This window comes from Caproicibacterium sp. NSD3 (genome assembly GCF_053613275.1).
Window position 1 is genome coordinate 801,620 of sequence record NZ_CM132119.1, and the last position, 115,343, is coordinate 916,962.

Below are 115,343 nucleotides of genomic sequence, written 5' to 3' on the forward strand. Positions count from 1 at the left end.
ATTATCACGAATTTTGGCACGACTCAAATTGCTGCGAACGGCGTTGCCAATAATCTTGATAATTTTGGCTGTATTCCAGGGATGGCCATCAATCTTGGGATTATTACAGTCGTGGGAAGATGTGTAGGTGCAGGCGATTTAAAACAGACTCGTTATTATGCTAAAAAACTGATGCGGGTGTGTCTCTTGTGCACAGCAGCTTTAAATGGAATTATGATGCTGACGCTTCCGCTAATCTTAGGGCTTTACAGTTTATCCGCTGAAACAATGCAGCTTACTGCAACCTTAGTCTATATTCACAGCGGCTTTTTAATCCCGCTTTATGTGCCTGCATTTTCAATTCCTAATGTACTGCGGGCATCAAATGATGTCAAATTTCCAATGTGTATCTCGATTTTTTCCATGTGGATTTTCCGCATTATATTTAGCTATATTTTGGGAATTTACTTTGGAATGGGTGCAATCGGCGTTTGGTGTGCAATGGTGGCCGATTGGGCTTTTCGTGCAATTTGTTTTTCGGCTCGTTATTTTCGTGGCCGATGGACAAAGTATGCGAAGTACCATACTTAATAGCATGACCAAAATGCACCATTTATCCATAAATAAGATTGATTTTATCCTTGCGGGAATTGCAGGGAGAGATTAAGATAAGAATAGAAAATGCAGCTTTTATAAGGATCAATATGGAGAGGAAGCGTTAGAGAGTGAAATTGCAGGAGTTGAGCGCCGCTTTGCAGAACGGTGAATTTGACCGGATTTTTCGGTATCTCTATGAAGAGGATGGAGAAGAACTTGCCAGAGAGCAGCTGCGCTATCTGCGTGCTGCAGAACGCTTTTCCGGATATTATGGGAAAAGACGCGAAGTAGAACTTTTCAGTGCTCCCGGGCGCACGGAGATCGGCGGAAACCATACGGATCATCAGCATGGGTGTGTGCTGGCAGCGAGCGTTAACATGGATGCGATTGCAGTTGCCTCTAAAACTGAGAACGGAAAAATTCGAATTAAGTCAGAAGGATTTTCTGAAGATGTAATTGATCTTTCGGATTTATCGATTAAAGAAGATGAAAAAAATTGCAGTGTTTCCCTGATTCGCGGAATTGCTGCGTGGTTTCAGAGTAAAGGCGGAAAAATCGGCGGATTTGATGCTTATACTACTTCGAATGTTTTATCAGGAAGCGGACTTTCGAGCAGTGCTGCCTTTGAGGTGCTGGTAGGGACGATCCTTAATGGACTTTATAATGGGCAGAGATTTTCTCCGGTCGAGATTGCTCAAGCTGGCCAGTATGCAGAGAATACTTATTTTGGCAAGCCTTCCGGACTGCTCGATCAGGCTTCCAGCAGTGTGGGAGGATTTGTGGCGTTCGATTTTGCAGACCCTCAAAAGCCTTTGGTCGAAAAAGTGACATTCGATTTTTCAAACAGCGGTTATACGCTTTGTGTGGTGGATACGCATGCTTCCCATGCAAATCTGACCCCGGATTATGCGGCAATTCCAAAAGAGATGAAGGCGGCTGCCTCTTTCTTTGGAAAGGATTTTTTGCGCGATGTTCCAGAAGAAACGTTTTATCAGAATCTTCGTGAAGTGCGCAAATCTGCGGGAGATCGTGCGGTCTTGCGCGCCATGCACTTTTTTGCAGAAAATCGCCGTGCCCAGGAGGAGACAGAGTGTCTGAAAACGAAAGACCTCGATAAATTTTTTCAGCTCCTGATCGATTCGGGCAGATCGTCTTTTATGTATCTGCAGAATGTATATTCTCCGGCTCATCCGGAGCAGCAGGCGGTCAGCCTGACTCTTGGTCTCTGTGAACGGCTTCTTTCGAAGACAGGCGGCTCGTGGCGGATTCAGGGCGGGGGCTTTGCCGGAACAGTGCAGGCCTTTGTTCCGAACGAAAGCCTGGAGCTTTTTCGCAAAGAGATTGATGCCTTTTTAGGAGAGGGCTCCTGCCATGTACTCAAAATTCGTCCGGTAGGCGGGGTCTCCCTGACACAAGAAAATGGAAAGGAAATTTGCGATGGCTGAATTAAGATGGAATCCGCTTTTAAAGGATTGGCATATGATTGCGAGCAACCGACAGAATCGGCCGCAGATGCCAAAAGATTATTGCCCGTTTTGTCCGAGCTTTGGAAATGTGCCGGATTATGAGGTAATGGAGTATGATAATGATTTTCCGGCGCTGACCCAGGACCCTTCGGAGCCCGACCCGGTGGGAAATGAATTTTTTAAGGTCGCGCCAAACTACGGAAAATGCGAAGTGATTCTTTATTCTCCCGGACATACGATAACGCTGCCGCAGCTTTCGGACAGCCATATGAGAAAATTGGTGGACTTATGGTGTGAACGCTTTTTAAAGATGGCAGAGGACGAAAAAATTAAATATGTGTTTCCGTTTGAAAACCGCGGGGATGTTGTAGGCGTTACGATGCCGCATCCCCATGGGCAAATGTATGGATATCCTTTTATTCCAAAGCGGATACAGGTTGAAGCTGAGAGTGCAAAGGAGTATTATAGTAAGAACGGGAAGTGCCTGTTTTGTGAAATGCTGAATCAGGAGAAAAAGGCAAAGTCACGAATCATTTTCGAAAATGAATTTTATACGGTTTATCAGCCGTTTTATACGGATTATCCTTACGGGGTTTATCTGATCCCAAATCGTCATGTGGCATATCTTACCGAGCTGACTGATGCGGAAAAAGATGCTTTGGGGATCACGATCCGTGACACTGTTGGAATGCTGGATTCTCTTTTTGATGATCGGTTTCCTTATATGATGTGTATGTATAGCGCTCCGGTCAATGCCGGGGATTATGAAAAAGATTTTCACTATCATATTAAATTCTTCCCGCCGATGCGCAGTGCGGAAAAACAGAAGTTTAATGCTTCCAGCGAAACGGGAGCGTGGGCCAACTGCAATCCGACCTGCCCGGAAGAAACCAGCAAAGAACTGCGCGCGGCTTATGAAAAATATCTACAGAACCGTCCTGTGCAGAATCAGTAACAGTGCCGTATGATACGGTGGAAAGGAACTTTTTATGAAGACAGTTTTGGTAACAGGGGGCGCTGGATTTATCGGCAGTCATACCTGTGTAGAACTTTTAGAGAACGGATATTCCATTGTTGTAATGGACAATTTCGTAAATTCCAGTATGGATGCTGTAAAAGCGATTCATAAGATTACCGGAAAAGATTTTCCGTTTTACGAATGCGATATGTTGGATGAAGGGGCTTTCGAAAAAATCTTTGCAGAGAATCATATCGATGCAGTGATTCATTTTGCGGGACTAAAAGCGGTCGGAGAGAGTGTTTCCAAGCCGCTGGAATATTATCATAATAACTTGACCGGAACCTTGATCCTTTTAAAATTGATGCGTAAATATCATGTTAAACAGTTCGTATTCAGCTCTTCGGCAACCGTATACGGCAGCGAAAATCCGGTTCCGTTTAAGGAAGATATGAAGATTGGTGGGACAACCAATCCTTATGGAACGACAAAAGTGATGATCGAACAAATTTTGCAGGACGTCTGCGTGGCGGATAAAGAAATGCAGGTCGCACTTTTGCGGTACTTTAACCCGATCGGAGCGCATCCGTCCGGATTGATCGGAGAAAATCCAAACGGAATTCCAAATAATCTGATGCCTTATATTGCCCGGGTGGCAGCAGGAGACCTTCCGTGCCTTTCCGTCTATGGAGACGATTATGATACACCGGACGGAACCGGTGTGCGGGATTATATCCATGTTTGTGACCTTGCGACCGGCCACATCAAGGCTTTGGAAAAACTGGATTCTATTAAGGGCGCAGAGATTTATAACCTCGGTACCGGATGCGGCAGCTCGGTGCTGGAAGTGGTTCATGCATTTGAAAAAGCAAGCGGAAGAAAGGTTCCGTATAAAATTACGCCGCGCCGCGCCGGAGACATTGCCACCTGTTATGCAGATGTTTCCAAAGCGAAGGAAAAACTGCATTGGCAGGCAAAATACAATTTGGACGATATGTGCCGTGACAGTTGGAATTTTATTCAGCACACTAAGCAAAATTGAAAAAAAGCTCCGCGTTTTGCGGGGCTTTCTTTTTATAAAATTTGTGAAACTTTTGCCGGAACCAAAAGTTTTTGTGATATGATAGAAGAAGAAGTTTTTAGGATTAGGTAAGGAGGATCATTCATGGCTTTTTGTCATTTTATTCCAACGAAAGTTCTTTACGGGAAGGGAAGCTTAGAAACACTTCATGAGCAGAAGATGCCCGGAAGAAAAGCGTTGATTGTGATTTCAGCGGGAATCTCAATGAAAAAATACGGCTATCTGAAACGGATCGAAGAGCAGCTTGATAAAGCAGGCGTCATGCACGTCTTATTTGATCGGATTCAGCCGAACCCAATTAAAGCACATGTCATGGAAGGGGCCAAGCTTGCAAATGCGGTCGGCTGTGATTTTGTCGTTGGTTTAGGCGGCGGCAGCAGCATTGATTCGGCAAAGGCAATCGCCGTGATGGCAACAAATCCAGGGGATTATTGGCAGTATGTAGAAGGAGAGCCGCTGAAAAAATCTCCTCTGCCGATTGTAGCAATTCCGACGACCGCCGGAACCGGGACGGAAGCAGATCTCTGGACGGTGATTACAAACGAAAAGACGCAGGAAAAAAGAGGATTCGGCTGTGACGAAACTTATCCGAAAATTGCGGTGGTGGATTCTGACCTGATGATGACTGTTCCTCCCCGTTATACGGCTTTTCAGGGGTTTGATGCACTTTTTCACAGCACGGAGGGATATCTTTCCAATCAAGCTGACCTTTTCAGCGATTTATATGCCCTCAAAGCGATTGAGCTGATTGGGAAAAATCTCAGAGCGGCTGTTGAAAATGGAGAAAACGAGGAAGCCCGCGCTAATATGGCACTGGGAAGCATGATCTCTGGATTTGTGGAATCTACGGCCGGGTGTATCTCGGAACATTCGATTGAGCACGCACTCAGCGCGAAGCATCCGGATTTGCCACATGGAGCGGGACTGATTATGATTTGCGAAGCGTATTACCGCCAGTTCTGCAACAAAGGCTGCTGCGATGAACGTCTGGTTCAGATGGCCAAGGCACTCGGAAACGAAAAGGCAGAGAAACCGGAAGATTTTGTAATTGCTCTGCATGAATTGATTGAGGCGTGCCATGTAGATGATTTAAAAATGTCGGATTATGAGATCCTAAAGGAAGATCTTCATGCGCTGAGAGTAGACGCAATGGGTTCGATGGGCGGCAATTTCAAAAAGGATCCGGCGCCCCTTTCAGGGGACGAAGTGGAAGCAATTTTAGAGGTTTCTTACCGGTAAAAAGGAGCGGATATTTTTGCAGGAAAAGGAGCAAAAAGCGGATTGCTGTGCAGTGATCGTGGCGGCAGGGACTTCTAGTCGTATGGGGTTTTCCAAGCAGGAAGTCCCTGTTTTAGGGATGCCTGCACTGGAATATTGCCTATATGCATTCGAAAAAGTGCCGCGGGTCGGAGCAATTGTAGTCGTCTGTCCATCGGGAAAACAGGAATTTTATGAAAAATGGCTTTTGCCGAAATTCCATAAGCAGCTTCTCGTTATACAGGGCGGCGACACCCGACAGCAATCGGCTCAAAAAGGGGTTGAGGCGTCACCTGATTATCCACTGGTTGCGGTACATGACGGAGCCAGAATTTTAATTACGCCGCAGGAAATCGAACGCGTTATTTCCAACGCCGAAAAATATGGTGCTTCTGCATTGGCGATGCCGGTAAAAGATACCATTAAAATAGTCGATGAAGAGGGGCTCGTTTTAAAAACCCCGCAGAGAGATACTCTTTGGGCGGTACAGACGCCTCAGGTGTTTCGGCGGAAACAATATTTGGAGTTCCTGAAGAAAGCGGATGGCGAGGATACGGATGACTGCCAGCTGTTTGAAAAAGCAGGCGAAAAGGTCCATCTTTGTAGAGGCAGCTATACGAATTTTAAACTGACCACACCGGAAGACTTGAAATTTGCCGAAGTAATCCTGAAAAAACGGGAGGAAAACAGATGAGAATTGGGCATGGATATGATGTTCACCGCTTAGTTGAGGGACGAAAGCTGATTTTAGGGGGAATAGAGATCCCCTATAAAAAGGGACTTTTGGGGCATTCTGATGCAGATGTATTGCTGCATGCAATTTCGGATTCCCTTTTGGGCGCTTTGGCGTTGGGAGATATCGGATGTTTGTTTCCTGATACCGATCCCACCTATGAGGGGGCGGATAGTCTGCTCCTGCTTCAAAAAGTTGTGCAGAAAGTTCGTGAAAAAGGCTACTCTGTTGAAAATTTGGATGCGACAATTTTGTGCCAGGAGCCAAAGCTGCGCCCTTATATTGCGGAAATGTGCAAGAATATTGCGAAAGCTTGTCTGATAGAACCCCAAAGAGTCAGCGTAAAAGCAACGACGGAAGAAGGCCTCGGTTTTACCGGTTCCGGAGAAGGAATCGCTGCTCACTGTGTTTGTCTTTTAACAGAAAAAAATAATTAAATACCTTCTTTTCTTGAATCGAAAATAGTCAGATTGGCGTCCCTCTGCATACTCTGGAGTAAAACAGAGGGGTGGTAAACTATGGAAAGACCTATGATTCTGGTTAGCTCAATTACGTATGCATTAAAAGGGCGGGATCTCCTGCTTTCTTATAGAATTTCTTCTTTTGTAGAACGAATTCCTCATTTATCAAAACAAACAGGCTGTGGATATGCTTTGTATGTACCAAAGGAAACGGATGAAGCAGAAACAATTCTCAAAGAAGCTGGCATTAAGGTTCTCGGGCGTGAGAAAAGGGCGAGTACAGTATGATTTATCTCGATAATGCGGCAACTACATTTCCAAAGCCAATAGAAGTTTGGAAAGCAATGCAGCTTGCTTTGGTGCGTTATGGGGCAAATCCGGGCAGGTCCGGACACAGTATGAGTCTGCGTGCTGCAGAGGAAGTTTATCGTTGTAGGGAAGCGGCTGCAAAACTTTTTGATGCTGAAGGACCAGAAAATGTGGCCTTTACAATGAACTGCACGCAATCCCTGAATTTTGCAATTAAAGGTCTGGTAAAAACTGGGGGGCATGTGGTTACTTCTAATTTGGAGCATAATGCCGTAATGCGCCCTCTTGAAGCGCTGCAGAAAGAGGGAATCATTACTTACACGCAGGCAAAAGTTGTTCCTGAAGATCATAATGCCACACTGGAGAATTTTAGAGAGGCATTGAGGGAGAATACTTGTTTAGTCGTCTGCACACAGGCTTCCAATGTTTGGGGCATTCGAGTTCCGGTAGAGCGAATCTGCGCAATGGTCAATCAGTATCAAATTCCGATGGTGGTAGATTGTGCTCAGACAGCAGGAGTGGTCCCGATTTCCATGAAAGACGGATATGCCTGCATTTGCATGGCAGGCCATAAGGGACTCTATGGCCCTATGGGAACCGGAATCATGGTTATGCGCTCCGGACTTTCTATGAAAACGTTGATAGAAGGAGGAACCGGAACAGATTCTATGAATCTTTCACAACCAGAGACGATCCCAGACCGTTTTGAAAGTGGAACTGTTAATCTTCCTGGGATTGCCGGACTTCATCAAGGAATTTTATTTGTTCAAAAGAAAACGCTGCCTAAGATAGCAGCTTATGAAATGAAACTTTCACAAATGTTTTATGCCGGTCTGAGCCATATGAAAAATGTGAAGCTCTATACACCGATGCCGTCATTGCCTGATTATGTTCCGGTTATTTCTTTTAATATTGAGGGAATGGAAAGTGAGGTAGCCGGGGAAAATTTAAACAAAGAGGGAATTGCGGTGCGTGCTGGTCTGCACTGCGCACCCTGTGCACATCAGGCACTTGGAACTTTGGAAAGCGGAGCTGTTAGAGTTTGTCCTTCTGCTTTTACAACAGAAAAAGAAATCCAAATGGCTTTAAAAGCGGTAAAAAAAATTTCTGCTAGCTAAACAGAAAAGGTGTTTTCATCTTCCGATAGATATGTTAGAATAAAAAAGAAGAAGTTAAAAAGGAGGCGTTTCTATGGGGCAGTTTGTAACATTTTGGACCGCTTTAGGAAGATTATTCCAAAGCTTTCAGTTCAAAGATTTACTGGATATCGCCCTTGTCTCCTTTATTATTTATAATGCAATTAAGTTAATTCGAGAGACCCGCGCTGCGCAGTTGCTCAAAGGAATTATTCTAGTAGCAGGGGTCTGGTTGATTGCGCTGGCGTTTAATCTTTATGTGATGACTTCGCTTTTGCAGTATCTGTTTCAGTTTGGACTTTTGGCAGTTGTTGTGCTGTTCCAGCCGGAGCTGCGCCGTGCTTTGGAGCAAATCGGCCGCAGTGGAAATTTGAATAGTGCTGGAAAAAAGTTTTTTGGCGTTCAGCATAATTGGAAAAGCGAGGAACGTGAGACTCATAAGCTGCGGGGGATCATTGCAATTGTAGATTCCTGCGAGGCAATGTCTCGGTCGAAAACGGGTGCTTTGATTGTCTTTGAACGTCATACCCGTTTGGGAGAAATTATTAATACGGGGACTGTTGTGAATGCGGTTCCTTCAGCGCCGATTATCTGTAATATCTTTTTTAATAAAGCTCCGCTTCATGACGGTGCAATGATTATCCGTGACGGGATGGTTTATGCTGCTGGATGTATTTTGCCTTTGACAAAAGATGAGACGGTGGATATCAATCTTGGAACCCGACATCGTGCCGCAATCGGTATGAGCGAAAATTCTGATGCCGTTGTTGTAGTTGTTTCAGAGGAGACCGGGCAGATTTCTATTGCGCTCAATGGCTCGATTACGCGGAATTATACAAGGGAGACACTGAAAGAAAAGCTGTGCTCTCTGCTTCTGGAAGAATCTGTCCCAAATAAAAAATGGAATGGCTTCTTTTCGAAAAGGGGGCGGAAAAAATCATGAACCAGGAACCAAAACAAGATGAGATACTCCGAATTTTAACAGAAGAGCCGGAGAAAAAGAAGAAACAAAGGATTCGTCCCGGGGCTTGGTTTTATAATAACCGATTTGTTATGGTTTTTTCCGTCGTGATTTCTTTAGCTTTATGGCTTTTGATGGCTTATAACGATACACAGAGAAATCCGGTCATTGTCAGTGACGTTCCGATCAGCGTGACACTTCCGGAAACATTGCAGCAAAAAGAGCTCAAAGTTTACGGGCTTGCTTCCGATGCAACTGCAAAAATTGGTGTTACCGGTACTCCCACCATTGTTTATGCTTTAAATAGCACGAATATGGAAGTGGTACCGGAAAGCCTTTCAGAGATTAGTGGTCCGGGCGATTATAATTTGAAGCTCAAAGTGAATAAAACCGGTGCTTACAGCAATTATGATGTCAAAAGTATTTCTCCTTCCAGTATTTCTGTAACGGTCGATTATGCGGCAGAAAAGACTTTTGAAATCAAGCTGCCTTCTGTGATGGATCAGATCAATAATGACAGCTATTTTAGTCCCGGTCCGACACTTTCTATGGAGAATGTAACGGTTTCAGGCCCAAAGAGCGAAATCGATAAAATTGACCATGTTTCGTTTAACTATACGCCGAGCCCCAGTCCTTTGGAAGAGACAAAGAAGACTTCAGCAAGCTTGATCCTTTATGATTCGGATAATAAGGAGATCCATTCCAAACTCCTTTCTATGAGTCCTTCTGTCGTCGATATCAGTGTGCAGGTGATGCCTAAAAAGACAGTGACTTTGGTACCGACCTTTAAGAATAAGCCTGCTGGGATTAGTCTTTCGAAAGATTCCTATACGGTAAGTCCTGCAACAATTGAAGTGGCGGCGCCCAAGAATGTGTTGTCTAAGCTTTCTGATACGCTGGAATTGGCACCAGTCGATTTTTCTCAGATTTCCACCACACAGTATGCATTTAATCAGGGAATTACGCTGCCAACAGATTGTCAGAACCTGAGTGCTTCTTCTACGGCAAAAGTTACACTTAATAATCTTGCAAATTATACGACCAAGAATTTGGAAGTCACGAACTTTACGCTCACGAATATTCCTACGGGGACTTCGGCAAAGATTTTGACGGAGAAGCTGGAAGTGATGGCAGTTGGACCGGAGGCAGATCTGGAATCAATGACGGGCTCCAATCTGATCGCAACGGTAGACCTTTCCGGTAGAGAAGGCAGTATCGGGACGATTCCAGTCCAGGTTTCCGTTGCAGTAAGCGGTTCAAACCGCAGCTGGATTTATGGAAATTATACGGTCAATGTTGTCTTTTCGGGAACGGTCTTTTCGGGAACAGCTAGTACGGGTTAGCGGAAATTCCAAAATGGGAGAATAAAAGGATACCTTTCAAATCCGGCTTTTTCGGAGGCGAGAGGTATCCTTTTTTGTTGGAGACTTTTAAATTGCAGGTTGAAACAAAGTGCTAAAAATGATAAAATATATTATTCCGTCTTTATTTGAAAAATGAGGGGGAGGAGGATAGGAATGAAGCGTTGGAAGATTGCACCATGCGATCATGTTGCTGCTGTTAAGTGTGCGCGGCAGCTGGGAATTCCGGCAATGACTGCTGCTTTACTGCAGAACCGTGGATTTGATGATCCCCAAAAAATGCGCGAAATGCTGGAAGGCCAGTCAATTTCGGACCCGCTTTTGATGCTGGATATGGGAAAAGCAGTTTCTACCATTCAGCAGGCAATCGACACAGAGGAACGGATCGCGGTTTATGGAGATTACGATGCAGATGGCGTAACGGCAACGGCAATGCTTGTTTCCTATCTTGCGAGCTGCGGGGCCGATGTGAATTACTATATTCCGGAGCGGGAAGGCGAAGGTTATGGAATGAATCTTCACGCCATTGAAAAGCTGAAAGAATTTGGAATTCAGTTGATCGTTACGGTCGATAACGGGATCGCGTCCATTGCAGAAGCAAAGAGAGCAGCAGAGCTTGGGATGAAACTGGTCATTACGGATCACCATCAGCCGCAGGGAGAGATCCCACAGGCCGAAGCAGTGGTGGATCCTCATCGGAAAGAAGATCAAAGTCCCTGCAAGATGCTTTGTGGAGCTGGGATCGCTTTTAAACTGATTTTAGCAATGGAAGGCGAATATGCGGATACGGAGAGCCTTTTGGAAGAATATGCGGAACTTGCCATGCTTGGAACGATCGGGGATATGGTCCCACTGATTGGAGAAAATCGTATTCTGGTAAAAGAGGGGTTACATCTTTTACCGAGGACAAATCGGCCGGGACTGCGTGCTTTGATGGAATACGCAGGGGTAAAAGAGCAGGCATTGAGCGCTACTACCGTTGCTTTTTCGCTGGTACCGCGTCTGAATGCTACCGGCAGAATGGGTTCTCCAAAGAGGGCAGTAGAACTTTTGATTGGAGAGAATCCTATGGAGACGGATTCGCTTGCTGCCCAAATCTGCGCAGATAATGACCGGCGTCGGGAAACAGAAGAACAGATTATGGAAGAGGCAATGGAACTCTTGCATAGGGAGCCCCAACGCCTTTTAGACCGGGTTATTGTGGTGGAAGGACAAAACTGGCATCATGGCGTGATTGGAATTGTTTCATCACGCCTGACCGAACGATTCGAAAAGCCCAGCATTGTAATTTCTGTTACCGGAGAGGAAGCAAGAGGCTCTGGGAGAAGCGTAGAGGGCTTTTCCCTTTTTGATGCGGTTTATAGCTGCCGGGACCTTTTGACCCGCTTTGGCGGACATCCTATGGCCGCAGGGCTTTCATTAGCTCCCGAAAATCTAGAATTGTTCCGAACCCGTATCAATCGTTATGCTTACGACTTAAATTGTCCAATGCCGGTTCCTGAACTCATGTTGGACGGTATTTTAAAGCCGTCGAAAATCAGTCTTGAGATTCCGAAAGCGGCTTCTCTTCTCGAACCATTTGGAACCGGTAATCCGGCACCCCTTTTTGGAATCTCTGAGGTGACGTTAACAAGTATTCACCCGGTGGGAAACGGAAAGCATTTGCGTCTGCAGGTGGAAAAGGATGGAGCCGTTTTGCAGTGTATGAAGTTTGGTATGACCGCAGAACAGCTTCCTTATCAGATCGGGACGAAGCTCGATTTAGCAGTCACTTTGGAATGCCGCCCATTTCGTGGGCAGGATACCCTGTCTATTTATATCAGAGAAATGAAACTGAGTGCCTGCTCTCCAGAATTGATGATTGCAGGCAGACAGAATTATGAAAAAATGCTTCGGAAAGAAGCGCTTTCACCGAAGGAAGCCGCTGCAATTTTGCCAAGTCGCAGCGATGCAGCAAAGTTTTATCGGATTTTGCGGGCACAAAATGGATATCAGGGCGCAGAAGAGGGAATTCCTCGTTTAATTGAATTGCCAATGGAGAAGATATTGACAATTCTGTATATTTTTTCTGAGAAAAATTTGATTCATATGGACGATTTTGGTGGACAGTATCAAATTACAATGATTCCAAATCCGCAAAAAGTCGATTTGATGGATTGCCCGGCAGTCCATTATATTGAACAGTTTATACCAGAAAGAGAGGTGAGTGTGTATGGCGTATCCGCTGAAAACGTATGATGATTTGACCGCATTGATGTCGGGCAGCGAACATGATTATGATATGGATTTGATCCGGCGTGCTTATGATGTTGCGCTGGCGTCTCATGGGGATCAGAAACGGCTTTCCGGTGCGCCGTATATTTCGCATCCGGTGGCGGTTGCCTGCACTCTGGTAGAACTGGGCATGGATTCTGAAAGTGTCGCCGCAGGTCTTTTGCATGACGTAGCGGAAGATACTGCTACCGATCTTACAAAGCTTCGTAAATTGTTTGGACCGGAAATTGCAGGACTGATCGACGGCGTGACGAAACTCGGAAAGATTCCGCATTCTTCGCGTGAAGTGCAGCAGGCGGAGAATATCCGCAAAATGCTGATTGCAATGAGTGAGGATATTCGGGTTATCATTATCAAATTGGCAGACCGGCTGCATAATATGCGTACACGGGAGTTTTGGAGTCCGCAGAAACAGCGCGATAAGGCCTTGGAGAACATGGAGGTTTATGCCCCCATTGCCGATCGTCTTGGTATCCGTACAGTCAAAGAGGAATTGGAGGATATTTCTCTGCGATGCCTTGATCCGATTGCTTATGAGGAAATTGAAAACAGTTTAAAACAGCGCAGCAACCTGCACAACGAGTTTATTGAACGGACGAAAAGGGGAATTAAAGAACGCCTGCAGCAAATCATTCCGAATGTTTATATCGAGGGACGTGTTAAGAGCATCAACGGAATTTATCGTAAAATGTTTATTCAAGGCAGAAACTTTGATGAAATTTACGATGTGTATGCCGTGCGTGTAATTGTTGATACCGTAAATGACTGTTACAATGTGCTCGGGGTCATTCATGATATGTTTCGTCCGCTGCCGAACCGTTTTAAAGATTATATTTCAACACCAAAACCCAATTTGTACCAGTCTCTGCATACGACGGTACTCTCAGAAGATGGTGTCCCGTTCGAAGTGCAGATCCGTACATGGGAAATGCACCATACGGCTGAATATGGTATTGCTGCGCATTGGAAATATAAATTGGGGGTCGGTAAAGATGGTCACGGAGGAAAGGACTCCTTTGAAAAACGGCTGGCGTGGATTCGTCAGCTTTTGGAAACGCAGCAGGATGATGCTGACGCGACCGATCTAATTCGGACGATCAAGAGTGATCTTGCGCCGGAGGAAGTCTTTGTCTTTACGCCGCAGGGCAAAGTGATTAATCTGCCGGTTGAAAGTACCGTGATCGATTTTGCCTATGCGATTCACAGCGAAGTCGGCAACCGAATGGTCGGCGCCAAAGTAGATAAGCGGATCGTTCCGATTGATACGAAGGTGAAAACGGGCCAAATTGTTGAGATTCTCACAAGTAAAGAGGCCAGAGGGCCCAGCCGTGACTGGTTAAAAATTGTAAAGACAAGTGAAGCGCGCAATAAGATTCGCACATGGTTTAAAAAAGAGAAGCGCGAAGAAAATGTTATTGAAGGGCGAGAAGAACTCGAACGCGAACTGAAGCGCAGTGGAATTAGTTATACAGAAGAAGAACGGAAAGCTGTTCTGATGAAATTGGGCGCAAAGCAGTCCTGTGATACAGAGGATGACGTTTATGCCGCTATCGGTTATGGTGGCATCCAGCTTTGGAAAATAATGCCGCGTCTCAAAGAAGAATATCAGAAAAACCACCATGCTCCGGAGAATGAAATAAAGCCGGTTGCTGCGAAACCGTCCTCGGGAAAAGCAGTGGAAGGCGTCGTCGTAGATGGAATGGATAATTGCCTGATTAAGTTTTCTCGCTGCTGCAATCCGCTTCCGGGAGACGAGATTATCGGCTTTGTTACCCGCGGATACGGTGTTTCCATTCATAAGCGTTCCTGCAGCAATGTGCCGCGCCGAATTTCTGATGCGCCGGAACCGGAACGCTGGATCAGTGTTCATTGGGCGGGAGAAGTCAATGAACAGTTTAAGACAACACTGGAGATTGTGGCGCAGGATCGCTCCGGACTTCTTGCGGATATTACGCAGCAATTTTTCAACATGCGTCTTTTTATTCATTCGTTAAATTCTCGCCAGACAAAAGATGGAAATGCAGTGATTTCAGCTTCTATTACGGTAAATGGAAGAGACCATCTGGAGAGCATTATCAGTCGTCTGGAAATGGTTAACGGGATCATTTCAATTCGGCGTTCCTGAGAAGACAAAATTTTCAAAAACCATAGGAGGTTTTGAGATGACCATAGAAGAAATTGCCGGGGGTCCGCTGCCGACGAACTGTTATTTGCTGACGGATGACGAAACAAAAAAGACGGCGGTTATTGATCCCGGTTTTTGGGATCAGACACTTGCAGATGCAATTCGGGGGAAAGATGTGGAATTGATCCTATTGACCCATGCACATTTTGATCATATCATTGGAGTTGCTCAAGTAGTAAAAGAAACACAGGCAAAAGTTTATCTACAAAAAGAAGATCAGAAAATGACAACTGACAGCAGCCTCAATCTGACAAGTGAAGTGGGATTTCCGCCGATTGAAGTGTTCCCAATTGCACGGCTTTTGGGAGAAGATGAAACATTTTCTCTCGGTAATTTGACGATTCGAGAGATTCATACGCCGGGTCATACAAAGGGAAGCTGCTGCTTTTTAACCGGAAATACTATTTTTTCCGGAGATACTTTGATGAAAGGGACAGTTGGCCGTACAGATTTTCCAACCGGCAGTTATCAAGATATGATTTCTTCCATTGAAAAATTAAAAGCGCTTTCCGGTGATTATAAAATTTATCCTGGACACGAAGAAAATACAACTCTTTTGTGGGAGAGAAAGCATAATCCCTATATGGATGCGGAAGCAGGTTCTCTATGAATCTGATTCTTGACGGACACGACTTTCATTATGAGATGGAGGCACTTTGCCGACTGTTTTATCCCCTTCAGCCAATTCATGTAATCGAAAAGGGGAGTGATTTGGGAGAACAGTCAAAAGAGGACCCGATTACTGCTTATACCGGAATTCATGCTGAAAATGGGGAAATTAGATTGACGGCCAGTCTCCGGATTGGAGAAAAAAAAGAAACGGCCGAAGATTTTTTTCACGCGAAAGATCCGGCCTTTTTTGGAGATGAAAAGGAGCGGCAGTTAGCGGTCCTTCTTTTTGGACTTTTAAAGGAAGCGTGCGGATTTACACCGCGTTGGGGACTCTTGACGGGCGTTCGGCCGGTCAAGTTGTTTCGCCGGTTAACGGAGGCCTATGGAGAAACGGAAGCTTCAAGATATTTTCGAGAGGCCTATTTGGTCAGTCCGGAAAAAATCTCGCTTGCGTCAAAGACGATGCATCGGGAAGAAAAAATTTTGGCTCAAAATTCACCGCAGGATTTTAGCTTGTACATTTCGGTACCGTTTTGTCCTACCCGGTGTGCCTATTGTTCGTTTGTTTCCTCCAGTGTGGAAAAGACAATGAAATTGATTCCGCAGTATGTGGAGTTGCTCTGTAAAGAGATCGAAGCTGCGGCGAAGCAGGCTCAAAAGCTAAACTTACATCTTGTTTCTGTTTATATGGGCGGTGGAACTCCAACTACATTGACAGCGCAGCAACTAGACCAGGTACTTAGTTGTGTAAAGCATTCTTTTGATCTTTCGCTTTGTCGGGAATATACGGTGGAAGCGGGAAGACCCGATACGATCACACCGGAAAAACTTGCAGTGCTGAAAAAATGTGGTGCAGATAGAATCAGTATTAATCCACAGACGCTTAATGATCGCATTCTCGAGGTGATCGGAAGACGCCATACGGCAAAACAAACAAGGGAAGCCTTCCTGATGGCAAGAGAAGCGGGATTTGAGAATATCAATATGGATTTGATTGTAGGACTTCCGGGAGAATCGGTCGAAAGCTTTTATAATACGCTGAATACGCTTTTAGAATGGGCGCCGGAGAGTATAACAGTCCATGACCTCGCGTTAAAGCGTTCCTCTCGTCTTTATCAGGAAGGGAAAATTCAGGAAGACGCAGCAGCGGCTTGTGTCATGCTGGATTATGCGGATCGGATTCTTCCGGAAAACGGATATACCCCCTACTATCTTTATCGGCAAAGCAGAATGGTTGGCAATTTGGAAAATGTCGGCTTTGCAAAACCAGGATTTGAAAGTCCTTATAATGTGTTTATTATGGACGAAAGCCAGCATATTTTAGGCTGTGGAGCGGGGGCGGTCACGAAACTCTGTGTGCCGCAGAAATCCGGTCAACGTATCCGCAGAATTTTTAATTTTAAATATCCTTTTGAATATATTTCTCGTCATGAAGAAATTCTTGAGAGAAAAGAGCAGGTGGGAAAGCTGTCATGAAAGAGCAGAAGAATTATGTAAAGCATCTGAACCAGGTAGAGGCAATCAATGACTGTGCAATTCGGAATCCCCAACACCTGATCGATTTAAGTGAAAAATCGTTTCATCAAGAACTTTCAAACATTGCCGCCGACCTTTTAAAAAGGAAGACAAAAGTAGTGCTCCTGGCAGGCCCCAGCAGCAGTGGAAAGACGACAACGGCTCATATGTTGGGACAATGCCTGACTGAATTAGGAAATGATGCTCAGGTTATTTCACTGGATGATTTTTACAAAATGCCACAGGAGGCGCCGAAAAACGCAGACGGAACGCCGGATTTTGAATCGATTTATGCGCTGCGGATTGATGAGATTCAGCGTTCGTTAAGAGAGCTGATGGAACATAGTGCATGTGATAAACCGCAGTTCGATTTTCACCATCACTGTCCTTTTAAAGAATTGCAGCATATTGCATTGAAACCGGGCGGCATTGCGATTGTAGAAGGCATTCATGCATTAAATCCGATTTTTTCGGGCGGCATTCCAAAAGAGGGACTGATCAAAATCTATATCAGTGTTAAGCAGGGCATTGAGTATAAAAACGAGCAGCTTTTAGGGCCAAATGAAGTACGCATGATTCGCAGAATCGTACGCGATTATGCGTTTCGCAGTACAAATCCAGCCCAGACGATTGCAATGTGGCCTTCTGTCATGAATGGAGAATATCGGTATATTAAGCCGTTTCGTTCACAGGCGGATTATACGATTAATTCTCTTCATGCTTATGAACCCTGCGTCTTTCGAACGCGTGCAATGAGACTTCTGAGAGATGTGGAAGAATCGGAAGGAAAAGAATATGAGATTGCGCAGCAGCTGTTTTTTGTGTTGAAACTGTTTCGGTCAATTTCACCGGAATTGGTTCCTAAAAATTCTCTTTTAAGAGAATTCCTTGGGGGCGGATTTTATGATTAACGAATTGTTTACGATTAGGTCATTGCTTTTATCAATTTAATTTGTTATAATCAACCCATTATATGGGAAATATATAAAAAACTTTTATCAAAATAGAAACAAAGGAGCGTGTCTTTATGGGACTTTTTGAGGACGTTGTAATCAATGCAAAATCTGCTGCTGATGTAGTTGGAAAAAAAGCAGAAAAATTTATTGATGTATCAAAGCTTCGGATTAATGCAGCTGATGTGAATAATGAGATTAGTAAGCAGTTCGAAGCGCTTGGGCGCGTTGTATACGATGCCAAAAAGACGGATAATCTCTCGGATGAATTGTTAGACGAAAGTGTCAAAACAATCGATGAACTGTATGAGCAGCTCGATGCAATTAACAATCAGCTTTCTGCAAGCGGCAATAAAATCATCTGCAAGAAGTGTGGCGCTGAAAACATTTCAGACGCTACTTACTGCAGCAAATGCGGGAATAAACTTCATGAAGAGGAAGAGCAGCAGGAAGGCCCAAAAGAAGAGTAATTTTCAAAAGCAAAGCGCCCTCAGCAATGATTAGCTGGGGGTGTTTCTTTATGAGGATCATAGGCTAAAAAGGAAGGGGCTTTAATAAAGATGAGTTATAAAGTGTGGGCATCCTATTTTAGTGCGACCGGCACAACAGAGAAAGTCGTAGAACGGATTGCGCAGAGAACAGCAGAAGTCTTGAAGGCAGGAAAAGCGGAAATCTTTGATTTTACTTTGCCGGGAGCAAGAGAAAATGTCAAGGAATTTTCCAAAGAGGATCTAGTGATTTTTGGAGTCCCTGTTTATGCCGGAAGAGTGCCGAATGTGCTGGTCAAATATTTACATACGATTAAGGGAAACGGAGCGTTAGCGGTTCCGGTCGTTTGTTATGGAAACCGGAATTTCGATGATGCTCTGATTGAACTGCGTGATATTTTGGAAGAAGACGGCTTTTTAACAATCGCAGGTGCTGCTTTTATTGGAGAACATTCTTTTTCGACGATTTTGGCGGCGGGGCGTCCAGATGCGGAGGACCTCCGGAAAGCGGATCATTTTGCAGAAAAAGTTTGCGCAATTCTTCCTCATTTGCCGCAGGAGCACCAGCCGGTCAAAGTAGAAGGAGAGGAGCCGTATCGTCCTTATTATGTGCCGCGGGATCGCAAGGGAGAAAAGGTTAATATCTTGAAAGTAAAGCCAAAGACAAACGATCATTGCATTAACTGCGGACTTTGTGCCAGAGTTTGTCCGATGGGCTCCATCAGTGCAGAGAATGTCCGAGAATTTACCGGGATCTGCATTAAATGCGGAGCCTGCGTGAAAAAATGTCCTCAGCATGCCAAATATTATGATGATCATAACTATCTTTACCATCAGAGCGAGTTGGAACTGGGATTTGAACGTCGGGCAGAGCCGGTTACTTTTTTGTCGGAATCGATGGAATAAAAGAGAGAAAAACGGATTAGAATGAAAAATTCTGATTCGCTTTTTTCATTTTGGGGAAATCATCATAATCTGTCCGTTTTTTCCGTATTTATCAAACAAGCAGATACGGGAAAAGAGGATGCATTATGAAAACACGTCGGCAGGGATTTTTAAAAGGAGCAGCAATCCTGATGGGCGCTGTAGCGATTGTAAAACTTCTTGGAGCTTTTTTTAAGATTCCGCTGAGCTGGATCTTAACTCCGGTTGGAATGTCTTATTTTGGCAGCGCATATTCTTTGTATTTTCCAATTTACAGCTTATCGGCGGCCGGATTTCCAGTAGCAATTTCCCACCTTGTCAGTGAATGCTGCGCAAAAGGAAGATTTCGCGATGTTCGTATCATTCATCAGATTTCGGTCAAGCTATTCCTGTGTGTTGGGCTTTTTGGCTTTGCATTAATGCTTCTTTTGGCGCCGCCGTATGCGCAGCTGTCATCTGCCGGACAGGCGAGAAGCTTATTGCCGGCAATTTGGGCATTGGCACCGAGCATCTTCTTTTGCAGTATGATCTCAGTTTACAGAGGATTTTATGAGGGACTACGAGATATGGTCCCTACAGCAGTTTCTCAAATTTTAGAGGCACTTTGCCGATTGATTTTTGGGCTTGCTTTTTCGATTAAGACTGTGCAGATTGCCGCCGAGGAGTATGCAGCGAGCAAGACTGTTTGGGGTGTCTTACAGCCTACAGAGGAATATGCACGTTTAGCGGCACTCCCAATGGCAGCTGCCGGAGCAATTTTTGGCGTCACGATCGGCAGCGTGGTCAGCTTCTTTTATCTCTGGTGCCATTATCGAAAGACTGGGGATGGGATTACAGAGCAGCAGATCACAGCTTCTCCGAAAGCATCGGAACCGAAACTGCTCCTCAAAAATTTATGGCATATGGCACTGCCTGTGGCGTTGGGATCGCTGGCGGTCAATCTTTCCACTTTGGCAGATGCAGCATGGCTGAATGCAGGTCTGCGGATTTTAATGGGAAAAAACGCCGCTTCTTTATTAACCCAGTATGCAGGAGAACTGCCTGCGGAAGTGATTCGTTTGGGAGAAGTTCCCTCTTATCTTTATGGGTGCTTTACAAATGCGACCACTCTGTTTTTGCTGATTCCAACGCTTACTCAGGCGCTTGGGATCAGTGCACTTCCGAATGTTACTGCCGCGTGGGCAGCAGGTTCCAAAAAACAAATTGCAAATTCCTTAAAACTGGTTTTTAGTGTCGCTGCGCTTTTGGCAATTCCGGCGGGACTTGGGATGTCTTTTCTGGCGAAACCGATCTGTACCTTTCTTTATGGACCACAAAACGCGCCGGGAATCACAGGAAAAATTTTGTTTTATCTTGGCTTTGCCGCAATTTTTTCTGCACTCGGCACTTCGGTTAACAGCTTGCTGCAGGCGGTAGGAAGGGCGGATATTCCTGTTAAAATTCTTGGGGTCGGGTTACTTGTCAAGGTAATCATGAACTGGGTCCTGGTGCCTATGCCGCAGTGGAATGTGCTGGGGGCAGCACTCAGTACACTTTTAAGCTATTTCGTTATTTTGGTACTCGGACTTCATTTTCTGCACAAAGTCACAGGAATTTACATGCAAACCTTTTCATTGCTTTGGAAACCAATATTGGGCGGAATCTGCTGCGTAGCGGTTGCCCTAACGACTGAAAAGGTACTCAGTGGATATTTTCACATAGCTGTTGCTGTTTTGGCCGCTATTTTGGCCGCGGTGGTTGTATATTTGCTGATTTGTGCAATCCTACATGCGATTCCACATGAAGTCGCAAAGAAACACAGATTTCGGGAAAAAAAGAAGGATTGTACTTGAAAAAACTGTAAAGATACGGTAAAATAAAAATACCCAGTTTTTGAGTCAAAGGGGGAAGCATCTTCTGATGGCTTTTTCGATCAAAGAACATTACGATTTTCAGGATATGCTGGAGATCATGAAAATCCTGCGGGCACCGAATGGCTGCCCATGGGATCGGGAACAGGATCATCATTCCATTCGCAATAATTTTATCGAAGAAACTTATGAGGCGGTTGAAGCCATTGATACAGATAATGTCGACCTTATGCGTGAGGAGCTAGGCGATGTTTTGCTGCAGGTGCTTTTTCACTGTCAGATTGAAAGTGAAAAAGGGAATTTTACTTTTGCCGATGTGGTAGATGAATTGGCACATAAGATGATCGAACGTCATCCACATGTCTTTTCTACGGTAAAAGTGAATTCTTCTAAAGAGGTTCTCGAAAATTGGGATGTGATTAAGAATCACACCAAACATCGGGATTCCGGTTCTGAGATATTAAAAGCAGTTTCACCGGCATTGCCCGCGCTGATGCGTGCAGCAAAAGTACAAAAGAAAGCTCAGAAACTTGGTTTTCCAGAAGAAATCGAAGCAGAAGAAAATGAAAAAACAATTTCGCCGGAAAAAGCTGGAGCGTATTTGTTTGAGGCAGTTCGGGCTGTCAAAAAAGCCGGCGTAGAGCCGGAAGAAATGCTCTCCAAAGAAACAGAAGCATATCTCTTGAGATATGAGTCATGGGAAAAATCTTCCGGAAAATAAGATGGTTTGTTCTCGGCATTTGCCGATGAATATGAAAGGAAATTGCTAGAAATTTTAGGAGGTAAAAAGATTATGAACAAAACGGAACTGATCGCTGCCGTAGCAGAAAAGGCTAATCTTTCTAAAAAGGACGCAGATAGTGCAATCGCTGCTGTCATTGATACTGTCGTAGAAACTGTTGCAAAAGAAGATAAGGTTCAGCTGGTAGGTTTTGGTACTTTTGAGTGCCGTCATCGCAGTGCCCGTAAAGGCCGCGATCCCCGTACTAATAAAGAGATCGAAATCCCTGCTTCCAAGATTCCGGCATTTAAGGCTGGCAAAGCGTTTAAGGACGCAGTTTCTAAGTAAGCGAATGATGAATGCGGCAGTGATGTGATTTTTTTAAATCATATTGCTGCCTTTTATTTTTGAAAGAAGGAGACGGCAAAATGCGTCTTGATAAATATCTGAAAGTTTCCAGACTGATTAAACGGCGTACTGTTGCAAATGAAGCTTGTGATGCCGGAAAAGTTTTGGTCAATCAAAAGCCGGCACGAGCCTCTTATGACGTAAAAGAAGGAGATCTTTTGGAGATTACGCTCGGCTCAAAAATGATTCGGGCAAAAGTGCTGTCGGTTCAGGAATATGCGACAAAAGATTATGCGGGAACTATGTATCAAATTCTGGAGGATTCCCAGTCTTAATTGATTTGCAGTAATTACAGGAAAAACAAAATTCGAGTATTTTTTGTTCCGTATTTTTGAAACACTTCTTAAAATTCAAAACATAAAAATCGGCATGATAAAGCATCATGCCGATTTTTTAAGATCAAATATTTTTACTGATTAGGTTTTCTTTACAAACACAGTCTGACATTTCGGACAGGTGATTTCAATTTTTCCCCGTCCTTTTGGAACACGAAGGGTGGCTTTGCATTTTGGACAGTGAAAATACCGATGTGTTTTGTCTTTTTGATGTTTAAAAAGACTTAAAATGCGGCTGGAGATGGGACTCCAAACCCCAAGAAAAGCCTGATTTTCTGCCCAACGTTTTTCGTGATTGCGCGAAAACATTCGGAAAAAGGACCAAATGATAGCGGCAAATCCAACGTAATAAAGGAGCCATAAGCCGGTTAGCTGACCAATGATTGCAAGAATCATATAAAGAACCAGTAAAGCAATATTTAATTGGTCGGTACCGTGTCGCCCATACATAAATTTTTGAAGCCAATTCATCAGAAAGAACAGTCCCTTCTTCACTATTGAAATGATTGTAACGCCAATGGTTGTGAAAAACAATCCTTTTTTAAAAGGATTCATAAAAAGTTCAGGATAATGGAAAGCGTTTTCCAAATTAAATAATTCTAAAAGAGAATTTATTAAATCTTATTTTGCTTATAATGGAAAAAGAACTGTTCAAAAGAATGAAAGAGGAATTATCATGAAGACAGAGACAATTTATTATGAGGAACCGTATTGCAGACGCTTTCGGGGAAAAGTTCTCTCCTGTGAAACAAAAGGGAAAACCTGGCAGGTAGAGCTTGACCGTACTGCTTTTTATCCGGAAGGGGGAGGCCAACCGGGGGATCAGGGAGTTCTTGATACGGTCAATGTGTTGGATACAAAAGAAAAGGACGGCGTTATCTTTCATGAGACGGACCGTCCTTTAAAAGAGGGCTCTTATGTGACGGGCGGAATTAATTGGCCGCTTCGTCTTTCCAGAATGCAGGAGCATACAGGAGAACATATCGTATCAGGAATTATTCATCGGCTGTTTGGCTTTAATAATGTGGGATTTCATATGGGCAGCGAATGTGTTACGTTGGATTTGGACGGCGTTTTAACACAGGATCAGCTGCATATTGTAGAATTGATGGCAAACGATGCGGTCTACCAGAATAAAAAGGTAGAAATCACCTATCCGAGCGAGGAAGAACTAAAAAGGATTGATTATCGCAGCAAAAAGGAATTGACAGGTGCAGTGCGAATTGTAACGATTCCGGGGTATGATGTCTGTGCCTGTTGTGGGACACATGTTTCTTATACCGGAGAGATCGGAGCGATTAAACTGATCGGGTTCTTGCATTATAAAGGCGGAATTCGAATCAGTATGCTCTGCGGAATTCGAGCGATGCAGGATTACGAAGAAAAACAAGACAGCGCAGCAGCTGTTAGTGCCCTTCTTTCTGCAAAGCCGGGAGAGATTGCAAAGGCAGTCGAACGTTTAAAAGAAAGTGAAACGCAGCTTCGTCAAGAAAGTGCTGAACTTCGGCATCAGCTTTTGGAGATGAAAGCAAAAACGCTGGTCCCTCAAAATGGAGTCTTTTGTATTTTTGAAAAAAATTTAAAAGGGGACGATCTGCGCAGCTTTTGTCTGGAACTAAAGAAAAAGAGCCGTTTGGCGGTTGTCTTTAGTGGGGGAAACGGAAGATATCAGTATGCGCTTTCTTCGGACGATGATTCCCGCGTGGTTGGGAAGACGCTCAATGCAGCTCTTCATGGCCGTGGGGGAGGAAAACCGGAATTAGTACAGGGAAGCGTGCAGGCAGAAGAAGAAAAAATCAAAGCTTATTTTCAAAGCCTCAGTGAAAAATAGAACAAAAAAAGGGACGGAAAATTCCGTCCCTTTTTTGTTCTAAGATTTATTTGTGAAAGATCTTTTCTGCATAGCGGACGCTGCCCATTGCATCTTTTCCATAGAAATCCGCATGGATTTTTTCTGCATATTGAGGATTTAAAACGGCACCGCCCACCATCACTTTGCATTTTGGAGCCTTTTGGTGGAGCAGCTTAATGGTTTCTTCCATATTGACGACCGTTGTAGTCATCAGTGCAGAGAGTCCACAGAGTTTCACCCCATTTTGCTCGACTGCTTCTAGAATTTTCTGTGGGTCAACGTCTTTTCCTAAATCAATGACATCGTATCCGTAGTTTTCCAAAAGCACTTTAACGATGTTTTTTCCAATGTCATGGATATCTCCCTTGACGGTAGCAAGAACAATTTTCGCTTTCTTTTGAGTGGAACCTGATTTTCTCATTTCGTTTTGCAAGACTTCAAAGGCGGATTTGGCAGCTTCTGCGCTCATCAAAAGTTGCGGGAGAAACAGGGCGCCTTCTTCAAAGTCTTTGCCAACTTTATCGAGTGCGGGCATCAGATGCTGATTGATGATCTGGAGCGGAGAAATTCCCTCATTTAGGAGTGCCGCGGCTGTGTCGTGCGCACTTTCTTTCAGCCCTTTTTCGATCGCTTTTCGAAAAGCATCTTGAAGGTCATTCGGAGTAATTTCTTTTTCAGAAACAGAAGTTAAGATCTTTTGGGAGACCGTTTTTTGCGGCTTTACATCTTTATAGGCGGTGATGTATTCCATGCACTGTGCGTCAAACCCCATCAGTGCATTGTAGGAGCGAAAAGCATCCATCATAGCGCCGTTATTTGGGTTCATGATGGCGGCGGAAAGGCCGGATTGCATTGCCGTTATAAAGAAAGCAGCATTGATCTTTTCCCGGCAGGGAAGGCCAAAGGAAATATTAGATACACCAAGGGATGTCTTCATCCCCAGCTCTTCATGGACACGACGAAGTGTTTCCAGCGTAACGGCGGCACTTTTCTGTCTGGCAGAAATCGTCATTGCAAGGGCGTCAATGATCAAATCCTTTTTTGGGATCCCGTATTTTTGCGCTTCCTTTTGGATTTTCTCAGCAATTTTAATCCGGCCGTCAGCGGTTTCCGGGATTCCGGATTCATCGAGCGTTAAAGCAATGACAGCACCACCGTATTTTTTGACTAAAGGGAAGATGGAATCCATGACTTCCTGTTTGCCGTTTACGCTGTTGATGAGAGGCTTTCCGTTATAAATGCGAAGTGCATTTTCCATTGCAGCGGGATCGCTGGTATCGAGCTGCAACGGAAGATCAGTGATTCCCTGCAAGGCTTTTGTGATCTCAGGAAGAAGCTTTTTTTCATCAATATCCGGAAGACCGACGTTAACATCCAGCACATCAGCACCGTTTTCCTGCTGTGTGATTCCTTCCCGCAGAATATAATCGGTATCGTTTTCCTGCAGTGCTTGCTGAAAACGTTTTTTTCCGGTAGGGTTGATTCGTTCCCCAATAAGAATTGTGCGATCCTTTAGAAAAACAGCGTGACTATAGCTCGAAATGACAGTCTCATCGTGGACGGTAAGCGGCTTCGGAACGATTTCTCTGCAGGCTTCGACCGTTTTGCGAAGATAGTCCGGCGTTGTGCCGCAGCATCCACCCAAAATCCATGCTCCGTCTTCTGCCATTTCCCGCATTGCTGCCGCAAACTGGTCGGGGGTAACATCATAGAGCGTTTCTCCGTTTATCACTCTTGGAAGACCCGCATTAGGCTGAATCAAGATCGGAAGAGAAGTGCATTTTTGCAGGCGCGGCAGAAATTGTTTCATCTGATTAGGACCAAGCCCGCAGTTAAAACCAATCGCGTCCGCATGCAGACTTTCCAGCAAAACAGCGGCCGCTTCAATATCGCCGCCGGTTAAAAGTTTTCCCTTTTCGTCGAAAGTCATCGTGGCAAGTACCGGGAGCGAGGTCGCTTCTTTGGCGGCAAGCAGTGCCGCTTTGCATTCGAAAGTATCGCTCATGGTTTCGATCAAAATCAAATCGGCACCGGCTTTTTCGCCTGCCGAAGCAGCTTCAAAATAGGCTTCATATGCTTCTTCAAAATCGAGATCTCCCATAGGTTTTAGGAGATGTCCGGTTGGTCCCATATCGAGGGCAACGAGCTTTCCTCTGGGAACGGCAGCTTCTTTGGCTAATGTAACGGCCGCTGTGACAATATCTTTTACAGGAGTTTTTCCTTGCAGTTTGATTTTGTTGGCGCCAAAAGTGTTGGTCGTGATGATATCAGAACCAGCTCGAAGATAGTCTTCATGAATCTTTTTCAGAATTTCCGGATGCGAAAGATTCCAGAGCTCTGGTGTTTCTCCGGCTTTGAGCCCGTATTTTTGCAGTTGTGTTCCCATCGCACCATCAAAAAAGAGAATGCGTTTTCCTAAAGTCTCTAAAAAATTCATAAAAATCTCCCTTCTTGTTCTGTGAAAAATAATTTTTATGCATCTGGATCTCGAAATTCGCAGTCCGTTTTTTTGCAGGAGCTGCAATGCCCTTCATGGCAGTCTTGTCCTTCTGTGGTGACGCCGATAACTGCCGTTACGCTTTTGGAGGGGGCAAGAATATCACTTTCGGTAGCAGTCAGACCAATTCGTTTTTCGGCCTCTAAAATTCGAAGCAGAGAGCCTTGACCTGAAAGCGGGAAATCCCCATAACCCGGAGAAAAGCGTGGCTTGAGAAAGAGACCGTCTGAATGAATAGACGACCGCAGGGAAGAGCAGATCTCATTGCAGTAGGCTTCGATCAACGCTGCGGAACTTGCCTGATAAATTAAGGCAAGACTCATATCTTGTGCGGTTACGCGGCGAATCAGAAGATCGGGCGCGGGACCAAGTGTCGCTGCAAAAAGATAGGCGCTTTTACAGAGATTAAGATGGTGGGCTAAATCACGGCTTTCTGTTTTAAAAGGGCCAATTTTGCAGAGAGAATCGGATAATGTTACCGGATAGTTTGCATAAATGCTTCGCAGCCGAATTTTATCTGAGAGTTCTTTTAAGCAGGATTCGATCCGTTCTCTGGTTCGGGGATCGGCCGGATGTCCCCGAAAGCCCAGATAACGTTCGATTTCCAGACGGTTAATTTCCATCGCAGGAGATGACGTCGGAGAGATTGTAAAAAATTGCCGCGGCAATATCCGGCTTGTTCATCGTATAAATATGGATGTGCGGAACCCCATTGCTGATCAAGTTGATGATCTGCTCGGTAGCATAAGCAATTCCAGCCTGTTTCATTGCTTTCGGGTCGGAACCAAAGCGGTCGGCGATCGCTTTGAATCGCTGGGGAAGGATTGTTCCGGAAAGAGAGCAGATGCGGGTGATCTGTTTTGCATTTGTTACCGGCATAACGCCTGCAATAATCGGCACATTGACGCCGCCTGCCAGAGCACGAAACATAAAATTATAGAACAGATCATTATCGAAGAACATCTGGCTCGTCAGAAAATCGCAGCCGGCCTCGACTTTTTCCCGCAGGTGGCGAATATCCTCCGTCTTATGCGCACATTCCACATGGCCTTCCGGATAGCAGGCTCCGCCGATACAAAAGTCACCCCGTGCTTTAATTTCCCGAATCAGTTCGCTCGCATAGTGATATTGATTTGGTGTGGGGAAATCTTTGCCTTCCGGGATATCGCCTCTCAGTGCCAAAATGTTTTCGATCCCAGCTTTTTTCAGCTCTGAGAGGCGCTCAGAAATCTCGTCCCGCGTAGAAGAGACACAGGTTAAGTGTGCAAGAGCCGGCACATGATTTTTTTGAACCTCCTGTGCAATTCGAACGGTTGTCGCACTTGTTCCGCCGCCTGCTCCGTAAGTGACGCTCATAAAAGAGGGGCGCAGGGCGGCAATCTGCTTTACAACTTCCTGCGCCTGCGGCAGATCTTCTCCCTTTTTGGGAGGAAACAGCTCACAGGAAATGGTAGTGTGTCCGCTATTTAATAAGTCGATAATTTTCATAATGAAATCCCCTTTTGTAACTGCACCAATCTTTTGTTTCATATTATAACAAAAAAGGTAGGAAAAAGAAACTCCCTTTTTAAAAAGGAAAAAGCAGAGCTTAATGGGGGAAAACAGGCAGTTTTTCTTGTCATTTTGTATCAAATGATTTATAATGCAAACTATGTGACACTTATTTTATTTTGGCTTTAAAGTAAGGAAAAAAGAGAAAAGAGAAGGATTTTTAAAAGATGCAAGAGAGAGAAAAGTTTTCATCGCGCCTGGGATTTCTGCTGATTTCCGCAGGATGTGCAATCGGTCTTGGCAATGTTTGGAGATTCCCTTATATTACGGGGAAATATGGCGGTGGTGCATTTGTGCTGGTGTACCTATTTTTCCTTTTGATTCTGGGACTGCCGATTATGGTCATGGAATTTTCAGTAGGGCGTGCAAGCCAGAAGAGCGCGGCGCGTTCTTTTCATGTCCTGGAGCCTGCGGGCAGCAAATGGCATCTCTACAGTTATGGAGCAATCGCAGGAAACTTTCTGCTGATGATGTTCTATACGACGGTTGCCGGCTGGATGCTGGATTATTTTGTGAAATTTTTAAGAGGCGAATTTCAGGGGCGTTCTCCGGAAGAAGTGAAAACAGTTTTCGGAGCGATGCTCGCAAATTCCGGTGAAATGACCTTTTGGATGGTTGTTGTTGTTCTGCTGGGCTTTGGGATTTGTGCCATGGGGCTGAAAAACGGAGTAGAGCGAATCAACAAGATCATGATGGTCAGCCTATTTGTGGTAATGGTTATTTTGGCGGTTCGTTCGGTAACGCTGCCGGGCGCTGCAGAAGGAATGAAATTTTATCTGCTGCCGGATTTTGGGCGTATGATGGAGGCAGGTTTCGGAGAAGCCGTTTTTGCAGCGATGGGACAGGCTTTCTTTACCCTCAGTCTTGGAATCGGTGCGCTTGCTATTTTTGGCAGCTATATTGGGAAAGACCGTTCTCTGACAGGAGAAAGCATCAGAATCGCTGGATTGGATACCTTTGTCGCTCTGGTTGCCGGCATGATTATTTTTCCGGCATGCTTTGCATTTAATATTCCGACGGATAGCGGTCCGGGGCTTGTATTTATTACCTTGCCGAATGTCTTTGAACAAATGTCCGGAGGAAAAATCTGGGGTGCGCTTTTCTTCCTGTTTATGAGTTTTGCAGCTTTGAGCACGGTAATCGCTGTTTTTGAAAACTTATGCGCCTTTGGAATGGAGCTCAAACACTGGAGTCGGAAAAAAGCAGTGTTAATTAATTTGGTCCTTGTTTTGGTCCTGTCGCTTCCCTGTGTGTTGGGCTTTAATCTGTGGAGCGGATTTACTCCTTTTGGTGTGGGCTCAACGGTACAGGATCTCGAGGACTTTTTGGTGAGCAACAATCTCCTTCCGCTAGGCAGCCTTGTTTATTTACTGTTTTGCGTTTCGAAAAAAGGCTGGGGTTGGGATCACTTTATCGAAGAAGCCAACAGCGGAGAAGGCCTTAAATTTCCAAAATCGATTCGCTTTTACGTGACTTGGGTGCTGCCTTTTATTGTGCTGCTCATTTTTGTGCAGGGATATCTGGCAAAATTCTGGCCGGGAGTTTTTAATGTCTGAACATTGAGCAGAACAGAGTGTTGAAAAAAGAAGGTGAAAGCTTGGATAAGAGTGCTGTGCGTGAAGTAGCGCAGAAAGCTAGACAGCAGTTGGAAGAAATGGTTCAAAAAAATCTTTCTGCACTTCATGCCTGTCGCCTTTCGGGGGATGCTGCTTTTCGGCGGGATATTCTCCTCAAAGAAGAAGAGCAGCAAGGAACTTTGGCACTTTGCAAAAAAGCTGCTTACCGATTTTTTCGGGAACTGATTGCAGTTCGGTATATGGAACTAAATGGCTATCTGCCATATCGGGTTCTGTCTTCTCAAAATGTAGATACGATTGAGCCGGATTTTTTGGCGCATTGGCTTTTAACCCATCAAGATACCCTGGATCGGGATGCGCTTTTTACCAAGTTGTTTCAAAAGACGTGCCTGTCCCTTGCTTCTCAGATGCCGGATTATTTTCCAGTGCCGGATGAGATGGATTTGCTTCTCAGCTTAAGTTATCGGAAAGGCGTTGTCCGAACCTTGTGCGACGGCCTTCCAGAGCAGGAATGGCTGGGACAGGTAGAATTGATCGGCTGGCTTTATCAGTCTTATCACCTACAAGAAAAAAATGCGGCGATTGACCTTTATGCCGGCAAAGTTAAAATGAAAAATTTGACTGCGGCAACACAGTTCTTTACGACGGATTGGGTCGTTCGATATATGGTCGAAAATTCTCTTGGCAGGATCTGGCTGGAAGGACACCCGGAAAGCCATCTGCGCAGAGAGATGCCCTATTATCTTGATCTTCCGAAAAAAGCGCCAAAAACGCCGCGTACTCCGATGGAACCGAGAGATTTAAAAATTCTCGATCCCTGTATGGGCGGCGGACATATCCTTGTCTATGCTTTTGAACTCTTGCTCAAAATTTATTCGGAATGTGGGGTTCCGCCGAAACGTGCGGCTTCGCTGATTTTGCAGGACAATCTTTATGGACTGGATATTGACGAGCGCAGCCGCGAATTGACGGCGTTTGCACTTTTAATGAAAGCTCGTTCCTGCGATTCGGATATTTTTGAGAAGGGTGTTACTTTGCATTTTGCGGCGATTCATCACAGCCGCAAAATTGATAAAGAAGCACTTCACTATGCGTCTGGTGGAAACGAAGCTTTATATGACGATTTACAGAAGCTGACGGCTGCTTTTTATTATGGCGATCAGTTTGGTTCGATCCTTAATGCTCCAAAGGTAGACCTCAAAGCACTTAAATCTCGCTTTTCTGTGATTCGCGGGGAACAGTACCCGGATAATTTGTTCCGCATGGAAGCACAGCGAAAAGCCCTGCAGGAATTGTGGCCGCTTGTTTGCCAAGCTGAGATTATGGGGCAAAAGTACATGTGCGTTGTCACGAATCCGCCCTATCTTAACCATATGGATAAGCCGCTTAGAAATTATGTAGACAAAAATTTTCCGGATTATAATAACGATCTTTTTGCAGTCTTTATGGTACATAATTTTGACTTTTGTAAAGAAGATGGTTATTGCGCATTCATGACGCCGTTTGTCTGGATGTTTATCAAATCTTATGAATCGCTGCGGCACTTTTTGATTCGGGAAAAAAGTGTTTCTTCTCTAATACAAATGGAATATTCTGCTTTTGAAGAAGCGACAGTTCCACTTTGTTCTTTTGTTTTGCAGAACCAGAAGGAAAAATATCCGGGGGTTTATCTGCGCCTGACGGATTACAAAGGGGGCATGGAAGAGCAGAAAAAGCGTGTCCTTTATGATTCCCTTCATCCGGACAGCAAAGATCATTTTGAAGCATCTTTAAAAGATTTCGGAGAGATTCCGGGAATGCCGTTTGCCTATTGGGCCAATCGAAATGTTGGCAGGGCCTTTCAGGAGGGTGCGCCTCTCGGAAAAGTCGCACAGATCAGCAATGGACTTTTTACCTGCAATAATCAGCGCTTTTTGAGATTCTGGTATGAGGTAGAGCCGGAGGAAATTGATTTCTGGTGTGAAGATGAGTCTGATTGCCGAATGAGCGGAAAACGCTGGTTCCCTTATAATAAAGGCGGTGCCTTTCGAAAATGGTATGGGAATCAGCTCTATGTAGTGGATTTTGCGGATTTTGGCAGGGATATTTGTGCTTACCGAGTCAAAAGCGGACAGTCTGCGGCGATGCCCGGTAGGCAAAATTATTTTCAGCCCAGTCTTTCCTGGTCTTTTGTCAGTTCCAGCACGTTTGGAGTACGGTATTATCCGAAAGGATTTGTTTTTGATATTGCGGGCTCTTCGATTTTTCCACCAAAAGAGGACCGGCTGTATCGCCTGGGATTTCTGAATTCTTCCACAGCATTTCAGATTTTGGGCTTTTTGAATCCAACTCTCAATTATCAGGCCGGGAATCTTGCTCTTCTGCCGATTTTGGAAAGTTCAGAAAAAGAACAGATTTGGCGACTGGTACAAAGAAATATTGACCTTTGCAAAGCGGACTGGGACGACCATGAAATCAGTTGGAATTTTAACGGAAATCCGCTTCTGAAAACAGGCGCGCCGACTTTGCAGGAGGCTGTGAAAATTTGGAGCCGACAGATAGAAGACCGCAGAAAAGAACTGCGGCAGAATGAAGAAAAGATCAACCACCATTTTGCAGATCTGTATCAGACCGGTGCGCTGGTCGAGGTGGAAAATAAAGCGCTTTCGATTGCACCTCCGGAACCGGAAAAGGCAATCAAAGAGCTTGCTTCTTATTTTGTCGGACTATTATTTGGACGTTATACAGAAGATCATTTTCATATTCATACGAAATCTGTCTCTTGGTGCAGTCCCTGCAAAATTGCATCTGCTTTTTCAGAGTTTCTCGAAAAACGTTTTGGAGAAACTGCGGTTTCCTTTGCTGCTTCATTTTTAGGAAAGGGAACAGCGGAAAAAGGGTTAGAAACGTACTTTGAAAAAAAGTTTTTTGCAGAACATTGCAAGCTTTACCACAAAAGGCCAATTTATTGGCAGGTAAAAAGCGGAGAGAAAGAGTTTGTTTATTATCATGGGGAAGTTTGGAAGTCCTTCTGCAAAATTGCAGAGAGCGATCCCCAAAGCGAGATACCAAAATCGATACTTTCTTCAGAGCTTCCTCTTGATCGCAGCCTTGGAATTTCTCAGAATTATGAGTCATATCAAGAGATTTTGCGGAAGATCCCATAAACAAAAGAAAGAGCAGATTTTTGTGAGAGTTTTTCTTCACAAAGTCTGCTCTTTTCATTGATCGTTGAAATTTCATCTATGATTCTATTGAAAATCTGCGTTTTACATCATTTTCAGAAAGTGCCATACTATTATAAAGGTCAGCTTCTTTTCCGATTGGAAGAGAACATCTTTCCGGCAGGACAGCGTAATAATATCCGCCGTTACTTTCTTCAAGAAAGAAAACATTTTGACCTTTGCAGAAAGACGAAAATTGTGCCGAAAATTCATGACTGCTGTATTTCTGCGATTCCAAAAAAATCCGCAGAAGGGGAATAGAAGGATTATGGGCATAATAAAACGAGGTATATCCATTTTGGGAAGATTCATCAAAAACAGTCTCCTGTGTGTAAAGAGAATCTTGAGAGACCCAGCAGAGTGGAATTTGAAAAGTAAAATGCAGCTGATCATCTTGATAGAATTCCGCAGTTTCCGGCTGTGAAGCGATAGAAGAGGATGAGACAGGCTGTTTATAAGGAGCTTGTCCGGAGCAACCCGAGATTTCCAGCATAAAAAATAAAAAGCATTCGCAACATAATAGGATTCGAATCCATTTTTGTTTGCCCATTTTGTCACCTCGCTTTTGAGATTACTAAAATTCATCATAATAAAGTAGGAGTAAGAAAGTCAATGAATTCATCGGAATTGTAATAGAAGGTTACAGGATTGTGATTGACTTTTTCAATAAAATAAAATACAATAAATCGGTTTATGACAAAAATATTGGAGGAAATCATGAAACAGTTTGACTATGATTTATTAGTGATTGGGGCTGGCCCTGCGGGAATTTTTACCGCTTTGGAAATGAATCGGCTGGCGCCGGAAAAGAAAGTCTTGATTATAGATTCCGGCAGCGCGATTGCAAAAAGAACATGCCCGGCCAGAACCAGCGGTCAATGTGCGCATTGCAAGACCTGCAATATTATGAACGGCTGGGCAGGAGCCGGTGCGTTTTCAGACGGAAAGCTTTCTCTTTCGGAGGAAGTCGGCGGGCATATTACAGATTTTATGAGCGCACAGGAAGCGGAACAGATGATTCATTACTGCGATGAAATCTATCTGAAATTTGGTGCGCCCCAAAAAGTGTTTGGAGAAGGCAACAAATTTGCCGATAAGATTGCCTATGAGGCCCGCAGGGAAAATATTCAGCTGATTCATTGTCCGGTGCGTCATATGGGAACAGAATACAGCTTTCAAGTTCTCAGCGCCATGTATGATTATTTAGCTGCACAGCCGAATTTTGAGTTCCGTGCGCATACGACTGCCGATACCATTTTTATAGAAGACGGCCGTGCCTGTGGAGCATATCTTTTAGGGCCGGACGGAAAAAGAGAACTTGTGAGGGCTCAGCGTGTTGTGGCAGCTCCCGGCCGCGGCGGCGCAGATTGGCTGAATCGGATCAGCAAAGAAACCGGGCTGTCGGTTACCAATAACGAAGTGGATATTGGAGTGCGGGTAGAAGTACCGAATGCGGTGATGGATCACCTGACGAAAAATCTTTATGAAGCAAAATTGATTTATTATTCCGATACTTTTGAGAATAAAGTGCGTACTTTTTGCATGAATCCGGGAGGAATCGTCAGCGAAGAACATTATGACGGTCCTAACGGAGGAATTGCAGTTGTAAACGGGCATTCTTATGCGGATGAAGATCGCCACAGCGATAATACGAACTTTGCACTGCTGGTTTCTACAAAATTCACGCAGCCGTTCCATCAGCCGATTGAATACGGCCGATATATTGCACAGTTGGGGAATATGCTTACCGGCGGCGGAATTATGGTACAGCGGCTGGGAGATTTGCTTTTGGGACGCCGTACCGATGAGACGCGGCTGCAGAAAAGCACTACGATTCCGACGCTGAAAAACGCGGTGCCGGGAGATCTTTCCTTTGTCCTGCCGCATCGTCATTTAACTTCTATCGTAGAGACACTGCGGGCGCTTGATAAGCTGGCACCGGGCCTTTACAGCAGGAATACGCTGCTTTATGGAGTGGAAGTCAAGTTCTATTCCGCTAAAGTCGCGGTCGATCAGAATTTTGAAACTCAGATTCCGGCACTTTATGCCATCGGCGACGGCGCCGGGATCACTCGTGGGCTGATGCAGGCATCCGTTACCGGAGTGATGGCAGCTCGTCATATTATAGAGAGCCTGAAAGAAACTGATTAAAATAAAGTTTTTGTGTGATGGCTTTTTGAAAAACAAAGGAATTTAATCATAATCGTTTTCTGGGCGCATACTTTTTGAAAGAGATTCTTTTATGGGGGTGCGCTCATGGAAAACAGGGTACGGAATTATTTTGTGGATGCTAACACGGCCAGAGGATGGATCGATTTTTACGATTCTAATTTTAGTCCTTTGGAGACGGCCATCTGCCTTTATGGCTGGCCGTCGATGATGATTTCTGAATTGATTGCCGATATTTGCCATACGGCGAAAGAAGAAGAGACCTCAATCGAGCTGATTCATGACAGCTTGGATAATCATATGGCAGGAATTATTTTGCCAAAGTTTTCTGCCGGCATTATAAATGAACCGATTTTTGCAGGGTATAGCGTTCAACGTTTGCTCGGCGGAAAAGAATTGGATTGTGCGTTTGCTGCACTGCAGCAGGCCAAAGAAGATTTTGCCTCTGCACTTAAAGTTCATGATGGATGGGAGAAAATTTATCTGGAGCGGATTGACTTTCAAAAGTTAGATCAGGCATTTACTTTTACGGCAGACCGCTTGCTCCAGGATACTTTGCCCAAAACTGGAAAGGCCGTTCATCGCTTTTTCGGTGCAGCAACTGCGGATGGTTCTCTCGATTACATTCCAAATTTGACAGAAGACCTGAGCCGCAGAATCTTTTTAAAGGGACGTCCGGGTACTGGAAAATCGACTTTGCTTAAGCGCTTTGCGCATAAAGCAATGGAATCCGGATATGATTGTGAAATTTATCATTGCGGCTTTGACCCGGATAGCTTGGATATGGTAATTGTGCGAGAGCTTTCTCTTTGCATCCTTGACAGTACGGCTCCGCATGAATATCAACCTTCCCGCCCGGGAGACGAAGTGCTGGATCTTTATAAAGCAGCGGTTGTTCCACATACCGATGAAACTTGTGCCGCGGAATTAGCAGCCAGTGCAGCAGCGTACCACACACAGATCAATAAAGCCGTTGCTGCTCTTTCACAGGCAAAAGAATTTCTGAACGAACATTCCAAGAAAATTTTGGAAGAGGTTCGAATGGAACATTTTTGTGCATTGCGGGATGAAATTACAGAGAAAATTTTCTCATAGCCTTTCTTTACAATATTAGAATTCTTTATTATGAGCCGTGGTTTTTAGAAACTGCGGCTCGTTTTTTGAAAAAAGGCTTTTTAAAAAGAGCGGTTGACAAAAAGTATGGGACCCGATAAACTAAAAACAGATGTTTAGCAGAAAGTAGGGAAGATTTGTTGAAAAGAGTCAATAAAATTGCCATTATTGGCGGTGGCATTTCCGGACTTGCTGCCGGAATCTGGGGACAGAAGCAAGGATTCCAAACGGTTATTTTTGATAAGAACAGTGCACCCGGCGGCTTTTGCGCCGGATGGAAAGCAGGAGTGCAGCAGGTTGGATTTTGCTTTCGCGGGCTGATTGGGACAAAAGAAAATACGGCGCTAAACCATTTATGGAGAGAGACAGGGGCTCTTGGGAATACATTGATTATTGAGCCGGAAAGTTTTTTAAGCATTTCGGAAAATGATAGGTCTATTACACTCTGGCAGGATTTGGAACGCTTTGAACGCGAGGCAAAGAAGCTTTCTCCAGAGGATGCCCCCACTATTTCTATGTTTTGCGATGCAATTCGTACGGTTGCAGAGTATGAAATTCCGGCCCAAAAGCCGGATGAACTTTTAGGGCCGTTGGAGCGCTTAAAAACTGGGAATAAAGAAGCGGAAAAGCTTTTGCAGAAAGCTTCCGAAGTCAGCATGAAGCAGTTTGTTAATGAGTTCAGAAACCCGGTGCTGCGGCGCCTGTTTTCTTCGGTTCAGCCCCAGAATGGAACATTCGCGTTATTTTTGTTTCAGTATGCGATGTTCGTCAGCGGAAACTGTGGACTTCCCGTTGGAGGCGCTGCTGCCTTGGTGAGGAGAATGGCAGAGCAATATCAGCACCTAGGCGGAGTTTTGCGGCTAAATGCCACTGTTGAGCAGATCTTGACGGCAAATGGAGCGGCAAGAGGAATTGAACTGCATAGCGGCGAACGCTATTTTTCTCATTGGACGGTTGCAGCATGTGATCCGGATGTTACGACTCATCATCTGATTTCCCCTGATACAGAATTGGATAAAAATTTTCAGCAACGATATGAAGACCGACTTCACAATCCGATTTTTACCGGCTTTTACTGTGTGTTTCGTACGAATCAGGATCCCGGACTGATGCTGCATATGCAGGATTTTGAGGTGGACCCTTTTTCGATCGGAAAAACTTTGATTAACCGTCTCTGTTTGATACAGTCGAGCTATGATTCTCAACTGGGACAAAATGGGAACGCTCAGTTTGTGTGTCCAATTCCGCAGGCGGAAGAGAGTTACAATTATTGGGTGGAATTGTCTCAAAACGAAGTTTTGTATGAGGCGGAGACAAATAAGATTATGAAAAAAGTGCTGGAACAGCTTCAGAAAAAATTTCCTGAATTGGATTTAAAGCCTGTATGCTGTGCAGCACCGGATTTTTTCAGCCGACGTTTTGGTGCTTATCATGGAACTTGGAGCCCATTTATTGCACTGCCGGGGAATAAATATCAGCCGATGCCGTTTATGGTGCCGGGAGTCCGTCGGCTGCTTCTTTCCGGCCAGTGGATGCACGCAGAAGGCGGTCTTCATGCCGCATTGATCGAAGGCCGCTTTTCAATTCAGCGTATTTGTCATAACGAACGACTGCCATTTTCTGAATAAATGAAAGACAAATATCCAAAATAATGTTGCTTGGGAAAAGTTTCTGCTTCTTTTTTGGCTTTGAGTGTGCTAGAATAAAGGCGTTTTAGAAAAAAACTAAGCAATTAGTTTAGATAATTTGTCTATTATATAATTTGAAAGAGGTTGAACTTCTTATGATGTGGGATTCTGTAGATTTAAAAGCATATCATGATTGTGTCGCTGATCTTTTGGGAACAAAAGAAGTCAATGAAATGCGCGATCTGGATCACCATGCACATATCAGCTGTTATGAACACTCAGTGTTTGTTTCCTATTTAAGTTTTCGAATCTGCCGCAGGCTGCATATTGATTATCGGGCGGCTGCCAGAGGGGGACTTTTGCACGATTTATTTCTCTATGATTGGCATACGGATCCGCATGAGGGGCTGCATGGATTTTCTCATCCGAAAGCAGCGCTAAAAAACGCAAAGGAATTATGTCTGCTGACTCCTAAGGAAGAGGATATTATTTTAAAGCATATGTGGCCTCTTACTTTGCGTCAGGTTCCAAAATATCGCGAATCTTTTGTTGTTTCGGGGGCTGATAAGCTTTGTGCGTTGATGGAGATGTTTTCATTTTACAGGATTTTGAAGATTAAACGCCACCTCGCTCTAGCAGTTTAAAGCGTTTTCTACAAAAATGCAGGATTGGAAAGTCATAATTACAAAAATTCACTAAAAATATGGTGATAGCTTTAAAATGAAGAGTTTTTTGCATTTTTTTACTTGCCAACCGTAAATGTGCGCGCTATAATAATACAAAGCACGGGTGCTTGACCAGAAGAGGGAGAGCGCCTTTTTTTGTACATTGACTTTATTTTTTAAGGGCATCGCAAAAACGTGCTTTTGCAAATTGTGCAGGAGACTGCAGAAGATTGAAAAGGGGTAGTTTTATGAAGAAGAGCAAGAAGCTGCTTGCGCTGGCGCTGGCTACAGCAATGGTGGGTGCAAGCATGGTTGGCTGTGGTAGCAGCCGAGCGGGCAGCACCGCCTCCGGAACTACATCCGGAAGCCAAATGGCAGATACCATTACGTTTGCGCAGGGCGCAGATCCTCGTGGATTGGATCCGGCCTATGTTGATGACGGTGAATCTGCTAAGATCATGTGCAATATTTACGAGGGACTTTTAAAGTACAACAAAGATTCCACCGAAGTAGAGCCCTGCCTTGCAAAGAGTTGGGATATCAGTGATGACGGACTTACTTATACCTTCCACCTTCAGGAGGGCGTTAAGTTCCAGGATGGTACCGATTTTAACGCAGATGCTGTTAAGAAGAGCATCGACCGTCAGTTGGAGCCGAACCGCAGTTCCGATATGCCATATGCTTCCTTTGTTTATGGAGCTGAAGCAGACAATACCGGTGTAAAAGCAGTTAAGGTAGTTGATACCAACACAGTCGAAATTGATCTGCGTTCTGCTAATACCGCATTCCTTAAAAATATGGCAATGTGTATGGCAGCCCCGATCGTCAGCCCCACTGCTCTCGACAAGAACAAAGGCAATTTGAACGAAGCTCCCTGCGGCACCGGCCCTTATACCTTTGTTTCCTGGAATAAAGGTCAGAGTGTTGTTTTAAAGAAGAACGACAATTATTGGGATAAGGATAACGCAGCAAAGACCGAGAACATTGTTTTCCGCTTTATTGCTGAAAATGCTGCTCGTGTAACGGCTCTCGATAATGGCGAAGTTGATGTAATCGACGGAATTGATGATACGGTAGTACCAACTATCCAAGATGCCGGCAACAAGATCTTTAATGAAGACGGCATGACCATCAACTACATGGCATATAACACCAAGAGCGATACCTTCAAAAATGCAGCTGCTCGTAAAGCTGTCAATGAAGCAATTAATGTTCCGGAACTTGTAAAAGCACTTTATGGAGATTATGCCTCTGTTGCAAATTCCGTAATGCCTACCTTTATGGCTCCGTATGATACCGATATTCAGCAGACTCAGTATGATCCGGAAAAAGCAAAGGCGGATCTGGCTGCAGCCGGTGTTAAGAAGATTAAGATGCTTACCTATACGAATCCTCGTCCGTATAACACAAAGGGCGGCCAGCAGCTGGCAGAGACCATTAAGGGATATCTGGATAAGGTCGGCGTTGACTGCGAGATCGATGCTTATGATTGGACTACTTATAAGCAGAAGATCGAGACAGAATCCTATGATGTTGCGTTCTATGGCTGGACCGGTGACAATGGTGACCCGGATAACTTTATGAACCTGCTCGCCGATAAGACCGTTTCTATGAATATTGCTCGTTACGATGATCCTACTTATAGAGCATTGATTCAAAAGGGCATTGCTACAAAAGACGGTGCTGATCGTGACGCAGTTTATAAACAGTGTGAACAAATGGTTGCAGATCAGAATGTCTGGCTTTTGCTTTCACATTCCAAGAACCTGTGTGGCTACAATCCAAAGGTTGAGGGCTTCTACTATCATCAGACCGGTATTACTCCGTTTGCTGGAGTTACCAAAACGAAATAAGTAGAGTCGACTGCATTTTATAAACGCAGTGCTTGCCGGAAGCTGTCGGCAGTGATAGCTTCCGGCAATGCGTTTATATTGGTTACTATTTAGAAAAAGAAGGAAAGGACGTATACAGCTTGTTTAAGTATACTGTAAAACGCATTTTGCAGCTGATTCCGGTCCTTTTGGGTGTTTCCATTATCGTTTTTCTGATTATGCGTGTCTTTTCACCGGATCCAGCAGGTGTTGTGCTTGGACAGCATGCAACTCCGGATGCGATGCAGGCATGGCGCCAGGAAAACGGCTTGAATGACCCCATTTGGCTTCAATACTGGAATTTTCTTATCGATGCGCTTCGTGGAGATTTAGGAACCTCCTATTATACGCATTCTCCTGTAACGCAGGAAATTGCTTCTCGTTTTCCTGCAACGGTTGAGTTGGCAATTTGTGCAATTATTCTTGCTTCTATTTTTGGAATCCTGCTTGGAGTGATTAGCAGTGTTAAGAAAAATTCGCTTGCAGATCACGCCAGTATGATTTTGGCACTGATTGGTGTCTCTATGCCGATCTTTTGGTCCGGCATGCTGATGATTATCCTTTTTTCCGGTACATGGCATCTTTTGCCGAGCAGCGGACGAATCGACCCAATGCTTCAGCCGGTTGGAGGAACAGGTCTCTATCTGATTGATACCTTGTTTTCCGGCGACTTTGAAGCATTTGGCAATGCCTTGCAGCACTTAATTTTGCCGACAGTTGCTTTGAGCCTTTACTCGATGGCGATTATCACTCGTATGACTCGTTCCAGTATGTTGGAAACACTGGACCAAGATTACATACGTACTGCCGAAGCAAAAGGCCTGACAAGAGGACGCGTGGTGCAGCACCATGCGCTGCGCAATGCGATGATCCCGGTTACGACAGTAATTGGGCTGCAGTTTGGCAGCCTTCTTGGCGGCGCTGTTTTGACGGAGACGGTGTTTGCATGGCCTGGTATTGGAAAATATACGGTCGAATGTATTTTAAAATCTGACTTCCCGGTTGTTCAGGGGGTCGTTCTGCTGATAGCAGTGATCTTTGTTTTGCTGAATTTGGTGGTTGATATCATCTATGCATTCTTGGATCCGCGCATCAAGTACGCAAAGAAAGAAGGTTGACCGCGATGAAAAAACGACGAATTTCTGAAGCGGCCGCTTCTACGGAGATTCTTGAAAAGCCCGAATCCTTGTGGCGCAGTATGTGGGATTCTCTGAAAGAGAACCGCGCAGCAATGATCAGCCTTTTTGTAATTGCTGCTTTAGTATTGATTGCGGTAACGACGGCAATTTTCCCTAAAATTTTACCGTATGATCCTTATGATCAGGACCTTTCACAGGCAAAACTATGGCCAAGTGCAGCACATATCTGTGGAACAGACCAAAATGGCCGCGATATTTTTGCACGTATCCTTGTAGGAACCCAGATTAGTCTTTCCGTCGGTTTGGCAGCTGTTACGATCAGCTTAGTAATCGGTGTTGTACTGGGTGCAATCGCCGGTTATCGCGGCGGAAAAATCGATGCGGTTATCATGCGTTTTATGGATATTATGCTGAGTATTCCCTCTATCCTGTTGGCAATCGCATTTATGGCTGCTTTAGGAAAAGGAATTGACAAGGCTGTTATCGCGATCGGACTGGTTTCCATTCCGGAATATGCGCGAATTGTCCGCAGCCAGATTCTTTCCGTAAAAGAAAATGATTATGTGCAGGCGGCCCGTGTAATTGGTGATAAGGATGGACGAATTATTTTCCGTCATATTTTACCGAATGTGACTTCTTCCATTGTTGTCCGTGCAACTTTGGGTATTTCTTCCGCAGTGCTGGATACAGCCGCCTTGGGCTTTTTAGGCTTAGGCGTACAGCCGCCTTTGGCAGAATGGGGCGATATGCTGGGAAGAGCTCGCGGAATGATCTTGCAGTTTCCTTATATGCTGGTCTTTCCAGGTCTTGCGATCACGATTACCGTGCTTGCATTTAACCTGCTTGGGGATGGCCTTAGGGATGCGCTTGATCCGAAATCCAGAAAGAATTGAGGCGTGACAATGCTGCTAGAAGTAAAAAACTTAGTGACGGAATTTCATATGAAACGCGGCACGGTCAAAGCGGTCAATAACATAAGTTATCAGGTGGACCAGGGGGAAATTCTCGCCATCGTTGGAGAATCCGGCTCCGGAAAGAGCGTTTCCTCTCTGTCAATTATGGGATTGATTAGAAGCCCTGGCGAAATTGCTGCCGGTGAAATTATTTATAACGGACAAGATCTTTTGAAGCTTTCTCAAAAAGAGATGCAGAAAATCCGCGGAGACAAAATCAGCATGATTTTTCAGGAGCCGATGACTAGCTTGAATCCGGTGTACCGGGTAGGCGATCAGATTACGGAGAGCATTTTGACGCATATGAAAATTTCCAAAGAAGAGGCTAAAAAACGTGCGATTAAGATGCTGGAGACTGTAGGAATCCCAAGTCCGGCAGACCGTTTTAACGATTATCCCCACCAGATGAGCGGTGGTATGCGCCAGAGAGTGATGATCGCAATGGCACTTTCCTGTGATCCGGAACTGCTGATTGCCGATGAACCGACAACGGCTTTGGATGTAACCATTCAGGCACAGATTCTGGATCTGCTCAAACAGATGCGGGATAAATTCCATATGGCGGTGCTTCTGATTACGCATGACCTCGGTGTGGTTGCCGAAACTGCTGATCGAGTGCTTGTCATGTACTGCGGCCAAGTTGTAGAAGAGGCCGATGTAAAAGAATTGTTTGAAAAACCTCTGCATCCATATACGCTTGGGCTGCTCAAATCGATTCCGAGATTGGAAGACGAGAGCAAAGAGCCGCTTTATATGATCAAAGGAATGGTTCCGAATCCGCTGCATATGCCTTCCGGGTGCCCATTCAGTGATCGCTGTGAACGCTGTATGGAGCGCTGCCGGAAAGAGATGCCGGAGCTTCAGGAAATGAATGGACATAAGGTGCGCTGTTTCCTGTATGATCAGAAAGAGGAGGCGCAAGCATGACAGATGAAGTCTTGATTGATGTACAGCATCTTTCCAAGCGATTTGTTGTTGATACCAATTTCTTTGGGCGTCCTACTTCAGTGCTGAAAGCTGTTGACGATGTTTCTTTTCAGATCCATAAAGGCGAAGCTTTCGGTTTGGTAGGAGAGTCCGGCTGTGGAAAGACGACAATTGGAAAAATGTTGGTAAATCTTTATACGCCTTCCGAAGGAAAGATTTTCTTTGAAGGAAAAGAATTGACGGCAATGAAACCGAGGGAGCGCCGGGAATACTGTAAGGACATTCAACTGATTTTTCAGGATCCGTACGCTTCTCTGAACCCTCGTATGACGGTAGGAGATATTATTGCGGAGCCAATTCATATTAATCATTTGCTTCCGGATAATGAAGTCGAGAACAGAGTAACCTATCTGCTCAACTGTGTCGGATTGGCAAACCATATGCGTAACCGCTACCCGCATGAATTTTCGGGTGGTCAGCGGCAGCGTGTCGGGATTGCCCGTGCCTTGGCAGTTCAGCCGAAATTGATCGTTTGTGATGAACCGGTTTCTGCTCTGGATGTATCGATTCAAGCACAGGTCTTAAATCTTTTGGACGATCTGAAAGATCAGTTTGGGCTGACCTATCTGTTTATAGCTCATGGATTAAATGTTGTGAAACATATCAGTGATCGGGTCGGCGTTATGTATCTTGGAAAATTGATGGAGATAGCGCCAAAGCATGAATTGTATGCAAACCCGCTCAACCCCTATACGAAAGCGCTGCTTTCCGCGATCCCTTCGGTGAATCCGGAAACACGCCGGAAGCGTATTATTTTACAGGGAGATGTTCCGAGTCCGATCGATCCGCCTGCAGGCTGTCGGTTTTGTAGCCGCTGCTTTGAAAAGGTAGACGGGTGTGATTCGGTTACGCCGGAACTTCGAATGGTACAGCCAAATCATTGGGTTGCATGTCATCGCTTTGATGATCAGAATTTGTAAAGCTTGAAAAATCCCCTTTTTCTTCTTTTGCTTTTAAGCCGGTGCTTCTCCCAAAGAGAACACCGGCTTTTTTTGACTTTGTGTTGAAAATCTTTTATAATAAAATAAGCAAAAGCAAAAACTGACGGATTTAAAAAATAAAATTCAAAACAAATGGAATGGAACGACTTTGAATTTTACAAAAGTGAATGAATATAATTTTAAAAAGTCATCGTAAAAGTTTATGCTTGAAAAGTAGAGGAAAAAATTCATGGGAGAAAAGAACTGGACTTATATTCTTCTCTGTGCAGATGGAACCCTTTATACTGGGTGGACAAATGATTTATCAGCTCGTGTAAAAACGCATCAGGACGGAAAAGGAGCCAAATATACGCGGGTTCGTAGACCGGTAAAACTTGTCTATCAGGAATGCTTTTCAAGCCGCCGAGAAGCAATGCAGCGTGAGTGTGAAATTAAGCAAATGCCTCGAAAGAAAAAGCTGGAACTGGTGTGCGATGTGCATGAAAATTCAGAATTTTCAAAAGAAAAATTTTGCTGACCCATTAAAAATTTGTTGTTTATGAAACAAAATAAAGAAAAATTTCAAAAAAGACTTGCTTTTTAAAGAAAGTTGTTACATAATATAAGTATCACGCAGGGACGCGTGCCACAGGGGGCACGTGTCCTTTTCTATTGCGGGAAATAAGTTTTCATGGAATTGAGATGATGAATTTGGATAAGATCGATGTTACTCTGTTGGAATCTTTGCAGGAGGATGCACGAATCCCGGTGAAGTCTCTAACAAAAAAAGTGTTTCTTTCTGCTCCTGCAATTTCGGCAAGAATTGAAAAATTGGAAAAGCAAGGGATCATAAAAGGATATCGAGCGGTTGTTGATCCCATTAAACTAGGCTATCATATCAAAGCCTATATTAATCTGGAAATGAGTCCTTCTCAAAAGCCCGAATTTTATCCTTTTATTAGCGCATGTCCAAATGTGTTGGAGTGCGATTGTGTAACTGGAGATTACTCTATGCTGATTAAGGTGGCGTATCCGAGCACCTCAGAGTTGGATACTTTTATTGGTCAGCTGCAAAAATTTGGTTCCACTTCTACACAGATCGTTTTTTCTACACCGGTGGAGTCTCGTGGCGTTCATCTCACATTAGAAAACGCTGATAAAAGTCGTTCATAGGTTTTCCTCGGCGAAAATCTGCATGTTAAGCAGAGATAAAAGATTCGCCTTTACATACTGTCACTTTCGTGTGACGGGAGCGGTTTATCTTATTTTTGTTGGGAAGATAAGATAAGTGCGGGTGGCAGAAATGCCACAAAAAAGCGTCCATTCTGATTTGGAATGGACGCTTTTTTATATGTTCTTTATTTTAGGAAAATCGGGGAGAGCTTAATTCGGGGCAGATTCGGTCATACCGTTCAATATCTCCAATGGAATGAGGATATTCTTTGGAGTGATCATAGGCGGGGCCAATCTTAGAGCCTTGCAGCAAATCCTGTTCTTCTGTTGCATAGCAGCCTGCATTGTCCGGTTTTAAAATAATCGTTTCATTTTCCTCCTGCCATTTGATCCATTTCATTTTAGAATGTCTATATCCTATCAGATTTTTAATGAAAACGGAATAGCATGGCGGAAATTCAAAAACTTTCAAATATTTTGTATCAGGTGGCTTTTTAAATCAAAAAAGAGCAGCCATTCTTTTAAAAAAAGAAATAAGTCGCTCTTTCAAAAAATCAAGCTTTTCCAAATTCGCTGAGGGCAAGTCCTTTGTTGTGCTCATTTGCCCAGCGAATATTCCATTCACTGGAAAACAAAAGCAGATGGTGCCCTTTGAGATCCTGAATTCTTCTGGTATCACTGGTGAGATCCAGCGTTTTGGGATCCAACTCATCATCGTCAATCCAACGAATATATTCATAAGAAAGATTTTCCATATAAATATCTACATTATATTCGTTTTCCAGACGATACTCTAATACGTCAAACTGCAGAACGCCTACTACGCCGACGATGACTTCTTCCATGCTGCCGTTTAGTTCCTGAAAAACTTGAATGGCACCTTCCTGCGCAATCTGAGAGATTCCTTTTACAAATTGTTTGCGCTTCATGGTGTCTTTAGGAGAAACTCTGGCAAAATGTTCGGGCGCAAAGGTTGGAATTCCACCAAAACGTAATTTTTTAGCGGTCGTGCAGAGTGTATCACCGATTGAAAAGACGCCTGGATCAAAAACGCCGATAATATCGCCGGCATAGGCGTGATCGATCACTTCTCTTTGCTCTGCCATCAGCTGCTGGGGAGCCATCAGCTTCATCTTGCGGTCCCCCTGAACATGATAAACTTCCATACCACGATCGAACTCGCCGGAACAAATCCGCATAAACGCAATACGGTCTCGGTGTGCTTTATTCATGTTTGCCTGAATTTTAAAGACAAAGGCGGAAAAATGATCATCCATAGGATCTACAACGCCAATATCAGCTTCTCGCGGAAGGGGCGTCGTCGTCATCTTTAAAAATTGCTGCAAAAAAGGTTCGACACCGAAATTCGTCAGAGCGGAGCCGAAGAATACTGGGGAAAGTTTCCCGGTTCGGACGTCATCTAGTGAAAATTCTTCACCTGCGCCATCCAGAAGTTCAACATCATCTTGAAGTGTAGAAAGCAAACTTTCACCCAAAAGATCTTTTAACCGGGAATCGTTCAGATCACTAGCTGATTCTGCCACCTGATGTGCGCCGTTTGCGGTTTCTTCCGCAGTAAAAGTTAAAATTTTCCGGCTTGCTCTGTCATAAACGCCTTTAAATTCTTTTCCCGAACCGATCGGCCAGTTGACCGAATAGGTCTTAATCCCAAGCTCCCGTTCGATCTCGTCCAGTAGATCATAAGGGCTGCGGGCGTCCCGATCCATTTTATTGATAAAAGTGAAAATCGGAATATGGCGCAGCGTACAGACCTTAAAGAGCTTTCGGGTTTGCTTTTCAACGCCTTTGCCGGCGTCAATGACCATTACGGCGCTGTCGGCAGCCATCAGCGTACGGTAGGTATCCTCGGAAAAGTCCTGATGCCCCGGCGTATCCAGAATATTAATGCAGTAGTCGTGATATTCGAACTGCATAACAGAAGAGGTCACGGAAATTCCGCGCTGCTTTTCGATTTCCATCCAATCGGATACGGCATGACGCATGTGGCGTTTTCCTTTTACCATGCCTGCCTGCTGAATTGCGCCTCCGTACAGAAGTAATTTTTCTGTCAGCGTCGTTTTACCGGCATCCGGATGCGAAATAATTGCAAAAGTACGTCTCTTTTTAATTTCTGCTTTATAATTGCTCACAGTGTGCCCTCCGAAAAATCAAATACATTTTATTCTACCGCAAAAAAGGGAATTTAGCAAGAAAGTTGTTTAAGCAGAAGCAGTATTTTTTATTAAGTATGCCGAGAAAAAATTTTTTCGATGTTTTAAGCTCAAAATAAGTTTATAAAAGACCTAAAGTGACCAAATGGAAAAAATTATAACGGAAAAAGAAATTGACTTTTTTAGAGAGGCAGAGTACAATAAAATTAAAGAGATAGCATATGCTAACTTTGGAGGGATGATATGAAATTAAACGAATTACCAATTGGAAAAGAAGCGATTATTCAAGAAGTACAGGGGAAAGGAGCTTTACGGCGTCATATGCTGGATATGGGGTTGACTCCTCATACGCAAGTGAAAATTCAGAAGGTAGCCCCCATGGGAGATCCGATTGAATTGACTTTGCGTGGATATGAGTTGACTCTTCGAGTGGACGATGCAAAAAATGTCATCGTACAGGAGGTGGGCAAATGATTTTTGCGTTGGCAGGAAATCAGAACTGTGGTAAAACAACTTTATTTAATCAGCTGACAGGCTCTAACCAGCATGTCGGAAATTTTCCCGGAGTTACAGTGGAAGGAAAAGACGGAATCGTTCGTGGGCACAAAGATACGATTGTAGTGGATCTGCCTGGAATTTACTCGCTTTCTCCTTATACCAGTGAAGAAATTGTAACCCGGGACTTTTTATTGAAACAGCATCCGGATGGAATCATTAATATTGTAGATGCAACCAATATTGAGCGAAATCTTTATTTGACTCTACAGCTTCTGGAATTGCAGATTCCCATGGTTGTATGTCTCAATATGATGGATGAAGTACGTGCAAACGGCGGGACCATTCATATTCAGACACTGAGCAAAGAACTGGGTGTTCCGGTGATCCCAATTGTAGCGAGTAAGAATGAAGGAATTGAGGAGGTCGTCGAGACGGCGCTGGAAGTTGCGCAGAAAAAGCAGTGCCCGACTCGGATCGATTTTTGTTCCGGAGCAGTTCACCGTGCAATTCATGCAGTTGCGCATTTGGTAGAAGATCATGCGCAGAGAATTCATGTGCCGCCGCGCTTTGCTGCTGTTAAGCTGATTGAGGGCGACGATCCGATGATGAACTCCCTGCAGCTTTCGGATAATGAAAAAGATATGGTTGGGCATTCCGTTACCGAGATGGAGCGCGAAGTTCATACAGACCGTGAGGCTGCGCTTGCCGATATGCGATACACTTTTATCGAGAATCTTTGCAAAGACACAGTTGTTAAACCTAATGAAAGCAAAGAACATAAGCGCAGCGTTAAGATCGATGCGGTACTGACAAACAAATATTTGGCAATTCCCATTTTTATCGGAATCATGGCTTTGATTTTTTATCTGACCTTTGGTGTGATCGGGGCTTTTTTAAGCAATGCGCTTAGTAACGGGATTGATGCACTTTCTGGTTCAGTCGGGGATGCATTGATAGCTTATGGGTTAAATCCCGTGATTCGTTCCTTGATTATCAACGGCGTTTTTGCCGGAGTTGGAAGTGTTTTAAGTTTTCTTCCGACGATTGTGGTATTGTTTTTCTTCCTCTCAATTCTGGAAGACAGCGGATATATGGCGCGGGTAGCATTCGTTATGGATAAGCTTTTGAGAAAAATCGGACTTTCAGGCAGAAGCTTTGTACCGATGCTGATCGGTTTTGGGTGTTCGGTTCCTGCCATCATGGCGACCAGAACCCTTTCCAGTGAGCGTGACCGCAAGATGACCATTCTTCTGACCCCGTTTATGAGCTGCAGTGCAAAGCTGCCGATCTATTCTATGTTCACAATGGCGTTTTTCCCAAAGAATGGGGCGCTTGTGATGATTTGTCTTTACATAGGCGGCATCATTATGGGAATTCTCAGCGCGCTTCTTTTTAAGGGGACACTGTTTCATGGAGAACCAGTGCCGTTTGTAATGGAATTGCCAAACTATCGGATGCCCAGTGCAAAGAGTGTCTGCCTTCTGATGTGGGATAAAGCGAAAGACTTTTTGCAGCGTGCATTCACTGTAATTTTTTTGGCAACCATTATTATCTGGTTCCTGCAAAACTTTGATCTGCGCTTAAACGTTGTAGCAGATAGTACACAGAGCCTTCTTGCAATGATCGGAAGATTTATTTCTCCGATATTTGCGCCGATGGGATTTGGCGATTGGCGTGCCGCAACGGCTTTGATTTCCGGATTCGTTGCAAAAGAAGCAGTTGTCAGTACGTTTGCGGTTCTGACCGGGGCTAGCAGTGCGATGCTCCCACAGGCTCTTTCCCAAATCTTTACGCCGCTTTCGGCTGCAGCATTTTTGGTTTTCACACTGCTCTATACGCCTTGTATCGCTGCAATCAATGCGGTTAAGCACGAGATGCATTCCACAACTTCTGCTATTTCAGTGGTGCTTTATCAGTGTGGAGTGGCATGGCTTGTTTCCTTTGTTGTGTACCAAATCGGAAATCTGATTTTTTAAAGGAAGATTTTATGAACCTAATTGATTATTTAGTACTTTTACTGATCTTAATTCTGGTTATTTTGGCGGTGCGCTATTGTCACCGTCACCCGGGATGCAACGGAAATTGTGCGAACTGTCCTCATTGCACAAATGGTTCTTGTGAGGTTAAAATCACAAAAAAGAAGAAGCCATAACAATTAGAGGAATAAAAAAAGAACTCATCCAAAGCCAGAAAGCTAAGGATGAGTTCTTTTCAAATCGGGTGGGAAGAAGGATTTTTCACCCGATTCTTAATAGCTTTTTAGTGCCTTTTGGAGCGTATCGTTGATGATCTTTAGGGTCTTGATTCGGGCGTAATATTTGTCGTTTGATTCGATAATATGCCATGGCGCAAACTGAGTGTTGGTGTATTTCAGCATATCATTGACAGCTTCTTCATATAGCGGCCATTTTTCTCGATTACGCCAGTCTTCCTCTGTGATTTTCCATTGCTTTGAGGGCGTATCTTTCCGTTTTTCAAAGCGGTGCAGCTGCTCATCTTGATCAATTTGCAGCCAGAATTTTAGGATGACGGCGCCCCAATTGTTAAGCTGCTTTTCAAATTCGTTGATTTCCCGATAGGCACGGTGCCAGTCTCCTTCGGAGCAAAAGCCTTCAATGCGCTCTACCAGAACTCTTCCATACCAGGTACGGTCAAAAATAGCGATGTGACCTTCTTTGGGAATCTTTTTCCAAAATCTCCATAAATAATGACGGGAGATTTCCTCTTGATTGGGTGCTGCGATTGGAACTACTTCATATCCGCGGGGATCAAGCGCTGCGGAAACTCTGCGAATATTTCCGCCCTTTCCGGCGGCATCCCAACCTTCATAGGCGATTATGACAGGCATTTTTTTAAGGTAGAGAATATTGTGAAGGCGAGAAAGCTTTTTTTGCTCTGCTTTTAATTCCTCCTGATATTTTTGGAGAGACAGTGTCTTATCCAGAGGAACATCACTTAGCTTTTGAATCTCTAAAATTGGAAAGTTTCCGGGATCGATGACAGCAGAAGGCGCTACCGGATGCTTTTCCTGTTCTGCTTTTTTCTGTAAGGCTTTATGAATCTCATCGTTAACCGTTCGAAGAACTTCCAGCGTACAGAGACGGTGATCCATCCCGGAAATTACATGCCACGGCGCATAGTCGGTATCAGTCGCTTCGAGCATCTCGTCGAAAATCTGATAATATTTATCATATTGGCGGTTTCTGCGCCAGTCTGTTGGAGTGACTCGCCATTCTGTATCTTTGCTGCTGTCCAGCTTTTGGAAGCGCTCCTTTTGCTCTTTTGCGCTAATGTGCAGAAAAAATTTTAAAATGAGGTAACCATTATTGGTAAGGTTTCGTTCAAAAGCATTAATTTCTTCGATTCGCTGTAAATTGGTTCGGTCATCGACCTCATCTTCCAAACGTCCTGTGGAAACTTCCATATACCAGCTGCGGTCGAAAATCATCATTTGCGAAGCTTCTGGAAGCTCCATAAAATGCCGCCGCAGAATTGGATATCGCTTTTCTTCTGCTGTGGCAGGTACGGTGGAAACGACTTGAAACCATCGCGGATCGAAATTCTTGATGAGTTCTCCAATGACACGCCCTTTTCCAGCGGCCCCCCAGCCCTCAAATAGGATAATTACCGGAAGCTTTTCTTTTTTTAAGGGTGATTCTAATGAAAAAAGAGCCTCTTTAATTGGTGTGATTTGTTTTTTATAAGATTCTTTTTCAATTTGTTGCTTCAAATTTACATTTTCCAGCATTTTTATCTCACCTTCTGGTAATCATTTTGGCTTTAGTATACACGTTTTTTATAAAAACACAATAAAATATGAGAAAAGTTTACAAAGCTTTTCAGAAAAAGAATTCGTCTTTTCTTCGAAAAAGAACTGTGATATAATAAAACGGATATTATGGAATGGAGGCGGAACATGTGGTGATCCTGGGAATCGATCCTGGCTATGCAATTGTTGGCTACGGTGTTCTGCGGGCCGAGAGAGGACACTATATTCCGTTGGAACATGGAGCGATCACCACCAAAGTTGGCACTCCATTTGGACGCCGCCTACAGATTATCTATCATTCTTTGATGATCATTTTGGAAAAATGGCATCCCGAGGCGGTCGCGCTAGAGAAACTTTATTTTCAAAACAACAAGACAACTGCAATCGGAGTTGCGCAGGCGCGCGGTGTGATTTTACTTGCCTGCGAAGAAATGAAAGTGCCGGTTTACGAATATACACCTATGCAGATTAAAATGGCAGTTACTGGATTTGGAGGCGCAAAAAAGCCGCAGGTCATGGAGATGACAAGGCGCCTCTTATGTTTAAAAGAAGTGCCGAAGCCCGATGATACGGCCGATGCACTTGCAATGGCGATCACCCATGGACAAGCGGCAGGCAGCGCACTGAAGAGACAAATGCTGAAGTCGTTTCGATCCTAAATATAAAGTCAAATAAGATTGTGGAGGAAGTTTCGTGTTTTACAGTTTAAAGGGAACTTTGATTCATATAGAGCCGGGGATGGCCGTAATTGAATGCGGAGGAGTCGGCTTTGAATGTCGCACCACCCGAAATACAGAGTCTGTTTTGCCCAAAATCGGGGAAAAAGCAACGCTCTATACTCATTTAAATGTTCGCGAAGATGCACTGACCCTTTTTGGCTTTGCTACGCAGGCAGAGCTCAGCTGCTTTCGCATGCTTACAACGATCACCGGAGTAGGTCCAAAAGCGGGACTTGCAATTCTTTCGGTGCTGACACCACAGCAGGTCGCAATGGCTGCTGCAACGGGAGACAGTAAGGCATTTACAAGAGCAAGCGGCGTTGGACCAAAACTTGGGCAGAGAATCGTTTTGGAATTAAAGGATAAAGTGAAGGACTTGGCGGCAAAAGATGAAAAATTTGTGCCGAATATGGGAATTCCAAGTGCTGCCGGAAACGCTGAAGCGGCGGTCAACGCGCTGACCGTTCTTGGGTATACGCCCAGTGAAGCTGCTTCTGTAGTCGGAAAATTTGACAGTCAGCTTCCGGTAGAGGAATTGATTCGCCTTTCCCTCAAGTCGATGGGATCAAATCTAAAATAATGAAAAGATAAAAAGACTAAGAAAAAGAAAGGAGGGCAGTTCTGTGGAATATCAGGAAGATGATTTTGATTTGGAAAACCGTATGGTTGCTCCGGAATATAATCCGGAAGACGCAGAGGTAGAAAATCCGCTGCGCCCGAAATGTCTCAGCGATTATATCGGGCAGGAAAAGGTCAAGGAGAATTTATCGATTTTTATTGAGGCTGCAAAACAGCGGAAAGAGAGTCTCGACCATGTCTTGCTTTATGGCCCGCCGGGACTCGGAAAAACAACACTTGCGGGAATTATTGCAAATGAATTGGGCGTCAATCTGCGTATTACCAGTGGCCCTGCTATCGAAAAGCCCGGCGATTTGGCAGCTATTTTGACAAACCTCAATCCCGGAGATGTGCTGTTTATCGATGAAGTGCATCGCCTTCCGCGAACGGTGGAGGAGATCCTTTATCCTGCGATGGAGGATTATGCGATTGATATTATTACCGGTAAGGGACAAATGGCGGCGAGCTATCATCTGCCGCTGCCTAAATTTACGCTGGTGGGTGCAACGACCCGTGCGGGGCAATTAAGCGCACCTTTACGAGATCGTTTTGGGGTTGTGCTGCGGCTGGAACTTTATTCTCCGCAGGAGCTTGCCAAAATTGTAGAGCGCAGTGCAGGAATCCTGGGGATTCAAATTGAGGCGAACGGCGCTTTGGAGATTGCCTCCCGCAGCCGTGGAACGCCGCGAATCGCTAACCGTATGCTCAAACGAGTAAGAGATTTCGCACAAATGATGACAAACGGCGTGATCACCTATGAATCCGCCAAACTCGGATTGGACCGAATGGAAGTAGATGAAATTGGTCTGGATGCCAATGACCGCCGTATGCTTCGCACAATGATCGAGTATTATAATGGTGGGCCCGTGGGACTGGATACTTTGGCAGCGGCTATCGGAGAAGAAGCGATTACATTGGAGGACGTCTACGAGCCTTATCTGATGCAGATCGGCTTTTTGGCACGGACGCCTAGGGGAAGAGTAGCGACAAAAGCTGCTTATCTGCACCTTGGAATTACACCGCCAGACTCTGATACGGACAATAGCCAACAAAAATTATTTTGAATTTTCTGCTTTTCATGCTTAAAATATAGAATATAGAATCAAGAACGGAGTGTAAGAAACGATGGGAAGATTATTTGGAACAGATGGTGTGCGCGGGGTCGCGAATAGCGAACTGACCTGCGAAATGGCACTTCAAATTGGGCGCGCCGCAGCAATGGTGCTGACCGACAGTACACACCGCCATCCCAAAATTTTGATCGGCAAGGATACCCGCCGGTCTTCCGATATGCTGGAAGCGGCAATGACCGCAGGGCTCTGCAGTGTGGGGGCCAATGTGGTTCAGCTTGGTGTTGTGCCGACTCCCGCGGTGGCATTTCTCGTTGGGAAATATAAGGCGGACGCCGGGGTGATGTTGACTGCCAGCCATAATCCCTGTGAGTTTAATGGAATCAAAATCTTTTCCGGTGACGGTTATAAACTGCCTGATGCACTGGAGGAACAAATTGAAGCGATTGTTCTCGACAAGGCTCAGATACCGCCGACGCCGATTCGCGGCAATGTCGGTTGTGTTTCAACTGCCCCCAATGTAGTCAGAGATTATGTAGATCACATTAAAAGTGCAGTTCCGTTTTCTCTTGACGGCATGAAAATTGCAATCGATTGTGCCAATGGCGCTGCTTCTCGCACAGCAGAGCTGCTCTTTACAGAGCTCGGCGCAGAATGCCATATGCTGTCTGACAAACCGGACGGAGTCAATGTAAATGACAACTGCGGCTCTACTCATATGGAAAATTTGATGCTGTATGTTAAAGAACATCAGCTGGATGCCGGGGTGGCCTTTGATGGAGATGCCGATCGGTGCTTGGCGGTCGATGATAAAGGACAGCTGGTGGACGGCGATTTTGTCATGGCTATTTGCGGCGCCGATATGAAATCCCGCGGCAAATTAAACCGTGATACGATTGTCGGTACCATTATGACAAATATGGGCTTTAAGCGCTTCTGCGAGGAAAACGGCATGCACTTTTGCTCCACAAAGGTTGGAGACCGCTATGTGCTCGAAGAAATGCAGCAGGAAGGCTATAATTTTGGCGGCGAGCAAAGCGGCCATGTGATCTTCCTTGATTTTGCCACTACCGGAGACGGACAGCTGACCGCTACACAGCTTTTGTCGCTTGTTAGGCGCCGCAATGCAAAGCTCAGTTCCCTTGCAACTTTGATGACTCGTTATCCGCAGGTCATGGTCAACGTAGAGGTCGCAGCGGAAGGAAAACTGCGCTTTTATACCGATAATGAAGTCAAAGAAGAAATCGAAGCCGCAAAAAAGAAACTGGGGAATTCTGGACGGGTCGTAGTGCGGCCTTCCGGTACAGAGCCGCTTTTGCGCGTGATGATCGAAGGAGAAGATCCTTCCTATATCGAAGCACTTGCAAATTCCGTTGCAGATGTGATTCGGGAGCGGTTGAGCTGATGCGCGCGTCACAGTGGCAGGACTATGAACTGCTGGATACTTCCGGTGGGGAACGGCTGGAGCGTTGGGGCGATGTGCTTTTGATCCGGCCGGATCCGCAGATCATCTGGAATACGCCGAAAAAAGATCCTCGATGGAAACAGGCGGCGGCGCGATATGTGCGTTCTTCTTCCGGCGGCGGGCACTGGGAAACTTTTCACAAGGTTCCGGCTGTTTGGAGTATCCGCCGAAATGAGCTTACTTTCCGACTCAAAATGATGGGCTTTAAGCATACGGGAATTTTTCCGGAGCAGGCGGTCAACTGGGATTTTGCCGCAGAAAAGATCAGAAATGCGGGACGCCCGATCAAAGTGCTGAACCTGTTCGGCTATACGGGTGCCGCGACCCTCGCTTGTATGCAGGCGGGCGCTGCGGTTACCCATGTAGACGCAAGCCGCGGTATGGTTCAGTGGGCAAAGGAAAATGCGGAAGCAAGCGGGCTTGCTGATAAACCGGTACGCTGGCTCGTTGATGATTGTACAAAGTTTGTGGAGCGGGAAGAAAGACGCGGACATCACTATGATGGAATCATTATGGACCCGCCTTCTTATGGCCGAGGACCGGGCGGAGAAGTCTGGAAATTGGAAGAACAGCTTTATCCTCTGGTTTTGCAGTGCCTGCCGATTTTAAGCGAAAAGCCTCTATTTTTCCTGCTTAATTCCTATACGTCAGGGCTTTCTCCGGCGGTGATGCAGTATCTGCTCGGTGTTTTGATGAAACCGAGATTCGGCGGACAAGTTTCTGCTGATGAGATTGGTCTTCGGGTCACATCGACCGGAATGGTTTTGCCCTGCGGCAGTACGGCAATTTGGGAATCTTAATAAAATAAATATAATACTGTAATGTAACCCTTTTGGGGTATGTATACAAGGAGAGTTTTATGAGCTTTATCACAGTAGACAATGTCCACTTTTCCTATGGAGAAGAGGCAGACGAGCCCGAGGTACTCAAAGGGATTTCCCTTTCTGTGGAACGTGGTGAGTTTTTAGCCCTGTTAGGGCATAACGGTTCCGGGAAAAGCACGATGGCAAAGCTTTTTAATGCGATGCTGCTGCCGCTTTCCGGTACTGTGACCGTAGATGGCATGGATACCAGAGAGGACGATAAAAAATTTGAGATTCGTCGCAAAGTAGGTCTTGTTCAGCAGAATCCGGACAATCAGTTGGTTGCATCGATTGTAGAAGAAGATGTAGCATTTGGACCGGAAAATTTGGGACTTCCTTCTAAAGTGATTCGTGAGCGCGTAGATTGTGCGCTCAAAGCGGTAGAAATGTATGATTATCGTACGCATGCACCATATAAGCTTTCCGGCGGACAAAAACAGCGAATCGCGATTGCCGGAATCATTGCAATGGAGCCGGATTGTATCGTATTGGACGAGCCTACTGCTATGCTTGACCCTCGTGGTCGGCAGGAAGTCATGGATACCATTCATAAGCTGAATGAGGAAGATGGGATTACCATTATTCTCATTACGCATTATATGGATGAAGCGGTGCAGGCGGGCCGTGTGATCGTCATGGACAGCGGTAAGATTTTGACGGAAGGTACGCCGGAACAGGTTTTTTCACAGGTAGAGCTTTTAAAAAAGCATCGGCTCGATGTACCGCAGGCTACCGAATTAAACTTTCGGCTGCGCGGAGCGGGCTGTCCAATGCCTGAGTGTGTTCTTTCGATTGAAGATTGTGTAGCGGCCATCGAACCGCTGCTCAAAAAGAGAAAGGAGGCTCTCTAATGGCATTACTGGAAGTGAAAAATCTTTCTGTGGTTTATGGCAAAGGGACTCCTTTTGAAAAAGCTGCGGTGCAGAATGTGAACTTTTCGATTGAGTCTGGTGAATTTATCGGAGTAATCGGACATACCGGCAGCGGAAAAAGTACGCTGATACAAACTTTGAACGGGTTAATTAAGCCAACGAACGGACAGGTTTTGCTGGAAGAGCATGACATCTGGGCAGAACCGAAGAAAATCCGCGCTGTGCGGTTTAAAGTCGGGATGGTGTTTCAGTATCCCGAAAATCAGCTGTTTGAAGAAACGGTACTCAAAGATATCAGCTTCGGACCCGGGAATATGGGTTTGACCGCTGCAGAAATCGAAACGCGTGCACGCAATGCTGCAAAATTTGTCGGTCTTCCGGATGCACTTTTGGAGAAAAGCCCCTTTGAACTTTCCGGAGGCGAAAAACGTCGGGTTGCGATCGCCGGTGTGATTGCCATGGATCCGGACGTTTTGATTTTGGATGAACCAACGGCGGGATTGGACCCTGCCGGCAGAGATGTGCTTTTGAGTCAGCTTTTAAGCTATCATGCACAGCGCCATAATACAATTCTGCTTGTTTCTCATAGTATGGAAGATGTGGCGCGGGTCGCCGACCGGGTTCTCGTCATGAACGAGTCTCATTTGGAAATGTTGGATAAGACGGCTAATGTTTTTGCGCAGGATCAACGGTTGGAACAAATCGGACTAAAGGTGCCGCAGATTACGAAGATTATGTCTATTCTCAAATCCGACGGATATCCGGTAGAGACTGTTTTAACAATGGAGCAGGCAGTTACTCAGCTCCTTTCTTTGGTCAATAAAGGAGGTGCTGCCGTATGATGCGTGATGTTACATTGGGACAGTATTTCCCGGGGAAATCACCGATTCATAAATTGGATCCCCGCATTAAGATCGTTTTGACGATTGCCCTGATCGTTTATGTCTTTCTGGCACGCAATTTTGTGTCGCTTGGATTTTTGGTAGCAACGGTCTTTATTGTCCTTTTGATGTCCGGTGTGCCGCTGAAACTCTATTTTAAGAGCATCAAAGGCGTGATCTTTATTGTGATCTTCACTTCGATTCTGAATCTTTTCTATGGAACTGGCGAACCTCTGATCACGATTTTCGGGTTTATGACGATTACTTGGAACGGTATCTGCAATGCGATTTTTATCAGTGTTCGGATTATCAGCCTGATTCTTTTTAGTTCTGTTTTGACGTTCACTACTTCTCCTACGGAACTGACGGACGCTCTGGAGCGTATTTTAAAGCCGCTCAAGGTGCTTCATGTAAAGGTACATGAAATTGCGATGATGATGACGATTGCGCTGCGGTTTGTTCCGACTTTGCTGGAAGAAACGGATAAAATCATGTCTGCACAGAAGGCGCGCGGCGCCGATATGGAGTCGGGCGGCCTTATGCAGCGGATTAAGGCGCTGATTCCGGTGCTGATTCCCCTCTTTGTGAGCTCGTTTCGCCGTGCCTATGATCTTGCCATGGCGATGGAGTGTCGCTGCTATCACGGCGGCGAGGGACGCACCAAGATGAAGGTACTGCATATGGGCGGACGTGACGTCGTAGCTTGTATCTGCGCTGCATTTGTGCTTACGGCCATTCTACTGATTAATGGAATGATGCCGGTGCAGCTATAATCTTTTTTCTGACTTTTTGGTTTCTTTATTTTTAATTCATATTTTAAGAATATAATATCTCTTTATGTTTGTGAAAATAGATTGCTGATTTTTAAAGAAAGGAGCACTTTTATGCAAAATTTACTCCTGAGGATCTGTTTTGATGGAGCAAAATATCATGGCTGGCAGATTCAGGAGAATGCGGTAACGGTGCAGGAAGTGTTCCAAAAAGCCCTTGAGAATGTTCTCCATGAAATGCCGGAATTAAAAGGATGTTCCCGAACAGATTCCGGTGTGCATGCAAACGAGTTTTGCATTTCGCTCAAAACGGAGCGCAAAATTCCGGCACAGCGTTTGCCGTTTGCATTGAATCATTTTTTACCGGAGGATGTGGCGGTGCTTTCCTGCAGAGAAGTACCGAAAAGTTTTCATGCAAGGTATTCCTGCAAAGGAAAAGAATATATTTATAGAATATGGACCTCTCCTGTTCGCAATCCGTTTCTTAGGGGACGGGCACTGCATTACTGGTACCCGCTCGATGAACAGAAAATGCAGGAAGCCGCAGAATACTTTTTAGGGCCGCATGATTTTACTTCTTTTTGTACGTTGGATCAGCGAGAAATGGGAGATTTTGTTCGTACAGTAACGACTGCAAAAATTGAGCGAAAAGAGAATTTTTTAACTTTTACAGTAGCTGCTGATGGGTTTTTGTATCATATGGTTCGAATCATGGTTGGAACGCTGCTCATGGTGGGAGAAGGGAAACTTTCACCGGAGTCGGTGGAAAGAATTTTAAAAGCAAAGGATCGCTCAGCGGCAGGACCTACTGCGCCGCCGCAGGGGCTTTATTTGAATCGGGTATTTTATGATGAGAAGGAAGTGATGGGATGAAGCTGTTTTCGTCCAAGCAGACAAAAGACGATTCGGAATCGTCCTCTGTCGATGAACGTGCGCTGAATGCGAAAGATAAAGAATTAAAAGCAAAAGAACGGCTTCCCCATGTACCAAAGTGGGCATATCGTGTGATTGTGATTTTGATGATTACGGTTGTGGGATTAGGAATCTGGATGAATCGTGACAATCTTTCTCCGCAAAATATTGGGGACTGGGTGCAGACACAGTTTTTGGGAATGGGAGTCGGAGAAGGATATCCGCTGAATCTGAATGGGGACGAGGTCGAAGCCGAAAATTTCTGCGTGGCAGATGGCCGCCTGCTTTTAACGGGGAATACGACGATTCTTTCCCTTAACAGCAGTGCAAAACAAATTTTCAGCCGAAAACATGGCTTTTCTAATCCGGTGATGCTTGCAAAGGGACAAAAGGTCTTAGTTTATAATCAGGGAGGAAAAGGATATCGGATAGAGAATCAGATTAAGACGCTGGTTTCTGATACCGCTTCTCAAAATATTGTAGCAGCGGCCCTCGCTTCGAATGGAGCTTATGCGCTGATTCTGGAAGACTCCGGGTATTGCGGAAAACTAACCGCTTATACTAAAGATAATAAAGAAGCTTATCACTATTGGTTTTCTGACGCTTATCCCACGGCGATTGCGCTTAATGAGGAGGGAAACCGCGCAGTGGTCACAACGGTCACTGTGAATAATGGCGTTTTGCAGAGCAACTTTTATCTGCTCGATTTTAATAGTACCGATTCCGTTACTCCTGTGGGTACTTATCCCAATACGGTGTTTACAAAAGTCTCCTATCAAAACGGCAGCATTACTGCAGTTGGAGATACTCGTACTGTCGTGATGTCTGAAAAAGGAAAAGAAATTGCCAACTATGATTATCAGGGCGCAAAATTGGTTTGCGCTGCACTCGATCAGAATCGGGCGGCACTTTGTCTTTCCTCTTTTGAGAATGCTTCAGTGGTCAAGCTTGTGACGCTTTCAAATCAGGGAACCCAAGAGAGCAGCATTGATGTTAATTCTCGGGTGACGGCAGTTTCACTTTATGGCGATACATTAGCCGCTCTTTTGGATGGACAGGTTTGCGCCTATTCTGTATCCAGAGGGACACAGACAGGCTCCTGTGATACCAAGAGCGATATGCGGGCAATCGCGCTCAGTTCCGAAAAGCAGGTCTATTTATTAGGCGTTTCCGAAGTGAACTGTGAGACGTTTCAGTCTTCAACAGCTTCTTCCGGAGTTTCCTAAGGCTTCGAACCAAGAAAGGAGATCGATCTTTTGACGGTATTTGATGGAATTATGTTGATTCTTTTCCTTTTATTCGCAATAACAGGAATCCGGCAAGGCTTTTTGCATTCAGTTTCCGGCTTGGTCAGCATATTGTTGGCGTCACTTTTGGCTCCTTCCGTTGGTTCTATGGTAATGGTATGGATCGGAGACCAGCCGGCAGCTTCCCCAGAGGATATGATGATTCACCACATGGTGGTAATTGGAATCTCGTTTTTGGTACTGCTGATTATTGGGAGTGCCGTGATGCGCATTTTAACGGCGCTTGTCCATCTTCCGGGGCTGAAGCTTTTAAATCGAATTTTAGGCGGCGTTTTTGGTGCGCTGCAAGGCGGCGTGTTGATCCTTTTGATTTGCGCGTTGGCAAACTTTTGGATTCCAGAAGCAGAAAAACAAATTCCGCAATTTCAGCCTGAAATGGTTACCCAATCTTCTGTTTATCAATTTGTAGAGGAGAAAAATCCATTTTTATTTGTTTACCAAAATGCGATGGAATGGCAGAAAGAGATGAGAGAGAAAATATGACGTACCATAATAAAAATCTGAATATTCCAAATGCTTTAACAGTTTTGCGAATGATTTTGATTATTCCGTTTGTTATTTTTTATGTGAACAAACAGTATATTCCAGCGGTCGTGGTTTTGATCATTTCCGGTATTACGGATGCATTAGATGGCTTTGTAGCGCGCCATTTTAACCAATTTACAGAGCTTGGAAAAATGCTGGATCCTCTTTCGGATAAACTGACGCAAGGCTCGGTTGCCCTTTGTCTTGCAATTCAGTATCCAATTTTGCTCCCTTTCTTCCTGATTTTTATTATCAAGGAAGCTGGCATGGTGATCGCGGCGCTGGTCCTGATCAAAAAGAGAAAAAAGCCCTGTGGTTCCAAATGGTATGGAAAAATTGCAACCATTCTGTTTTATATTTCTTTTGTTACGATTGTGGCTATGAGAATCTGGGATATTGAGAATATGACACTTACGGTCGTTTTGCTCAGCATTACGGCATCCTTTATGATTTATGCGTTGATTCGTTATTTTGTCATTTTCCTTTCGATCCTTAGAAGCGATGATCCGGAGAACCGTTTGGATATCAATGAGGTGATGGATAAACAAATTACATCAGACCGAAAAGATTAAAAAAATTTACATTTGATTTGAAAAGAATACGAAATATTCAAAATTTATTGATATTTCGGCGTTCATGAGGGATTATAATAAATTAACTGCTGAGAGGAGTGGTGAATAAGTATGTTATGTTCTAGATGCCATAAGCGGCCGGCAGTGGTCTTTGTTTCACAGTCAGCGGATTCCAATGATACGCAGGGACTGTGCCTGGTTTGTGCGAAAGAACTTGGGATCAAACAGGTTGATGACCTGATGAATAAGATGGGAATTACCGAGGAACAGATGGAAGCAATGGAAAACGAATGGGGTGCACTTATGAATCCCGAAGATACCGATGGGGAAGACGGTGACGATTCGTTTACCCCGGGCGGTGCGGCAACTTTCCCGAATTTTCTGCAAAATGTTTTTCATGCCGGTTCATCCGGAAATCAGGACGATTCATCTTCTAATGGGAACGGTGCGAGAACGGGACAAAAAGAGAAAAGGGAAAAACCAAAGAGTAAGCGGAAGTACCTGAATGCCTATTGTACCGATTTGACCGCTAAAGCGCGGGCAAACCAAATTGATGCCATTGTTGGCAGAGATAAAGAAATTGCCCGTGTTATTCAGATTTTGTCCCGCCGGACAAAGAACAATCCATGCCTGATTGGTGAGCCTGGTGTAGGCAAGACAGCCGTTGCAGAAGGGCTTGCCTTGAGAATTGCTTCTGGAGATGTACCTGCAAGACTGCGGAAAAAAGAAATTCATCTGTTGGATTTGACTGCGCTGGTAGCGGGCACACAATTCCGAGGCCAGTTTGAGAGCCGAATTAAAGGATTGATCGATGAGGTCAAGGCAGAAGGCAATATTATTCTCTTTATTGACGAGGTGCATAATCTTGTTGGTACAGGAGATGCCGAGGGCAGTATGAACGCTGCCAATATTTTAAAGCCTGCACTTTCTCGTGGAGAGATTCAGGTAATCGGTGCGACTACTTTTACAGAGTACCGTAAGCATATCGAAAAAGATACGGCTTTAGAGCGCCGTTTTCAGCCGGTAACGATTGCAGAGCCTTCTACGAAGGAAGCAACCGAAGTGCTCAAAGGCATTAAATCCTATTATGAGAACTTTCACCGTGTAAGAGTCAGCGACGACTTGTGCCGCAGAGCAGTTGTACTTTCGGAACGTTATATTACGGATCGTTTTCTGCCGGATAAGGCAATCGACCTTTTGGACGAAAGCTGTGCCTGCGCAGCACTGCGGAATAAGCCGATGGAGGAATACGATAGAACCTCGGAGCGGCTGGATGATCTGCGCAAAGAAGAAGAGACACTGACTGCCGAAGGGGCAGAGCCGGATTATAAAAAGCTGGCCGAAGTCCGTACGGAGATCTCTAAATTAGAGCAAAAAGAAGTACAGTTGGCGCCATTTGCTTTGGGAGCACCGGTAGAGGAAGCAGATCTTGCAAAAGTAATTGAGCTTTGGACCGGAATTCCTGCCAGCCGTATTCGTGAAAATGAGCTGAAAAAGCTTGCGCATCTTGATGAGACACTGAATCAGAAGGTGATTGGTCAAGAAGAAGCCGTTAAGGCGCTTTCTGATGCAATCTGCCGCAGCAGAGTTCAGCTGAGTCCTCGCCGCCGCCCGGCAAGTTTTATCTTTGTAGGGCCAACAGGCGTTGGAAAGACAGAACTGGTCAAGGTTTTGTCACAGGAACTGTTTGATACGCCAGAAACGCTGATTCGTCTTGATATGAGCGAATTTATGGAAAAGCATAGTGTTTCCCGCATTATCGGTTCTCCTCCGGGATATGTGGGTTATGATGAGGCCGGACAGGTTACAGAAAAGGTTCGTCGTCGTCCTTATAGCGTGCTCCTTTTTGATGAAATTGAAAAAGCACACCCAGACGTGATGAACATTCTGCTGCAGATCCTTGATGAAGGACGGATTACAGATGCGCACGGCCGTACGGTCAATTTTGAGAATACTGTGATCGTGATGACTAGTAACGCCGGCAGCAATTTAAAAGAAGGCAGCCTTGGCTTTGCTAGAAGCGATCAGGAGATTACCCGCGAACGTGCAATGAAGGGACTTTCTGACTTTTTGCGTCCGGAATTCCTCAGCCGTGTAGATGAGATTATTGTTTTCCGTCAGCTGAGTGTAGATGATTTTCAAAAAATTGCTGCTCTAATGCTGAATGAATATATTGGAACACTCAAGGAACGTGGGACTATTTTCACCTATGATGAAAAAGCGACCCGCTGGCTTGCGGAGCACGCTCATGGGAAAAAGAGTGGTGCACGAGACCTGCGTAATCTGATTCGCAAAGAGGTGGAAGACCGTTTGGCAGCGGTAATTATTGATTCCGGTGATGTGACATTGACCGGAGTTGCCTTGACGACCGACGAAAACGGAATCAAACTGAATATTCTAAAATAAAGAAATTAAGAGCCGACAAGACCAATTAAAAATGGAATTGTCGGCTCTTTTCTTGACAATCGAAAACCAGGTGCTAATATAGAAAGACAGAAGAATTGTTAAGGAACAATCCCAAAAATGAAAAGGGAGCAATCGTTTATGAATTACCATTTTGATCAAGTGGTCGATCGGAGAGGAAGCAATTCCATCAAATACGATTTTGCCCGGGAATTGGGGAAACCACAGGATGCACTTCCAATGTGGGTGGCAGATATGGATTTTCCTTCACCACCGGAAGTTCGGGAAGCATTGCATAAAGCTTGTGATTATGGCGTTTTTGGTTATACACAGCCAAAAGAGCTTTACATGGAAGCGGTTTCCAACTGGTTCCTTAAGCATCATGGATTCTGCGCAAAAGCGGAGTGGCTGGTCTTTTCGCCGGGCGTTGTGTTCGGACTTTCTGCTTCGGTAAGAGCATTTACCGAACCGGGGGATTCTGTTTTGATTCAGCAGCCTGTTTATGATCCATTTGGAAAAGTTGTTGTTAATAACGGTAGAAAGCTTGTTATCAATGAATTGTGCCTTCATAATGGGCATTACGAGATTGATTTTAAAGATTTTGAAGAAAAGATTGTAAAAAACAATGTAAAGCTTTTTCTTCTCTGCAGTCCGCACAATCCAGTTGGGCGTGTCTGGAAAAGGGAAGAATTAATGCGGATGGGGCAGATCTGCCTTGCACATCAAGTATTAGTCGTATCAGACGAGATTCACTGCGATTTTACTTATCCGGGATTTTCTCATATCATGTTCCCATCGCTAAGTGAAACTTTTGCGCAGAATTGTATTCTCTGTACGGCGCCCAGCAAAACCTTTAATCTTGCAGGGCTACAGGTGAGCAATCTGTTCGCTCCGAATGAGTCCTTGAGAAAAAAGCTCAGAGAAGAAATCAGAAAGACAGGCTATGTGGGGCCAAATCAGTTGGGCACGATCGCCTGTGAGGCTGCTTATCGGTATGGCGACCTGTGGCTCAAAGAGTTGTCTTCCTATCTCAAAGAAAATCTTGATTTTGTGCGGAAATATCTTGCCGAAAAGCTGCCGCAAATTCATCTCATTGAGCCGGAAGGCACCTATTTGCTTTGGCTTGATTTTCGTGCATTGAAGTTTTCTCCATCTGAATTAGATAATTTCATTATAAAGAAAGCACGGTTGTGGTTGGATGACGGTCCAATCTTCGGACAGGGCGGAGAGGGCTTTCAGAGAATAAACATTGCTTGTCCGCGTTCCGTCCTGGAAGTAGCGATGGATCGTTTGAAATGGGCAATCGATGGATTAAATTAGGAGGGGTTTTTATGCCTTATGTACCAACGGTTGATGAGGCCAGAAAGATTTTGGAAAAGTACAATCAAGATGCGTTTCATTTGCGGCACGGGGAAATCGTTTCAGGAGTCATGGGATATTTTGCAAAGGAATACGACCCAGAACGGGTGGATTTTTGGCGTGCTGTGGGGATGCTTCATGATTTGGATTTTGAGCGCTGGCCGGAAGAACATTGCGTGAAGAGTCAGGAACTCATGAAAGAATTGGATTTGGATCCGGCATTGATTCGTGCAACGGCGAGTCATGGATGGGGAATCCGTGTTGATATTGAGCCTAAATTGATGATGGAAAAGGTACTTTATGCGGTCGATGAGCTGACAGGCTTGATCGGTGCGGTTGCTCTTGTGAGACCCAGCCGCAGCATTATGGATATGGAACCGAAATCCGTCAAGAAAAAGTTTAAAGATGTAAAGTTTGCAGCCGGCTGTTCTCGGGATGTTATTCGAAAAGGTGCCGAAATGCTAGGCTGGACGATGGATGAATTGATCTCAAAGACGCTTCTTGCCATGAAGAGTCTAAAAGAGACCATTCCGGATCTGTAAAGATGAAGATCGTTATTATTGGGGCGGGATTTCTTGGTGGAGATTACCTGATCCCCGGATATCAATTATTGACTTCTGACCTTTCGAAAGAGGTACGTGCAGTAAAAGGCAACTTCGAAAATCTGGAACAGCGCGAAAAGGAGCTTCCTTTTCCTGTGAGCGCAGGAAACGGCCGCGAGGTTTTGGAGCAATTTCAACCGCAGATGATTATCTTTTCTCCTCCACCGGATCAGGCAAAAGAGCTTGCGGAAAATACAATTTTTCCGTATTGTAAAGAGCGGTCAAAACAGAATTTACCTTTGCCGGAAATTGTTTCTGCAATTCCGGGACTTTCTGCAGATTGGTTTTCTAAAAAATTAGAGCTTCCAATTTCTGCTGCAAAGATCATGCCCAGCATGGCGGAACCAATCGCCGGCGTAGAAGCAGGTGCTTTGGGCGCAAGTTTTGTCTCTCTTTCTCAGAACGCGGGGGAGGATTTTCGGCAGAGAGTGCAGACTTTGCTTTCGAAGACAGGAGAGGTCTTTTTCCTCAATGACCACGATGTTATTTCACTTTTGGCGGTTAAAATCAGCAGCCATCTTTGGAGTAATGCAGCTATGGATATCTGTGATGCGGCACAAGAATGTGGGCAGCAGATTTCCACCCAGGAAATCGGTTCTGCAGTGCGGTTCTATCATCGTAAAAGAGAAGCGAATGCACTAAAGTCCGTCTATCCGTGCGGAGAAGACGGCTTACCAAATTGGGCACGCTATTTTCTTAATTCAATGGAGAATGCATGGTTTTCCGGGCTTTGCCAGTATACGGCGAAACAGGAGCTTTCGATTCCGTTGGAAGAGGCTGAACGAATCAATCACTTGTCTTATGAGATGAATTTATTGAATGTACAGCTGGAATCAAGAGAAAAACTGATTTTAAACATCAAACATCATGCAACATCGGGCGGCCTTTTAGAAAGAGGATGCATGCTCTATGAGGAAACTTTGTCCGAACCGCTAAGAAGAGCAGTGGCGCAGGCAATCAGAAGTAGTTCCCCAAATGAAGCGTTTTTGTTCTTGCAGGATGAGATCGACGGGATTACCAAAGCGGTTCGAAGGCATGGAATAAATTTGAAATAACAATAGACAAAAAGGAAGCCGACAGAATAGTTGTTCTGTCGGCTTCCTTTTTTATGATGCTCCGTTGAGCTTTAATAATGATAAGATTTGCTTTTTGTAATCTAAAAATGTAGAAGTCAGAGGAAAATCACTGGAACGTGGACGTGGCTCAGCAATTTTTATTTCGGCGGTAATAGTCGATGGTGTACCGGAAAGAATATAAATGCGGTCGGAAAGAAGAATTGCTTCGTTAATATCATGGGTGATAAAGATGGTGGAAAGTTTGATCTTTTCCATCACATTCAGGTACCAGTGATGAATGGCACTTTTGGTAATTGTATCTAGAGCTGAAAATGGTTCGTCTAAAAGGGCAGCTTCGTCATTTGAAAGATAGGTCCTTAAAAGGGCGACCCGCTGCCGCATCCCGCCGGAAAGTTGAGAGGGCCATTTGTTTTCCGTACCGGAAATCCCAAACTCCGGAAAAAATGCGGCTGCTTTTTCTCTGGCTTGTGCTTTTGTTTCGCCTCGGATTAAGAGAGGTAGTGCTGCGTTATCAAGCACCGTGCGATAGGGAAGAAGCAGATCTTTTTGCAGCATATAAGCAAGGTGCCCGGCTTCCCCCGTGATCTCTTTTTCGCGCAGAAAGACATGACCGCTTTTTGGCATTTCAAGACCGGATAGAATATTAAACAGAGTGGTTTTTCCAGCGCCGGAAACACCAAGCAGGCAGATAAGTTCGCCTTCTGCCAGATAGAGATTTACCTCTTTAAAAATCGTTGTGCCGGAAAATTCCTGTGAGAGATTTTCCGCTTTTAAAAGAAATGATTTACTCATTTTTCGTTCGGCAGATAGTCATTGGAGAAGCCCTCTCCAGCAGGAATTTCTTTTGAAAGCAGCTGATTATCATAGAGCCATTTATAAAAGCCATTCCAACGGGAAGCATCGATGGTTCCCCATTGAGGGGCGTCATCTTGGTATTTTGAAGCAAGCCATTCTTGACTCTCTTTGACTAAAGCTTCATTGCTGCGAAGCTCCGGTGCTGCGTCCATCAAAATTTCTGCAGCATCATCTGGATGATCGATTGCATATTGATACCCTTTTTGTACGGCAGAGAGAAATTTTTTTGCCGTTTCGGGCTCTTTCTTAAGAAAATCATTGTTGGCAATTAAAACAGGGGTATAACAATCAAATACCGGGTCAATATCTTTAAATGCAAAATAGTTTGTTTCGACTCCTTGCACTTTAGCAGAAAGACCATCCCACGCATAATAAACCCATGCAGTATCAACATTGGACTGAATGGCTGCAACAGCATCAAAACTGTTTCCACAAGGGACCATTTTGAGTTTTGTTGCATCGCCGCCGTCTTTTTGAATGATGTAATTGACCATGGCTTTTTCTACCGGGGTATCCCAAGTAGCATAAGTATGACCTTCCATCTCTTTTGGAGAAGTGATTCCCTTGCTTTTTAAAGAAATGATTCCACTGGTGTTGTGCTGAATCAGCGCGGCAACAGCAGTAATTGGGACAGGAGTATCGGCAGCTAAAGCAGGGGCAATATCGGAATCCTGAAATCCTACACCAAACTGTGCTTTTCCGGAGCCGACCAAAGAAACTGCACCGTCTTCCGGAGGCTGTTCTATTTCAACGTCCAAACCTTCGTCGGCAAAGTAGCCGAGCTTTTGTGCGGCATAGATTCCGGTATGGTTGGTGTTCGGAGTCCAATCAAGAACAAACGTAATTTTTTCCGGATCCTGCGTTTGAGAGGCAGTCTGAGAAGAAACTGCCGTGTTGGAAGAGGAAGCTTGTGTACTGCCGCAGCCGGCTATCCCAAAAGGAATGGATAGTGCTAAAAAACAGGCTGCAATTTTTCTTAATTTCATATTTAACTCCTTAATTGGTTTTTGAAGATTGCTTTTCAGATTTTTCCCAAGGCATGCAGAACTTTTGCAGAAGATCAACGGCCTTCATTAAAAGTAGGCTAATGATACTGGTAAGTAAAATAACAGCAAACATGTTGTTATAAGCATAGGCTTTGCGAACGCGGGTCATATAGACTCCTAAACCGTTTGTGCCGCCCAGCCATTCTGCAACGACTGCACTGACCATCGCGTAAGTCGTACTAATTCGCAGTCCGGCAAAAAAGCGGCTTAGGCTTGCGGGAAATTTGACATAGCGAAAAATTTGTAAGCGAGAGCTGCCCATGGTTTTCATTAAGCGGACCGTATCTGGATCGACAGAACGAAATCCGTCTAAAAGAGAGACAGAGATCGGAAAATAGCAGACGATCACGACTAAGACGACTTTCGGTGCGATTCCAAATCCCATCCAGATCAGCAGAAGCGGAGCAATCGCAATGGTTGGAATGGTTTGTGTAATGACTAGAATCGGATATAATGCGTGATAAAAAAATTCAAACCGATCCATTGCAACTGCAGTCAGAAAGGCAAGGCATACCCCAATCAGCATTCCCAAAAAAGTTTCCTGTAAGGTGAAACCGGCCTGTATCATTAGATTGGAAAAATCAGAAAAGAAAGCGGCGATTACGTCGGTAGGACTTGGCAAAAGGTATCGCGGAATCCAACGAAGATCAACGGCCGCTTGCCAAAGTAAAATCAGCAGAATAAGCAGCAGAGGAGATGCCAGCTTATTTGTGATATTTGTCCACTTTTTGTGCAATCGTCAGCACCCCGCCTTCCGGTTTGTAGGCAATTTTAACGTAGGAGGCAACCTGCGGGCAGCCTGCTTTGATGGCAATATACTGACAATTTTTAACGATTTCCATGAGGTCTTCATAGTTACCCTCGATGGTGGTTTCAAATGGGCCGACATAATAAGAGACCCCAGTACTTTTGATATAGGCGATCACCTCATCAACAATACGAACCACCTCTTCATCGGAATCTACATTTGGAAGCACTTGAATAGCGACACTTGCGGGAAATTTCATACGTTTCACTCCTTTTATTTTGTTCGGATATAAAACGGAAAGCAGAATCAAAAAAACCGCCCGTGCAGAGAAAATTCCTGCGCGGACGGTGAAATCTTGATAAAATGCTACCTCCGCCGGTATTATCCGGATCAGGCAAAAGGGTTGTGGACTGTGTCCACTCTCAGCATCGTCCGATTTTTTCGGACGGAGCACCCCTGCTTTGATTCAGGCACATTATAACAATAGAATTTCATTTTGTCAAATTTCTTGACCGAAAAAGTATTCTGTAGTAAACTAAAAGATACGAGAGTGTGAGATAGAAAGAGAAAGCGAGGGCGAAATGCTGAGAACAGTTGTGAGCAATCCGCTCATCAATATTGGTGTACTTTCTTGGTTAATAGCGCAACTGATAAAAACGATTCGTTTTTATATACAGAACCGTTTTTATAATTGGCATCAAATGCTTGCGGCAGGCGGAATGCCTAGCGCACATTCTGCTTTTGTCGGCAGTATCGTTTATACGGCGTGGAGGCTATTTGGATTTAGCTCGCCGATATTTGCGGTTTTAACTTGTTTTGGCTGTGTTGTCATTTATGATGCAATGGGTGTTCGCTGGGCGGCTGGCCGTCATGCAGAGGCAATTAACATTATGAAAGAGTGTCTTCTTGCGGATCCTGCATTGACCGAGGGGCGAAAAAAGAATTTGCTGCGGATTGAAGAAATGGATACTTCTTTGGGACATCGACCCAGAGAAGTCCTTGCAGGGCTTGTATTGGGTGTTTTGATTGCCTTTTTATGCCTGGATGTTTTTCATTTGGCATAAGAAAAAGACTTCTTTGTATGTCTCAAATGCGAGATGTACAGAGAAGTCTTTTTTAAAATCATTGATTATTCATTGGCTCAATCAATTTGAGTTCTTCCATTTTTTTTCGAATTGCAAGGAAATCCTCAAAAGCGTCCGCCTTTTTTCTGGGATCGCGCAGAAGCGCCGCCGGGTGCAACGTAGCAGTCATCCACATGTCGCCTTTCTGAGTCCATTGCCCATGCTCTTTTGTAATGCGAAGATTTGGATTGATGATTTTTTGTCCAGCGATTCTGCCGAGGCAGACAAGAATTTTCGGACGCATCAGAGCAGTTTGATTGCGCAGCCATGAAATACAAGCATCTTGTTCTTCCGGCAGAGGATCGCGGTTCTTTGGTGGGCGACATTTTACAATGTTTGCAATATAGATGTTTTTATGGCGGTCGAGTCCTACGGCGTCAAGATATTTATCTAGAAGTTGTCCGCTGCGGCCGACGAATGGTTCCCCTTTTAAATCTTCTTGCTCGCCGGGGCCTTCTCCGACAAACAAAATCTTCGATTCCGGGTTTCCGACTCCGAAGACCAGATTGGTGCGCCCTTTACAGAGATCACATTTTTGGCATTCGAGGCAGGCGGATTTTAACGTTTCCCAATTTTCATACATCATGATTGCCTCCGTCTGTTTATTGTATTTTTATTATAACATAAAGGGAAAGGAAGCGACACATAAAAGAAATTTTTAGGACGTATTTTTAAATGAGAGTCGTCAAAAATAACAGATAAAAACAAGTAAAAGCTAAAAAAGTAAGAAAGTGAGGAATGAAAAGATGAAAATCGTGATTGTCGGTGGCGGATGGGCAGGGTGTGCTGCTGCTGTACGCGCAGCTAAAATGGGAGCTGAAACAGTTTTATTAGAACGTACCGATATGCTTTTGGGAACCGGTTTAGTCGGCGGAATTATGCGAAATAACGGACGTTATACTGCAGAAGAAGAAATGATCGCCATGGGTGGTGGGGAACTGTTTTGTTTAATTGATCAGCACTGCAGACACCGTAATGTTTCCTTTCCTGGCCATGAGCATGCAAGTATTTATGATGTTGGAAAAATGCCCGGGGCTGTAGAGCGGTATTTAAAAAGCTTGAACGTAGAAGTTCGATTCCAAGCGCGTGTATCCAAAGTGGAGAAAAAAGAAAACAGCTTAATGGCAGTGGAGCTTATGGATGGAACAAGAATTTCTGGAGACGCTTTTGTGGATGCAACTGGAACAGCGGGGCCAATGCAGAATTGCGGAAAATACGGGAACGGCTGTGCTATGTGTGTTTTGCGCTGCCCCAGTTTTGGCGGCAGGGTTAGCTTGACCGGTCTCTGTGGAATTAAGGAAATCTGTGGACAAAAGGAAGATGGTACGTTCGGTGCTATGAGCGGTTCCTGTAAGCTATTAAAAGAATCACTTTCTCCAAAAATAGTTGAGACGCTGAATCAAAAAGGGGTCGCAATAATTCCAATTCCACCAGAACTGATCGAAAATCATCTTTCTATCAAAAGCTGTCAACAATATGCACAACCGGAATTCGCAAAAAATTTGATTCTGCTTGATACAGGACATGTAAAATTGATGACGCCCTATTTTAATTTACAGCGTCTTCATCAGATTCCTGGACTTTCGAATGCGCAGTATGAGGATCCATATGCCGGAGGCCGTGCAAATTCCATGCGCTTTTTTGAAATGGCTCCGCGGGATGATACACTCAAAGTAGAGGGTATGGAAAATCTATTTTGTGCTGGAGAAAAGGTAGGACTTTTAGTTGGACACACGGAGGCGATCGTAACAGGAACGTTGGCAGGCTTTAATGCAGTACGGTTCGCTAAAAAGCAGAAATTGCTTACTTTGCCGGAATCAACTGCAGTTGGAGATGCGATTCATTTTGTGAGGGAACAGATGCAAACACCGGAAGGAATTCGAAAAAGGTATACTTTTTCGGGTTCAGTTTTGTTTCAGCGTATGAAAGAAAAAGGAATTTATACGACAAATATTGCCGCAATTAAAGAGCGTGTCGCTCAAGCAGAGATGGAAAATATTTTTGCAAAATAAAGAAATGGTGTCCGATATTTTATCGGACACCATTTCTTTGAATTAAGGAGCTCAGGATGTTTTTACTGCGGGAACTTCCGTTTCATCGGAGAGATCAGAATATTCCCAATAATCGGCATCATCAATCCCCGCATCTTTTGCATAGAAAACAGGATTTTTGCCTTGTTTTCTCTGATTTTCATAATCAGAAAGGACATGCAGATATTTACGAGTCATGCAGAGCAATGCCGGTACATTTAAAATGGCCATCAGACACATTGTAAAATCGGCAATATTCCATGCAAGGCTGGTATCCATGATACAACCAATAAAAACGCCAACTACAATGCTGGTGCGGAACAATTTAAAATTAGTTGGTCTTTGCAAAATATAAAGGACATTGGATTCTGTATAATAATAATTTCCGATAATGGTGCTGAATGCAAAAAAGAAAATGGAGACTGTGATAATTAAGATTCCGAGTTCTCCAAATTGAGAACCGACCGCTTTTTGTACCAGAGGAAGTGCCGATTCACCTTTTGTGGAAACACCGGTACTTAAAACCATCAGGGCGGTTGCACTGCAAATCAGAATGGTATCGATATAGACTGCCAGCATTTGTACAAACCCTTGTTTTGCGGGGTGAGAGGTTGCAACAGTAGCGGCAGCGTTTGGTGCGGAACCCATGCCGGCTTCATTGGAATAAAGGCCTCTTTTTACGCCGTACATGATTGCGGAACCGGAGAATCCTGCAAAAATGGTTTTAAAGTCGAAAGCATTTGCAAAAATACTGGAAAAAACGCCCGGCAGATTCGAAGCATTTGTAATGATGACAACGAGACAGAAAACAAGGTAGATAGCAGCCATGACGGGAACCATCACTTCGGTGATTTTTGCAATGGTTTTCTGTCCTCCAAAGACTGCATATGCTGTCAGAGCCGACATGATCAGACCGATAATGATAATGGCTGTTGGGTCGGTTCCGACATAACGCTCCATAGAAGAAGTGATCAAATTTGCCTGTAAACATTCAAAGCCATAAGCGAATGTGACGATTAGACAAATGGAGAACAAAACACTCAACCAGCGTTTATGAAAAACTTTTTGAATATAATAAGCGGGGCCGCCGCTGAATGAACCATCTTTGTTTTTCTTTTTATAGACCTGTGCCATGGTGCTTTCTATGCAGGCTGTTGCACCACCGAGCAGTGCGGTCACCCACATCCAGAATACGGCTCCGGAGCCGCCCAGTGCAATTGCTGTTGCAACACCGGCAATGTTGCCGACACCTACACGGGAAGCGGTCGAAACCATAAGGGCCTGAAACCCGGAAACGGCTTGGGCATTGTTGCTTTTTTCAAATAATAATCGGTTGCCTTCTTTAAACTTTCGAAATTGTACGAATCGTGTGGCGATTGAAAAAAAGATGCCGCCGAAAATTAAAAGTGCAATTAAAATGTACCCGTAGAGAAAATCATTAATATTCCCGATTTGCTGACTGATAGCTTCCAATTTTTCCAACTCCTTTTAATCTTTTTATCTTTCTATCTTTTTATGCTGTGATGGAAGACTGGTTTGCAAAATAATGAAGATTAAGTTCCTTGGATAAGTATTCGATCATATGTGTACCGCCGACACTATTTCCTTTCTTATTGAGTGCCGGGCCAAAAGCAGCAATTCCAATTCCATTTGGGGCTGCAGATACGATTCCACCTCCTACTCCACTTTTTGAGGGAATCCCCGCTTTGACTGCAAATTCACCGGATTCGTCGTACATGCCGCAAGTCATCATCAAAGTTTTTACGATCCGTACGATCCACCCTTCGATCAACTGTTCTCCTGTGTTGGGATCAAGCCCATCGTTTGCTAAAACCCAAGCATAATGAGCGAGATCTTTTGTCGTAACAGAAACCGAACACATCTTAAAATAATGATCCAAAATGATTTCGGGATCTCCCTCGAGGATGTGGTCACTTTCCAAAAGATAGGCAATGGAACGGTTGCGCATGCCGGCTTTTTTTTCTGACAAATAGGTAGCTTCATTTATTTTAATTTCGTTGTTTGCGCATAGCTTATGTACCAAATCCAAAAATTCTTTCACGGGATCTTTGCTGTCAATACAGCTAACAGTGACGATTGCACCAGCATTAATCATAGGATTAAAAGGGATTAACTGCTTGGTTTCCAACTGGACAATGCTGTCAAATCCATCACCGGTAGGTTCCATGCCTACTTTACTAAAAACTTTTTGGTATCCGGCTGTTTGGAGTGCCGCAATTAAAGAAAAAGTTTTTGAAATACTTTGCATGGTAAAGGGGACTAACCAGTCGCCCGCGTGATAAATTTCTTTTTCTCTCGTAATTAGGCAAAGTCCTAATTGATGTAGATCAGCCTTTGCTAATTCCGGAATGTAGGATGCGACCTTTCCGTTTGCAAGGTAATGCTGACCATATAAAACAGCGCTTCTTAGCGAATTTTCTAATAATTGTTTCATTTTAATAAAAATCACCCCGAAATCATTTATTAATTAATGTATATTAATACTATAACATAATTTAATGAAGCCTGATTATTCGAATTCCGAATAGAACTATCGGAGGATGATATAGAAAAAATCAACAGAAACTGGAAGTAAAATCCATGTAATCATACAAAAAACTATGATTTGCTTTACGAAAAAGTGGAAATATGATATAAATAATACGGAATTTAATAAACTAATAAAGATAATATTCTTAATTTTATAAATTAAAATTAAGAATAAATTAAAAAAATTAGGGGGCTTTGCACTTTGGAAATTAAATATCTAGAGTATTTTGAAAAAGTCGCACAGAACGGTTCGATTAATCAGGCGGCTAAACTGCTCTATATTTCACAGCCTCATTTGAGCCATATTATTAAGGAAATCGAACAAGAGGCTGGTGTGCAGCTTTTTTACAGAACTCGAAAAGGCTGCTCTCTAACACCGGATGGAGAACATTTTTTGGATCACTGTAAAATCATTTTAAAAGAACTTGAGCGGCTAAAAACGTTTTCGGATTCCTCTAAATCGGAAAAGAGTACCCTTAATGTTTCTATGACTCGTTTTTCACATACGGCCGAATGTTTTAATCAGATTTGCAGAAAGCATCAGAATGAGAAAAACTTTTCTTTTTATTTAAAAGAAGATGCGGAAATGAATGTGATTGAAAATGTAATGGAAGGAAAATCAAATGTAGGGGTGATCCATTTTGCTTCTCGTGAATCTTCAGCAAAACAAAAACAATTTTTCGAAGCGGGACTTCATTTTGTTCCACTGGCGCTTTTTCAGCCGTCTATTTGTCTGTCACGCAGTCATGAGCTTCTTCAAAATCATGAGTTGATCGACCTTTCAGCATTGAAACAATATGGATTTGTTCGCTATATTGGCCAATTTGAAGACTTTATTTATCGAATTACAACGCAGAATCTTCATTTGGATTTAAACGAGTCACCAAAAATTGTTTATGTAAATGATCGTGCAGAGCAGATGAGCCTAATTTCTGAGAGTAATTTTTTTACGATAGGCATTACAGAATTTGAACAACAGGATTCTCGCTATCAGGTGGTTTCCATCCCTCTTTTAGGGTGTAACGAATGTCTTCGATTTGGCGTGATCTACAAGGAAAAATCGGAGTTAACGGCAGCAGAAAAAGAGTTTGTAGAGTTGTTGATCAAGCATTATCATGTGTTGCAGGCGAAAGAAGCCGAACAGATAAATAAAAGACCGGCAGCTTTTGTCCGTCAGTTGGAAAAACCCGTATAAAAGCATAAAAAATGACCCATGCCCCGTTTATTTACGGAACATGGGTCATTTTTAAATATTTATTATTAGGGCGCAAGCTGTTCGCAAAAGTTTTCAATGGCATCTTCGTCTTCAGCGTTCGGAAGATTGTCAACGTGAAAAAGTGAAAGGTTTTCAACATGACGAATTATTTTTCCGGGAGCAGCCGTATAGAGTGGAGAAAGCACCCGCATTTCGGTGTAATCATTGCAGACGTAAGATTCAAAAGAGGCCCCGAAATCCGGATAGGCGAAGGCGGTGTTATGAATAAAACGTGCCATCAGGGCGGTGTGATTGCGAACATAAACCGCCCAACCCTGTACATCATTGATTCCAAATTTTAAATATTGTTCTGCCGCCGCGTGTTTAACCGTTAAATATCGATCTCCAACAAAAAGGCGCGGGTCGCGGAAACTCGAAAAAGGCCACAGGGAAAGATGACGGTTTGGATAGTGTTTTTCATCGTGGCCCCGATTTTGGGGAACAATCAAGAGACCATCTCTTTGTGCCATTGTAATTCCGGCAAGCGCAATATTCTTTTCGGAAGAGGAACAATTTTTTAGTTTGTGAACGACCATAATATCGGAAGTTCCGTCCGACATCATGATATCCATGGAAAACTGAAGATCGCTGTCTTGCTGGCGGGGCGATGTAAAAGTGACTCCGCCATTAATAGGGCCATAGACGACCGGTTCGTTATCGGGATAATAGCTTTGAGGCATTACGTCCGGTGCAACTGAGAGTCGGTGTCCGCCATAACAGTGAAACTTTGCGTCTTTTCCAAAATATTCATGTAGAATTTCATTTTGATAAACATGCTGATCCTGCTTATCTTCATACAGTGTGTTTTCTTCATTCAGAAAATTGAATTTTAAGATGCGGGGACCAAAATCAATCGAGATAATTGCCTCCAAAACCCGGTTGGAAATTTTAATGCATCGTCCAAACGGTTCATATTCAATTTCCTGCATTTCGATACTCATAAGAGCTTTTCCCCCTCTTAAATTCTGGACTTTATTCTGAAACAATTATACCATGGGTGAAATCACTGCCGCAAGGGCGTGGAACAGGCATACAAAGTGCATATAAATCAGATGCCAGATGCTCTAATTCAATCATATGAAAGGCTTTGCTGTCAAGAGCAAAATGGTCTGAGGAATGTGTAATAATCGGCAAATTTGTGTTGCTTTTGATAAAATGCAAAAGTTCTTGTCCTTTCTTTCCAATGGCAAGAATCCGAAGATAGGGAGGAAGCAGAGCAGTATCTGTTTTTTGAATCCCTAAAAATGCACTGAGGATGATTCTTCGAATCCGGGATAAGGGATAGCGCTTCGTTTTAATCTGCGTGTAAAGAGACTCTAGAGAAGAAGCGTTTCGAACGGCAGCATAAATGCGATTTTCGAGGCCTTCCGAAATATCTGGAAGACGCGCAAGGTCTTCCGGCTGCAATTTTCTCAGTGCATAGAGAACAGCGCGCTCAGCGTATTTAAAAGAAGCTGGTGCATAACCTTTTGCGATGGCTTCTTTGAGGATCACAGCCGATTTTTCCGGTACCATGGGGAACCAGTCTCCATCGGAAAAAATCTCCTCACGAATTCGACTGCTGCTTTGGAAAGAGGAATCGCAAAGGCTGTCGTGCATAGCTCCCAACCGCGGAATTGTCATGGAATCCATGGAAAGATGCAGTTCCTTTTTTGCTTTTTCATATTCGACGGCAAGAATATTGTTTGGCGTTTTTAAAAGCACCGCCATTCCTTTTCCGCAGAGAACTTCGATTGCTTTCTCACGCGCGGCAGCAAAAGAAATTCCTTCGCTTAAAAAGTCATTTAAGCCCTCTGAAAACTTTTCAGAAAGCAGCGTATCTGCAAGAAAATTGAGGGCGTTGAGATCTGCACACTCGCTGCCATAAGCAAGAAAGTCTGCGCCGATGGCTCCGGCAAGCGAAACGCCGCCTTTCGCAAACATTTCTGCGCCGGCTGTTGCAAAGGGAACAGGAAGTTCAATCACTAAATCGGCACCAATTGAGAGCGCTTGGGCAGCACGTTCCCACTTTGGAAGTAAAGCGGGTTCGCCGCGCTGCACAAAATCTCCGCTTAAAATAGCAGCAATGTGGGTGGCACCATTTTTCCGCGCAGCGTCAAAAAGAGCCTGATGACCGAAGTGACAGGGGTTTAGCTCACATATGACTGCGCATATTTTCATCGTTTTCTTGCTCCTTTTCCTTGAAATCCCGAAAAACATGTATTATCATATATATATTACTTTGTTCATCAAAAAGTTGCAAGTAATTCTGTTTATCTTTTAATTTAGGAGGAAGTTAACAAAAATGAAAATTCTGGTCATCAATGCCGGCAGTTCTTCGCTTAAGTATCAGCTGATTGATATGGACACGGAGAAAATGCTCTGCAAAGGAAATTGTGAACGAATCGGTCAGGAGAAGGGGTCATTCAGCCATAAGACTGCGGACGGCCGCAAAACTAGCTCTGAGCCCGCTCTGCCGGATCACAAGGCAGCCTTTAAACTCGTGACCCAGATTCTAGTCGATAAAGAATTCGGCGTAATCAAGAAACTTTCTGAAATCGCTGCAATTGGTCATCGTGTTGCGCAGGGCGGTTCTATCTTCCATCACAGCGTATTAGTTGACGACGAGGTCATCAAGGGCGTAGAGAGCCTTGTACCGTTAGCACCGCTTCATAACGGTCCGGAACTGCAGGGAATCCTTGCATGCCGCGAGGTGTTCGGTACAGAGATGCCGGAATGTATCACTTTTGATACAAGCTTTCATGCTACCATGCCCGAAAAAGCCTATATGTACGCGATTCCTTATGAGTATTATGAGAAATATAAGATTCGCCGCTATGGCTTCCACGGAACCAGCCACCGTTATGTCAGCCAGCATTGTGCACACCTGATGCATCAGCCGCTGGAAGATATTAAGATGGTTACCTGCCATATTGGAAATGGCTCTTCTGTTACCGCAATTAAAGATGGTCATGTTGTGGATACCAGCATGGGCCTGACCCCGCTGGGCGGCTTTATGATGGGAACTCGTTGCGGCGATCTGGATCCCTCCATTGTGACGTTCCTGATGGAACAAGAGGGCATGACTGCAAAAGAGATGGACGATCTTCTCAACAAAAAATCCGGTATGCTTGGTGTCTGCGGTTACAGCGATGACCGTGATGTAACAAGCGCGGAAATTCGTGGCGATCACAGAGCTGCTCTAACCCACGAAATGCTGATTTATCAGATCGCAAAATATATCGGTGCTTATGCTGCTGCGATGAATGGCCTTGACGCAATCGTCTTTACAGCAGGTCTTGGCGAAAATGTTCCGAAGATCCGTTATGGTGTCTGTCGCTATCTGCGGTTCCTTGGGACGAAGGTCGACGGTGTTCTCAATGATCAGATGATTCTTGGGAAAGGCGGAAAGATTTCTTCCTTTGATTCTCAGGTGCAGGTATGGGTTATTCCGACCAACGAGGAATTGATGATTGCCCGTGATACGAAGGAAATCGTTGCTGGCTTCTCCTATGCAACCGCAGAGGATAAGACGGTCGTTGATCCGGAAGATATCTAATTTCTATTTTATAGTTAACTATAGATTGTTTAGCAGTTGCTTTGTTTTTCCCTTTTTTGAGAGGAAAAGCAGAGCAGCTGTTTTATTTAAGAAATAAAAAAGCCGCCTCCAATAATAGGGAGACGGCTTTTGCAATTTTCTTGAATAGCTGGGAGATTAAAGAAGGTTTAAAATATCTTGTTTAGGGCGTACACCAACAGAAGAATTTACCTGTTTGCCATCACGAAAAACGAGCAGTGTTGGAATGCTCATAACGTCAAATTTTTGTGCTAATTCCGGCTGTTCATCAATGTTAACCTTGCAGACTTTTATGTCCTTACGCTCTTCGGCAATTTGGTCAACAACGGGGGAGAGCATGCGGCAGGGTCCACACCAGCTTGCCCAAAAATCAACTAGAACTGTTTTTGATTCTTTTAAAACTTCAGCCTCAAAATTTTCGGATGTTAAAGCTTTGATTTCCATAAGTGTTCCTCCTTAAAAATAAACTTTGATTATTTGCTTTTGCGGAAAATTTCATCATCGATTGTCTGAATTGTTACAGTTTTCAAATGATCTTTACATAGTTTGTCCAAATCTGCGTAAATTCCATCCATAATTTTTGCAATCCCAGAAGCAATTAAACAATCCATATCACTGTTTCCGCTGCGCCATGAAGATTCTACAAAACGAACATCAAGCGCTTTGCTGATTTCATCAAGTGTAATCGACTCTGGATTTCCGACAAAACGATAACCGCCTTCGATTCCTTCTTTGGTCGAGACCAGACCGGCTTGTTTCAGCTTAGAGAGGACCCTGCGTACCCGAGCAGGGTGAGTGCAGATGTTTTTAGCAAGTTCTTCGCTGGAAACGACTTCTGCTTTACGATTTAAATAGACCAATGCATGAACGGCTACGCAGAAGTCACTGTTCATTTTCTCAAACCTCCTTTTAACTGTAATCAATTCAGTATCATTTGCTATACTGATATTATATTAGTTGCAGTTTGAAAAGTCAACTTGTTTTTAAAAAAATTTTAAAAGGTTAAATTAAAAAGCAATCAATATTCAATTAGAACAAAAATTGCTGCTTGTCTTTTGCACAATGGCGTTGATGATATGTTCTCAAAACCAGTATTTTTCAGAACCATTAATAGCCAAATTAGAATCTAAATTTCAGTGAGTTCTTAGAAAGTAAAAGATTTTTATAATTATCAGATTTTTTTCATCAAACCATCACATAAGGAGTGTATCTTAAAGATATTCAAAGTGATTATAAGACATTTTCATAAATTTCTCCTCTCTCTGAAAAGGCCACCTGTTTAAGGTGGCCTTTTTTCCATTAATTATTTATTATTTTTTGAGACGATAGTGTTTCATTTTAAGTACAGCGGAATTTTCTTGTATTTCTATTAAAACCAAAGCAGCGTCGACAATAACCGCAATGTAGAAGAATAAATAAGTCCTAGTACTGGAGGCCCAGACCGTAGGAGAAAATCCCATTGCAAGACGCGTAATAAATCCTGCCGCCATGATGTAAAGAGCAAGCCAAAATCGTTTTTTGTTTTGAAAAACAAAAATCATGGAAAAAATGATTGCAAGACAAATCAGACTTAAAATAGCATCTGGCAAAATTGTTTCGGGTAAGTGTGAAAATGGGCGAGTGCCGGTCAAAGTCATAGCAGTATTAATCCGATTAAAAAAGCGATTCAAAATGGAAATAGAGTTTAAAACCGGTTGCAGGGAAAAGAGCAGGCAGATACCAAAGGGCAAAAAGCAAATGATCTTTTTAAAAATAGAAGTTCTTGCTTTCAGCGCAGCTAAAAACAATAAAAACGTAAATGAGAGAATGATATAATTAGCTCCGCACGGACCCATCATAAATAGAAATGCGTAAAGGGTAGAGGAAAACCCCAATTCAATTTTTCCACCTAAATGCAGGTTGGAAAATTCCGGAAGCCAGTATTCCGTATTAGAAACAAGCCTTGCTTTATTACCGGGACATGTCATAATAAAAAGAAGCATTAAGGCACAGAGAAAAAGCATAATGGCGGGATAGTGCCAACTCTTTTTACAGATAATCTGTTTCATTAAAAAGAAGAAAAACATGGCGGCAATAATTACACAGCATTGTTCCTGATTAGAAGCGAAGAGTACAAGTGGAATATTAATTATGTAATGGTACCAGCGAAGTGGTTCATTTTGTAAAAGTTTTTTAATGGGTAAAAAAGTAGCGATTCCTGCAGCTAGTGGCCAGAGATAGTTGACTGTTGTTGTAATCCAACCGGCGGTTGCCATATCATGAAACGGATAGAGAAACATTAAAAAGACAAAAAGCCAGCGAACTCCCCAATTGTTTCCCTTGTCAAAGAGAAGGGAAAGCAGTGCTGGGATCGATACGAAAATTGCAATATCAAGTATTTTCCAAAGTAAAGGAATCTTAATTACATAAATTAGAACAGTTTCTAAAAGCAATCGCGAAGTCCAAGTAGCATAACGGGTTGTATAATAATGAAGAAGAGGGCCCTCTTCTTCCAAGGCTTTCGCAAAAAGAACATCATCATCTGTTCCAAGCTGCATGGTGTAGTGGATGATGATTGCATAAATTAAAAAAACAAGAAAGGGCGCATAACGCCATTTTAAAAATCGAAGCACCGGATTTTCCGTACGGCGGTCTAAAACTTGTTCCATTGAATCGTAAGCTCCATTCATTTGTACTTCTGTAAAATTTATTCAGTATAAAATTTTTTCCTTGTTTCCATTATGAAGAATAAAATTAAAATTGTCAAATCAAAAGAAGGGGACATTTTTCTTTTTTAAAAAAGTCACGATAAAAAATGAAAAAATCCATAAAAATAAAAAATAAAAAAATGATTGACATATCCATCAAATATTGGTATACTATATAAGCTGTTCAAAAAAGAAATGAATCATTAGCTCAGCTGGCAGAGCACCTGACTTTTAATCAGGGTGTCCGGGGTTCGAATCCCCGATGGTTCACCATAGCTTAAATAACAATAACCCAGATCTTTGATCTGGGTTATTGTTATTTAAAAATATTGGAGTTATACAGTCCTGGAATTTCAAGGTTATAAGTGATTTTTAAAGACCGCCTTTTGGCGGCCTTTTTTATTGATGTCAATTAAAGTGCTTCTTTATTGTTGATTGCAGCGCAATTTATTTAAATTTACTTAAAGTGCTTCTTTTTTCGGCAAAATCATTGGCTCTGCTTTGAAATGATAGAATTCAAGCGTTTCACCGTTTACATGGCACTCAAAAGCGTATTGCTTCAGCGGCAGTTCCTGAATGATTCCCACTTTTTGTGCAGTCAGTCTGTAGTTTTGTTTTCTATATTGTTCCTTTAAAGCAGCAAGATTATAGCCGACCTCGCTGCCCTCCGGATATTTTTTTCTAAGCAACTTGTGTGTTTCCGAATTAAGTGGGTAACTGAGCAGACTGCCTAAAATGACCGCTTTGTCTGAGAAATAACGCTTTGCGTCGTACAAAAAGCAGTTTTTGTGATAAAACTGATGTTCATTCTCACCAAAAAAACTCACATGAATATCCACACAACCGGGGGCTAAGGGGTAATCTGTGTCAGCATCGGCGATATAAAGAATTTTTTGGTTCAGGTTGAGTAGATCTATCAGCGATTTATACATTTCAAGCATTTCCGGATATTTGTCTACAATGATACAGAGGCAATCCGAACCGAGCTTTCTCATGTAGTTATAGAGAAAAAAGTATCCGTTGATATTAGCTTCCAAAATTACTTTTCCTTGTGTGTCCATTTTCTGCAGTTCCTCAGAAATATAACCATAACATTTTTCGAGATCCGTCATAAAAACATTGCCCATATTGCGATAAAGTCCACGTCGCAAATCAGGTTGGTCATGGGTCCCCGTGTACAATTTTCCTGTCTTGACAATTCCGTTTTCAATTTTGGCACAATATCCGCATTTGCAGGTGAGATCCCCTGAAAAAATGTTTTGGGTGTTTAAATCCGCATGGCTTACCTCCAGTTGCTGTCCGCAGCGAGGACAAGCCAATAAAGGAAGAGCCGAAAGTGGAACCCCTGTTCTTTGAGGCTCTCCGTGAACATGGCCGGTAAGTTCCAGAATCTCCTGGTCAATGCTGGTGATGGCTCCTTTTAAAAAGGTAATCTGCGACTGAAGTTCTTGCTTTTTGTTATTCATCATACGCAGACATTCATCGATCGTTTCAGGTTCGATCAGATTAGAAAGTCTGCACAATGATATGTAATCCTGAATTTCTTTTAAATTAAATTGCTGCTGCTTCATTCGCAGGATTACCTGAAGATCATGCAGTTCACGCTCCGTAAAGTTATACTGGGCACTGTTGGTTTCCGGTAGCAGAATGCCGCGATTTACATAATATCGGATTGTATCACGGGAAACTCCAGTACGCTTTGAAAGCTCACCGATTTTCATTTTTGAACCTTCTTTAAAGATATATTTTAAATTATTTATTTATCTAAGTGAATCACAATGGTAAAAAACAATTGCAAATAAAGTTGAAAAAATTGTCGGATTTCTTACTTGCTTTGTTTAAAATATTATGTTTTTGTGAAAAAGTATAGGTTTAACAAGGCTACATTTTTTACTAAGAAAAACATATAAATTTTAAAAAAGGTGAAGTGGACTTTGCCTTTTTTAATAAGTTATTCAAAAATACCTCTTGACATGAATTCAACTGTACCGATTATGATGAGTTTAAACGATCGTTAATCTATCGGTTCAATCACAAAAAGGAGGGTTATGTTATGCAATCCGTCTTGGACGCCATCCTAGCATTTACAAATTGGCTGTGGGGAATCCCTATGCTTTTGTGGATTGTTGGTGGGGGCCTGTATTTGTCTTTCCGGCTTGGCTTTTTGCAGTTTACCAAACTGGGATTTATTCTGAAAAACACTATTTTCAAGGGCTTTGGCAAAAAAGCTGAAAATGGAAAATTTTCTAGTTGGCAGGCTGTTACCGGTGCACTGGCGTCCACTTTAGGTGCGGGCAACATTATTGGGACTGCAATGGCAATCGCTTACGGCGGTCCCGGCGGCGTGTTTTGGCTATGGGTTTCCGGTTTAGTTTGCTGCTGTGTAAAGTATTCCGAAACCACCGTTGCTATGAAATACCGTCGCCTAAATAAAGACGGCCAGTGGGAGGGTGGTCCTCAGATCTATTTGACTGCCGGCACCGGCTGGAAATGGATTAGCCCCCTTTATGCAGTTGTTTGCATTGTTTGCCTGTTTTTGGCGGCTTCTGCACAGATCGGTTCCAGTGTGGATAACATTGTCGGCATGGGAGCTCCACGTCTGCCTGTGACAATTATTATGACCGCCCTAGTAGCTGTCGTTGTTATTGGCGGCATGAAGAGCCTACTGAGCGTAACGGAACGTCTGGTTCCTGCAATGAGCGTTCTATACATTGTAGGCACACTGATTGTAATTATTCTGAATATTCAAAATCTGCCTGCCGCATTTGCTTCTATTTTTCGTTATGCATTTACCGGTCGTGCTGCAGTGGGCGGTTTTGCTGGTGCTGCTGTCACTCAAAGTATTCGCTGGGGTGTTGCACGCGGCTGCTATTCCAACGATTCCGGCACCGGTGTTACCACCATTACTCATGCAGTTGCCGATGTCAACCATCCCATTCAGCAGAGCATGTGGGCTGTTTTTGAGGTCTTCTTTGACACCATCATTGTCTGTTCTTTAACCTGCCTTGTGATTTTGACTACCGGTGTGTGGCAGCAAAACGATGTGGCGCCCGCTGTTATGACAGCTACTGCATTTAACAATACGATCGGGGATGTAGGCACTTTGATTGTCACTGTATCTGTAGTACTGTTTACTTTTACCACTGCCTGCGCGCAGATTGAATTCACTGAAGCTCAGTTTCGCAAGCTGGTTGGAGACAAACTGAGTGTTGGCTGTCGCTGGGGGATGCTGGCTCTGATTCTGGTCGGTGGCATGGTTGGTATTGATGCTTTGATTAACTATGTTGACTTCTTTGCCGGCATTTACACGATCATCAATCTGTTGGGTGTATACTTCTGCGTAAATCAAATTGTAAAATTGACCAAAGAGTATTTTGCGGATCCCAAAAAGTGGGAAACTCAAAAATGGCCTAAATGGGTGGAAGAAGAGAAGGAATATGCCGATGCCCATACCAAGCAAATTGACAAGAGCCCTCAAAAAGAGTAATTTATAAAGAAATCCATTATAGAGACGACAAGAAATTACAGCTGTTGTCAAAAATTTCTTTTATAGAAAACTGTAAAAATAACGTTCGGTAAGAGCTTTTAAATTTGATTTATGTAAGAAAAGGAGAAATCCATTTATGAAACCACTAATTGGTATTACATGCAATTATGATTACCATGACGCTGTAGGCAAGGTATCCAAAATGGGAATTGATGGTCAGGACTGGAACTTTATTGCCGGTGATTATATTAATGCGACCGAAAAAGTCGGTGGGTGTCCTGTAGTGATCCCGCTTTGCTCAAATTTTGAGGATCTAAAGGACATATTGGACCGCATGGATGGCATCATGATTTCCGGTGGTCATGATGTAGGCCCTGAAAATTATGGTCAGCGTGCAAAAGGCTGTGGTGCTGTCATGCCCATGCGGGATGCACAGGATCTTGCTGTAACACGGTATATCGTGGAAAATACAGAGAAACCACTATTGGGTATCTGCCGCGGTATCCAAATCTTGAATGTTGCAATGGGAGGGACTCTCTATCAGGACTTGGAGAAAGATGGCGGCTTTGGGCATCACTTTGGCGATATTTATCCCCGCAACTATGCTTGGCACTCTGTTACTCTGACAAAAGGTTCCATATTAGAAAGCATTTATGGGAAGAAAGTAATTGATGTGAATTCTTTTCACCATCAAGCGGTTTTTAAACCCGGAAAAAATATTTCCGTTACCGCTGTTTCTTCCGATGGTGTTTCCGAGGGAATCGAAGTTGCCGAGAAAAAATTTGTCGTTGCAGTACAGTGGCACCCCGAAATGATGTACGATTCAGAAGAACAGCTCAAAATTTTTCGCGCTTTTGTGGATAACTGTAAGTAGCTTTTAAAAATGTTGGTGGCTATAAAATTCAATAAAATGCCCCCAGATAGGATAGTGAAATAAAAACGCACGATTCTGTCTGGGGGTAGATTTATATCTTAATTTTACAATGTGAGTGCAATCAATAAAAAGGTAATTTTAGTATGTGATTTGCAGTGGAATTATTTTTTTCGTCGGATAAAGCCCTAGTACCAAATCATAAGAGCGACTTTCTGCATGGGCCCATGAAGTATCGGTCATCTGTACATGGTTAATCGAAAATGGCAGAACGACAGTTTTACTTTCTCCGGATTTCATTGGAGCGCTCAATGATATTCCAGGGTTATTGACATTTGAAATCAACTCTGCTGCGACTCCGTTATTCCATGCGCCAGATTCCGCCTCCGTCAAATAAACTCGTCCCTGTGCTGTGTCTGTGCTGCTGCTTTTTAGTTCCATTGTGACTAATAGCCACTTGGCCTCTCTTCCGGGAGCCGGCGCAGTCGTTATGAGTTGGTTTTCCATCATGAAGTCTTGATCTTTGATCTGTGCTTGTGTGACTTTTACCTCAATTCCATCATAATCAGCCCATTCGTTCATGGAGAATGTTTGTACCTGCGGCTGAGGGTATTTCTGATTCAGCGTAAAGACACGCATAACATATCCAATCAGCAATCCGCAGCCGAGAACGATTCCCAGAATTTTTAAACCCTTATGTTTCTTCTTCATTTGTTTTAGACCTCTCTGATTCTTTAAGTGGAGAATAAGTCCGAATCTGTTTTCCATCCTGAATCACAAAAATCTCATCGCAGATCTGCTCTAAATCCTCGTGGTCATGGCAGGAAAGCAGAATTAAAGTCCCTTGCTTTTTCTTTTCGAGCAGAATGTCTTTTACGACCGCAATGCTTTTTTCGTCCAGTGTGTTAAATGGCTCGTCGAGGAGGATTAAGTCGGGATTTTCCATAAAAGCCGCTGCAATCCCGAGTTTTTGTTTCATTCCCAATGAATATTTTCGATATTTTTTGCGGTCATTCGGGATAAGCCCAAGACGCTCCATGCTTGATGCTATTTGGGCATCATCAATGGTTGGATTGATGGAAGCCAGCAGCTTTAGATTTTGAAATCCGGAATAGCTGCCGATAAATCCCGGGTTTTCAATTAATGCTCCAATGCTCTGTGGAAAAGAAATGTCTTGGTTGAGCTTCTTTTCATCAATCCAAATTTCCCCTTCTGTGGGGTAAACCAGTCCGCAGATGCAGCGCATCAGCATGGTCTTTCCAGAACCATTTCTGCCCTGCAGCCCATAAATCTTTCCGCTTTCCATTACAAGCGAAATCTGATCTAAAATTGTCGCTTTTCGAATTACCTTCGATAAATTATGTATTTCAATTTTCATAAATTTCACTCCTGGATAAAAAGTCCATCTTGCAAAAACGAATTTTTCCGCAGAAAAAGCTGAGAAATAAAAGTCCGATACTAACAAGATAGCCCGTCTGTAAAGAAACACCGTCTTTTAAAGCCAAATCCGACCGCAGCAGCATAAAATAATTTCCGATCAGAAACGGATTGCAGAAATAAGCAGAAATAACCAGCAGACAGATAATGGCAAGTAAGCTGAAAACCGGAGGAATCCACAGCGACAGGCTGATCTGCAAAAAAGCCAGCGCGATCGATACCAATATCGGCAGAAAAAACGTTGCTTGCAGCAAGGTCCATTTTTCGAATGTTTGGGTTGGAATCTGCGATAAAGTCTGGTTTAACTGCGGGGTAAATTTCATCGAGCTGTTTCCATTCAAAGCGGAAAAACAAAATGCAGTCAGAAAGAGCAGAGCATATACGCAGAGAACATGGAAAACGCACCATAGGCATTTTCCATCCCACCAGACCCTGCGCTTTTTGGATTGCAGCAGGGTCAGAAGTCCGATTCCTTCTAAATCACAGCAGGCATATTTTCCGATTGTAAATGTCAAAGATAAATTAAACAGTAAAAACGGAATCGGAAGATCGAATATCTCACGACGATCAGTAAAAGAGACTTTCTGAATTCCTTTGAAAAAATCCAGAATATAATCCCAGCAACTGGGACAAGCACTTACCGTACCATGAGAGGATAAAGTCTGCCAATGCGTCAAAAAGAAGGAATGAATCAAGATAAAGACAAAAATAAAGCCGACATATTGAAGCCAATTGTTGCGGGTGCCATGGTAAATATCATAACGCAGCTGATGAAGGACGGTCCCTTGATTTCCTTTATGCATTCCAAAAGTCCTTTCTTCTCGCTTGCTTTTTCCCGATCATCCACAGGACAAAAATTAAACCGATACAGCCGAAAATCCCTACTGCAAAAATGGAGGGATCTAAAAAACTTCGGTACCAAAGATAAAGTTTTCCGCTCAAGAGCTTAAAGGGAGGACCCATATTCCAGCCGGTTATCAAAATCAAATAAAGCCACCCTGCAATCTCTTTTCCGCTGATCCATTGAATGAATAGCGCGCAAAGCGGAATGGCAGCGAACAGCAAAAAAGAGCACAGCCAAAATAACAGCACAATTTCCCAGATAGAATAGTTCCCCACCGTTGCTTGTGTAGTTAGGAAAAAGATACTTCTCTGCTTATTCCAATTTAAAATCTGATTGGAAAAGAAGGTCCCGAGAAATGCAGTCCACGCGGTCAAATAAGTGGAACAGTAAAATGCTGTTTTTATGAGAACGATCACCTGTAGATTCCAAACAGTTTCCCGCTTTTTGAGCCGCAAGATCATCTGACTCGAAAAAATTCGTTCCGATAAAAAGCAGGTCATAAAAAACACAAATGGAACGAAAAAAAGTCCTAGAACCGATGCTATACAAACGCTGCAAAAGCAGTCCCCATAGCAAAGAAAATAGCCTTCCTTTTGGTAGGAAGCATATTCTGAAGAGAGGAAAAGAAAGAGGAAAAAGGGGAGGGCGGCTGCATAAGCAAGATAAAAATATTTTTCTTTCAAAATCAGTTTTCGACTGTTATTTATATGTTTAATAGGTTTCCTGCCTCCCTCCAATCCAGAATGTCCCAAGGCCTAAGCCTGCCAGAGCGGCGCCTTCTCCGAGAATGATCGAAAAAGAATTTCCACTACCAAAGCCGGAATTTAAAAAATCGGTCGGTGCAAAAGCGTGTGCATGCAAAAGATTTGCAGTAGAATAAATAAAAAGATAAAGAAACAGCGGGAAAAGAATGACGATAAAGCGATAATCAGCAGCCTGACTGATTCCCAGTGCGATCAGAGCGAAAATTCCCGCAAATATAAAATCAATGAGCAGATAAGCAAAGACATAAGCCCACGGACTGGAATAATATAATTCCGACCACATACTTTCTTCTGCGATACTGCCATAAGGTGCGGTTGATTCAGGTTTTAGCGCCGGTAAAAACAGCGCTGCAAGCGCTAGGTTTAAAAGAAGCGGAATTACAACGGCCGTGCCTCCAGAAAGAAAAGCTGCGGCTGCTTTGGCGGTTAAATAATTTTTCTTTTTTGTTCGAATATAAACATTTTTTAGGTATCCGCTTTTTCGGTCGGTAAAATAGCTGTCTCCAAATGGAAGAACCGCCAGAATTGGGAGCAAAAGATAGAAAAGAAAACTTTCGATATCAAATACATTCCCGCCCAGCCATGAGGAGAAAAGCCACCCCGGATATAAACGTGGAGAGTCCATCTTTGTGAGATACAAATCAATGTTCATTGAAGTCGGAATGACATGAAAGATAATCTGCAGCAAACTTAAAATACTTCCAATTAAAATGGAAATATAAAACATTCGGCCGTGAAACGCTCTGCCGATTTCTAATTTAATAAGTTGTTTCATATAAAATCCCCTTTGGTTACTTTAAGATAATCGCTCTGGCTGATTCGTCAATTCCATGGGAATTATATCCGGACTGACTGACTACAAAATAAATATGAGCAATCTTTTTAAGATTTTCGTCAGTTACGATGCTGACCAGGTGAAAAGTCTCTTTGCTGTGCGCAGAAAAGACATACCGAAAATAATCTTTTCTTCCGGGAATAAGCTCTTTTTTATTTTTATCATAACTGAAAACTTCGCTGATACTGGGGGAAACTCTTTCCCCATTTTCATCAAAACAATGGAATTCAAAGGCATTTAAATAATATTCGATATTCTGATCGGTTGGATTTTCGACCGTTAAATTCGTAATAAAATAATTATATTCATTGCTGAAACTGCCGTCTTCATTGCAGTTATAATTTTTAATCATGCCTGTAATTGGAAAACTGCCATCGCACTGTTTTGTCGTTGTAAAATCATGAACGGTAAAAAGCAGATCGTATGCGGTGACAGCTTCTCCCATCGGAACCGAAATTTTAGGTTCCAAGGCATTTACTGCTGATTCCTCTTCACTTGCAGTTCCCGGAGAAATGGCCGACGAAGGAGTAGTAGGCTTTGTCCATAGATTGGATGCCGGCAAAAGCAGCTTGTCCTTTAAAGCAACAAACAGGATCACGATTCCCATTAGAGCAAGCAGGACCGAAAAAAGTACCGTTCTGACAACTTTTTTGGGCATAGGATTCCTCCTTTTTAATGAAAAATTGGTTACTTTAAGATAATCGTTCTGGCTGATTCATCAATTCCATGGACATTATATCCGGACTGACTGACTACAAAATGAATATGAGCAATCTTTTTAAGACGTTCGTCGGTTACGACGCTGACCAGATGAAAAGTTTCTTTACTGTGCGCAGAAAAAACATGTCGAAAATAATCCTTTCTTCCAGAATCTTCTTTATTATAACTGAAAACTTCGTCAATACTGGGGGAAACTCTTTTCTCATTTTCATCAAAACAATGAAATTCAAAGGCATTTAAATAATATTCGATATCCTGATCGGTTGGATTTTCGACCGTTAAATTCGTAATAAAATAATTATATTCATTGCTGAAACTGCCGTCTTCATTGCAATTGCAATATTTAATCGTGTCTGTAATCGGAAAACTGCCATCATACTGTTTTGTCGTTGTAAAATCATTAACGGTAAAAAGCAGATCATATGCGGTGACAGCTTCTCCCATCGGGACCGAAATTTTAGGTTCAAAGGCGTTTACTGTTGCTTCATCTTCACTTGCAGTTCCCGAAGCAACAGCTGACGAAGGAGCGGTGGGCTTTGTCCATAGATTGGATGCCGGCAAAAGCAGCTTGTCCTTTAAAGCAACAAACAGGATTACGATTCCCATTAGAGCAAGCAGGACCGAGAAAAGTACCGTTCTGACAACTTTTTTGGGCATGGGATTCCTCCTTTTTAATAAAAAATAAGAGTTGGAAATTTAATATAATGATTGTTCCAACTCTTATCAATGTTAAAAATGAAATGCTTCACTAGACGAAGAAAATTATTACTAAAACAGATACAGCGGAAAAAGCAACTATAAATAATATTACTGCTACTGCTAATTTTTACCATTTTCATCATATCATTTCAAAAAAGTGAGTTCAATACTTATATTAAACAAATAAACGTTCTGAAATTTGTTGCATAGGTCATATGATGTTAAAATATCCGTGTAATGCCAAAAAGTTTTATAATAAATTAATTTTGATATAGGAGCTGCGAAATTATGTTGAAACATGTGTGGGGGAGAGATTAGGCGAATTGTAAACTCGGTAGTTTTTTAAGCGATTAAAATAAAAAAGAGACACCGATTTTAGTCGATGTCTCTTTTAATGTTTAAATATTTGAAATTGTTTGTATTTATCAAGAAAGGGCCGTTTATGGTTTTGTAGCCATCAAATACATCGTTTCCATACAGATTTGCGCATGCTTCATAAAATAGGTAAGGTCAATATTTTCATTAGAATTATGTAAACGACGATCTGGCTCTTCAGGGAAGAATGGCCCAAAAGCAACGCCGCGCCCCTGAAGCTCACGGGCATAAGTGCCGCCTCCAGTTGCATATAGAGTAGGATTTTCTCCCATTACATGAGAGTATCCTTCTTTAAGCAGTTCGATAAAAGGTGCATCTTCTGGAATGAAGAGCGGTTCAGAATTCCCGTGAATTTTGCAGGCAATTCCATATCCGGCCGCTATAGCAGTAATCGATTTTGCAAGCGCTTTTCCATCAGAAGTCACCGGATAACGAATATCAATTCCAGCAGAAGAAATACGATTATCCATATGCAGAATCCCCAAATTCAGCGTGAGAGGACCGCTTTGCACATCCCTCTGGCGGACCTTCAGAGAATTACCATTTGTTTCGAGCCCAATTGTATTTTTAACAAAGGTGAGGAGAGAGCCTAGTTCTTGATCGGAAAAGACCTTTCCTAAGAGCAAAGCAAGATGTGCAGCGGCATTTTTGCCTTCCTGTGGCTGCATGGCATGGCAGGAGAGTCCTTTGGCAGAAATGTGAAGTCCGTTTTCATTTTCTGAGTATGAAAAAGTGCTGCTGTCCTTTTCTACCAAAGTTTTCAGAGTTTCTTTTTGCTCGGTGGAACAGTTAATCGTTGCTTCTGCATGACCGGGAACAGCATTGACCACTGTTCCTGCATCAAAAGAGGTAACAACAGTACTGTCGTTTTCTACAATCAGATCCAGACGTAAAATGCCTTTTTCACGGTTGCAAATTCCATATTCACTGTCGGGAGTAAAAGCAAATACCGGCATTTCCTGTTTCTTAAAATACATTTTAAGATCATTGCTGGCAATTTCTTCTCCGGAGCCAAAAATGACCCGCAGGCGGCGCTGTGTTTGAATACCAGCGTCCTTTAGAGCCTTTAGACAATATAGAGCTACAACGGCAGCACCTTTATCATCAGCGACTCCTCTTCCATATAAATGATTGTCTCGCAGAGTGGTAGTGAAAGGGTCGGTATCCCAGCCTTCACCAGCAGGAACGACATCGATATGGACAAGAACTGCCGCAGAGTCTTTTCCTGTGCCATATTCCGCATGACCGGCATAGTTATCAACATTGGCGGTTTGCAGACCCATCTCTTTTGCACGGGTCAGAATTTTTTGCAGGGCGGCAGCGGGCAGTTTCCCAAAAGGCATGTCAGGCTCTGATTTACCGACAACCGAAGGAATTGCAACAAGTTCCTTCAGATCTTGAAGAATTTCTTCCTGATAGTTAAGAATTTGTTTGCCGAATTGCATTTTCTGTTCTCCCTTTCAAGAAAAGATTTTTATAATATTAATCTTTTTTATTATATCATATTTTTTAGGACATGTATAATATCGGGGAGAGATCAAAAATTATTTTTATTTTTTAAGCAAATGCGAGTTGTGAAGGATGAAATCTATGAGAGTTAAACGTGTTTAACTGCTGATCAATTTCGTCTGCAATCAGCTGATGACCATTTTCGTTTGGATGGATTCCATCAGCGCAAAGGAGGTCTTGATAATTTTCCTTTTGTAAAAATGCGCTGCTGATGTCAATGAGAGAAAGGTGCTGTTCCAAAGCAATACGGCATATGGCGAGGTTATACATTTCATGCCAGCGATAGATAAATTCTACATCCCCAAGATAATCCAGGATTGCTTGTGCGTCTAAATTACGAGAAATCCATGAAAAATACCGTGGAGCATAAATCGGCGGCAGTGTCATTAAGACTGGAGTGCCTCCTGATTCTTTGATTTCACTAACTAGTTGGCGATAGGTTTCTGAAAATTCGGTAATTGGCGTTTTAGGCAAATGAATGCCTTTGGGATCAGCAGCGACCTGTTCCCATGAAAGATCGCAGTCATTTCCGCCATATTCCAAAATGACTGCATCATAATTAGAAAGTTCGGCCAGATGTTTTTCAATTGAAATTTTCCCCTGTTTAATAGTGCATCCAAAATGAGAATAATTTTTAATTTGAATTCCATCTCTTGCTCCAATTAAATTGGAAAATCGATTTTTTAAAAGTAAATATTTTTCCTTTACGGTATCGAACACAATGCCCTTTGCAACGGAATCTCCAAAAATGCAAACACTGGGTGTCATGATAATTCCTCCTTTAAGAAGAAAAAGAAACAAGTTTTTAAAATAATGTAATGTAGTTTTTAATACTACATATCATAATAATCGCTACTTGATAGAATGTCAAGTAAAGACCAAAATATTCATAAGAAGTTTTTGTTTACTAATAAAGTCCTGGGATGTACGAAAACAAAAAACGGTTTCATTTTTCATAAATAAATCGAAAATTGCTATACTAACTAAAAAAGGAGAAGATTTTGTATGACGGATTTTCATAAATGTGCGGTTGTAGGCTGTGGATTTGTAGGTTCGAGCATTGCCTTTTCTTTATTGGAAAGTGGGCTTTTTCGGGAAATGATTTTAATTGATATTAATCAGGAAAAAGCACAGGGAGAGGCAATGGATCTCGGTCATAGTATTCCATTTACAAAGCCAATGGAGATTGCAGCAGGGGACTGGCAGGATTTAAAAGGAGCTGGAATTGTTATTATTGCTGCAGGTGCTAATCAGAAGCCTGGAGAGAGTCGAGATGATCTTGCGCATAAAAATCTTAAAATTTTTCGGGAGATGATTCCGAAAATCACGCAATATAATCAAGATGGAATTTTGCTGATTGTAAGCAATCCAGTAGATATTTTGACCTATGCAGCTCTGCAATATTCAGGCTTTTCTAAAGAACATGTTTTGGGAAGCGGAACGGTGCTGGATACTGCACGGTTAAAATATCTTCTAGGAAAAAAATTATCTTTGGATCCAAGAGTGGTGCATGCTTTTATTATCGGTGAGCATGGAGACAGTGAGCTGCCTGTTTGGAGCAGTGCAAATATTTCGGGGATTGATTTAAAAAATTACTGTGCGGCGACAGGGGAAACCTTAAAAGATTCAGATCTCAAAGATTTATATCGAGAAGTGCGGGATAGTGCTTATCAAATTATTCAGAAAAAAGGTGCCACCTATTATGGAATTGCAAGCAGCTGCCGCAGAATTTGTGAGAGTATTGTACGTGATGAGCACAGTATTCTGTCGGTGAGCACTTTTATCGACGGACATTATGGATTATCTGATATTTGCATGGGAGTTCCGGCAATTCTCAGCAGTAAGGGGGTGGAGCGAGTGCTTGATATCCCATTAAATGAGGAAGAGAAAAAACTTTTGCTTCAATCCGCATCAGCAGTGCAAAAAATTTTTCGTGAAGATTGCTGTTGATAAATAATGAGGTTTTAAACCATTTTAAAATAAAAAAGCGCAAAAGGTATTTTTAAATAACAAAAAACCGTTTGGAAAAATTTCCAAACGGCCTTTTTATAAAATCAAGAAAGAATCAAACATCCATCATCTTTAAGCAATGTCGAGGACAAACTTCAATACAGGCACCACAGCCAATACATTTGGAAGGATCGACAATCGCATGGAATTTATCGACTTTAATTGCTCCTTGTGGGCATGTTTTAACGCATTTCATGCAGCCAATACAACCCACTTTGCAGACTTTCATGACCATTGGACCTTTGTCACAGTTCTGGCAAAAGTTAACGGCCTGCTTCTTTTTAGGAACCATATCGATCAGATGCTTCGGGCATGCTTTTACACACATGGTACAGCCTTTGCAACGGATAGGATCAACACGGGCAACACCGTTACAAACCTCAATGGCATCATATTGGCAGGCTTTTACGCAGTCGCCGATTCCCATGCATCCATATTCGCAGTCAGCAACGCCGCCCGCAACAATATTAGCAGCTGCACAGGATTCAATTCCTTCATAAACAACTTTGTTCTGTGTGTTGTCGTTGCTTCCGAGGCAGTGGACGACAGCTACTTTTTCTTCTACAGTACCAGCACTGCCGCCGAGAATTTTGGCTGTAGCTGCTGCAACAGCAGCGCCGCCAGGGGCGCAAAGTCCAGGTTGTGCTTCCCCTTTTGCTAAAGCGGCAGCATAACCGTCGCAACCGGAAAATCCGCAGGCACCGCAGTTTGCACCGGGCAGAACGTCGCGAATTTCAATCTCTTTTTCGTCTTTGGGAACGGCCATAATGATAGAAGCGATTGCCAAAACGACACCGCACAAAATACCGATTCCGGCGACTAAAACAATTGGGAATGTAATTTCATTCATCGTTTTTAGCCCTCCTTAACGCAGCATGCCATCAACTAAGCCTTGGAATCCAAGGAAAGAGACAGCTGTTAGAGAAGCTGCGACCAAAGTGATCGGAAGCCCCCTGAGAAATTTTGGAATATCATTGTGCTCTAGGCGCTCGCGAATACCTGCAAAAATTACCATTGCAACAAGGAATCCGACACCGGAACCAAGTGCATTGACCAGCGCTTCAATATAATTTTCACCCTTATCAATTACCAGCATGGTAATACCGAGTACTGCGCAGTTAGTAGTGATCAAAGGCAAATAGATTCCTAAAGCCCGATAAAGAGTAGGAATGTACTTTTTCAGAACAGTTTCAATAAACTGAACCAACGCAGCGATAATCAAAATGAAAAGCACGGTCTGTAAGTAAGATAGGCCGTTCGGAACTAGCACATAAGTGTAAATCGGATAGGTAACTGCAGTAGAGATGACCATAACAAAGATAACGGCCACACTCATACCAGTAGCAGTATCCAACTTTTTGGAAACACCTAAAAACGGGCAGATACCAAGAAACTTATTTAGAATATAGTTTTCAGTCAGGATAGCTGCCAAAAAGATGGCGAGTAATGATTTAAAATCCATTATTTGTCAGCTCCCTTCTCTTTTTGAGCCGATATTGAGCAGCAACCTGCCATTGGGCAGTGATCGCAGCCAAGTTCAGAAACAGGCTCGCCTTTGCCCTCTGCAATTTTGTTGGTAATTGCCATCAAAATACCGAAGACGAAGAAGCCGCCGGGAGGCAAAAGGAACAAAATAATTCCAGGATAAGAAGCGGGCATAATCTGGAATCCAAGAATTGTGCCGGAACCGATCAGCTCACGGATGCAGCCCATAACGAACAGAGTCAGTGTAAAACCGAGTCCCATTCCAAGACCATCAAAGATGGAAGGCAATACTTTATGCTTATTTGCAAAGCCTTCTGCACGGCCAAGGATAATACAGTTTACAACGATAAGAGGCAGATAAATGCCCATTGCAGCTTTCAGAGCCGGAGAATAGGCTTCAATCAGCATCTGTACAAAAGAAACAAAACCTGCAATCAAAACAATGTAGCAGGGGATACGAACCGTATCCGGAATAATATTTCGAAGCAAAGAAATTACAAAGTTGGAACAAATAAGAACAAAAGTTGTGGCAAGCCCCATACCGATTGCATTGCTTGCGCTGGTTGAAAGTGCCAACGTTGCGCAGCACCCGAGGACAAGACGCAAAACTGGATTTTCACGAATGAGGCCTTTTGTAAATTCTTGCCAAAGACTTTTCTTTTCTTCCATCTCAAGCGCCCCCCTTCACAGTGTTAAATTCCTTAATTGCATCATTTACGGCGGAGGTGACTGCTTTACTGGTAATTGTAGCACCGGTTAAAGCATTGATTTTATCGTCGCCTTTTTCGCCGGATTTTGTTACCGTAAATTCACCAGAAGAAGGAATTGCTTTTTTGTATTGATCACGGAATTCTGATTTTTGAGCATTTAAGCCCAGACCGGGAGTGTCGTTGGTAGAAAGCAGTTCAACACCAGTGACTTTTCCAGTCTTATCGATTCCGGTCATCACCTTAATAGCACCGCCATAAGATTTGCTGGAAGTCGTGAAGACGTAACCAACAACTTCGCTGCCTTGTTTTGCTACAACATAGTTGTTTTCGTTTCCGTCGCCAAAAGATTGTTTGGCGCCAAATGAGTCAGCAGTGGAAAGAACACGCTTTTGAGTGTCGGCTTCCGTTTGCTTGTTGATCAGTGCAACCTGATCTTTTGTTGCTTTATTCGTAAAGGCAAGTCCGCCGGTAACGACTAAACAAATTACGAAAAGAACCAGAGTTGGCTTTAAAATATCCTTTGGATTCAGTTTCATTTCTTTGCACGCTCCTTTCCAAATGTTCTCGGGCGTGTTCCGCGTTCAATCAGCGGGACGAGAAGATTCATGATAATAATGGAATAGGAGACACCTTCCGGCAAAGCACCAAATTTACGAATTAGGATCGTGAGAACACCGCAGCCAATTGCATAAATCACTTTGCCTTTTATGGTGATTGGGCTGGTGGTGTAATCGGTTGCCATAAAGATAGCACCAAGCAGCAGGCCGCCTGCCAAGATATCAAACAAAACATCTCTGCCGAGAAGTGCGGACATTAAAGCAGCAGTGCCGATATAGCAGAGAGGAATAACCGGGGAAATCACTTTGCGGATCAGCAGATAAGCAAAACCGATCAGAAGTGCAAGACCGCAGGTTTCACCGAGGCAGCCCCCGCGGTTGCCGAGGAACATCTGCAGATAGCTCGGAAGCGGATCGGAAAGTCCCATCTTAACAATTCCCAGAGGAGTTGCAGTGGTGGCACCATCGATTGCCTGGCTTGTCATAGTCCAGCTGCTCATGGGGCCAGGGAAGGAGTTCATCAAAACGATACGACCGATCAGGGCAGGGTTGACGAAGTTCTGACCAATGCCGCCAAACATCTGCTTGACGACAACGATTGCAGCAACATCGCCCAGCATCATCATAAAGGGGTTTAAGCTGCTGGGGACATTCATTGCAATCAGAAGGCCGGTAACGACAGCCGAAAGATCACCAATCGTATTGTCGCGTTTCATAACCTTGCGGGATATGTATTCAGCAACCACACAGGTGACAACAGATACCACAAGGAGCATCGCTGACTGCCATCCAAAATAAATGATGGAGGCAATACATGCAGGAATCAAAGCAATAATAACGTCCAGCATAATTTTGCGGGTAGTAATGCCGGCTTTAATATGCGGGGACGAAGATACAATTAGTTTTTCTGCCATTATTTGTTCCCCTCCGCTTCTTTTGCTTTTTGGGCCTTAGCTTTATCAGCAGCCTGTTTTGCACGAACAAGTCCTTTGCCGAGGCGGATTGCCTGAACAAGCGGACGATGAGCCGGACAATTAAAGGCGCAAGTACCACATTCCATACAGTTCATTACATCAAATTCGATCAGCTGATCAACATCTTTTACTTTAGAGAAAGTCTCAAGACGAGCAGGCATCAAATCCATCGGGCAACCGTGAACACAGCGTCCGCAGCGAATGCAAGCCGTAGGTTCCAGCATATGGGCGTCTTTTTCATCAAAGCAAAGGAGACCGTTGTTTTGCTTCAAAATGGGGACTTCCATACTTGGAACAGCCATACCCATCATAGGGCCGCCCATTAAGATTTTGCGGGGTTCTGCTTTCGTGCCGACAAAAGCAATCACATCAGAAATTCTTGTCCCGATCGGAACCACTACGTTCATTGGCTCTTTAATTGCAGAACCATCGACGGTCAGACGCTTTTTAATGAGCGGCATGCCGGTTCTCATATAATCGGCGACGAAAGCGCAGGAAGTAATATTCATAACGATACATCCGGCATCTGCAGGCAGTTTGCCCATACCGACTTCTCGGTCTGTGCAGGCCTTGATCAGAACTTTCTCGGCGCCCTGCGGGTAAGTAGCATGCAGGGGGAGAACGCGAATGGTATCATTCTGACTTTTTTCTTTGTCTTCGAGTTCTTTTTTAATTGCTGCAATCGCATCCGGTTTATTGTTTTCGATAGCGATAATGCAGCGCTCCAGTCCCAGCCATTTTTTGACGATACCGGCGCCTTCTACCACAGAGGCGGTGTTTTCCACAGCCTCTCGGTTATCTGGTGTCAGGTAGGGCTCACATTCTGCACAGTTGATGATCAGAGTGTCCACTTTTTTATCTTTGGGCACATTCAACTTAACATGTGCAGGAAAACCCGCACCGCCTAAACCGACCAGACCACTCTCTTTTAAAGCAGAGAGAAAATCCTGCAAACTATTGACCACCGGAGGTTTTACATCCGGTGATACGGTCATTTCACCATCCGAGTCAATAACGATGGCATCGGTATAATTGCCGCCTGGCAGCATTACCTTTTTGATACCACTCACTTTGCCTGAAACGGTTGCGTGGATCGGTGCACTGACAAAAGCAGGACTTTCGGCGATCTTTTGTCCCACCGTGACGAGGTCACCCGTTTTTACCAGCGGAACACAAGGCGCACCCACATGCATGGACATAGGGATTACGACTTGTGAAGGTGCCGGCATGGAAACGGATTGCTTTTGTGCTGTGTTCTTGCGATGAGGAACTGCAGCACCGCCATGTGTTTTAAATGGCGTCGAGGGAAAGTTCAATTCCATGTTTCTGCCTCCAATACTTTCCTTATTTATTATAAAAAATAAGGTCACATAAATTGCATACCTACATATTTAGGTATGGATCCGCCCAAGGATCGGAAGGATGATTCTAAGGACCAGACCGGTTATGATACCGGTCCCAATTCCAAATAGAATCAACCAGGGAATATAAAAAACCACAGCCGGAGTTGTCAAAAGTGCGGCAACGCAAAGTTGGGCACCGTTATGAGTAAGAGCACCGGCTACACCGAGACCGATATAGCCAAACGGCTGAGATTTTATACGAAGAAGAAGCCAGATAACAAAAGTACTGGCAAGACCGCCGGCGGTGCTCATCATCAGAGCAACCGATCCGCGGGTCATTCCGGCAAAGAGACCTTTTAAAAGAGCAATACAGAGTGCCGGGATTAGGCCGACCGAGCCGGCCGCATACATCGTAACAATATTGGACAGCCCCAATTTTGCTCCTGGCGGGAGCATGGGGATAGGGGGAATCAAAGATTCCAAACCGGAAAGCACAAGTGCCAAAGCCCCCAACAATCCAATAAAAGCAACGTCTTTCGTGTTTTTAGAGATATTATTTAAATCTTTCATCCGGTCATACCATCCACTTGACTATTCTTTCCAATGATCCGAACAACGACCTTTGCCGGAAGACAGACAGCCACTTGACCTGGGCTGGAAATCTTTCCGGTTCGTACACAGATCTGATCAGGACAATCACTGCTTTGAAAAGAAATCTTTCCGGGTTCTAGAAGAAGTTTTACATGATAGTCGCCACCAATGTCAATTACTTCTGTCTGCGTTTGTGTTGCAAGATCATAGCGGGCAATTTCACTTCCATTTTCTTCTATCACTGCGATTCCTGCATCATGGCTTTTTTGAGTCCAAAAGAGCAAACAAACGCCAAGAATTAAGAAAGGAATAATCAATAATAAATCTTTTTTCTTAAACATGTGGAAACACCTAATCTGAAAAATGAGTTTGCGGTCAACTTGCCATCGAATAGTCGGAAGTATTCGTCAGCTGAAATTTGCCTTTGAGATCACTGCTGACAGTTACTTTGCCGTTTTGATCCACAAAGACAGTTCCGGCCTGATAACTTTCGGCAAGCTTCATCCCATCGTCCAAACCGAGAACAAAACAGGCGGTGGAAAGTGCGTCACTTAAAGCACCATTGTCACAGACAACAGAAACAGAAACAAGTCCATTGTCTTCTGGCATTCCGTTTTTAGGATTCAGTAGGTGATGGTAGGTTTTACCGTCCTGCGTGAATTCTTTTTCGTAAGTGCCTGAGGTGGAGACAAACTGTCCACCTTCCATACCGATGGTACCGATGCTGCCTGCATTTCCGTCTTCGGTTTTGGGATCACGAATTGCAACGCTCCAGTTGGAGTTTCCGGGCTTTTTCCCATAGAGCCCAATACTGCCGCCGACCGCTACAATGCCGGCATCAATTCCAGCATTTTGATAGGCTGCGACAACATCATCACAAGCGGCGCCTTTTCCGATGGATCCCAAATCAATGCCTTCATAGTGCTTCTTAAGGGAAGCAGTGCTGTCGGCTTCATTGATTCTGAGATCTTGGTAATTGACGTAAGGCAGAAATTTTTGCAGTTCATCTTGAGAGGGAACCCGCTGATTGCTGCCGCCAAAATTCCAGAGAGAAGTGATCGGCAGAATGGTCGGATCAAAAAGCCCATTGCTTTTCTGAGCAACATCCAAGCTGACTTTCAGAATAGAAAGGGTTTTGGGGTCGATCTTTTCCCATGTAGAGCCAGCAGCAGCATTTAAACGAGAAACGTCGCTGTCATCCACTCGCCAGGAGATTTTGTCCTCTAAATCGGTAACCGCCTGAGAACCAGTTGTTAAAGCGGCTTGCGCATTTTTGCCATAAACAACTTGCTGAACATAAGTACCCATTGCCCAGCTTGTGGATTCTTGACTTTGTGTCCGGTAGCCGTAATTAACCCACAGATAAATAAGGACTGCGGCAATTACAGCGAGAACCGCACAGAGGGAAATTGTGATTTTTTTCTTCTTTGTCATTCTTACCTCCATACCTTTGCAGACGTTTTCTATTATAGCACGATTCGTCCAAATGTCTAGTTTTTTCATTCATAATTCATTCACGCAATCTTTAACAAATGGGGAAAAACATTGTATTATTAAACTAGATTGCACAAAAGCATTAATTGTTTTTGGATGTTTTGCTGAAAACATTTAAAAATGAAAAGGCTTGTCTTCTAATCTTAATTCGGTATGTTATACTAATTAATAAAACAGTTGGAAAAGAGGAAGAATATGGAGGAAGCCGCCAAACAAGTAAAGGAATATCTTTCTTCTTATGGATTAGGAGAACGCGTGATGGAATTTGATACTTCCAGCGCAACGGTTGAGCTGGCAGCAAAAGCGGTTGGGGTAATTCCAGCACAGATTGCAAAGACCATCTCTTTTGTGGCACGGGATGGATATGGGTGTATTTTAATTGTAACTTCTGGTGACTGTAAGATAGAAAACCATAAATTTAAGGAAACGTTCGGGATGAAAGCAAAGATGCTTTTAGCATCACAGGTAGAGCCGCTGACGGGTCACCCGATCGGAGGGGTTTGCCCTTTCTTATATCCGCCGTGCGCAAAAGTTTATCTCGATCAGTCTCTTCGCCGCTTTGAGACGATTTATCCTGCAGCGGGAACTTCCAATTCGGCGGTCAAATTGACCTGTGAAGAACTGGAAACTGTTTCGAAATACTGCGGTTGGGTAGATGTTTGTAAAAATGGGGAGGAACAAAGAACATGAGAATGCGTGCAAAGCCATGGGCAACTCCGGAACTAAATGCATGCCCGTTCTTTTTGAGAGATCCGTTTTCCCTCAAAAGTCATTGGCTTGAATGGTTTCCCGTGCGTCAACCGCTTCATTTGGAATTGGGCTGCGGCAAAGGCTGGTTTCTTGCGGGAATGGCCCCTTCTCACCCTGAGATCAATTTTTTGGGAATCGATATGAAAGATGCGGTGCTGGCGCCCGGTAAGCGGAAAATTGAAGAAGCTTTTGGGGATCGTCCCATTTCAAATGTTGTGTTGACGGCGTATGATATCGAGCGGCTGCCTGATATTATGGGGCCTCAGGATCGAGTAGAGCGAATTTATATTAATTTTTGCAATCCATGGCCGCGCCCTCGTCATCATAAACGGCGCTTGACGCACCCTAGACAGTTGGAACTTTATAAAACGATTCTCAGCCCGAATGGAGAAATCTTTTTCAAAACGGACGACGATGCACTTTTTAAAGATTCTCTCGACTATTTTAGGGAGGCGGGATTCGAAATCTATGAGCATACGTATGATCTTCATGCAGAAAACTGTCCCGAAAATGTTTTGACAGAGCATGAAGAAATGTTTATGCAGAAGAAAATTCCGATTAAAGCATTAAAGGCGCGAAGAAAAGCTTGACAGAATGAAAAAGCATGATTATAATAATCATACAATACATATCTGCTTAGTAGTATATTATGGGGATTAACCTCAAGAAGAGGAGAACACAGGAATGAGCGAAACAATGATTCAGATCGAGTCGCTTTCCAAAACATATGAGACCAAAGTGGGATCCGTACATGCACTACAGAACATTGACCTTCAAATTCAAAAGGGTGAAATTTTTGGAATTATCGGAATGAGCGGTGCCGGAAAAAGCACGTTGGTGCGATGTATCAATATGCTGGAGCGGCCGACTTCCGGCAAAGTGATTTTTGACGGTCAAGATATGGCAGCCATGAATGAGAGTGAGCTGCGCAAAGCAAGGCAGTCTATGAGTATGATTTTTCAGCAGTTCAATTTGCTGATGCAGCGTACAGCAGAGCAAAACATTTGTTTTCCACTGGAGATTGCCGGCGTTTCGAAAGAAAAAACGAAAAAAAGAGCGGCGGAACTTTTGGAATTGGTAGGGCTTTCCGACCGTGCTAAAAGTTATCCGAATCAGCTTTCCGGCGGACAAAAGCAGCGTGTTGCAATTGCCAGAGCGCTTGCGTTGGAGCCAAAAGTTTTGCTTTGTGATGAGGCAACTTCTGCACTTGATCCTACGACAACGGTCAGCATTTTGAAACTGTTAAAAGAGATCAATACCCGTCTTGGAATTACGATCGTAATCATTACGCATCAGATGAGCGTGATTGAGGAAATTTGTAATCGTGTGGCGATTATCAGTGACAGCAAGATCGCTGAATGTGGAGAAGTACAGGAGATTTTTCGCAATCCAAAAACAGAAGCAGCACGCCGCCTAGTGTTTCCGGAAACGGTCAGCTCTGGGAAAGGGGTAGGAACCCGTAAGATCCGCATGGTATTTGATGGGATTTCTTCTTCGGAGCCAGTTGTTGCGGAATTGGTTCTTCATTTTCGAATGCCGGTCAATATTATGCATGCGGATACAAAGGATGTCGGCGGAACGGCAATGGGGCAGATGCTGCTTCAGCTGCCGGATGACCCGGAGCTTGCGGATAAGATGATCGAATTTATCAAGGCGCGGGGGTTGACTGTAGAGGAGGTGAGTGACCGTGGATAATCAAATGATGTCGGTTCTGCTGCAAAGTGTGGGAGAATCTTTTCAGATGATGATTTTCGGGACCGTCTTTGCTTATGTACTTGGCCTTCCAATGGGAATCTTGCTGGTGGTAACTGCGAAGGACGGTATCCGTCCGAATCTTGTGGTATATAAGGTTTTAGATGTTATTGTTAATATCACAAGAAGCGTGCCGTTCTTGATCCTTTTGGTAACAATTATGCCGTTTACACGAATGGTCGTCGGGACAACGATTGGAACAAAAGCAACGATTGTGTCGCTGGTAGTTTCGGCAGCGCCGTTTGTAGCCCGCTTGGTAGAAAGTTCGATTCAGGAAGTGGACCGCGGAATTATTGAAGCTGCTCAGTCAATGGGAGCTGGAACCTTTCAGATTATTTATAAGGTGATGCTTCCAGAAGCGCGTCCCAGCCTGATTGTCAATGCTGCGATTGCTGCAGCAACGATTCTTGGCTACTCTGCAATGGCCGGATTTGTTGGCGGCGGAGGATTAGGAACAGTTGCAATTAATTATGGATATCAGCGTGGTCAAACGGACATTATGATTATTACCGTGATTCTTTTGGTTGTGATTGTACAGGTATTCCAGTCTATCGGAATGAAACTTGCACGTGTCTTAGATAAACGGAAAGAATAATTCGTTTTCTGGACAGATAAATTTCAAAATGTTTTAAAGCTGAATTTTGGAGGGAAAAATATGAAAAAACTTTTATCTTTTGTTTTGGCGTCGGCTTTACTGCTGACTTCTCTGACTGCATGCGGCAGCAGTACGGGAACTTCTTCGGCTGCCGGAAGTACCGCTGCTTCTAAAGGAACGATTAAGGTTGGTGCTTCACCGACTCCTCATGCGGATATTTTGCGCAAAGCAGTTGCTCCGCAGCTCGAAAAAGAGGGCTATACCCTGGAAGTTGTAGAGCTGACCGACTACATTCTTCCGAATACGTATCTGCAGGAAAAAGAACTGGATGCCAACTATTTTCAGCATATCACTTACCTTAAAAACTTTAATACAGAGCATGGAACGAATCTCGTTTCCATGGGAGCTGTGCATTATGAGCCATTCGGAATTTATGCCGGAAAGACGAAATCTCTGAGTGATCTGAAAGACGGAGCTGCGGTAGCGGTCCCGAATGATACAACGAATGAGGCGCGCGCACTGCTCTTGCTGCAGGCAAACGGATTGCTGAAGCTGAAAGATGGGGCAGGAATTAATGCTACGAAAGTTGATATTGCAGAGAACCCGAAGAATCTGAATATTCAGGAAATCGAAGCAGCTCAGCTTCCGAAAACGCTTCCTGATGTCGATATTGCAGTGATCAACGGCAACTATGCGATTCAGAACGGTTTAAAAACTTCTGATGCACTTGCAATGGAAAACGATAACTCTGTTGCAGTTACGGATTATGCGAATGTTTTGGCCGTGCGTGAGGGAGACGAAAACCGTGAGGATTTGAAGGCGCTTTATGCGGCGCTGACCAGTGAAGAAACGCAGCAGTATATCAAAGATACGTTTGGCGGCGGCGTTGTCCCGGTAACAAAATAATTTTTACGAACTGTCAATGATGAGCCAAAAAGATTTATAAAATAAAAAGCACTCTTTGTATGAAACGGTTACCTGCCGGATCATATAAAGAGTGCTTTTTTATTAGTTAATAATTGATTAGTGACTGGGTGTATAATTTCCATTGTTACCAAAGTCTTGTTTTACAATAGAAACAGCACAGACTACAGCAAAAATGAGAGATAAAACTCCCCAGATGGTTAAATCTTTATACATTCCAGCAGCGCCGGCCAAAGCAACAATTCCTCCGATTGCGTACAGTATCGTTGAAGCAACCGCTCCGCCTTTAGAATTTTTTGCGGCAATGGTAACAATTCCGGCAACAATCAATAAAATACCAAGCAGCATTCCATTTCCTCCGCTTGTATCGGTTCCTCCCGTAGCGAGTGCAGACCCAACTCCTGCTGCACAGCTCTGAAAAAAGATGACCAAGGACAGAACAATAGAAATGATGCCAATCGTTAATTTAGCGGTTTTCATAAAATAACTCTTCTTTCCATTTATAAAGTCTAAGATCATTTTAGCCCCTAATTAGGAAAACTTCAACATGATATTCCATATTTTTCATAAACGGAAATGATCATATTAAAATGAGATAAATTAAAAAGGACTCAAAACGGTCATCAAAAATCGTTTTAAGTCCTTTTTGTTATGTTTCTTTAAAAGCAGTGCAATCGTTCCAGATGAAAATCTTAGAATTTATTTGCCTGATAGCTTACTGGAATTTTGCCGTTCAAAGCATCAATAATGCACTGGCAGGCCATCGTAGTGCACTTGCGAACACTCTGAATGGTAGTAGCAGAAGTATGGGGGGTAAGAACAACGTTATCAAGTGTTACCAGCGGATCATTAAGTGGCAGTGGCTCTTTTTCGAAAACATCAATGCCAGCTCCGGCAATCTTCTTTTCTTGCAGAGCACGGACCAAATCATCTTCTACAATGACATCACCGCGTGCGCAGTTGATGAAGAAAGCGGAAGGCTTCATCATGCAGAATTTGTCATAGTTGATGCTATGAACAGTAGAGGGCATAGAAGGCATATGCAGGCTGACAAAATCAGCTTGTTTCAATACTTCATCCTGGCTCATCATTTCAATTGGAACCAACGGAGCCTTCGGCGGGAACGGATCATATCCGATTACTTTCATGCCAAAGCCTTGACTTGCAATCTTTGCAACGATCTGACCAATACGACCGCAGCCGAGAAGGCCAAGAGTTTGACCGGTAAGCTCCCAAGTGCCCTTCAAAGTATAGCGAACGTTGAAGTTACCTTTGCGCATCTCGGAATCAACATGGCGATAACGAACAGCACACATCATCATCATCAGAATTGTATGCTCTGCAACAGAAGTGGCATTTCCGCCAGGAGCCCAGCCTACCGGAATCTTTTTGCTGGAAGCATATTCCATGTCGATGTTGTCCAGACCGACACCCTGCTTTGAAATGACCTTCAGATTTTTAGAAGCATCGATCATCTCTTTGGTCACTTTATCAACGCGGCAGTAAATCGCGTCTACCTGATTTTCTTTAATCAGTTTGATAAAGTCTTCTGTTTTAGAGCCATCTGGAGCAGTGATAACTTCACAGTCAGCATCCTCCATCATTTTGTGGCCGATGGGATCCATGGCCTTCAGAGAAAGAACCTTGTACTTCATAATACTACAATCCTCCTGAAAAATATTTTTATTCCTAATTAAAACATTATAATCTATCCTAATCAATAAAATACAGAAAAGTACACAAACTGACGGAATCTTATACGAATTTTTTAGAAATATTAAATTAATGAAAAATCAAAACAAAATTTCGACAATTCCAATCAATATGATTTTCTGTGTAAAAAAATTATAACGCATTTAAGAGTAAAAAGTCAAGCAATTTCCAAATCTTAGGAAATGCTTCAAAATTGGTAAATATTAGCAAAGATCAATCTTATCTTCAATTTTATTAATCACATAATAAGCAATTCTGTCTGCCGGCTTAATATAAATTTTACAGGAACGAATGGCTCCTTTATGCTTCGATTTAAAATCATTTTTACAGCGAGCAATTATATCGGTGCAGGTATATTGTGTAGTTCCAAATTCCACATAGACTTCTGGGGCCAAAGCAGCAGTAGCTTGCTTTTTTGCTTTGCTGATCGTCTCTTTAGCAACGTTGAGCGCAGGTTCTGTCTTTTCAATCGCTTTTTGTGCGGCTTCTTTTGCTTTTTGTGCAGTTGGCTGCATCTTATCCTGTATCTCAGAAATACCTTCCTTTACGGAAGCGACGGTTGGCTCGGTTGCTTTTGAGATGTTTTTAGATACCTCGTTGATTGCTTTTACGGTATCATCTTTTGCTGCCTTTACTGCGGATTTAATTTTACTATTGTTCATAAGAATCATTCCTTTCTGTATTTTTCTAGAGATTTTTGTGATTTGAGAAAGAGTTTCAGTATCAGTTTGTTCTTTTCATTGAGATATTATTTTAAAAGTTTATAAAAATATGAAAAAGTGCAGAAATTGGAAGGAATTTAGATCGATTGGTACCAATTTAGGACCGGAGTCAGATTTTCTAAGCTAACTCGGTCACCGCCGTGCAGCATCAAATCAAGCATATCCTCTTCATCAGGCGTTTTATTCTGTTTGGCAGAAAGCTTTTTCCCAACCCCTTTTGTCATGGCATTCATCATAAATTTATAAATGCCATGCAGACGATTTAAATCAAATCCACCTTGCAGAGTAAAGAGCGGCAACGTTTCGGGAAGATGGTTATGCTTTTTAACATCATCCATCTGCGAACCGCTTTTTGCCATTCCGACTGCACACACAGCACGAATTTTATATTTTTGGCGGGCCTCTGAATAGCCTTTGACCGAACCTGCCATCAGCCAGCCGAAATAGAGAATCTCGGCGCCGGATTTTAGTGCGCCTTTGGCTTCTGTGAGTGAAAATACCGGAAGACCGGTTTTTTGGCTCATCATTTCAGCATATTCTTTTGTAAATCCAGAGTTCGAGGTATACACAATTGCATCCATCTTAAATTCCTCCTGATTTTTTAGGCAGCTTTATTTTCAACGTTCGCAGATAAGCTTTCTGCTCATCTGTGATTCGGTAACTCTCAACTGCTTTTTGAATTGCCTTGTTATGTGTCCATGGTTCCAGCTTGTACTGCTCAAGATAGGGAAGGGTCGCTTTGTACTGCTTTGCAAGTGCAGTTGCAAAATACCATGCAATCATCATGTTTACATAATATTCCTGCGACTTTATTTTAGCCGGCAATTCAAGATATTCCGGCTGAAATTTGTCATCTAAATAAAAGCACATCAGCATTTCAATTCCGAAACGAATTGTATAAGTTTGGTCTGATTGAATCCATTTTTTGATCTGAGAGAGCAATTCCGTCAAATGTTTTTGAAAAATTTTAGGAGTCATCAAGTCACAGGTTGCCCAGTTGTCCACATAGGGGAGAAAGGCGTCCAATGCACGGATACACGACTCATAGTCTTTCATTCGCTCGATCAAAAATCCATGCAGATTGTTTTCTTCATAATATTTGTGAGGAAGAGTTTTCAAAAACGCTTCAGCCTCCGGCTGTTTGGAAAACGTTGCGGCAAATTTTCGAAGCTGAGGGGTGCGTACACCGATGATGGTTTCTTTTTTGATGGTCGGTGTTAGCTTTGCCTGAAAGTCTCTGTATTTTAGATCCTGCATCTTGAAAAGCTCAGACTGTACTTCGGTTTCGGAAATCTTCATTTTTCGGGTTCCTCCATGATCCTTTTCAAAATTGGCTGGTCTGCCGGGCAGAATGAAAAGCCGGTTATTTCATCCGGGGTAATCCATCGAAGGTCATGATGCTCTAAAAGCTTCGGGGTACCTTCTTTTATGGTGCAGGAAAACAATGTCAAATGAATTGTTATGTCCGGATAGGAATGCGTGGTTTCCATAAACTGCTCGCCAACGGAAACTGTAATTGCAAGTTCTTCCCGGCATTCGCGGATGAGTGCCTGCGGTTTGGTTTCTCCCGGCTCTACTTTTCCACCGACAAATTCCCAAAGCAGTCCCCGTGCTTTATTTTTAGGCCGTTGGCAAATCATCAATCGGTTTTTGTCCCAAATCAGTGCGGCGACAACTTCGGTCATATTTTCACACCTGAAATCCTTTGAAAATCAAACTTAAATTTAATCCTGTCTTTTTCATTATTATAACTGATTCCATTCACTTTTGAAAGAAAAACCTCATGATTTTTGGTAAATTTTGTATGATAAAAAATGACTGCATTTTGAGAAACTTGTATTTTGACAAAATATGTGTTATTATTCTAACGAAATAAAAGGGGAGCTCACTAAAGTGGGCTGAGAGTAAGCAGATTCGCTTTGACCCTAGAACCTGATTTGGGTAATGCCAACGTAGGGATATGTACAAAATTGTTTTATGTGGCAGTACCCTTTTTTGCAGGTACTGCTTTTCTTTATGCCCATTTTTTCCCTAATATATTAAGAAAGAGGAAGATTATATGAACGGTACAATGAAAACGATGCTTGATAATGTCAGAAAAAACACTCCGCTTATTCATAATATTACAAATTATGTTACGGTGAATGATGTAGCGAATGTACTGCTTGCCTGCGGAGGTTCTCCGATTATGTCCGATGATGAAGGTGAAGTTGAAGAAATCACTTCCATCTGTGGAGGGCTAAACATTAACATTGGCACGTTGAATCACAATACAATTTCCTCGATGTTTTTGGCTGGCAAAAAAGCCAATGAGCTGAAACATATTGTCCTTCTGGACCCAGTCGGTGCTGGTGCCAGTACTCTTAGAACCAATACTGCGTCGGCGCTTTTGAAGCAGATTCACTTTGATGCGGTGCGGGGCAATATCTCAGAAATCAAAGCACTGTATTTAGGAAATGGCACGACAAGGGGCGTAGATGCTGATTCCGTGGATGCGGTAACGGAACAAAATCTTGATTCGGCTGTAGAGATGGTAAAATCTTTTGCTGTACAGTTTGGCTGTATTGCTGCTGTTACCGGAGCCATTGACCTAGTAAGCGACGGAAAAGGCTGTTATGTGATTCGTAATGGCAGACCGGAGATGAGCCGTATCACAGGAACCGGCTGTCAGCTTTCGGGGATGATGACTGCATTCCTTGTGGCAAATAAAGAGCAGAAATTAGATGCAGCGGCAGCGGCAGTATGCATGATGGGACTTGCCGGAGAAATAGGCTGGAAAAATATGCTGCCGAGTGATGGAAATTCCACTTACCGCAATCGGATTATTGACGCCGTTTGCCAAATGACAGGAGAAAAATTAGAAGAGGGATCAAAATATGAAATTCGATAAAGCAAGTTTGCTTTTGTATGCCGTAACAGACCGCAGATGGCTAAATGGGAAGACACTTTTAAGTCAGGCGGAAAAGGCCTTAAAAGGCGGGGCAACCTTTTTGCAGCTTCGGGAAAAGATGCTTAGGGAGGATGATTTTCGCACAGAGGCATTAGAGATGAAGGAACTCTGCAAAAAATATAAAGTCCCTTTTGTATTGGACGATAATGTAGATCTTGCCATTGAGGTTCATGCAGATGGAGTTCATGTTGGTCAAAGCGATATGAGTGCAGGGATTGTACGAAAGAAATTGGGGCCTGATAAAATTCTCGGAGTATCTGTAGAGACGGTCGAGGAAGCGATTCTTGCCCAAAAGCAGGGCGCAGATTACTTAGGGGTAGGGGCAGTGTTTTCTACCGGTACCAAGAAGGATGCAGACAATGTAAGTTATGAAACACTTAAGGCGATCTGCAGTGCCGTATCAATCCCTGTGATTGCGATTGGCGGCATCACCGTGCAGAATGTTTCAGAACTTAAGGGCAGTCAGATTGATGGGGTAGCTGTTGTCAGTGCAATTTTTGCGCAGCCGGATATTGAAGAGGCAACAAAAACGCTTAAAAACGCAGTTAGAAAGGCTCTGGAATTATGATACGCGGAGCGATTTTTGATATGGACGGGACGCTGCTTGATACCATGCCCTTCTGGAATGATGCCGGAGAAATTTATCTAAAAGGGCTTAATGTGCAGGCTGAGCCTTCTCTTGGAAAGAAATTATTTTGCATGACGATGGAGCAGGCAGCAGAATATTTAAAACGTACTTATTCGTTACCGTTTACTCCTGAGAAAATTATAGAAGGAATCAATGGGACGGTAAGGGATTTTTATCAAAAGAGCGCAGCGCTAAAAGCAAATGTACCGGAATTTTTAAAACAGCTGACCGAAAGGAACATCAAACTCGTTTTGGCGACTGTAACTGAACGAAAACTTGCCGAGGCTGCGCTTTCACGCTGTGGAATCCTAAGCTACTTTGACTTTGTGATAACCGACGCTGAGGCGGGAGCGGGGAAAGACAGACCTGATATTTATCTCAAAGCTGCCGAAAAGATCGGGACCGCTCCTATGGAAACACTGGTATTTGAAGATGCGCT

General features: G+C 43.6%; 114 protein-coding genes, 1 tRNA gene and 2 riboswitches (2 of these 117 running past the window's edge). Of the genes, 70 read left to right on the forward strand and 45 right to left on the reverse strand.

Going from position 1 to position 115,343, the window contains the following annotated elements:
• From ACVS9P_RS03940 to ACVS9P_RS04045, 22 genes are all read left to right on the forward strand, one after another.
• Positions 1-570, forward strand: the 3' portion of a protein-coding gene (locus tag ACVS9P_RS03940; protein ID WP_452104336.1) for an MATE family efflux transporter. It extends 795 nt beyond the left edge of the window; only the last 570 of its 1,365 coding nucleotides appear in the window; its start codon lies off the left edge, out of view; the stop codon is at positions 568-570.
• Between the two features lie 134 nt (positions 571-704).
• Positions 705-2,021: a galactokinase gene (locus tag ACVS9P_RS03945; RefSeq protein ID WP_452104337.1), complete on the forward strand. Its 1,317-nt coding sequence runs from the start codon at positions 705-707 to the stop codon at positions 2,019-2,021.
• On the forward strand, positions 2,014-2,997 hold the full coding sequence (gene galT / locus ACVS9P_RS03950) for a galactose-1-phosphate uridylyltransferase (RefSeq protein ID WP_452104338.1): 984 nt from the start codon (positions 2,014-2,016) through the stop codon (positions 2,995-2,997). Before ACVS9P_RS03945 ends, galT begins: the two co-directional genes overlap by 8 nt.
• Before the next feature lie 34 nt (positions 2,998-3,031).
• Entirely contained in the window at positions 3,032-4,042 is a 1,011-nt protein-coding gene (galE, locus tag ACVS9P_RS03955; RefSeq protein WP_452104339.1) for a UDP-glucose 4-epimerase GalE, read from the forward strand.
• A gap of 123 nt (positions 4,043-4,165) precedes the next feature.
• The gene (locus ACVS9P_RS03960) at positions 4,166-5,320 is read left to right on the forward strand and encodes an iron-containing alcohol dehydrogenase (RefSeq protein ID WP_452104340.1); all 1,155 of its coding nucleotides are present in this window, start codon (positions 4,166-4,168) and stop codon (positions 5,318-5,320) included.
• A 16-nt stretch (positions 5,321-5,336) separates the two neighbouring features.
• Positions 5,337-6,032, forward strand: a complete 696-nt coding sequence (gene ispD / locus ACVS9P_RS03965) for a 2-C-methyl-D-erythritol 4-phosphate cytidylyltransferase (RefSeq protein ID WP_452104341.1) — start codon at positions 5,337-5,339, stop codon at positions 6,030-6,032.
• Positions 6,029-6,508, forward strand: a complete 480-nt coding sequence (gene ispF, locus ACVS9P_RS03970) for a 2-C-methyl-D-erythritol 2,4-cyclodiphosphate synthase (protein WP_452104342.1) — start codon at positions 6,029-6,031, stop codon at positions 6,506-6,508. The genes ispD and ispF overlap by 4 nt, the downstream gene beginning before the upstream one ends.
• An 81-nt stretch (positions 6,509-6,589) precedes the next feature.
• Entirely contained in the window at positions 6,590-6,820 is a 231-nt protein-coding gene (locus ACVS9P_RS03975; protein ID WP_452104343.1) for a putative Se/S carrier-like protein, read from the forward strand.
• Positions 6,817-7,959 (forward strand): aminotransferase class V-fold PLP-dependent enzyme, encoded by a 1,143-nt coding sequence (locus tag ACVS9P_RS03980; protein ID WP_452104344.1) that lies wholly within the window; start codon positions 6,817-6,819, stop codon positions 7,957-7,959. Before ACVS9P_RS03975 ends, ACVS9P_RS03980 begins: the two co-directional genes overlap by 4 nt.
• A gap of 73 nt (positions 7,960-8,032) precedes the next feature.
• Positions 8,033-8,920 carry a diadenylate cyclase CdaA gene (gene cdaA, locus ACVS9P_RS03985; protein ID WP_452104345.1) on the forward strand — a complete coding sequence of 296 codons (888 nt, stop codon included), beginning with the start codon at positions 8,033-8,035 and terminating at the stop codon, positions 8,918-8,920.
• Positions 8,917-10,281: a CdaR family protein gene (locus ACVS9P_RS03990; RefSeq protein WP_452104346.1), complete on the forward strand. Its 1,365-nt coding sequence runs from the start codon at positions 8,917-8,919 to the stop codon at positions 10,279-10,281. Before cdaA ends, ACVS9P_RS03990 begins: the two co-directional genes overlap by 4 nt.
• 174 nt (positions 10,282-10,455) lie before the next feature.
• Positions 10,456-12,537, forward strand: a complete 2,082-nt coding sequence (gene recJ, locus ACVS9P_RS03995; protein WP_452104347.1) for a single-stranded-DNA-specific exonuclease RecJ — start codon at positions 10,456-10,458, stop codon at positions 12,535-12,537.
• Positions 12,512-14,698 (forward strand): RelA/SpoT family protein, encoded by a 2,187-nt coding sequence (locus ACVS9P_RS04000; RefSeq protein WP_452104348.1) that lies wholly within the window; start codon positions 12,512-12,514, stop codon positions 14,696-14,698. The genes recJ and ACVS9P_RS04000 overlap by 26 nt, the downstream gene beginning before the upstream one ends.
• A gap of 37 nt (positions 14,699-14,735) precedes the next feature.
• A complete protein-coding gene (locus tag ACVS9P_RS04005) occupies positions 14,736-15,368 on the forward strand; it encodes an MBL fold metallo-hydrolase (RefSeq protein ID WP_452104349.1) in 633 nt (210 codons plus the stop codon).
• Entirely contained in the window at positions 15,365-16,846 is a 1,482-nt protein-coding gene (hemZ, locus tag ACVS9P_RS04010) for a coproporphyrinogen dehydrogenase HemZ (protein WP_452104350.1), read from the forward strand. Before ACVS9P_RS04005 ends, hemZ begins: the two co-directional genes overlap by 4 nt.
• Entirely contained in the window at positions 16,843-17,796 is a 954-nt protein-coding gene (locus tag ACVS9P_RS04015) for a uridine kinase family protein (RefSeq protein ID WP_452104351.1), read from the forward strand. Before hemZ ends, ACVS9P_RS04015 begins: the two co-directional genes overlap by 4 nt.
• A gap of 116 nt (positions 17,797-17,912) precedes the next feature.
• Positions 17,913-18,308 carry a zinc-ribbon domain-containing protein gene (locus ACVS9P_RS04020; protein WP_452104352.1) on the forward strand — a complete coding sequence of 132 codons (396 nt, stop codon included), beginning with the start codon at positions 17,913-17,915 and terminating at the stop codon, positions 18,306-18,308.
• A gap of 90 nt (positions 18,309-18,398) precedes the next feature.
• Positions 18,399-19,232, forward strand: a complete 834-nt coding sequence (locus ACVS9P_RS04025; RefSeq protein WP_452104353.1) for an EFR1 family ferrodoxin — start codon at positions 18,399-18,401, stop codon at positions 19,230-19,232.
• A gap of 125 nt (positions 19,233-19,357) precedes the next feature.
• Positions 19,358-21,082 carry a putative polysaccharide biosynthesis protein gene (locus ACVS9P_RS04030; RefSeq protein ID WP_452104354.1) on the forward strand — a complete coding sequence of 575 codons (1,725 nt, stop codon included), beginning with the start codon at positions 19,358-19,360 and terminating at the stop codon, positions 21,080-21,082.
• Positions 21,083-21,149: 67 nt separating this feature from the next.
• Positions 21,150-21,821, forward strand: a complete 672-nt coding sequence (gene mazG, locus ACVS9P_RS04035; protein ID WP_452104355.1) for a nucleoside triphosphate pyrophosphohydrolase — start codon at positions 21,150-21,152, stop codon at positions 21,819-21,821.
• A 72-nt stretch (positions 21,822-21,893) separates the two neighbouring features.
• A complete protein-coding gene (locus tag ACVS9P_RS04040) occupies positions 21,894-22,169 on the forward strand; it encodes an HU family DNA-binding protein (RefSeq protein ID WP_180341093.1) in 276 nt (91 codons plus the stop codon).
• Positions 22,170-22,249: 80 nt separating this feature from the next.
• Positions 22,250-22,504: an RNA-binding S4 domain-containing protein gene (locus tag ACVS9P_RS04045; protein ID WP_266163070.1), complete on the forward strand. Its 255-nt coding sequence runs from the start codon at positions 22,250-22,252 to the stop codon at positions 22,502-22,504.
• 141 nt (positions 22,505-22,645) lie between these two features.
• Here the strand turns inward: ACVS9P_RS04045 and ACVS9P_RS04050 are convergent, their stop codons facing one another.
• Entirely contained in the window at positions 22,646-23,035 is a 390-nt protein-coding gene (locus ACVS9P_RS04050; RefSeq protein WP_452104356.1) for a hypothetical protein, read from the reverse strand.
• A 205-nt stretch (positions 23,036-23,240) separates the two neighbouring features.
• On the opposite strand from ACVS9P_RS04050, the gene ACVS9P_RS04055 reads away from it, so the two are divergent.
• The gene (locus ACVS9P_RS04055; RefSeq protein WP_452104357.1) at positions 23,241-24,395 is read left to right on the forward strand and encodes an alanyl-tRNA editing protein; all 1,155 of its coding nucleotides are present in this window, start codon (positions 23,241-23,243) and stop codon (positions 24,393-24,395) included.
• A 46-nt stretch (positions 24,396-24,441) separates the two neighbouring features.
• Here the strand turns inward: ACVS9P_RS04055 and ACVS9P_RS04060 are convergent, their stop codons facing one another.
• From ACVS9P_RS04060 to metF, 3 genes are read right to left on the reverse strand one after another with little or no spacing between them, the layout of a single operon-like run.
• Entirely contained in the window at positions 24,442-26,853 is a 2,412-nt protein-coding gene (locus ACVS9P_RS04060; protein ID WP_452104358.1) for a homocysteine S-methyltransferase family protein, read from the reverse strand.
• Between the two features lie 35 nt (positions 26,854-26,888).
• Positions 26,889-27,536, reverse strand: a complete 648-nt coding sequence (locus ACVS9P_RS04065; RefSeq protein ID WP_452104359.1) for a Vitamin B12 dependent methionine synthase activation subunit — start codon at positions 27,534-27,536, stop codon at positions 26,889-26,891.
• The gene (gene metF / locus ACVS9P_RS04070) at positions 27,526-28,401 is read right to left on the reverse strand and encodes a methylenetetrahydrofolate reductase [NAD(P)H] (RefSeq protein WP_452104360.1); all 876 of its coding nucleotides are present in this window, start codon (positions 28,399-28,401) and stop codon (positions 27,526-27,528) included. The genes ACVS9P_RS04065 and metF overlap by 11 nt, the downstream gene beginning before the upstream one ends.
• Positions 28,402-28,631: 230 nt before the next feature.
• Here metF and ACVS9P_RS04075 point away from each other — a divergent pair, with 230 nt between their 5' ends.
• Both ACVS9P_RS04075 and pglX read left to right on the forward strand, forming a co-directional pair.
• A complete protein-coding gene (locus ACVS9P_RS04075; protein ID WP_452104361.1) occupies positions 28,632-30,020 on the forward strand; it encodes a sodium-dependent transporter in 1,389 nt (462 codons plus the stop codon).
• 20 nt (positions 30,021-30,040) lie between these two features.
• A complete protein-coding gene (pglX, locus tag ACVS9P_RS04080; protein WP_452104362.1) occupies positions 30,041-33,187 on the forward strand; it encodes a BREX-1 system adenine-specific DNA-methyltransferase PglX in 3,147 nt (1,048 codons plus the stop codon).
• 76 nt (positions 33,188-33,263) lie between these two features.
• On the opposite strand, the gene ACVS9P_RS04085 is transcribed toward pglX, so the two are convergent.
• Positions 33,264-33,794 (reverse strand): hypothetical protein, encoded by a 531-nt coding sequence (locus ACVS9P_RS04085; protein ID WP_452104363.1) that lies wholly within the window; start codon positions 33,792-33,794, stop codon positions 33,264-33,266.
• A 167-nt stretch (positions 33,795-33,961) separates the two neighbouring features.
• Between ACVS9P_RS04085 and ACVS9P_RS04090 the strand changes: the two genes are divergently transcribed.
• The 11 genes from ACVS9P_RS04090 to ACVS9P_RS04140 all read left to right on the forward strand — a co-directional run bounded on the left by ACVS9P_RS04090 (position 33,962) and on the right by ACVS9P_RS04140 (position 45,862).
• Complete coding sequence (locus ACVS9P_RS04090) at positions 33,962-35,395, forward strand: NAD(P)/FAD-dependent oxidoreductase (protein WP_452104364.1); 1,434 nt, start codon at positions 33,962-33,964, stop codon at positions 35,393-35,395.
• A 105-nt stretch (positions 35,396-35,500) separates the two neighbouring features.
• On the forward strand, positions 35,501-36,508 hold the full coding sequence (locus ACVS9P_RS04095; RefSeq protein ID WP_452104365.1) for a hypothetical protein: 1,008 nt from the start codon (positions 35,501-35,503) through the stop codon (positions 36,506-36,508).
• A 158-nt stretch (positions 36,509-36,666) separates the two neighbouring features.
• The gene (locus tag ACVS9P_RS04100; RefSeq protein ID WP_452104366.1) at positions 36,667-38,154 is read left to right on the forward strand and encodes a phytoene desaturase family protein; all 1,488 of its coding nucleotides are present in this window, start codon (positions 36,667-36,669) and stop codon (positions 38,152-38,154) included.
• Positions 38,155-38,309: 155 nt separating this feature from the next.
• The gene (locus tag ACVS9P_RS04105; protein WP_452104367.1) at positions 38,310-38,798 is read left to right on the forward strand and encodes an HD domain-containing protein; all 489 of its coding nucleotides are present in this window, start codon (positions 38,310-38,312) and stop codon (positions 38,796-38,798) included.
• 269 nt (positions 38,799-39,067) lie between these two features.
• Complete coding sequence (locus ACVS9P_RS04110; RefSeq protein WP_452104368.1) at positions 39,068-40,672, forward strand: ABC transporter substrate-binding protein; 1,605 nt, start codon at positions 39,068-39,070, stop codon at positions 40,670-40,672.
• A 119-nt stretch (positions 40,673-40,791) separates the two neighbouring features.
• Positions 40,792-41,808, forward strand: coding sequence for an ABC transporter permease (locus ACVS9P_RS04115; protein ID WP_452104369.1), 1,017 nt, complete (start codon positions 40,792-40,794; stop codon positions 41,806-41,808).
• Between the two features lie 5 nt (positions 41,809-41,813).
• Positions 41,814-42,722, forward strand: coding sequence for an ABC transporter permease (locus ACVS9P_RS04120; protein ID WP_452104370.1), 909 nt, complete (start codon positions 41,814-41,816; stop codon positions 42,720-42,722).
• A gap of 9 nt (positions 42,723-42,731) precedes the next feature.
• Positions 42,732-43,709 (forward strand): ABC transporter ATP-binding protein, encoded by a 978-nt coding sequence (locus tag ACVS9P_RS04125; protein ID WP_452104371.1) that lies wholly within the window; start codon positions 42,732-42,734, stop codon positions 43,707-43,709.
• Positions 43,706-44,689: an ABC transporter ATP-binding protein gene (locus ACVS9P_RS04130; RefSeq protein WP_452104372.1), complete on the forward strand. Its 984-nt coding sequence runs from the start codon at positions 43,706-43,708 to the stop codon at positions 44,687-44,689. Before ACVS9P_RS04125 ends, ACVS9P_RS04130 begins: the two co-directional genes overlap by 4 nt.
• A 250-nt stretch (positions 44,690-44,939) precedes the next feature.
• Entirely contained in the window at positions 44,940-45,227 is a 288-nt protein-coding gene (locus tag ACVS9P_RS04135; protein ID WP_452104373.1) for a GIY-YIG nuclease family protein, read from the forward strand.
• Positions 45,228-45,400: 173 nt separating this feature from the next.
• Entirely contained in the window at positions 45,401-45,862 is a 462-nt protein-coding gene (locus ACVS9P_RS04140) for an Lrp/AsnC family transcriptional regulator (protein WP_452104374.1), read from the forward strand.
• A gap of 190 nt (positions 45,863-46,052) precedes the next feature.
• Here the strand turns inward: ACVS9P_RS04140 and ACVS9P_RS04145 are convergent, their stop codons facing one another.
• The gene (locus ACVS9P_RS04145; protein ID WP_452104375.1) at positions 46,053-46,262 is read right to left on the reverse strand and encodes a hypothetical protein; all 210 of its coding nucleotides are present in this window, start codon (positions 46,260-46,262) and stop codon (positions 46,053-46,055) included.
• Positions 46,263-46,416: 154 nt separating this feature from the next.
• On the reverse strand, positions 46,417-48,012 hold the full coding sequence (locus ACVS9P_RS04150; RefSeq protein ID WP_452104376.1) for a peptide chain release factor 3: 1,596 nt from the start codon (positions 48,010-48,012) through the stop codon (positions 46,417-46,419).
• A gap of 264 nt (positions 48,013-48,276) precedes the next feature.
• Between ACVS9P_RS04150 and ACVS9P_RS04155 the strand changes: the two genes are divergently transcribed.
• On the forward strand, positions 48,277-48,507 hold the full coding sequence (locus tag ACVS9P_RS04155) for a FeoA family protein (RefSeq protein ID WP_180341070.1): 231 nt from the start codon (positions 48,277-48,279) through the stop codon (positions 48,505-48,507).
• On the forward strand, positions 48,504-50,507 hold the full coding sequence (gene feoB / locus ACVS9P_RS04160) for a ferrous iron transport protein B (protein WP_452104377.1): 2,004 nt from the start codon (positions 48,504-48,506) through the stop codon (positions 50,505-50,507). The genes ACVS9P_RS04155 and feoB overlap by 4 nt, the downstream gene beginning before the upstream one ends.
• A 272-nt stretch (positions 50,508-50,779) precedes the next feature.
• Here the strand turns inward: feoB and pap are convergent, their stop codons facing one another.
• Entirely contained in the window at positions 50,780-52,279 is a 1,500-nt protein-coding gene (pap, locus tag ACVS9P_RS04165) for a polyphosphate:AMP phosphotransferase (RefSeq protein WP_452104378.1), read from the reverse strand.
• Between the two features lie 170 nt (positions 52,280-52,449).
• Here pap and ruvC point away from each other — a divergent pair, with 170 nt between their 5' ends.
• The 16 genes from ruvC to ACVS9P_RS04245 all read left to right on the forward strand — a co-directional run bounded on the left by ruvC (position 52,450) and on the right by ACVS9P_RS04245 (position 68,293).
• The gene (gene ruvC / locus ACVS9P_RS04170; RefSeq protein WP_452104665.1) at positions 52,450-52,959 is read left to right on the forward strand and encodes a crossover junction endodeoxyribonuclease RuvC; all 510 of its coding nucleotides are present in this window, start codon (positions 52,450-52,452) and stop codon (positions 52,957-52,959) included.
• Between the two features lie 34 nt (positions 52,960-52,993).
• Positions 52,994-53,599 (forward strand): Holliday junction branch migration protein RuvA, encoded by a 606-nt coding sequence (ruvA, locus tag ACVS9P_RS04175; RefSeq protein ID WP_452104379.1) that lies wholly within the window; start codon positions 52,994-52,996, stop codon positions 53,597-53,599.
• Between the two features lie 82 nt (positions 53,600-53,681).
• A complete protein-coding gene (ruvB, locus tag ACVS9P_RS04180) occupies positions 53,682-54,701 on the forward strand; it encodes a Holliday junction branch migration DNA helicase RuvB (RefSeq protein ID WP_452104666.1) in 1,020 nt (339 codons plus the stop codon).
• A gap of 61 nt (positions 54,702-54,762) precedes the next feature.
• Positions 54,763-56,112, forward strand: coding sequence for a phosphoglucosamine mutase (glmM, locus tag ACVS9P_RS04185; RefSeq protein ID WP_452104380.1), 1,350 nt, complete (start codon positions 54,763-54,765; stop codon positions 56,110-56,112).
• Positions 56,112-56,972 (forward strand): class I SAM-dependent methyltransferase, encoded by an 861-nt coding sequence (locus ACVS9P_RS04190; RefSeq protein WP_452104381.1) that lies wholly within the window; start codon positions 56,112-56,114, stop codon positions 56,970-56,972. Before glmM ends, ACVS9P_RS04190 begins: the two co-directional genes overlap by 1 nt.
• A 59-nt stretch (positions 56,973-57,031) precedes the next feature.
• Positions 57,032-57,886: an energy-coupling factor transporter ATPase gene (locus tag ACVS9P_RS04195; protein ID WP_452104382.1), complete on the forward strand. Its 855-nt coding sequence runs from the start codon at positions 57,032-57,034 to the stop codon at positions 57,884-57,886.
• On the forward strand, positions 57,886-58,749 hold the full coding sequence (locus ACVS9P_RS04200) for an energy-coupling factor transporter ATPase (protein WP_452104383.1): 864 nt from the start codon (positions 57,886-57,888) through the stop codon (positions 58,747-58,749). Before ACVS9P_RS04195 ends, ACVS9P_RS04200 begins: the two co-directional genes overlap by 1 nt.
• Positions 58,746-59,561: an energy-coupling factor transporter transmembrane component T family protein gene (locus ACVS9P_RS04205; RefSeq protein WP_452104384.1), complete on the forward strand. Its 816-nt coding sequence runs from the start codon at positions 58,746-58,748 to the stop codon at positions 59,559-59,561. The genes ACVS9P_RS04200 and ACVS9P_RS04205 overlap by 4 nt, the downstream gene beginning before the upstream one ends.
• A gap of 111 nt (positions 59,562-59,672) precedes the next feature.
• Positions 59,673-60,431 (forward strand): tRNA pseudouridine(38-40) synthase TruA, encoded by a 759-nt coding sequence (truA, locus tag ACVS9P_RS04210; RefSeq protein ID WP_452104385.1) that lies wholly within the window; start codon positions 59,673-59,675, stop codon positions 60,429-60,431.
• Positions 60,428-61,696 (forward strand): DUF5711 family protein, encoded by a 1,269-nt coding sequence (locus tag ACVS9P_RS04215; RefSeq protein ID WP_452104386.1) that lies wholly within the window; start codon positions 60,428-60,430, stop codon positions 61,694-61,696. Before truA ends, ACVS9P_RS04215 begins: the two co-directional genes overlap by 4 nt.
• A gap of 30 nt (positions 61,697-61,726) precedes the next feature.
• Entirely contained in the window at positions 61,727-62,260 is a 534-nt protein-coding gene (locus tag ACVS9P_RS04220; RefSeq protein WP_452104387.1) for a CvpA family protein, read from the forward strand.
• Positions 62,257-62,874, forward strand: coding sequence for a CDP-alcohol phosphatidyltransferase family protein (locus ACVS9P_RS04225; protein WP_452104388.1), 618 nt, complete (start codon positions 62,257-62,259; stop codon positions 62,872-62,874). The genes ACVS9P_RS04220 and ACVS9P_RS04225 overlap by 4 nt, the downstream gene beginning before the upstream one ends.
• A 111-nt stretch (positions 62,875-62,985) precedes the next feature.
• Entirely contained in the window at positions 62,986-65,280 is a 2,295-nt protein-coding gene (locus tag ACVS9P_RS04230; protein WP_452104389.1) for an AAA family ATPase, read from the forward strand.
• A gap of 138 nt (positions 65,281-65,418) precedes the next feature.
• Complete coding sequence (locus ACVS9P_RS04235) at positions 65,419-66,597, forward strand: MalY/PatB family protein (protein ID WP_452104390.1); 1,179 nt, start codon at positions 65,419-65,421, stop codon at positions 66,595-66,597.
• 11 nt (positions 66,598-66,608) lie between these two features.
• Positions 66,609-67,178, forward strand: a complete 570-nt coding sequence (locus tag ACVS9P_RS04240) for a hydrolase (protein ID WP_452104391.1) — start codon at positions 66,609-66,611, stop codon at positions 67,176-67,178.
• Positions 67,179-67,180: 2 nt separating this feature from the next.
• The gene (locus tag ACVS9P_RS04245; RefSeq protein ID WP_452104392.1) at positions 67,181-68,293 is read left to right on the forward strand and encodes a hypothetical protein; all 1,113 of its coding nucleotides are present in this window, start codon (positions 67,181-67,183) and stop codon (positions 68,291-68,293) included.
• A gap of 51 nt (positions 68,294-68,344) precedes the next feature.
• Here the strand turns inward: ACVS9P_RS04245 and ACVS9P_RS04250 are convergent, their stop codons facing one another.
• Genes ACVS9P_RS04250 through ACVS9P_RS04265 form a run of 4 tightly spaced genes read right to left on the reverse strand, consistent with a single transcriptional unit; the run spans position 68,345 to position 71,222 of the window.
• The gene (locus tag ACVS9P_RS04250) at positions 68,345-69,106 is read right to left on the reverse strand and encodes an ABC transporter ATP-binding protein (protein WP_452104393.1); all 762 of its coding nucleotides are present in this window, start codon (positions 69,104-69,106) and stop codon (positions 68,345-68,347) included.
• The gene (locus tag ACVS9P_RS04255) at positions 69,103-70,155 is read right to left on the reverse strand and encodes an ABC transporter substrate-binding protein (protein WP_452104394.1); all 1,053 of its coding nucleotides are present in this window, start codon (positions 70,153-70,155) and stop codon (positions 69,103-69,105) included. Before ACVS9P_RS04255 ends, ACVS9P_RS04250 begins: the two co-directional genes overlap by 4 nt.
• A gap of 10 nt (positions 70,156-70,165) precedes the next feature.
• Positions 70,166-70,951 carry an ABC transporter permease gene (locus ACVS9P_RS04260; protein ID WP_452104395.1) on the reverse strand — a complete coding sequence of 262 codons (786 nt, stop codon included), beginning with the start codon at positions 70,949-70,951 and terminating at the stop codon, positions 70,166-70,168.
• On the reverse strand, positions 70,920-71,222 hold the full coding sequence (locus ACVS9P_RS04265) for a thiamine-binding protein (protein WP_452104396.1): 303 nt from the start codon (positions 71,220-71,222) through the stop codon (positions 70,920-70,922). The genes ACVS9P_RS04260 and ACVS9P_RS04265 overlap by 32 nt, the downstream gene beginning before the upstream one ends.
• Positions 71,223-71,313: 91 nt before the next feature.
• Positions 71,314-71,431: riboswitch (TPP riboswitch) on the reverse strand.
• Positions 71,432-71,544: 113 nt separating this feature from the next.
• Between ACVS9P_RS04265 and ACVS9P_RS04270 the strand changes: the two genes are divergently transcribed.
• Entirely contained in the window at positions 71,545-72,027 is a 483-nt protein-coding gene (locus ACVS9P_RS04270; protein WP_452104397.1) for a divergent PAP2 family protein, read from the forward strand.
• 58 nt (positions 72,028-72,085) lie between these two features.
• On the opposite strand, the gene ACVS9P_RS04275 is transcribed toward ACVS9P_RS04270, so the two are convergent.
• Entirely contained in the window at positions 72,086-72,670 is a 585-nt protein-coding gene (locus tag ACVS9P_RS04275; protein ID WP_452104667.1) for a uracil-DNA glycosylase, read from the reverse strand.
• A 163-nt stretch (positions 72,671-72,833) separates the two neighbouring features.
• Between ACVS9P_RS04275 and ACVS9P_RS04280 the strand changes: the two genes are divergently transcribed.
• Positions 72,834-74,099 (forward strand): FAD-dependent oxidoreductase, encoded by a 1,266-nt coding sequence (locus tag ACVS9P_RS04280; RefSeq protein ID WP_452104398.1) that lies wholly within the window; start codon positions 72,834-72,836, stop codon positions 74,097-74,099.
• A gap of 51 nt (positions 74,100-74,150) precedes the next feature.
• On the opposite strand, the gene ACVS9P_RS04285 is transcribed toward ACVS9P_RS04280, so the two are convergent.
• Both ACVS9P_RS04285 and glsA read right to left on the reverse strand, forming a co-directional pair.
• Positions 74,151-75,590: an alanine/glycine:cation symporter family protein gene (locus tag ACVS9P_RS04285; RefSeq protein WP_452104399.1), complete on the reverse strand. Its 1,440-nt coding sequence runs from the start codon at positions 75,588-75,590 to the stop codon at positions 74,151-74,153.
• 40 nt (positions 75,591-75,630) lie between these two features.
• Positions 75,631-76,572, reverse strand: a complete 942-nt coding sequence (gene glsA, locus ACVS9P_RS04290; RefSeq protein WP_452104400.1) for a glutaminase A — start codon at positions 76,570-76,572, stop codon at positions 75,631-75,633.
• 297 nt (positions 76,573-76,869) lie between these two features.
• On the opposite strand from glsA, the gene ACVS9P_RS04295 reads away from it, so the two are divergent.
• A complete protein-coding gene (locus tag ACVS9P_RS04295) occupies positions 76,870-77,862 on the forward strand; it encodes a LysR family transcriptional regulator (RefSeq protein WP_452104401.1) in 993 nt (330 codons plus the stop codon).
• Between the two features lie 65 nt (positions 77,863-77,927).
• On the opposite strand, the gene ACVS9P_RS04300 is transcribed toward ACVS9P_RS04295, so the two are convergent.
• Positions 77,928-78,863, reverse strand: coding sequence for a hypothetical protein (locus ACVS9P_RS04300; protein ID WP_452104402.1), 936 nt, complete (start codon positions 78,861-78,863; stop codon positions 77,928-77,930).
• Between the two features lie 31 nt (positions 78,864-78,894).
• Positions 78,895-80,082 (reverse strand): tRNA(Met) cytidine acetate ligase, encoded by a 1,188-nt coding sequence (locus ACVS9P_RS04305; protein ID WP_452104403.1) that lies wholly within the window; start codon positions 80,080-80,082, stop codon positions 78,895-78,897.
• A gap of 124 nt (positions 80,083-80,206) precedes the next feature.
• Between ACVS9P_RS04305 and ACVS9P_RS04310 the strand changes: the two genes are divergently transcribed.
• On the forward strand, positions 80,207-81,460 hold the full coding sequence (locus tag ACVS9P_RS04310; protein ID WP_452104404.1) for an acetate/propionate family kinase: 1,254 nt from the start codon (positions 80,207-80,209) through the stop codon (positions 81,458-81,460).
• 156 nt (positions 81,461-81,616) lie between these two features.
• Here the strand turns inward: ACVS9P_RS04310 and trxA are convergent, their stop codons facing one another.
• The 3 genes from trxA to ACVS9P_RS04325 all read right to left on the reverse strand — a co-directional run bounded on the left by trxA (position 81,617) and on the right by ACVS9P_RS04325 (position 84,126).
• Complete coding sequence (gene trxA, locus ACVS9P_RS04315; protein ID WP_452104405.1) at positions 81,617-81,922, reverse strand: thioredoxin; 306 nt, start codon at positions 81,920-81,922, stop codon at positions 81,617-81,619.
• Between the two features lie 29 nt (positions 81,923-81,951).
• Positions 81,952-82,371 carry an RrF2 family transcriptional regulator gene (locus ACVS9P_RS04320; RefSeq protein ID WP_452104406.1) on the reverse strand — a complete coding sequence of 140 codons (420 nt, stop codon included), beginning with the start codon at positions 82,369-82,371 and terminating at the stop codon, positions 81,952-81,954.
• Positions 82,372-82,788: 417 nt separating this feature from the next.
• Positions 82,789-84,126 carry a DUF6056 family protein gene (locus tag ACVS9P_RS04325; protein WP_452104407.1) on the reverse strand — a complete coding sequence of 446 codons (1,338 nt, stop codon included), beginning with the start codon at positions 84,124-84,126 and terminating at the stop codon, positions 82,789-82,791.
• A gap of 236 nt (positions 84,127-84,362) precedes the next feature.
• Between ACVS9P_RS04325 and ACVS9P_RS04330 the strand changes: the two genes are divergently transcribed.
• Positions 84,363-84,438 (forward strand) — tRNA-Lys (locus tag ACVS9P_RS04330).
• 188 nt (positions 84,439-84,626) lie between these two features.
• Here ACVS9P_RS04330 and ACVS9P_RS04335 read toward each other — a convergent pair.
• Entirely contained in the window at positions 84,627-85,886 is a 1,260-nt protein-coding gene (locus ACVS9P_RS04335) for a MerR family transcriptional regulator (protein WP_452104408.1), read from the reverse strand.
• 332 nt (positions 85,887-86,218) lie between these two features.
• Here ACVS9P_RS04335 and ACVS9P_RS04340 point away from each other — a divergent pair, with 332 nt between their 5' ends.
• On the forward strand, positions 86,219-87,652 hold the full coding sequence (locus ACVS9P_RS04340) for an alanine/glycine:cation symporter family protein (RefSeq protein ID WP_452104409.1): 1,434 nt from the start codon (positions 86,219-86,221) through the stop codon (positions 87,650-87,652).
• A gap of 136 nt (positions 87,653-87,788) precedes the next feature.
• Complete coding sequence (locus ACVS9P_RS04345) at positions 87,789-88,526, forward strand: gamma-glutamyl-gamma-aminobutyrate hydrolase family protein (protein WP_452104410.1); 738 nt, start codon at positions 87,789-87,791, stop codon at positions 88,524-88,526.
• A gap of 138 nt (positions 88,527-88,664) precedes the next feature.
• Here ACVS9P_RS04345 and ACVS9P_RS04350 read toward each other — a convergent pair whose 3' ends face one another.
• The 9 genes from ACVS9P_RS04350 to ACVS9P_RS04390 form a co-directional block, all read right to left on the reverse strand.
• Positions 88,665-89,234 carry a hypothetical protein gene (locus ACVS9P_RS04350; protein WP_452104411.1) on the reverse strand — a complete coding sequence of 190 codons (570 nt, stop codon included), beginning with the start codon at positions 89,232-89,234 and terminating at the stop codon, positions 88,665-88,667.
• Positions 89,218-89,901 carry an ABC transporter ATP-binding protein gene (locus tag ACVS9P_RS04355; RefSeq protein WP_452104412.1) on the reverse strand — a complete coding sequence of 228 codons (684 nt, stop codon included), beginning with the start codon at positions 89,899-89,901 and terminating at the stop codon, positions 89,218-89,220. The genes ACVS9P_RS04350 and ACVS9P_RS04355 overlap by 17 nt, the downstream gene beginning before the upstream one ends.
• Positions 89,891-90,763: a hypothetical protein gene (locus ACVS9P_RS04360; protein ID WP_452104413.1), complete on the reverse strand. Its 873-nt coding sequence runs from the start codon at positions 90,761-90,763 to the stop codon at positions 89,891-89,893. Before ACVS9P_RS04360 ends, ACVS9P_RS04355 begins: the two co-directional genes overlap by 11 nt.
• Positions 90,756-91,487, reverse strand: coding sequence for a hypothetical protein (locus ACVS9P_RS04365; protein ID WP_452104414.1), 732 nt, complete (start codon positions 91,485-91,487; stop codon positions 90,756-90,758). The genes ACVS9P_RS04360 and ACVS9P_RS04365 overlap by 8 nt, the downstream gene beginning before the upstream one ends.
• A gap of 28 nt (positions 91,488-91,515) precedes the next feature.
• Positions 91,516-92,343: a hypothetical protein gene (locus ACVS9P_RS04370; protein WP_452104415.1), complete on the reverse strand. Its 828-nt coding sequence runs from the start codon at positions 92,341-92,343 to the stop codon at positions 91,516-91,518.
• Positions 92,344-92,359: 16 nt separating this feature from the next.
• Entirely contained in the window at positions 92,360-93,061 is a 702-nt protein-coding gene (locus tag ACVS9P_RS04375) for a hypothetical protein (RefSeq protein ID WP_452104416.1), read from the reverse strand.
• A gap of 29 nt (positions 93,062-93,090) precedes the next feature.
• Positions 93,091-93,780 carry a hypothetical protein gene (locus tag ACVS9P_RS04380; RefSeq protein WP_452104417.1) on the reverse strand — a complete coding sequence of 230 codons (690 nt, stop codon included), beginning with the start codon at positions 93,778-93,780 and terminating at the stop codon, positions 93,091-93,093.
• Positions 93,781-94,262: 482 nt separating this feature from the next.
• Complete coding sequence (locus tag ACVS9P_RS04385; protein WP_452104418.1) at positions 94,263-95,642, reverse strand: Sapep family Mn(2+)-dependent dipeptidase; 1,380 nt, start codon at positions 95,640-95,642, stop codon at positions 94,263-94,265.
• A 112-nt stretch (positions 95,643-95,754) separates the two neighbouring features.
• Positions 95,755-96,474 carry an SGNH/GDSL hydrolase family protein gene (locus ACVS9P_RS04390; RefSeq protein WP_452104419.1) on the reverse strand — a complete coding sequence of 240 codons (720 nt, stop codon included), beginning with the start codon at positions 96,472-96,474 and terminating at the stop codon, positions 95,755-95,757.
• Positions 96,475-96,711: 237 nt separating this feature from the next.
• On the opposite strand from ACVS9P_RS04390, the gene ACVS9P_RS04395 reads away from it, so the two are divergent.
• Entirely contained in the window at positions 96,712-97,656 is a 945-nt protein-coding gene (locus tag ACVS9P_RS04395) for an L-lactate dehydrogenase (RefSeq protein ID WP_452104420.1), read from the forward strand.
• A gap of 115 nt (positions 97,657-97,771) precedes the next feature.
• Here ACVS9P_RS04395 and ACVS9P_RS04400 read toward each other — a convergent pair whose 3' ends face one another.
• The 9 genes from ACVS9P_RS04400 to ACVS9P_RS04440 form a co-directional block, all read right to left on the reverse strand.
• Complete coding sequence (locus ACVS9P_RS04400) at positions 97,772-98,566, reverse strand: RnfABCDGE type electron transport complex subunit B (protein ID WP_452104421.1); 795 nt, start codon at positions 98,564-98,566, stop codon at positions 97,772-97,774.
• Positions 98,567-98,581: 15 nt separating this feature from the next.
• Complete coding sequence (locus ACVS9P_RS04405; protein ID WP_452104422.1) at positions 98,582-99,178, reverse strand: electron transport complex protein RnfA; 597 nt, start codon at positions 99,176-99,178, stop codon at positions 98,582-98,584.
• Entirely contained in the window at positions 99,178-99,870 is a 693-nt protein-coding gene (gene rsxE, locus ACVS9P_RS04410) for an electron transport complex subunit RsxE (RefSeq protein WP_452104423.1), read from the reverse strand. The genes ACVS9P_RS04405 and rsxE overlap by 1 nt, the downstream gene beginning before the upstream one ends.
• A 1-nt stretch (position 99,871) precedes the next feature.
• Positions 99,872-100,447, reverse strand: coding sequence for an RnfABCDGE type electron transport complex subunit G (locus ACVS9P_RS04415; RefSeq protein WP_452104424.1), 576 nt, complete (start codon positions 100,445-100,447; stop codon positions 99,872-99,874).
• On the reverse strand, positions 100,444-101,382 hold the full coding sequence (locus ACVS9P_RS04420) for an RnfABCDGE type electron transport complex subunit D (protein WP_452104425.1): 939 nt from the start codon (positions 101,380-101,382) through the stop codon (positions 100,444-100,446). Before ACVS9P_RS04420 ends, ACVS9P_RS04415 begins: the two co-directional genes overlap by 4 nt.
• Positions 101,382-102,764, reverse strand: coding sequence for an electron transport complex subunit RsxC (gene rsxC, locus ACVS9P_RS04425; RefSeq protein ID WP_452104426.1), 1,383 nt, complete (start codon positions 102,762-102,764; stop codon positions 101,382-101,384). The genes ACVS9P_RS04420 and rsxC overlap by 1 nt, the downstream gene beginning before the upstream one ends.
• 69 nt (positions 102,765-102,833) lie before the next feature.
• On the reverse strand, positions 102,834-103,355 hold the full coding sequence (locus ACVS9P_RS04430; protein WP_266163140.1) for a Gx transporter family protein: 522 nt from the start codon (positions 103,353-103,355) through the stop codon (positions 102,834-102,836).
• Positions 103,352-103,717: a NusG domain II-containing protein gene (locus ACVS9P_RS04435; protein ID WP_452104427.1), complete on the reverse strand. Its 366-nt coding sequence runs from the start codon at positions 103,715-103,717 to the stop codon at positions 103,352-103,354. Before ACVS9P_RS04435 ends, ACVS9P_RS04430 begins: the two co-directional genes overlap by 4 nt.
• A gap of 34 nt (positions 103,718-103,751) precedes the next feature.
• Positions 103,752-104,810 (reverse strand): FAD:protein FMN transferase, encoded by a 1,059-nt coding sequence (locus tag ACVS9P_RS04440; RefSeq protein ID WP_452104428.1) that lies wholly within the window; start codon positions 104,808-104,810, stop codon positions 103,752-103,754.
• A gap of 255 nt (positions 104,811-105,065) precedes the next feature.
• On the opposite strand from ACVS9P_RS04440, the gene ACVS9P_RS04445 reads away from it, so the two are divergent.
• From ACVS9P_RS04445 to ACVS9P_RS04465, 5 genes are all read left to right on the forward strand, one after another.
• A complete protein-coding gene (locus ACVS9P_RS04445) occupies positions 105,066-105,560 on the forward strand; it encodes a YbaK/EbsC family protein (protein WP_452104429.1) in 495 nt (164 codons plus the stop codon).
• On the forward strand, positions 105,557-106,210 hold the full coding sequence (gene trmB / locus ACVS9P_RS04450; RefSeq protein ID WP_452104430.1) for a tRNA (guanosine(46)-N7)-methyltransferase TrmB: 654 nt from the start codon (positions 105,557-105,559) through the stop codon (positions 106,208-106,210). The genes ACVS9P_RS04445 and trmB overlap by 4 nt, the downstream gene beginning before the upstream one ends.
• Before the next feature lie 94 nt (positions 106,211-106,304).
• Entirely contained in the window at positions 106,305-107,315 is a 1,011-nt protein-coding gene (locus ACVS9P_RS04455) for a methionine ABC transporter ATP-binding protein (RefSeq protein ID WP_452104431.1), read from the forward strand.
• A gap of 7 nt (positions 107,316-107,322) precedes the next feature.
• Entirely contained in the window at positions 107,323-107,967 is a 645-nt protein-coding gene (locus tag ACVS9P_RS04460) for a methionine ABC transporter permease (RefSeq protein ID WP_452104668.1), read from the forward strand.
• A 60-nt stretch (positions 107,968-108,027) separates the two neighbouring features.
• The gene (locus tag ACVS9P_RS04465; protein ID WP_452104432.1) at positions 108,028-108,873 is read left to right on the forward strand and encodes a MetQ/NlpA family ABC transporter substrate-binding protein; all 846 of its coding nucleotides are present in this window, start codon (positions 108,028-108,030) and stop codon (positions 108,871-108,873) included.
• A 117-nt stretch (positions 108,874-108,990) separates the two neighbouring features.
• Here ACVS9P_RS04465 and ACVS9P_RS04470 read toward each other — a convergent pair whose 3' ends face one another.
• The 6 genes from ACVS9P_RS04470 to ACVS9P_RS04495 form a co-directional block, all read right to left on the reverse strand.
• Positions 108,991-109,371, reverse strand: a complete 381-nt coding sequence (locus ACVS9P_RS04470) for a hypothetical protein (RefSeq protein ID WP_452104433.1) — start codon at positions 109,369-109,371, stop codon at positions 108,991-108,993.
• A gap of 212 nt (positions 109,372-109,583) precedes the next feature.
• Positions 109,584-110,546 carry a hydroxyacid dehydrogenase gene (locus ACVS9P_RS04475; RefSeq protein WP_452104434.1) on the reverse strand — a complete coding sequence of 321 codons (963 nt, stop codon included), beginning with the start codon at positions 110,544-110,546 and terminating at the stop codon, positions 109,584-109,586.
• A gap of 261 nt (positions 110,547-110,807) precedes the next feature.
• Entirely contained in the window at positions 110,808-111,266 is a 459-nt protein-coding gene (locus tag ACVS9P_RS04480; RefSeq protein WP_452104435.1) for a DUF6465 family protein, read from the reverse strand.
• Positions 111,267-111,403: 137 nt separating this feature from the next.
• On the reverse strand, positions 111,404-111,907 hold the full coding sequence (locus ACVS9P_RS04485; RefSeq protein WP_452104436.1) for a hypothetical protein: 504 nt from the start codon (positions 111,905-111,907) through the stop codon (positions 111,404-111,406).
• Between the two features lies 1 nt (position 111,908).
• Entirely contained in the window at positions 111,909-112,625 is a 717-nt protein-coding gene (locus ACVS9P_RS04490; protein WP_452104437.1) for a DNA alkylation repair protein, read from the reverse strand.
• Positions 112,622-113,011, reverse strand: a complete 390-nt coding sequence (locus ACVS9P_RS04495; protein ID WP_452104438.1) for a (deoxy)nucleoside triphosphate pyrophosphohydrolase — start codon at positions 113,009-113,011, stop codon at positions 112,622-112,624. The genes ACVS9P_RS04490 and ACVS9P_RS04495 overlap by 4 nt, the downstream gene beginning before the upstream one ends.
• A 182-nt stretch (positions 113,012-113,193) precedes the next feature.
• A riboswitch (TPP riboswitch) is annotated at positions 113,194-113,302 on the forward strand.
• Between the two features lie 83 nt (positions 113,303-113,385).
• Between ACVS9P_RS04495 and thiM the strand changes: the two genes are divergently transcribed.
• The 3 genes in view from thiM to ACVS9P_RS04510 are tightly spaced (each overlapping or abutting the next) and all read left to right on the forward strand, a layout consistent with a single transcriptional unit that may run on beyond the window.
• The gene (gene thiM / locus ACVS9P_RS04500) at positions 113,386-114,216 is read left to right on the forward strand and encodes a hydroxyethylthiazole kinase (RefSeq protein ID WP_452104439.1); all 831 of its coding nucleotides are present in this window, start codon (positions 113,386-113,388) and stop codon (positions 114,214-114,216) included.
• On the forward strand, positions 114,203-114,844 hold the full coding sequence (thiE, locus tag ACVS9P_RS04505) for a thiamine phosphate synthase (RefSeq protein WP_452104440.1): 642 nt from the start codon (positions 114,203-114,205) through the stop codon (positions 114,842-114,844). The genes thiM and thiE overlap by 14 nt, the downstream gene beginning before the upstream one ends.
• On the forward strand, positions 114,841-115,343 hold the 5' portion of the coding sequence (locus tag ACVS9P_RS04510) for an HAD family hydrolase (protein ID WP_452104441.1). The gene runs 157 nt beyond the window's last position; 503 of the gene's 660 nt are visible here — the first part of the coding sequence; its start codon is at positions 114,841-114,843; the stop codon falls past the right edge of the window. The genes thiE and ACVS9P_RS04510 overlap by 4 nt, the downstream gene beginning before the upstream one ends.

Coding starts and splice junctions, on each gene's coding strand:
- ACVS9P_RS04370 (WP_452104415.1), bottom strand. CDS start 92,343: ATGAAACAACTTATTAAATTAGAAATCGGCAGAGCGTTTCACGGCCGA.
- ACVS9P_RS04030 (WP_452104354.1), top strand. CDS start 19,358: ATGAAAACACGTCGGCAGGGATTTTTAAAAGGAGCAGCAATCCTGATG.
- ACVS9P_RS03960 (WP_452104340.1), top strand. CDS start 4,166: ATGGCTTTTTGTCATTTTATTCCAACGAAAGTTCTTTACGGGAAGGGA.
- galE (WP_452104339.1), top strand. CDS start 3,032: ATGAAGACAGTTTTGGTAACAGGGGGCGCTGGATTTATCGGCAGTCAT.
- ACVS9P_RS04305 (WP_452104403.1), bottom strand. CDS start 80,082: ATGAAAATATGCGCAGTCATATGTGAGCTAAACCCCTGTCACTTCGGT.
- ACVS9P_RS04280 (WP_452104398.1), top strand. CDS start 72,834: ATGAAAATCGTGATTGTCGGTGGCGGATGGGCAGGGTGTGCTGCTGCT.
- ACVS9P_RS04495 (WP_452104438.1), bottom strand. CDS start 113,011: ATGACCGAAGTTGTCGCCGCACTGATTTGGGACAAAAACCGATTGATG.
- ACVS9P_RS04095 (WP_452104365.1), top strand. CDS start 35,501: ATGGAAAACAGGGTACGGAATTATTTTGTGGATGCTAACACGGCCAGA.
- pap (WP_452104378.1), bottom strand. CDS start 52,279: ATGCTGGAAAATGTAAATTTGAAGCAACAAATTGAAAAAGAATCTTAT.
- ispF (WP_452104342.1), top strand. CDS start 6,029: ATGAGAATTGGGCATGGATATGATGTTCACCGCTTAGTTGAGGGACGA.
- ACVS9P_RS04250 (WP_452104393.1), bottom strand. CDS start 69,106: ATGAGTAAATCATTTCTTTTAAAAGCGGAAAATCTCTCACAGGAATTT.
- ACVS9P_RS04340 (WP_452104409.1), top strand. CDS start 86,219: ATGCAATCCGTCTTGGACGCCATCCTAGCATTTACAAATTGGCTGTGG.
- ACVS9P_RS04050 (WP_452104356.1), bottom strand. CDS start 23,035: ATGAATTGGCTTCAAAAATTTATGTATGGGCGACACGGTACCGACCAA.
- ACVS9P_RS04415 (WP_452104424.1), bottom strand. CDS start 100,447: ATGAAACTGAATCCAAAGGATATTTTAAAGCCAACTCTGGTTCTTTTC.
- ACVS9P_RS04470 (WP_452104433.1), bottom strand. CDS start 109,371: ATGAAAACCGCTAAATTAACGATTGGCATCATTTCTATTGTTCTGTCC.
- ACVS9P_RS04275 (WP_452104667.1), bottom strand. CDS start 72,670: ATGTATGAAAATTGGGAAACGTTAAAATCCGCCTGCCTCGAATGCCAA.
- ACVS9P_RS03975 (WP_452104343.1), top strand. CDS start 6,590: ATGGAAAGACCTATGATTCTGGTTAGCTCAATTACGTATGCATTAAAA.
- ACVS9P_RS04155 (WP_180341070.1), top strand. CDS start 48,277: ATGAAATTAAACGAATTACCAATTGGAAAAGAAGCGATTATTCAAGAA.
- ACVS9P_RS04005 (WP_452104349.1), top strand. CDS start 14,736: ATGACCATAGAAGAAATTGCCGGGGGTCCGCTGCCGACGAACTGTTAT.
- ACVS9P_RS04240 (WP_452104391.1), top strand. CDS start 66,609: ATGCCTTATGTACCAACGGTTGATGAGGCCAGAAAGATTTTGGAAAAG.
- ACVS9P_RS04375 (WP_452104416.1), bottom strand. CDS start 93,061: ATGCCCAAAAAAGTTGTCAGAACGGTACTTTTTTCGGTCCTGCTTGCT.
- ACVS9P_RS04065 (WP_452104359.1), bottom strand. CDS start 27,536: ATGGAAATTAACCGTCTGGAAATCGAACGTTATCTGGGCTTTCGGGGA.
- trxA (WP_452104405.1), bottom strand. CDS start 81,922: ATGGAAATCAAAGCTTTAACATCCGAAAATTTTGAGGCTGAAGTTTTA.
- galT (WP_452104338.1), top strand. CDS start 2,014: ATGGCTGAATTAAGATGGAATCCGCTTTTAAAGGATTGGCATATGATT.
- ACVS9P_RS04420 (WP_452104425.1), bottom strand. CDS start 101,382: ATGGCAGAAAAACTAATTGTATCTTCGTCCCCGCATATTAAAGCCGGC.
- thiE (WP_452104440.1), top strand. CDS start 114,203: ATGAAATTCGATAAAGCAAGTTTGCTTTTGTATGCCGTAACAGACCGC.
- ACVS9P_RS04490 (WP_452104437.1), bottom strand. CDS start 112,625: ATGAAGATTTCCGAAACCGAAGTACAGTCTGAGCTTTTCAAGATGCAG.
- ACVS9P_RS04325 (WP_452104407.1), bottom strand. CDS start 84,126: ATGGAACAAGTTTTAGACCGCCGTACGGAAAATCCGGTGCTTCGATTT.
- ACVS9P_RS04015 (WP_452104351.1), top strand. CDS start 16,843: ATGAAAGAGCAGAAGAATTATGTAAAGCATCTGAACCAGGTAGAGGCA.
- mazG (WP_452104355.1), top strand. CDS start 21,150: ATGGCTTTTTCGATCAAAGAACATTACGATTTTCAGGATATGCTGGAG.
- ACVS9P_RS04020 (WP_452104352.1), top strand. CDS start 17,913: ATGGGACTTTTTGAGGACGTTGTAATCAATGCAAAATCTGCTGCTGAT.
- ACVS9P_RS04405 (WP_452104422.1), bottom strand. CDS start 99,178: ATGGATTTTAAATCATTACTCGCCATCTTTTTGGCAGCTATCCTGACT.
- ACVS9P_RS04105 (WP_452104367.1), top strand. CDS start 38,310: ATGATGTGGGATTCTGTAGATTTAAAAGCATATCATGATTGTGTCGCT.
- ACVS9P_RS04055 (WP_452104357.1), top strand. CDS start 23,241: ATGAAGACAGAGACAATTTATTATGAGGAACCGTATTGCAGACGCTTT.
- ACVS9P_RS04390 (WP_452104419.1), bottom strand. CDS start 96,474: ATGACACCCAGTGTTTGCATTTTTGGAGATTCCGTTGCAAAGGGCATT.
- ACVS9P_RS04040 (WP_180341093.1), top strand. CDS start 21,894: ATGAACAAAACGGAACTGATCGCTGCCGTAGCAGAAAAGGCTAATCTT.
- ACVS9P_RS04355 (WP_452104412.1), bottom strand. CDS start 89,901: ATGAAAATTGAAATACATAATTTATCGAAGGTAATTCGAAAAGCGACA.
- hemZ (WP_452104350.1), top strand. CDS start 15,365: ATGAATCTGATTCTTGACGGACACGACTTTCATTATGAGATGGAGGCA.
- trmB (WP_452104430.1), top strand. CDS start 105,557: ATGAGAATGCGTGCAAAGCCATGGGCAACTCCGGAACTAAATGCATGC.
- ACVS9P_RS04265 (WP_452104396.1), bottom strand. CDS start 71,222: ATGAAATTTCCCGCAAGTGTCGCTATTCAAGTGCTTCCAAATGTAGAT.
- ACVS9P_RS04385 (WP_452104418.1), bottom strand. CDS start 95,642: ATGCAATTCGGCAAACAAATTCTTAACTATCAGGAAGAAATTCTTCAA.
- ruvB (WP_452104666.1), top strand. CDS start 53,682: ATGGTTGCTCCGGAATATAATCCGGAAGACGCAGAGGTAGAAAATCCG.
- ACVS9P_RS04475 (WP_452104434.1), bottom strand. CDS start 110,546: ATGAAGTACAAGGTTCTTTCTCTGAAGGCCATGGATCCCATCGGCCAC.
- metF (WP_452104360.1), bottom strand. CDS start 28,401: ATGAAAATTATCGACTTATTAAATAGCGGACACACTACCATTTCCTGT.
- ACVS9P_RS04190 (WP_452104381.1), top strand. CDS start 56,112: ATGCGCGCGTCACAGTGGCAGGACTATGAACTGCTGGATACTTCCGGT.
- ACVS9P_RS04225 (WP_452104388.1), top strand. CDS start 62,257: ATGACGTACCATAATAAAAATCTGAATATTCCAAATGCTTTAACAGTT.
- ACVS9P_RS04380 (WP_452104417.1), bottom strand. CDS start 93,780: ATGCCCAAAAAAGTTGTCAGAACGGTACTTTTCTCGGTCCTGCTTGCT.
- ACVS9P_RS04455 (WP_452104431.1), top strand. CDS start 106,305: ATGAGCGAAACAATGATTCAGATCGAGTCGCTTTCCAAAACATATGAG.
- ACVS9P_RS04215 (WP_452104386.1), top strand. CDS start 60,428: ATGAAGCTGTTTTCGTCCAAGCAGACAAAAGACGATTCGGAATCGTCC.
- ACVS9P_RS04135 (WP_452104373.1), top strand. CDS start 44,940: ATGGGAGAAAAGAACTGGACTTATATTCTTCTCTGTGCAGATGGAACC.
- ACVS9P_RS04440 (WP_452104428.1), bottom strand. CDS start 104,810: ATGACAAAGAAGAAAAAAATCACAATTTCCCTCTGTGCGGTTCTCGCT.
- ACVS9P_RS04075 (WP_452104361.1), top strand. CDS start 28,632: ATGCAAGAGAGAGAAAAGTTTTCATCGCGCCTGGGATTTCTGCTGATT.
- ACVS9P_RS04360 (WP_452104413.1), bottom strand. CDS start 90,763: ATGCATAAAGGAAATCAAGGGACCGTCCTTCATCAGCTGCGTTATGAT.
- glsA (WP_452104400.1), bottom strand. CDS start 76,572: ATGAAACAATTATTAGAAAATTCGCTAAGAAGCGCTGTTTTATATGGT.
- ACVS9P_RS04480 (WP_452104435.1), bottom strand. CDS start 111,266: ATGAACAATAGTAAAATTAAATCCGCAGTAAAGGCAGCAAAAGATGAT.
- ACVS9P_RS04395 (WP_452104420.1), top strand. CDS start 96,712: ATGACGGATTTTCATAAATGTGCGGTTGTAGGCTGTGGATTTGTAGGT.
- rsxC (WP_452104426.1), bottom strand. CDS start 102,764: ATGGAATTGAACTTTCCCTCGACGCCATTTAAAACACATGGCGGTGCT.
- ACVS9P_RS04245 (WP_452104392.1), top strand. CDS start 67,181: ATGAAGATCGTTATTATTGGGGCGGGATTTCTTGGTGGAGATTACCTG.
- ACVS9P_RS04085 (WP_452104363.1), bottom strand. CDS start 33,794: ATGGGCAAACAAAAATGGATTCGAATCCTATTATGTTGCGAATGCTTT.
- ACVS9P_RS04125 (WP_452104371.1), top strand. CDS start 42,732: ATGCTGCTAGAAGTAAAAAACTTAGTGACGGAATTTCATATGAAACGC.
- thiM (WP_452104439.1), top strand. CDS start 113,386: ATGAACGGTACAATGAAAACGATGCTTGATAATGTCAGAAAAAACACT.
- glmM (WP_452104380.1), top strand. CDS start 54,763: ATGGGAAGATTATTTGGAACAGATGGTGTGCGCGGGGTCGCGAATAGC.
- ACVS9P_RS04000 (WP_452104348.1), top strand. CDS start 12,512: ATGGCGTATCCGCTGAAAACGTATGATGATTTGACCGCATTGATGTCG.
- recJ (WP_452104347.1), top strand. CDS start 10,456: ATGAAGCGTTGGAAGATTGCACCATGCGATCATGTTGCTGCTGTTAAG.
- ACVS9P_RS04270 (WP_452104397.1), top strand. CDS start 71,545: ATGCTGAGAACAGTTGTGAGCAATCCGCTCATCAATATTGGTGTACTT.
- truA (WP_452104385.1), top strand. CDS start 59,673: ATGCAAAATTTACTCCTGAGGATCTGTTTTGATGGAGCAAAATATCAT.
- ACVS9P_RS04200 (WP_452104383.1), top strand. CDS start 57,886: ATGGCATTACTGGAAGTGAAAAATCTTTCTGTGGTTTATGGCAAAGGG.
- ACVS9P_RS04460 (WP_452104668.1), top strand. CDS start 107,323: ATGTCGGTTCTGCTGCAAAGTGTGGGAGAATCTTTTCAGATGATGATT.
- ACVS9P_RS04120 (WP_452104370.1), top strand. CDS start 41,814: ATGAAAAAACGACGAATTTCTGAAGCGGCCGCTTCTACGGAGATTCTT.
- ACVS9P_RS04130 (WP_452104372.1), top strand. CDS start 43,706: ATGACAGATGAAGTCTTGATTGATGTACAGCATCTTTCCAAGCGATTT.
- ACVS9P_RS04485 (WP_452104436.1), bottom strand. CDS start 111,907: ATGGATGCAATTGTGTATACCTCGAACTCTGGATTTACAAAAGAATAT.
- ACVS9P_RS04110 (WP_452104368.1), top strand. CDS start 39,068: ATGAAGAAGAGCAAGAAGCTGCTTGCGCTGGCGCTGGCTACAGCAATG.
- ACVS9P_RS04195 (WP_452104382.1), top strand. CDS start 57,032: ATGAGCTTTATCACAGTAGACAATGTCCACTTTTCCTATGGAGAAGAG.
- ACVS9P_RS04435 (WP_452104427.1), bottom strand. CDS start 103,717: ATGTTTAAGAAAAAAGATTTATTATTGATTATTCCTTTCTTAATTCTT.
- feoB (WP_452104377.1), top strand. CDS start 48,504: ATGATTTTTGCGTTGGCAGGAAATCAGAACTGTGGTAAAACAACTTTA.
- ACVS9P_RS04400 (WP_452104421.1), bottom strand. CDS start 98,566: ATGAATGAAATTACATTCCCAATTGTTTTAGTCGCCGGAATCGGTATT.
- ACVS9P_RS04025 (WP_452104353.1), top strand. CDS start 18,399: ATGAGTTATAAAGTGTGGGCATCCTATTTTAGTGCGACCGGCACAACA.
- ACVS9P_RS04090 (WP_452104364.1), top strand. CDS start 33,962: ATGAAACAGTTTGACTATGATTTATTAGTGATTGGGGCTGGCCCTGCG.
- ACVS9P_RS04255 (WP_452104394.1), bottom strand. CDS start 70,155: ATGAAATTAAGAAAAATTGCAGCCTGTTTTTTAGCACTATCCATTCCT.
- ACVS9P_RS04345 (WP_452104410.1), top strand. CDS start 87,789: ATGAAACCACTAATTGGTATTACATGCAATTATGATTACCATGACGCT.
- ACVS9P_RS04335 (WP_452104408.1), bottom strand. CDS start 85,886: ATGAAAATCGGTGAGCTTTCAAAGCGTACTGGAGTTTCCCGTGATACA.
- ACVS9P_RS04320 (WP_452104406.1), bottom strand. CDS start 82,371: ATGAACAGTGACTTCTGCGTAGCCGTTCATGCATTGGTCTATTTAAAT.
- ACVS9P_RS03980 (WP_452104344.1), top strand. CDS start 6,817: ATGATTTATCTCGATAATGCGGCAACTACATTTCCAAAGCCAATAGAA.
- rsxE (WP_452104423.1), bottom strand. CDS start 99,870: ATGGAAGAAAAGAAAAGTCTTTGGCAAGAATTTACAAAAGGCCTCATT.
- ACVS9P_RS04445 (WP_452104429.1), top strand. CDS start 105,066: ATGGAGGAAGCCGCCAAACAAGTAAAGGAATATCTTTCTTCTTATGGA.
- ACVS9P_RS04145 (WP_452104375.1), bottom strand. CDS start 46,262: ATGAAATGGATCAAATGGCAGGAGGAAAATGAAACGATTATTTTAAAA.
- ACVS9P_RS04060 (WP_452104358.1), bottom strand. CDS start 26,853: ATGAATTTTTTAGAGACTTTAGGAAAACGCATTCTCTTTTTTGATGGT.
- cdaA (WP_452104345.1), top strand. CDS start 8,033: ATGGGGCAGTTTGTAACATTTTGGACCGCTTTAGGAAGATTATTCCAA.
- ACVS9P_RS04205 (WP_452104384.1), top strand. CDS start 58,746: ATGATGCGTGATGTTACATTGGGACAGTATTTCCCGGGGAAATCACCG.
- ACVS9P_RS04300 (WP_452104402.1), bottom strand. CDS start 78,863: ATGAGTATCGAAATGCAGGAAATTGAATATGAACCGTTTGGACGATGC.
- ACVS9P_RS04310 (WP_452104404.1), top strand. CDS start 80,207: ATGAAAATTCTGGTCATCAATGCCGGCAGTTCTTCGCTTAAGTATCAG.
- ACVS9P_RS04430 (WP_266163140.1), bottom strand. CDS start 103,355: ATGAAAGATTTAAATAATATCTCTAAAAACACGAAAGACGTTGCTTTT.
- ACVS9P_RS04230 (WP_452104389.1), top strand. CDS start 62,986: ATGTTATGTTCTAGATGCCATAAGCGGCCGGCAGTGGTCTTTGTTTCA.
- ACVS9P_RS04465 (WP_452104432.1), top strand. CDS start 108,028: ATGAAAAAACTTTTATCTTTTGTTTTGGCGTCGGCTTTACTGCTGACT.
- ACVS9P_RS04350 (WP_452104411.1), bottom strand. CDS start 89,234: ATGAAGAAGAAACATAAGGGTTTAAAAATTCTGGGAATCGTTCTCGGC.
- ACVS9P_RS03990 (WP_452104346.1), top strand. CDS start 8,917: ATGAACCAGGAACCAAAACAAGATGAGATACTCCGAATTTTAACAGAA.
- ACVS9P_RS04235 (WP_452104390.1), top strand. CDS start 65,419: ATGAATTACCATTTTGATCAAGTGGTCGATCGGAGAGGAAGCAATTCC.
- ACVS9P_RS04045 (WP_266163070.1), top strand. CDS start 22,250: ATGCGTCTTGATAAATATCTGAAAGTTTCCAGACTGATTAAACGGCGT.